At 39.3% G+C, this 115343-nt stretch carries 108 protein-coding genes and 2 riboswitches (2 of these 110 only partly in view); of the genes, 22 read left to right on the plus strand and 86 right to left on the minus strand.

Annotated elements, in window-relative coordinates:
- From MHI04_RS13350 to MHI04_RS13405, 12 genes are all read right to left on the minus strand, one after another.
- Window positions 1-660, minus strand: the start of a protein-coding gene (locus tag MHI04_RS13350; RefSeq protein WP_271910190.1) for an AraC family transcriptional regulator. It extends 1323 nt beyond the left edge of the window; the window shows 660 of its 1983 coding nt (coding positions 1-660); its start codon is at window positions 658-660; its stop codon lies off the left edge, out of view.
- Between the two features lie 162 nt (window positions 661-822).
- Window positions 823-1140, minus strand: coding sequence for a DUF3784 domain-containing protein (locus tag MHI04_RS13355; RefSeq protein ID WP_036120141.1), 318 nt, complete (start codon window positions 1138-1140; stop codon window positions 823-825).
- Window positions 1137-2432 carry an alpha/beta fold hydrolase gene (locus MHI04_RS13360; RefSeq protein WP_342534921.1) on the minus strand — a complete coding sequence of 432 codons (1296 nt, stop codon included), beginning with the start codon at window positions 2430-2432 and terminating at the stop codon, window positions 1137-1139. Before MHI04_RS13360 ends, MHI04_RS13355 begins: the two co-directional genes overlap by 4 nt.
- Window positions 2433-2445: 13 nt before the next feature.
- Window positions 2446-3525, minus strand: coding sequence for a DUF5808 domain-containing protein (locus MHI04_RS13365; protein ID WP_340809171.1), 1080 nt, complete (start codon window positions 3523-3525; stop codon window positions 2446-2448).
- Between the two features lie 7 nt (window positions 3526-3532).
- Window positions 3533-3910, minus strand: coding sequence for a GntR family transcriptional regulator (locus MHI04_RS13370; protein ID WP_036120131.1), 378 nt, complete (start codon window positions 3908-3910; stop codon window positions 3533-3535).
- Between the two features lie 555 nt (window positions 3911-4465).
- Window positions 4466-4843, minus strand: coding sequence for a carboxymuconolactone decarboxylase family protein (locus MHI04_RS13375; protein ID WP_036120128.1), 378 nt, complete (start codon window positions 4841-4843; stop codon window positions 4466-4468).
- A 204-nt stretch (window positions 4844-5047) separates the two neighbouring features.
- A complete protein-coding gene (argH, locus tag MHI04_RS13380; RefSeq protein ID WP_340811437.1) occupies window positions 5048-6427 on the minus strand; it encodes an argininosuccinate lyase in 1380 nt (459 codons plus the stop codon).
- An 80-nt stretch (window positions 6428-6507) separates the two neighbouring features.
- Window positions 6508-7701, minus strand: coding sequence for an argininosuccinate synthase (locus MHI04_RS13385; RefSeq protein ID WP_058844532.1), 1194 nt, complete (start codon window positions 7699-7701; stop codon window positions 6508-6510).
- A 278-nt stretch (window positions 7702-7979) separates the two neighbouring features.
- A complete protein-coding gene (locus tag MHI04_RS13390; RefSeq protein WP_036120119.1) occupies window positions 7980-8789 on the minus strand; it encodes a type II CAAX endopeptidase family protein in 810 nt (269 codons plus the stop codon).
- Window positions 8790-8867: 78 nt separating this feature from the next.
- Window positions 8868-9662, minus strand: a complete 795-nt coding sequence (locus tag MHI04_RS13395; RefSeq protein WP_058844531.1) for a MerR family transcriptional regulator — start codon at window positions 9660-9662, stop codon at window positions 8868-8870.
- Window positions 9663-9770: 108 nt separating this feature from the next.
- Window positions 9771-10526, minus strand: a complete 756-nt coding sequence (locus MHI04_RS13400) for an SDR family NAD(P)-dependent oxidoreductase (RefSeq protein ID WP_058844530.1) — start codon at window positions 10524-10526, stop codon at window positions 9771-9773.
- An 8-nt stretch (window positions 10527-10534) separates the two neighbouring features.
- Window positions 10535-11524, minus strand: a complete 990-nt coding sequence (locus MHI04_RS13405) for an MBL fold metallo-hydrolase (protein ID WP_170829910.1) — start codon at window positions 11522-11524, stop codon at window positions 10535-10537.
- 347 nt (window positions 11525-11871) lie between these two features.
- On the opposite strand from MHI04_RS13405, the gene proC reads away from it, so the two are divergent.
- Window positions 11872-12675: a pyrroline-5-carboxylate reductase gene (gene proC, locus MHI04_RS13410; RefSeq protein WP_058844529.1), complete on the plus strand. Its 804-nt coding sequence runs from the start codon at window positions 11872-11874 to the stop codon at window positions 12673-12675.
- Between the two features lie 48 nt (window positions 12676-12723).
- Window positions 12724-13734, plus strand: a complete 1011-nt coding sequence (gene namA / locus MHI04_RS13415; RefSeq protein WP_340809179.1) for an NADPH dehydrogenase NamA — start codon at window positions 12724-12726, stop codon at window positions 13732-13734.
- 50 nt (window positions 13735-13784) lie between these two features.
- On the opposite strand, the gene MHI04_RS13420 is transcribed toward namA, so the two are convergent.
- Both MHI04_RS13420 and MHI04_RS13425 read right to left on the minus strand, forming a co-directional pair.
- Complete coding sequence (locus tag MHI04_RS13420) at window positions 13785-14063, minus strand: DUF1450 domain-containing protein (protein WP_080717045.1); 279 nt, start codon at window positions 14061-14063, stop codon at window positions 13785-13787.
- 112 nt (window positions 14064-14175) lie between these two features.
- Window positions 14176-15039, minus strand: a complete 864-nt coding sequence (locus MHI04_RS13425; RefSeq protein WP_342534922.1) for a LysR family transcriptional regulator — start codon at window positions 15037-15039, stop codon at window positions 14176-14178.
- A gap of 122 nt (window positions 15040-15161) precedes the next feature.
- On the opposite strand from MHI04_RS13425, the gene MHI04_RS13430 reads away from it, so the two are divergent.
- The gene (locus MHI04_RS13430; RefSeq protein WP_342534923.1) at window positions 15162-16187 is read left to right on the plus strand and encodes a DUF2332 domain-containing protein; all 1026 of its coding nucleotides are present in this window, start codon (window positions 15162-15164) and stop codon (window positions 16185-16187) included.
- A gap of 60 nt (window positions 16188-16247) precedes the next feature.
- On the opposite strand, the gene MHI04_RS13435 is transcribed toward MHI04_RS13430, so the two are convergent.
- The 26 genes from MHI04_RS13435 to MHI04_RS13560 form a co-directional block, all read right to left on the minus strand.
- Window positions 16248-16814: an NADPH-dependent FMN reductase gene (locus MHI04_RS13435; RefSeq protein ID WP_058844525.1), complete on the minus strand. Its 567-nt coding sequence runs from the start codon at window positions 16812-16814 to the stop codon at window positions 16248-16250.
- Window positions 16815-16827: 13 nt separating this feature from the next.
- Window positions 16828-17883 carry an LLM class flavin-dependent oxidoreductase gene (locus tag MHI04_RS13440; RefSeq protein ID WP_101966785.1) on the minus strand — a complete coding sequence of 352 codons (1056 nt, stop codon included), beginning with the start codon at window positions 17881-17883 and terminating at the stop codon, window positions 16828-16830.
- Window positions 17884-17899: 16 nt separating this feature from the next.
- On the minus strand, window positions 17900-18841 hold the full coding sequence (locus MHI04_RS13445) for a ring-cleaving dioxygenase (RefSeq protein WP_036120093.1): 942 nt from the start codon (window positions 18839-18841) through the stop codon (window positions 17900-17902).
- 52 nt (window positions 18842-18893) lie between these two features.
- A complete protein-coding gene (locus MHI04_RS13450) occupies window positions 18894-19337 on the minus strand; it encodes a MarR family transcriptional regulator (protein ID WP_036120090.1) in 444 nt (147 codons plus the stop codon).
- Between the two features lie 98 nt (window positions 19338-19435).
- Window positions 19436-20056, minus strand: coding sequence for a sporulation-specific diadenylate cyclase CdaS (cdaS, locus tag MHI04_RS13455; RefSeq protein ID WP_036120087.1), 621 nt, complete (start codon window positions 20054-20056; stop codon window positions 19436-19438).
- A gap of 90 nt (window positions 20057-20146) precedes the next feature.
- The gene (locus MHI04_RS13460; RefSeq protein ID WP_036120084.1) at window positions 20147-21526 is read right to left on the minus strand and encodes an MDR family MFS transporter; all 1380 of its coding nucleotides are present in this window, start codon (window positions 21524-21526) and stop codon (window positions 20147-20149) included.
- An 83-nt stretch (window positions 21527-21609) separates the two neighbouring features.
- Window positions 21610-22191: a TetR/AcrR family transcriptional regulator gene (locus MHI04_RS13465; protein WP_036120081.1), complete on the minus strand. Its 582-nt coding sequence runs from the start codon at window positions 22189-22191 to the stop codon at window positions 21610-21612.
- A gap of 114 nt (window positions 22192-22305) precedes the next feature.
- The gene (locus MHI04_RS13470) at window positions 22306-22536 is read right to left on the minus strand and encodes a hypothetical protein (protein WP_036120078.1); all 231 of its coding nucleotides are present in this window, start codon (window positions 22534-22536) and stop codon (window positions 22306-22308) included.
- A gap of 303 nt (window positions 22537-22839) precedes the next feature.
- Window positions 22840-23772, minus strand: coding sequence for a ribonuclease Z (gene rnz, locus MHI04_RS13475; protein WP_340809835.1), 933 nt, complete (start codon window positions 23770-23772; stop codon window positions 22840-22842).
- Between the two features lie 98 nt (window positions 23773-23870).
- Window positions 23871-24707 carry a class I SAM-dependent methyltransferase gene (locus MHI04_RS13480; protein WP_342534926.1) on the minus strand — a complete coding sequence of 279 codons (837 nt, stop codon included), beginning with the start codon at window positions 24705-24707 and terminating at the stop codon, window positions 23871-23873.
- Window positions 24704-26203 carry a cobyric acid synthase gene (locus tag MHI04_RS13485; protein WP_036120068.1) on the minus strand — a complete coding sequence of 500 codons (1500 nt, stop codon included), beginning with the start codon at window positions 26201-26203 and terminating at the stop codon, window positions 24704-24706. The genes MHI04_RS13480 and MHI04_RS13485 overlap by 4 nt, the downstream gene beginning before the upstream one ends.
- Window positions 26204-26564: 361 nt before the next feature.
- Complete coding sequence (locus MHI04_RS13490; protein ID WP_058844520.1) at window positions 26565-27101, minus strand: cob(I)yrinic acid a,c-diamide adenosyltransferase; 537 nt, start codon at window positions 27099-27101, stop codon at window positions 26565-26567.
- Window positions 27102-27114: 13 nt separating this feature from the next.
- Window positions 27115-27675: a nitroreductase gene (locus MHI04_RS13495; protein ID WP_036120059.1), complete on the minus strand. Its 561-nt coding sequence runs from the start codon at window positions 27673-27675 to the stop codon at window positions 27115-27117.
- A gap of 34 nt (window positions 27676-27709) precedes the next feature.
- Complete coding sequence (gene cobA / locus MHI04_RS13500; RefSeq protein WP_342534928.1) at window positions 27710-28477, minus strand: uroporphyrinogen-III C-methyltransferase; 768 nt, start codon at window positions 28475-28477, stop codon at window positions 27710-27712.
- On the minus strand, window positions 28474-29112 hold the full coding sequence (locus MHI04_RS13505) for an NAD(P)-dependent oxidoreductase (protein ID WP_058844589.1): 639 nt from the start codon (window positions 29110-29112) through the stop codon (window positions 28474-28476). Before MHI04_RS13505 ends, cobA begins: the two co-directional genes overlap by 4 nt.
- Complete coding sequence (locus tag MHI04_RS13510; protein WP_340809186.1) at window positions 29105-30472, minus strand: cobyrinate a,c-diamide synthase; 1368 nt, start codon at window positions 30470-30472, stop codon at window positions 29105-29107. Before MHI04_RS13510 ends, MHI04_RS13505 begins: the two co-directional genes overlap by 8 nt.
- Window positions 30473-30483: 11 nt before the next feature.
- A complete protein-coding gene (locus MHI04_RS13515; protein WP_089934741.1) occupies window positions 30484-31605 on the minus strand; it encodes a cobalamin biosynthesis protein in 1122 nt (373 codons plus the stop codon).
- Window positions 31598-32383 (minus strand): precorrin-4 C(11)-methyltransferase, encoded by a 786-nt coding sequence (gene cobM / locus MHI04_RS13520; RefSeq protein ID WP_036120052.1) that lies wholly within the window; start codon window positions 32381-32383, stop codon window positions 31598-31600. Before cobM ends, MHI04_RS13515 begins: the two co-directional genes overlap by 8 nt.
- Complete coding sequence (gene cobI, locus MHI04_RS13525) at window positions 32383-33090, minus strand: precorrin-2 C(20)-methyltransferase (RefSeq protein WP_058844517.1); 708 nt, start codon at window positions 33088-33090, stop codon at window positions 32383-32385. Before cobI ends, cobM begins: the two co-directional genes overlap by 1 nt.
- The gene (cbiE, locus tag MHI04_RS13530) at window positions 33083-34303 is read right to left on the minus strand and encodes a precorrin-6y C5,15-methyltransferase (decarboxylating) subunit CbiE (protein WP_340811455.1); all 1221 of its coding nucleotides are present in this window, start codon (window positions 34301-34303) and stop codon (window positions 33083-33085) included. Before cbiE ends, cobI begins: the two co-directional genes overlap by 8 nt.
- A complete protein-coding gene (locus tag MHI04_RS13535; protein ID WP_036120040.1) occupies window positions 34260-35393 on the minus strand; it encodes a cobalt-precorrin-5B (C(1))-methyltransferase in 1134 nt (377 codons plus the stop codon). Before MHI04_RS13535 ends, cbiE begins: the two co-directional genes overlap by 44 nt.
- The gene (locus MHI04_RS13540) at window positions 35393-36052 is read right to left on the minus strand and encodes a precorrin-8X methylmutase (RefSeq protein ID WP_036120037.1); all 660 of its coding nucleotides are present in this window, start codon (window positions 36050-36052) and stop codon (window positions 35393-35395) included. The genes MHI04_RS13535 and MHI04_RS13540 overlap by 1 nt, the downstream gene beginning before the upstream one ends.
- Before the next feature lie 12 nt (window positions 36053-36064).
- Window positions 36065-36826 (minus strand): precorrin-6A reductase, encoded by a 762-nt coding sequence (cobK, locus tag MHI04_RS13545; RefSeq protein WP_342534933.1) that lies wholly within the window; start codon window positions 36824-36826, stop codon window positions 36065-36067.
- Window positions 36823-37722: a sirohydrochlorin chelatase gene (locus MHI04_RS13550; protein ID WP_342534934.1), complete on the minus strand. Its 900-nt coding sequence runs from the start codon at window positions 37720-37722 to the stop codon at window positions 36823-36825. Before MHI04_RS13550 ends, cobK begins: the two co-directional genes overlap by 4 nt.
- A 14-nt stretch (window positions 37723-37736) precedes the next feature.
- On the minus strand, window positions 37737-39404 hold the full coding sequence (cobJ, locus tag MHI04_RS13555) for a precorrin-3B C(17)-methyltransferase (RefSeq protein WP_342534936.1): 1668 nt from the start codon (window positions 39402-39404) through the stop codon (window positions 37737-37739).
- Window positions 39405-39408: 4 nt separating this feature from the next.
- Window positions 39409-39780: a (2Fe-2S) ferredoxin domain-containing protein gene (locus MHI04_RS13560; RefSeq protein WP_340834540.1), complete on the minus strand. Its 372-nt coding sequence runs from the start codon at window positions 39778-39780 to the stop codon at window positions 39409-39411.
- Window positions 39781-39926: 146 nt separating this feature from the next.
- A riboswitch (cobalamin riboswitch) is annotated at window positions 39927-40109 on the minus strand.
- 257 nt (window positions 40110-40366) lie between these two features.
- Window positions 40367-40552, plus strand: a riboswitch (cobalamin riboswitch).
- 142 nt (window positions 40553-40694) lie between these two features.
- Here MHI04_RS13560 and MHI04_RS13565 point away from each other — a divergent pair.
- The 5 genes from MHI04_RS13565 to MHI04_RS13585 all read left to right on the plus strand — a co-directional run bounded on the left by MHI04_RS13565 (window position 40695) and on the right by MHI04_RS13585 (window position 47204).
- A complete protein-coding gene (locus MHI04_RS13565; RefSeq protein ID WP_036120014.1) occupies window positions 40695-41441 on the plus strand; it encodes an energy-coupling factor ABC transporter permease in 747 nt (248 codons plus the stop codon).
- A 3-nt stretch (window positions 41442-41444) separates the two neighbouring features.
- Window positions 41445-41717 (plus strand): energy-coupling factor ABC transporter substrate-binding protein, encoded by a 273-nt coding sequence (locus MHI04_RS13570; RefSeq protein WP_342534937.1) that lies wholly within the window; start codon window positions 41445-41447, stop codon window positions 41715-41717.
- Between the two features lie 6 nt (window positions 41718-41723).
- Window positions 41724-42497 carry a cobalt ECF transporter T component CbiQ gene (gene cbiQ / locus MHI04_RS13575; RefSeq protein ID WP_036120002.1) on the plus strand — a complete coding sequence of 258 codons (774 nt, stop codon included), beginning with the start codon at window positions 41724-41726 and terminating at the stop codon, window positions 42495-42497.
- Window positions 42494-43330, plus strand: a complete 837-nt coding sequence (locus tag MHI04_RS13580) for an ATP-binding cassette domain-containing protein (protein ID WP_340809188.1) — start codon at window positions 42494-42496, stop codon at window positions 43328-43330. Before cbiQ ends, MHI04_RS13580 begins: the two co-directional genes overlap by 4 nt.
- Before the next feature lie 373 nt (window positions 43331-43703).
- On the plus strand, window positions 43704-47204 hold the full coding sequence (locus MHI04_RS13585) for a S8 family peptidase (RefSeq protein WP_342534941.1): 3501 nt from the start codon (window positions 43704-43706) through the stop codon (window positions 47202-47204).
- Between the two features lie 101 nt (window positions 47205-47305).
- Here MHI04_RS13585 and MHI04_RS13590 read toward each other — a convergent pair whose 3' ends face one another.
- Both MHI04_RS13590 and MHI04_RS13595 read right to left on the minus strand, forming a co-directional pair.
- Window positions 47306-47746, minus strand: a complete 441-nt coding sequence (locus tag MHI04_RS13590) for a GNAT family N-acetyltransferase (protein WP_089934726.1) — start codon at window positions 47744-47746, stop codon at window positions 47306-47308.
- Window positions 47747-47861: 115 nt separating this feature from the next.
- Complete coding sequence (locus tag MHI04_RS13595) at window positions 47862-48950, minus strand: glycosyltransferase family 4 protein (RefSeq protein WP_342534942.1); 1089 nt, start codon at window positions 48948-48950, stop codon at window positions 47862-47864.
- Window positions 48951-49206: 256 nt separating this feature from the next.
- Between MHI04_RS13595 and MHI04_RS13600 the strand changes: the two genes are divergently transcribed.
- Genes MHI04_RS13600 through MHI04_RS13610 form a run of 3 tightly spaced genes read left to right on the plus strand, consistent with a single transcriptional unit; the run spans window position 49207 to window position 51719 of the window.
- Entirely contained in the window at window positions 49207-49806 is a 600-nt protein-coding gene (locus MHI04_RS13600; RefSeq protein WP_036119976.1) for a glycosyltransferase family 2 protein, read from the plus strand.
- A 30-nt stretch (window positions 49807-49836) separates the two neighbouring features.
- Window positions 49837-50865 (plus strand): polysaccharide biosynthesis protein, encoded by a 1029-nt coding sequence (locus MHI04_RS13605; RefSeq protein WP_058844588.1) that lies wholly within the window; start codon window positions 49837-49839, stop codon window positions 50863-50865.
- Window positions 50862-51719: a sugar nucleotide-binding protein gene (locus tag MHI04_RS13610; RefSeq protein ID WP_342534943.1), complete on the plus strand. Its 858-nt coding sequence runs from the start codon at window positions 50862-50864 to the stop codon at window positions 51717-51719. The genes MHI04_RS13605 and MHI04_RS13610 overlap by 4 nt, the downstream gene beginning before the upstream one ends.
- A gap of 55 nt (window positions 51720-51774) precedes the next feature.
- On the opposite strand, the gene MHI04_RS13615 is transcribed toward MHI04_RS13610, so the two are convergent.
- The 3 genes from MHI04_RS13615 to MHI04_RS13625 are packed head-to-tail and all read right to left on the minus strand — an operon-like array spanning window position 51775 to window position 55232.
- On the minus strand, window positions 51775-52527 hold the full coding sequence (locus MHI04_RS13615; RefSeq protein ID WP_342534944.1) for an alpha/beta hydrolase: 753 nt from the start codon (window positions 52525-52527) through the stop codon (window positions 51775-51777).
- Between the two features lie 20 nt (window positions 52528-52547).
- Entirely contained in the window at window positions 52548-53786 is a 1239-nt protein-coding gene (locus MHI04_RS13620) for a DNA polymerase IV (protein ID WP_036119957.1), read from the minus strand.
- A gap of 48 nt (window positions 53787-53834) precedes the next feature.
- On the minus strand, window positions 53835-55232 hold the full coding sequence (locus tag MHI04_RS13625; protein WP_058844506.1) for a PLP-dependent aminotransferase family protein: 1398 nt from the start codon (window positions 55230-55232) through the stop codon (window positions 53835-53837).
- Between the two features lie 128 nt (window positions 55233-55360).
- On the opposite strand from MHI04_RS13625, the gene MHI04_RS13630 reads away from it, so the two are divergent.
- Window positions 55361-56524 carry a PLP-dependent aminotransferase family protein gene (locus tag MHI04_RS13630; RefSeq protein WP_036119952.1) on the plus strand — a complete coding sequence of 388 codons (1164 nt, stop codon included), beginning with the start codon at window positions 55361-55363 and terminating at the stop codon, window positions 56522-56524.
- Window positions 56525-56624: 100 nt separating this feature from the next.
- Here the strand turns inward: MHI04_RS13630 and MHI04_RS13635 are convergent, their stop codons facing one another.
- From MHI04_RS13635 to bioD, 5 genes are all read right to left on the minus strand, one after another.
- Window positions 56625-56747, minus strand: a complete 123-nt coding sequence (locus MHI04_RS13635) for a hypothetical protein (RefSeq protein ID WP_255358819.1) — start codon at window positions 56745-56747, stop codon at window positions 56625-56627.
- Between the two features lie 349 nt (window positions 56748-57096).
- Complete coding sequence (gene bioB, locus MHI04_RS13640; protein WP_249645927.1) at window positions 57097-58092, minus strand: biotin synthase BioB; 996 nt, start codon at window positions 58090-58092, stop codon at window positions 57097-57099.
- A complete protein-coding gene (locus tag MHI04_RS13645) occupies window positions 58089-58682 on the minus strand; it encodes a biotin transporter BioY (protein ID WP_036119947.1) in 594 nt (197 codons plus the stop codon). The genes bioB and MHI04_RS13645 overlap by 4 nt, the downstream gene beginning before the upstream one ends.
- Window positions 58675-60051 (minus strand): adenosylmethionine--8-amino-7-oxononanoate transaminase, encoded by a 1377-nt coding sequence (gene bioA, locus MHI04_RS13650; RefSeq protein WP_036119945.1) that lies wholly within the window; start codon window positions 60049-60051, stop codon window positions 58675-58677. Before bioA ends, MHI04_RS13645 begins: the two co-directional genes overlap by 8 nt.
- Window positions 60032-60736, minus strand: coding sequence for a dethiobiotin synthase (gene bioD / locus MHI04_RS13655; RefSeq protein ID WP_058844504.1), 705 nt, complete (start codon window positions 60734-60736; stop codon window positions 60032-60034). The genes bioA and bioD overlap by 20 nt, the downstream gene beginning before the upstream one ends.
- A 264-nt stretch (window positions 60737-61000) precedes the next feature.
- On the opposite strand from bioD, the gene MHI04_RS13660 reads away from it, so the two are divergent.
- Together MHI04_RS13660 and MHI04_RS13665 are read left to right on the plus strand one after the other, a co-directional pair.
- Window positions 61001-61468, plus strand: a complete 468-nt coding sequence (locus MHI04_RS13660; protein WP_058844503.1) for a hypothetical protein — start codon at window positions 61001-61003, stop codon at window positions 61466-61468.
- A gap of 305 nt (window positions 61469-61773) precedes the next feature.
- Window positions 61774-62463: a response regulator transcription factor gene (locus tag MHI04_RS13665; RefSeq protein ID WP_036119936.1), complete on the plus strand. Its 690-nt coding sequence runs from the start codon at window positions 61774-61776 to the stop codon at window positions 62461-62463.
- Between the two features lie 30 nt (window positions 62464-62493).
- Here MHI04_RS13665 and MHI04_RS13670 read toward each other — a convergent pair whose 3' ends face one another.
- The 3 genes from MHI04_RS13670 to MHI04_RS13680 all read right to left on the minus strand — a co-directional run bounded on the left by MHI04_RS13670 (window position 62494) and on the right by MHI04_RS13680 (window position 70124).
- Window positions 62494-67629, minus strand: coding sequence for an ATP-binding protein (locus tag MHI04_RS13670; protein ID WP_342534945.1), 5136 nt, complete (start codon window positions 67627-67629; stop codon window positions 62494-62496).
- A 473-nt stretch (window positions 67630-68102) separates the two neighbouring features.
- Complete coding sequence (locus MHI04_RS13675) at window positions 68103-69131, minus strand: beta-carotene 15,15'-monooxygenase (RefSeq protein ID WP_101966774.1); 1029 nt, start codon at window positions 69129-69131, stop codon at window positions 68103-68105.
- 99 nt (window positions 69132-69230) lie between these two features.
- Window positions 69231-70124 (minus strand): AraC family transcriptional regulator, encoded by an 894-nt coding sequence (locus MHI04_RS13680; RefSeq protein ID WP_036119929.1) that lies wholly within the window; start codon window positions 70122-70124, stop codon window positions 69231-69233.
- A 107-nt stretch (window positions 70125-70231) separates the two neighbouring features.
- On the opposite strand from MHI04_RS13680, the gene MHI04_RS13685 reads away from it, so the two are divergent.
- Window positions 70232-71155, plus strand: coding sequence for a DMT family transporter (locus MHI04_RS13685; protein WP_036119926.1), 924 nt, complete (start codon window positions 70232-70234; stop codon window positions 71153-71155).
- 154 nt (window positions 71156-71309) lie between these two features.
- Window positions 71310-72362 carry a Cj0069 family protein gene (locus MHI04_RS13690; protein WP_036119923.1) on the plus strand — a complete coding sequence of 351 codons (1053 nt, stop codon included), beginning with the start codon at window positions 71310-71312 and terminating at the stop codon, window positions 72360-72362.
- Between the two features lie 29 nt (window positions 72363-72391).
- On the opposite strand, the gene MHI04_RS13695 is transcribed toward MHI04_RS13690, so the two are convergent.
- The 3 genes from MHI04_RS13695 to MHI04_RS13705 form a co-directional block, all read right to left on the minus strand.
- Entirely contained in the window at window positions 72392-73024 is a 633-nt protein-coding gene (locus tag MHI04_RS13695) for a LysE family transporter (protein ID WP_036119920.1), read from the minus strand.
- A 117-nt stretch (window positions 73025-73141) separates the two neighbouring features.
- Window positions 73142-73885, minus strand: a complete 744-nt coding sequence (locus tag MHI04_RS13700) for a hypothetical protein (RefSeq protein WP_036119916.1) — start codon at window positions 73883-73885, stop codon at window positions 73142-73144.
- An 87-nt stretch (window positions 73886-73972) separates the two neighbouring features.
- Complete coding sequence (locus MHI04_RS13705; protein ID WP_342503673.1) at window positions 73973-75691, minus strand: methyl-accepting chemotaxis protein; 1719 nt, start codon at window positions 75689-75691, stop codon at window positions 73973-73975.
- Window positions 75692-75893: 202 nt separating this feature from the next.
- Between MHI04_RS13705 and MHI04_RS13710 the strand changes: the two genes are divergently transcribed.
- The 3 genes from MHI04_RS13710 to nspC all read left to right on the plus strand — a co-directional run bounded on the left by MHI04_RS13710 (window position 75894) and on the right by nspC (window position 78858).
- A complete protein-coding gene (locus MHI04_RS13710; protein WP_036119912.1) occupies window positions 75894-76100 on the plus strand; it encodes a hypothetical protein in 207 nt (68 codons plus the stop codon).
- A 392-nt stretch (window positions 76101-76492) separates the two neighbouring features.
- A complete protein-coding gene (locus MHI04_RS13715; protein ID WP_036119909.1) occupies window positions 76493-77722 on the plus strand; it encodes a saccharopine dehydrogenase family protein in 1230 nt (409 codons plus the stop codon).
- On the plus strand, window positions 77719-78858 hold the full coding sequence (gene nspC / locus MHI04_RS13720; protein ID WP_036119906.1) for a carboxynorspermidine decarboxylase: 1140 nt from the start codon (window positions 77719-77721) through the stop codon (window positions 78856-78858). The genes MHI04_RS13715 and nspC overlap by 4 nt, the downstream gene beginning before the upstream one ends.
- A 338-nt stretch (window positions 78859-79196) precedes the next feature.
- Here nspC and MHI04_RS13725 read toward each other — a convergent pair whose 3' ends face one another.
- The 5 genes from MHI04_RS13725 to mce form a co-directional block, all read right to left on the minus strand.
- Window positions 79197-79685 (minus strand): CheW domain-containing protein, encoded by a 489-nt coding sequence (locus MHI04_RS13725; RefSeq protein WP_036119903.1) that lies wholly within the window; start codon window positions 79683-79685, stop codon window positions 79197-79199.
- 25 nt (window positions 79686-79710) lie between these two features.
- Entirely contained in the window at window positions 79711-80826 is a 1116-nt protein-coding gene (locus MHI04_RS13730) for a M20/M25/M40 family metallo-hydrolase (RefSeq protein WP_089934711.1), read from the minus strand.
- Window positions 80827-81516: 690 nt separating this feature from the next.
- Window positions 81517-82470, minus strand: coding sequence for a hypothetical protein (locus MHI04_RS13735; RefSeq protein WP_340811477.1), 954 nt, complete (start codon window positions 82468-82470; stop codon window positions 81517-81519).
- A gap of 107 nt (window positions 82471-82577) precedes the next feature.
- Complete coding sequence (locus MHI04_RS13740; RefSeq protein WP_036122848.1) at window positions 82578-84125, minus strand: acyl-CoA carboxylase subunit beta; 1548 nt, start codon at window positions 84123-84125, stop codon at window positions 82578-82580.
- A 5-nt stretch (window positions 84126-84130) separates the two neighbouring features.
- Window positions 84131-84544 carry a methylmalonyl-CoA epimerase gene (gene mce / locus MHI04_RS13745; RefSeq protein ID WP_141903613.1) on the minus strand — a complete coding sequence of 138 codons (414 nt, stop codon included), beginning with the start codon at window positions 84542-84544 and terminating at the stop codon, window positions 84131-84133.
- A 125-nt stretch (window positions 84545-84669) separates the two neighbouring features.
- Here mce and prli42 point away from each other — a divergent pair, with 125 nt between their 5' ends.
- A complete protein-coding gene (prli42, locus tag MHI04_RS13750) occupies window positions 84670-84765 on the plus strand; it encodes a stressosome-associated protein Prli42 (protein WP_155273190.1) in 96 nt (31 codons plus the stop codon).
- 22 nt (window positions 84766-84787) lie between these two features.
- Here prli42 and MHI04_RS13755 read toward each other — a convergent pair whose 3' ends face one another.
- The 10 genes from MHI04_RS13755 to MHI04_RS13800 form a co-directional block, all read right to left on the minus strand.
- Window positions 84788-85765 (minus strand): aromatic acid exporter family protein, encoded by a 978-nt coding sequence (locus tag MHI04_RS13755; RefSeq protein WP_036122840.1) that lies wholly within the window; start codon window positions 85763-85765, stop codon window positions 84788-84790.
- A 184-nt stretch (window positions 85766-85949) separates the two neighbouring features.
- Window positions 85950-86390, minus strand: a complete 441-nt coding sequence (locus MHI04_RS13760; RefSeq protein ID WP_036122837.1) for a BrxA/BrxB family bacilliredoxin — start codon at window positions 86388-86390, stop codon at window positions 85950-85952.
- A 148-nt stretch (window positions 86391-86538) separates the two neighbouring features.
- Window positions 86539-87636 (minus strand): methylmalonyl Co-A mutase-associated GTPase MeaB, encoded by a 1098-nt coding sequence (gene meaB, locus MHI04_RS13765; RefSeq protein WP_036122834.1) that lies wholly within the window; start codon window positions 87634-87636, stop codon window positions 86539-86541.
- A complete protein-coding gene (gene scpA, locus MHI04_RS13770) occupies window positions 87636-89789 on the minus strand; it encodes a methylmalonyl-CoA mutase (RefSeq protein WP_036122829.1) in 2154 nt (717 codons plus the stop codon). Before scpA ends, meaB begins: the two co-directional genes overlap by 1 nt.
- Window positions 89786-91489 (minus strand): methylmalonyl-CoA mutase family protein, encoded by a 1704-nt coding sequence (locus MHI04_RS13775; protein ID WP_342503672.1) that lies wholly within the window; start codon window positions 91487-91489, stop codon window positions 89786-89788. The genes scpA and MHI04_RS13775 overlap by 4 nt, the downstream gene beginning before the upstream one ends.
- A gap of 121 nt (window positions 91490-91610) precedes the next feature.
- Window positions 91611-92948 carry a dihydrolipoamide acetyltransferase family protein gene (locus MHI04_RS13780; protein ID WP_058844037.1) on the minus strand — a complete coding sequence of 446 codons (1338 nt, stop codon included), beginning with the start codon at window positions 92946-92948 and terminating at the stop codon, window positions 91611-91613.
- A gap of 170 nt (window positions 92949-93118) precedes the next feature.
- On the minus strand, window positions 93119-94102 hold the full coding sequence (locus MHI04_RS13785; RefSeq protein WP_008179931.1) for an alpha-ketoacid dehydrogenase subunit beta: 984 nt from the start codon (window positions 94100-94102) through the stop codon (window positions 93119-93121).
- Complete coding sequence (locus MHI04_RS13790; protein ID WP_036122822.1) at window positions 94102-95118, minus strand: thiamine pyrophosphate-dependent dehydrogenase E1 component subunit alpha; 1017 nt, start codon at window positions 95116-95118, stop codon at window positions 94102-94104. Before MHI04_RS13790 ends, MHI04_RS13785 begins: the two co-directional genes overlap by 1 nt.
- An 86-nt stretch (window positions 95119-95204) precedes the next feature.
- Complete coding sequence (lpdA, locus tag MHI04_RS13795) at window positions 95205-96632, minus strand: dihydrolipoyl dehydrogenase (protein WP_058844036.1); 1428 nt, start codon at window positions 96630-96632, stop codon at window positions 95205-95207.
- 185 nt (window positions 96633-96817) lie between these two features.
- On the minus strand, window positions 96818-97912 hold the full coding sequence (locus tag MHI04_RS13800) for a Glu/Leu/Phe/Val dehydrogenase (protein ID WP_048392303.1): 1095 nt from the start codon (window positions 97910-97912) through the stop codon (window positions 96818-96820).
- Between the two features lie 386 nt (window positions 97913-98298).
- On the opposite strand from MHI04_RS13800, the gene MHI04_RS13805 reads away from it, so the two are divergent.
- Window positions 98299-98535, plus strand: coding sequence for a DUF2627 domain-containing protein (locus tag MHI04_RS13805; RefSeq protein WP_004231186.1), 237 nt, complete (start codon window positions 98299-98301; stop codon window positions 98533-98535).
- A 46-nt stretch (window positions 98536-98581) separates the two neighbouring features.
- On the opposite strand, the gene MHI04_RS13810 is transcribed toward MHI04_RS13805, so the two are convergent.
- From MHI04_RS13810 to nusB, 15 genes are all read right to left on the minus strand, one after another.
- Window positions 98582-99310 carry a glycerophosphodiester phosphodiesterase gene (locus tag MHI04_RS13810; protein ID WP_058844035.1) on the minus strand — a complete coding sequence of 243 codons (729 nt, stop codon included), beginning with the start codon at window positions 99308-99310 and terminating at the stop codon, window positions 98582-98584.
- On the minus strand, window positions 99303-100874 hold the full coding sequence (locus MHI04_RS13815; protein ID WP_058844034.1) for a FapA family protein: 1572 nt from the start codon (window positions 100872-100874) through the stop codon (window positions 99303-99305). The genes MHI04_RS13810 and MHI04_RS13815 overlap by 8 nt, the downstream gene beginning before the upstream one ends.
- A gap of 314 nt (window positions 100875-101188) precedes the next feature.
- Window positions 101189-101389, minus strand: a complete 201-nt coding sequence (locus MHI04_RS13820; protein WP_058844033.1) for a hypothetical protein — start codon at window positions 101387-101389, stop codon at window positions 101189-101191.
- A gap of 430 nt (window positions 101390-101819) precedes the next feature.
- A complete protein-coding gene (gene spo0A, locus MHI04_RS13825) occupies window positions 101820-102611 on the minus strand; it encodes a sporulation transcription factor Spo0A (RefSeq protein WP_036122798.1) in 792 nt (263 codons plus the stop codon).
- A gap of 370 nt (window positions 102612-102981) precedes the next feature.
- Entirely contained in the window at window positions 102982-103929 is a 948-nt protein-coding gene (locus MHI04_RS13830) for a SpoIVB peptidase S55 domain-containing protein (protein ID WP_036122795.1), read from the minus strand.
- A gap of 123 nt (window positions 103930-104052) precedes the next feature.
- Window positions 104053-105744 (minus strand): DNA repair protein RecN, encoded by a 1692-nt coding sequence (recN, locus tag MHI04_RS13835; RefSeq protein WP_342534946.1) that lies wholly within the window; start codon window positions 105742-105744, stop codon window positions 104053-104055.
- A 33-nt stretch (window positions 105745-105777) separates the two neighbouring features.
- A complete protein-coding gene (gene argR, locus MHI04_RS13840) occupies window positions 105778-106227 on the minus strand; it encodes a transcriptional regulator ArgR (RefSeq protein ID WP_004231170.1) in 450 nt (149 codons plus the stop codon).
- A gap of 100 nt (window positions 106228-106327) precedes the next feature.
- Window positions 106328-107146 (minus strand): TlyA family RNA methyltransferase, encoded by an 819-nt coding sequence (locus MHI04_RS13845; RefSeq protein ID WP_141903606.1) that lies wholly within the window; start codon window positions 107144-107146, stop codon window positions 106328-106330.
- Window positions 107146-109047, minus strand: coding sequence for a 1-deoxy-D-xylulose-5-phosphate synthase (dxs, locus tag MHI04_RS13850; RefSeq protein ID WP_036122781.1), 1902 nt, complete (start codon window positions 109045-109047; stop codon window positions 107146-107148). Before dxs ends, MHI04_RS13845 begins: the two co-directional genes overlap by 1 nt.
- Before the next feature lie 163 nt (window positions 109048-109210).
- Window positions 109211-110092 carry a polyprenyl synthetase family protein gene (locus MHI04_RS13855; RefSeq protein WP_342534947.1) on the minus strand — a complete coding sequence of 294 codons (882 nt, stop codon included), beginning with the start codon at window positions 110090-110092 and terminating at the stop codon, window positions 109211-109213.
- A gap of 3 nt (window positions 110093-110095) precedes the next feature.
- Complete coding sequence (gene xseB, locus MHI04_RS13860) at window positions 110096-110329, minus strand: exodeoxyribonuclease VII small subunit (RefSeq protein ID WP_008179899.1); 234 nt, start codon at window positions 110327-110329, stop codon at window positions 110096-110098.
- Complete coding sequence (gene xseA / locus MHI04_RS13865; RefSeq protein ID WP_342534948.1) at window positions 110326-111684, minus strand: exodeoxyribonuclease VII large subunit; 1359 nt, start codon at window positions 111682-111684, stop codon at window positions 110326-110328. The genes xseB and xseA overlap by 4 nt, the downstream gene beginning before the upstream one ends.
- A 232-nt stretch (window positions 111685-111916) precedes the next feature.
- Window positions 111917-112732 carry an undecaprenyl-diphosphate phosphatase gene (locus MHI04_RS13870; protein ID WP_058844030.1) on the minus strand — a complete coding sequence of 272 codons (816 nt, stop codon included), beginning with the start codon at window positions 112730-112732 and terminating at the stop codon, window positions 111917-111919.
- Between the two features lie 133 nt (window positions 112733-112865).
- Window positions 112866-113720 (minus strand): bifunctional methylenetetrahydrofolate dehydrogenase/methenyltetrahydrofolate cyclohydrolase FolD, encoded by an 855-nt coding sequence (folD, locus tag MHI04_RS13875; protein WP_058844029.1) that lies wholly within the window; start codon window positions 113718-113720, stop codon window positions 112866-112868.
- A 31-nt stretch (window positions 113721-113751) separates the two neighbouring features.
- Window positions 113752-114135 (minus strand): transcription antitermination factor NusB, encoded by a 384-nt coding sequence (gene nusB, locus MHI04_RS13880; RefSeq protein ID WP_036122758.1) that lies wholly within the window; start codon window positions 114133-114135, stop codon window positions 113752-113754.
- Window positions 114136-114557: 422 nt separating this feature from the next.
- Here nusB and MHI04_RS13885 point away from each other — a divergent pair, with 422 nt between their 5' ends.
- Window positions 114558-115343, plus strand: partial view of a MerR family transcriptional regulator gene (locus MHI04_RS13885; RefSeq protein WP_340834589.1) — the 5' portion only. It continues 75 nt past the right edge of the window; the window shows 786 of its 861 coding nt (coding positions 1-786); the start codon lies at window positions 114558-114560; the stop codon falls past the right edge of the window.

The following is a 115343-nucleotide window of genomic DNA, read 5'->3' on the forward strand; positions in this document are numbered from 1 at the left end:
CGGGCTTGTATGCATTTTTTCTTTAAACAGTTTTGATAAATAACCAATGCTACAGCCTAACTCTTGCGCTATGATGTCTAGTGTTAGAGGCATATGCGCATGTTCCTCTATATAGCGAACTGCCTGCGCCACCATATCTGGCTTTACGGGATGAATTCCCTGTCCATGCATTTGCCGCAATAATTCATAGATAAATTGATAGAATAATGATTTTATATGTAAATTTTTCAGCTCTTTGTCATGGGCCTGTTGCCAAACTATCTTCATCTGCTCTGCTCTGTCAAGTAATGCAAGAGGATGAGCTGGCACAAAAGCATATTGATAGTGGAAAGGATTATGATTTTCCATCAAGGCTACCATTTCTTGGCGATGAGGTAACGGAAGTATTGCCTTATAGAAAATCATAAAGTATTCAAACTCTTTCTCCGCTACAATCTCTACATCCACCCCTTTTCCTGCATGCAGGACGTGAAACGGGTGTACCAGATGTCTGTTTTTATCCAGCCAGATTTGAGCATTCCCTCTTTTTGTATAGAGAAAGGCACTGGTCGGCAATCGATAGGGACCAAAATCCTCTCCCTGCTCCATCATTGTCAATCGTACATCCATAATTTTGATGTATGCGTGATTCCATAAAAGTATATGATCACTTAATTTCATCGAGCTCAAGCACTCCTTCTAGTTTAACCAATAGCATGTCTCTAGTTTAACAGAAATCCCACTAATTGATAATAATTCTCATAGATAAAATGCATTTCCTTCAAATGTAGCCAAACAAAATGGACTTGTCATTGCATTGACCAAGTCCATTTTATATCCTTCTTATTTTTTGAAACGATTGCCTGTGTTCACATAGATCATTAAAAAGATCGTCAATGCTACGAAAAGAACAAGTCCGATACTAAAAAATAACCACTGTGTATGAAAAAGTTCATTAAGAATCCATAAAAGCACACAAAAGCAGTAGCCATACATCATTTTCCCCATAAATCTCGCCAATGCTTGCTCATCATACTGCTTTTTTTCTTCTTCTGGCATCGTATTAAATCCTGCGATTAAAAACGCTCCTTTCCCTTGGGACAGCACAATGGCAAAGGTCAGAAATAGCAGCATGATAATTCCATATACAAAGATACTCATCGTTCATCATCCTGCTCTTCATTAATAAATTGCTGAATCGCTGGTAGTAATTTTTCATGTAATGGCAATGAAGGGTCTGAATAGGTTGCTAAGTTTCCTGCACCATCTGCTGGAGCTTTTTTCAATACATGGTTCATACCCTCCATATAAAGTAGCTTCGCCTCTGGTTTGCCTTTCTTTAATGCCTCGGCATCGACTTCCTTTACTTGTAAATCCGTTGTTCCTTGTACGATTAATACACGGCTTTTTACTTTCTCCAACTCGTCAGCAGGATGGTACTTTAGCAAAGAAATCAGGAAAGGCTGAACAGATGGACGGAAGAGGGCTTGTAGTTCTGGCGAAGCAGTTGTCACTTGCTTGCCTTGCTTTAAAGCTGTCAAAATATCCGTTGATTCATTGTAAAGCTTCGGTGCTAACTGACCTTTTAATTGCTCTAAGAGTACTACGTCCAATGGTCTTCCAGCACCTGCGATAGAGACGAAGGACGCTACCCCTGTTTTTTGAGCTGCTAGCAAACCAATGAGTGAGCCTTCACTATGACCAATCACGTGTACACTTGTATAAGCTTTATCCGCCATCAATGTTTGTAGGATTTGTACTGCATCATCCACGTATTGATCAAACGTCCCATCTTCTTCCTTTGTTAAGAGCGCTTGATTATCACCAAGTCCTCGCTTATCATAGCGAACCGTCGTAATGCCCTCTTGTGCTAAACCTTCCGCCAGCATTTTTAAGCTATTATTTTTACCAGCTAGAGCGGAATTACCATCTTTATCAGTTGGCCCAGAGCCTGCTATAATGAGAGCCACAGGCGATGGCGACGTGCTCGCTTTTTGTAAAGCAACTGTTAAGTCTCCCTGTTGAACAGGAATTTTTAGTTTTTCATAGGTAACGGGCTGCTCTTTATAAGCCGTTAAAATTAGGGGGAAATTCCCACCATTTTGTTGAAATGTAGCCTCTATTTGTTCATTTTTTAATATGCCGTTTATCGCAATAACAGAGCCGTTCAAATGAATAGATACTTTCACATTGTCATCTGTATACTTGACACTTTGAAATGGAAAATTAGATAAACCTTGTGCTGGAACAGATAATGTACCACTATCTTTCTGTAAATCGACGATAATTGGCAGTGCTCCATTAGGCGTTTCAATATTACCCTCCCATTTTCCGATAAACTGTTCATTCATTGCACTTTGCCCCTTTGTCTCTTGATTGTCCGCAGTGACCTCTTTTTGCCCACAGGCACTTAAAAGTAACAATGTGCAACATAACAATAACCATTTTTTCATCCAATCTTCCTCTCTATATGAAGATCACCAATAAAATTGGCAATAAGGTAATACCGATTATGATGTAGCTCCATTTATTCGCAAAATTGACAGTCCATCCGATTCCAAATTTTTTCGGCACTAATAAGGATGGATCGTTTTTGTTACAATAAAAAATCCCCCATTTCCAGTATTGATCATCTGCCGCAGCTGTTTCATTTGTATGTACCTCATCAAAACGTTCATTGCTTTTACTGAGCTTCCAAATTAATACTAGTAAGCCACCTAATGTAACGATATTAAAGACAAGAAAAAGGGGAAAAAAGTATGGGGCTGTTTGGTCATGTAAAATAACGGTTGTATAATGTAAAACAATAAATAGAATCGTCATACTAAAATTAATCGCTGCTAAATACCAGCTACCATATTTGCGTTGAGTCAGTTCCCGATGAACTGAGGCTTCTCTAGCCTGTGCACTCAATTGAATTTTGGCACTTTTCATCCCTTGGCCCATGATGAAAAAGCTAATTTGTATCGCTAATAATATCAGTGGCATACTGATGACGGAGAGCCTAGTTTTTTCAGTCCAACCATCCGCCTCCCCTGCACCATTCCAATGCGTGGCAAAAATTGCTGGAATGGTGTCATAATTCATGTACGTAAAAACAATCAATGCCAGTGTCATGATGATAGGTAAACTAAAAAATAAGGGCGATAGTGTTTCATCTTTTTGGCGGATTGTTAAGTCTGTTACATGCACCGTTTTAATGTTTGTTTCCCATTGTTCCTGTCCCTTTAAATTTTTCGTTTTAACATGGTAACTCATGTAAAGACCAGATGATAGCAGGAGCATGACATACAAAAGGATAAAGGAGATTAAAGACGTTTTCTCCTCCTGCATAGGCGACAAAGAGAATCCGATTTGACCTAGTAAAAATAAGCCTGCAATTCCTCCGATGATTTGACTATAACGCTTCTTCCAAAGCTGTAATTGAGGATGCTTGACATAAGGTTCTGGTATGGAAACACCAAAAACATTCGTTTTTCTTGTTAAATGTGGTGTCATGGTTTCCAAAATACCGACAATGATAAAGATGCCTACTATTATAAGCATACTACCCCTACTTCCATTGTTTTAAAATTCGCTGGAACAAACTTGTTATTTGTTCTTTTTCAAACCCACGTGCAAAAGCTTCCGCCATAATTGGCTTTAAAGCATTTTCCACTTTTTCAACCTCTGTTTCTTCCAGCTCTCGCTTTTGCCCACCAATAATGACTGCCTTCGCTTTCGGTTTTAATTCGATTAACCCTTTTTCCTCGAGTTCATGGTAGCTCTTACTCACTGTGCTTACATTGATACCTAAATCCGTAGCCATCGCACGCACCGCTGGTAATGTATCACCATTTTTCAGTTCACCTTTTGCGATGAATTCAATTAATTGATTGGCTAATTGCTTATAAAGCTGCAATTCACTATTTGGATCTAACCGTATTTGCATATCGCTCCTCCAATCTGTATTGTTAATACCCAAACAGAATCTGTTATGTATAGAGTAATACAGATTTCTCAAAATGTCAAATGAAGGTAATGATGAAGGTGACTAACTCACCTATGTGAATGTCTTATATGATGTTTTACCTTTGAAAGGGGTGGAGTCTTGGCTTGGGTGAGTGCATTTTGCCTTCCTTATGAATTTTATTACCCTAGTAGGAGCGCCTTTCTCTCTGCTTCTCACCCTCAATTAGATTGTTAACAGTGAACCACAAAAAGGACCCAGAATAATTCTGGATCCATGGACACTTATTGCTTCTATTTGATTTTTTACTAGTAGGTTTACGCTTCAACTTAATCTACAGCGAAGCAGATCAATTCTGTTTCACCTTTAGGCTTAAGTTTTAAGAAGCTTCAACCTTAACCAGTTGTGGCGGACTTTCCTGAGATTCTTGGTCTTTGGGTGTTTGACTATTACTCATTCTGCATCCTCCCCATCATATTAGATTAATAAGTGTTTCCGAACTTATTATGAACCTTTGCCTGATTTTTTATTCATGCTTCAAATTTTTTCTGCAAAGACTTGCTGTGCAATGGTTAAGGCATTTTGCACTTTTGGAAAACCGATGTAGGGCACTAATTGTAACAGAGCCTCGACAATTTCTGTCTGTGTTAAGCCTGCATGGTATCCTCGTTGGATATGGGTTTTTGTTTGCGGCGCAGCACCTTGTGTGACAACTGCTGTTATCACGACAAGTGCTCGATTTTTGGCCTCCAATCCTGGTCGTGCATAGACATCACCATAAGCAAATTCAATAATCATTTTGCGTAAATCAGGTGCCACATCGGCTAATGGATCGGATGTAATCATCTGTGTTACTTCTTCCTCAGTCATATATTGTTTGATTGTGTCAAGCCCCTTTGTAAAACGTTCATTCATTTACTGGATTCCTCCCACCATTTTCTTATACAAAAACCCCAATTCCGCGTCTCCAGAATTGGGGATTGTCCTTCACGTATGTAAGGGTCTCTTTTTCACGTCACCCTCTGGCTTAGTTGAAAAAGGATATAGGTTTTCATAGTGCCTCACTGGACAGCTTTAATGAATATCTATGCAAAAGTCACAAGGACATGCACGCAACAATTAATGTTTTACAAGACAGGCTTTTGCTTTGTCAATTTGGATCTTCACTTGTTCGAAGCCGGTTCCACCTAAGGAATGACGGCGTCGAACAGCCGCTTCTGGCGCTAACACATCATAAATATCTGCTTCAATTAGTGCACTTTCCTGCTGCATTTCTTCCAGCGGTAAATTTAATAAGTAAATCCCCTTTTGAATACATGTGAAGACAAGCTTCCCTGTCACCTCATGTGCCTCACGGAATGGCATACCTTTTGTCGCAAGATAATCTGCTAGCTCTGTTGCATTTGAAAAATCAGCATGGACAGCTTGATGCAAACGTTCTGTATTGACGGTCATTGTACGAATCATGCCTTCAAAGATTTTCAGTGAACCAAGAATGGTATGCACAGTATCGAACATGCCTTCTTTATCCTCCTGCATATCTTTGTTATACGTTAAAGGTGTGCCCTTTAACACGGTTAATAAGCCCATTAGATTCCCGTAAACGCGCCCTGTTTTCCCACGAATGAGCTCTGCCATATCAGGGTTTTTCTTTTGTGGCATAATGGAAGAACCTGTAGAGAAGGCATCATCCAATTCAATAAATTTAAATTCATCTGTAGACCAAATAATAATTTCCTCTGCAAAGCGTGATAAATGTGCCATTAACAAGGATGCATTACTTAAAAATTCCACAATAAAATCACGATCACTCACAGCGTCCATAGAGTTGGCATATACCTCACTAAAGCCAAGTAATTCTGCGGATTTTAAGCGGTCGATTGGGAAAGTCGTTCCCGCCATAGCCCCTGCCCCTAATGGCAAAATATCAATGCGCTTGATGGATTCTGTAAAGCGTTGTTTATCACGCTCTAGCATCCAAAAGTACGCCATTAAATGATGCGCAAAGGATATTGGCTGGGCACGTTGTAAATGTGTATAACCAGGCGCAATCGTTTCAATATGTTCTTGAGCCTTCTCTACTAATGTTTGTTGAAACGTCACGATTAAATCAATTGCTTCCTGCACACGCTTTTTCAAGAAAAGATGCATATCCGTCGCGACCTGGTCATTACGGCTACGACCTGTATGTAGCTTGCCACCAACAGGACCAATTAAATCAATCAGCATCTTTTCTAAATTTAAGTGTATATCTTCATTGGCAACGCTAAATTCAAGCTCACCTGCGATTGCCTTTTCTTTTAATTGGGCAAGACCACCTAGTATGGCCTCTACGTCAGCTACAGGTAAAATCCCTGTTGCACCAAGCATTGTGACATGTGCAACACTACCTTCAAGGTCCTCTAGCACAAGTTGCTGATCAAAGCCAATGGATGCCCCAAATTCGTCTACCCACGCTTCTGCTGATTTTTGGAAACGTCCACCCCAAAGTTTTGTCATGTCAGCTCACCTTTTCCTTTATTTCTTATTGAAAGGTGTAGTGAAAGCATAATGCCTTCCCACACCTCGCTTGTTAAATATTATTTTTTATTAACAGATGAGTTCACTACGGTTGGTAGACCCCATAACTCGATAAAGCCTACAGCGGAAGCGTGATTGAATTGATCTTCCTTCGAGTATGTTGCTAGCTTTTCATTGTATAGTGAATTTGGTGATTTACGTCCTTCTACAATCGCATGCCCCTTGAACAGTTTCACACGTACTGTACCATTTACATATTGTTGTGATTGCGCAAGGAATGCTTCAAGTGCATCACGTAATGGCGAGAACCATAACCCATCGTAAATTAATTCAGATAATTTTTTCTCAATCACTGGCTTGAAGTGTGCTAATTCTTTTACAAGTGTTAAATCTTCAAGCTCTTTATGCGCTGTTAACAGCACTTTTGCTCCTGGGATTTCATAAACCTCACGTGATTTAATACCAACGAGACGATTTTCTACATGGTCGATACGTCCTACACCATGCGCACCTGCTACTGCGTTTAATTCTTGAATTAAATCTGCTAGCTTCATTTCTTTTCCGTTTAATGCTACTGGTTTACCAGCTATAAACTCGATCTCCACATATTCTGCTTCATTTGGTGCATTTTCAACAGAAACAGTTAAGCCGTAAGCTTCCTCTGGTGGAGATACCCATGGATCTTCCATAATTCCTGCTTCATTGGCACGTCCCCATAAATTTTGGTCAATTGAAAATGGTGAATCCAATGTTGCTGGAATTGGTACATTATGTTTCATCGCATATTCAATTTCCTCGTCACGACTCCAGCCCCATTCACGTACTGGTGCTAATACTTCTAGATCAGGATTTAATGCTTTAATAGACACTTCAAAACGAACTTGGTCATTACCTTTTCCTGTGCAACCATGTGCAACGGCATCCGCACCGACCTGGTTCGCAATCTCTACTAATTTTTTTGAGATTAGTGGGCGAGAAAGTGCTGATACTAATGGATATTTTTGTTCATACCAAGTATGGGCTTGTAATGAAATTAATGCATAATTTTCAGCAAATTCATCCTTTGCATCTACCATATAAGATTCAATAGCTCCTACTTGAAGAGCTTTATTTTTTACGAATTCAAGGTCTTTCCCTTCACCAACGTCAAGGCATACCGCGATTACATCCCAACCCTGTTCTTTTAACCATGGAATTGCTACCGAAGTATCAAGTCCGCCTGAGTAAGCTAATACAACTTTTTTATTTGCCATTAAAAATGCGCCTCCATTGCTCTATCTATATGTATTTTTATACATTCATTTAAAAGTTTATACACGAATAGTATCATGTTATAAAAATAAATACAAGTGTATTTTTATAAATTCATAGACATTTATTTTACTAGTTAAGCGAACGTCAACCAATCCATCAAATCATTGGAGAAAGTATGAATATTTACTCGAATAAGCGTTTTTTCACTAAAGGCATAAATGTATACTATATAAATGTATCAATAAAAAAGAACCCCGTAGAAAACGGGATTTTTTTTTCACGATTTAATTGATTTTGTCTTGTACAATGCATTCTTTGGATTAATGATGATCAATAACAGGGCGGCTACTGAATATAAAATGGCATTATACATCATTAAATCAACGAGATGCCCGTTCACTAAACCAATAAAAAAATTAAAGAATTGGTGAATGATGATGGGGATGATTAAATTCTGATTGATGTTATAAAATCCTGCCATAATAATACTCGTCGCTATGATGGCTATCATAAAGAAGCCACTATATTGGAGTAAATCCATGCCCATAAAGCCAGTCGTAAGCCATATCGGTAAATGCCATAGCCCCCACCAAAACCCGATGATGATAGAGGCGACTAATGCGGAATACTTCTTTTGAAGCTCCAGCAGGGCAAAACCCCTCCATCCCAATTCTTCACCTAATGGTCCTGATAAAAGATTTCTAAAAAAGTAATAGCTCAGTATAACCCAAGAAGAGATTGTAAAAATAGAATCTGTTTGATGATTATTCATAACTAGACTCAAAATAATAATAAAAATGACGACTTGAATCGTCAGCACTGAAAAAATCACCGATCCGTTCAACCTATTCTTAAATTTTTGTTTCACAAAGTGTAGAAAGCTCTGTCCAGGATATATTTTCGGAAATAATATAGCGAAGGCAAAGGTTGATGACCATGCTGATAGACAGCGTATTACATCGAAAACCCACGTTGGAAACCCTAACAGCTTGACAGCTCCTACAAGACAAAAAAGCGGCCAAAAAATGACATTGGTTAAGACAATAAAACTCGCTACAGGTCTTTTTAGCTTCTTATTTCTATTCATGTTGATCCCCCATTTCATTGCACTGAACTTCAGCATAAACCTGGGGGTTGCTCACAGGTCAATCATCTATCTCTATTTTTACTTTATTGGCACATACATTTCTAAAAAAATACGTTCCAGCCCTTCTTCATACGTAACTAGCAGTAGATTGATATACACAAGCCCTAACAGCTCATAGCCCATTTCCTCGGCTACTTTTCTCATACTGGCTTCCACTTGATCGTCCGTATTTTTACCACCTGTAGACCATCTACCATCTTCAATGATTGTATAAAGACATTTTGGATAGGCTCGAATTTCCCCAGCTATTGCCTTGTCATCATCTTCAACTTTTCTGGTAATTATAAATTGTTCTTCTAGTATCCCTTCATCATTAAACCGTATTACTCTTCTTAATGATGTAAGGACCACTGCTTTTTTAAAATTATCGGTGTTTTCTTTTAGAATGTCATATTCATCATAAGCGGTATAATGATCTATTTCTCCCATTATCTCTAGTGGTTTCATTTCTTTTATACTGTATGTTCCTAAACATTGCTTAATTTTTTCGCAATCTTCCTTGACCCTTTGTAACTTTTTTAATTGTCGTTTTTTATAGGCAATCTCCTCCAACATTCCCTGCTCTTTTTCTTCTAATAATGAGCGAATGCCCTCGATACTCTTGCCTCTTCTTAATTCCTGTATTATTTTGATTTCCAAATCAATTTCTCGATAAAAATTGACCGTTGTTAGGTCATAGATATCAAAATGGGTATAGCTTCTGTAGCCATTTCCTTTATTTTGCTGAGGCTTTACCAATCCCTTTTCTTCGTAAAATTTTATCGTATCTCTAGAAATGCCTAAAAATTTAGCAACTTGTCCAATAGTGTACATTGTATTCTCCTTTTTTAGCTTCATCTTCCCTACTATATCAACAATTTCAGGTAAGTATGAAAAAAACTGTCGCCATACATAGGGAGCATGGCGACAGTCTGATTATTGCTATTTTTTATTGAAAAATGATTTGCCTAGAAATTCAATGGTTGCAGGTGCGAGTGCATATAATTTACTCGATAATCCCATGATCCTTGGTAAATTTACCTCACGAACTGGACGGTCAATTGTTTGAACTGTAGCTTGTGCCACTTCTTCTGCGGATAATAAAAATCTTCCTAAGGACTCTCTGTAGCCACCTGCATCATTTGCCTTATCTAAAAATGGTGTATCAATGGGACCTGGGTGGATGGCGGTTACTTTCACATTGTATGGAGCTAACTCCATACGAAGTCCATTCGTGAAACCGACAATGGCATGCTTGGTAGCAGCATAAACACTCGCTTTCGGTGTTGCTACCTTTCCTGCCTGTGACCCAATAAAAATTAGATGACCATGCTGTTGTGCCATCATTGCAGAAGCTAATCGTTTGGCAAGGTAAATCGGTACACTTACATTCAATTCAATCATTTGAGCAATATCCACATCCTTTAAAGCGGGGGCTACAGCAAATTTCCCTACACCTGCTGAAAGAATCGCCACATCAATGGGTGGGAGCTGTGAACAAACATCATCGAGTGTATGTAAATTGGTTAAATCAGCTTGGATAACGTGAGCTCCTAAACGTTCTAGCACCTTTAGTGCAACAGCATTACGACCCGTGGCATAAACTGTATGCCCTTGAGCTACAAGTAATTCTGTCGTTTTTAAACCTACACCACTTGTTGCACCTGTCACGAAGATCGTCTTTTTATATTTATTCATGTGTAAACCTACTTCCTTTGAAATAAATAGATACCTGCTTCGGTCTTCGTTGATTTAATATAATCATTGGCTTCTAAATAATCTAAATGCCCTAGTGTTTTGGACAAGGTTAATCCTAGCTGATGCTGGAATATGGCTGGATACAAGCGTTTTGTTACTTGTACAACCGTTAATTGATCGTCACCTAGCAACTCATTAACTTTCAATGATTGCTGATGCTGGCGCTCTAATCGTTTATCAATTAAAGAAGGAATATCCTCTAAATCGGCCCCATGCCCTGTATGCATCATTTTGATGGGTAATTGGCGTAGAATTTCGAGTGATTCATTGTATTGCAGTAAGGATTTTGGACGTCCTAATGTACGATCTAATGGTGGCTCGATTAATGGATTGGGCGTTATTTTTTCGAGTAATAAATCGCCCCCAATAACATGATGCGTTTTTTCATCCCAGAAAATAAAATGGCTTTGTGCATGACCTAATGTTTCTATTGCCTTTAATCCTGGATGACCGGGCACTTCGTCTCCATCCACCAAAATTTGTGTCAATGGGCGCTCACCCACAAGCTCTAATTCACGACGAACATGTACACTTTTTGTAATATATTCTTGTGGTACCCCATGCTCTAATAAACGCTCACTGTAAAATTGCTCGTGATAGCTTAAAAACGCTTCATCATGACGAAGCCATTTATCATTATAGGCATGCCCCAAAATTTCTGCATGTGGAAAGGCATCGACCCATCCTGCATGGTCAGGATGATGGTGGGTTAACACAACCTGTTCAATATCTCGCATGTCAAAGCCAGCTGCTCGAATTCCCCATTTCAAAGCATCATAGGCTTCCATCGTTTTTGGTCCAACATCAAAAATGCTGAGTGCATCGCCCTTTACAATAAATGCATTGACATCTCCTACTTCATAGGGTGTTGGAATTTCTATTTTGACTATAGACAAAGTTGTCTCCCCCTTTTTACGAGCTAGTGAATACTGATTCATTCTATTTTACAAGTTTTTTCTGTTTTCGTCATCCTCCTGTTGACAGTTTGCTAATTCCTCACTATAATTTTGAATAATCTAATTATTTTTGTGCGTTGAAGAAGCCGAGTACGTAACTGGTGAAGGTGTTAGAGAGTGTTACATTTGCTGAGAGTAACATCACCCGCTCCCATTACCGAACCTACTTCTGAGCAGTTATGCAAACATAACCGTTTCCCTTGCGATAAGAGGGCTAAGAGTTGTGCCAACAATTGGCAAACAAAGGTGGTACCGCGGAAACGAGAGCGTTTTCGTCCTTCAAGATAAGGACGAGAGCGCTTTTTTATTTTGAACTGGAGGTTTTGTTTATGAAAAAAATAGTATTTATCGGTGCAGGCTCAATGGCAGAAGCATTGATGCAGGGCTGGATAAAACAAAAGGTGTTTACACCACAGGAAATCTATGTCACCAATCGCTCTGACAAAGAACGTTTACAGTTCTTACACGAAACATATGGAGTCCAGTGCCTGTTTGATCAAGCCATTTATCAACAGGCAGATCTTATCATTTTAGCAATGAAGCCAAAGGATGCTGTTGCAGCCATGCGCGATCTAAAACCTAAAATTACAACGCACTCTGCCGTTCTGTCGATTCTAGCCGGTATTGCTATTGAGACGATTACTAAATTTTTAGGAAGTCGTCCAATTGCACGGGTGATGCCTAACACATCTGCCACAATCGGTATGTCAGCAAGTGGGATAGCATTCAATAATGAGGTGTCGGCGGCACAGCGTATTCTTTTCCTCCAGTTATTAGAGGCTGTCGGCTCCGTTATTGAAGTCGATGAGGATCAATTACATGCAGTTACAGCCCTTTCTGGTAGTGGTCCTGCGTATATTTATTATTTAATGGAAGCCTTTGAAAGAGTAGGAACAAAAGTTGGTCTTTCTAAAGATACTGTACGATTACTAATGACTCAAACACTGGCAGGTACTGCTGAAATGCTCAAGCAATCGGTAGATGAGCCGGATGTTTTGCGGAAAAAAGTAACGAGCCCTGGCGGTACGACGGAGGCTGGTATTCAGGCACTAGAGCAATATCAATTTAATGAAGCCATCGAAGCATGTATTAAAGAAGCGGAAGCTCGATCTCGTTCACTTGCAAATGGTTAATATTATGTGCAAAATAGAGTGTATCACTAGGAATTAGGGGGCTTTATTTTGAGTAAATTATTCGAACCATATGCATTACAATCCATTTCCTTAAAAAATCGCATTGTTATGGCACCTATGTGCATGTATTCAGCGCAAGACGATGGCATGGTGACACCTTTTCATTTAGTCCATTATGCGACACGAGCAGCTGGTCAAGTTGGGTTAATCATCTTGGAAGCTACTGGTGTTGTGCCAGAAGGCCGCATCTCCAATAAAGATTTAGGCATTTGGGATGATGCACATATTGAAGGATTAAGTCAACTAGTTGAAGGGATGAAGGCTTACGGCGCTAAAACAGGCATCCAGCTTGCACATGCTGGTCGCAAAGCAACGGTGGATGGCGAAATTTTTGCTCCATCAGCTATTGCCTTTAGCTCAGACTATAAAACACCAATAGAAATGACAGAAGAGGACATTCTTTATGTAATAGAAGCGTTTAAACAAGCAGCTGTTCGTGCCACAAAGGCTGGCTTTGATGTGCTCGAGATTCATGGGGCACACGGCTATTTAATTAGCGAGTTTTTATCACCTGCGACAAATAAACGTCAAGATCAATACGGTGGTTCACAGGAAAACCGTTATCGTATCCTTCGTCAAGTTATCGATGCGATTCGCAGTGTGTGGGATGGGCCATTATTGGTACGTGTATCTGCAGAAGATTACGCTGAGGATGGCACAACAATGGAAGATTTTATTGTTTTTAGTCGCTGGATGAAATCTCAAGGTGTTGATTTGGTTGATGTATCAACAGGCGGTGTTGTACCAGCAGCTATTCATGTCTTTCCAGGCTATCAAGTATCGCATGCAGAGGCCATTAAGCATGGGGCAAACATCCCTACTGGCGCAGTTGGACTTATTACAACAGCTGTTCAAGCAGAAGAAATTCTCCAAAATAATCGCGCAGATTTAATTTTCTTAGCACGCGTTTTATTACGAGACCCTTATTGGCCACTTCATGCGGCTAAAGAATTAGGCGAAGAAGTGCAACCTCCCGTACAATACGTGCGCGGTTGGTAAATTGATTTGCAGTGAAAAAACAGCTTGTTATCCCGCAAGCTGTTTTTTCATTAGAAAAGTGGGTTTTGTTTTAATTCTTCATCAATAGCCTGCACCAATGTCTCTGCGTCCTCTGCTGTCACGACTTCTCCATTAACTAGCGCAAAAATACTTTGTTCACAGATTTCACAGTGAGATGTACAACCAGATTCCTCTATCTCAATATCATCCCGTTCTACTAATTCATCATACGCATCTGCCGCACCAAGTGATAAATTAGTGATACAAAACTCCACTCTATTTTTTAGCTGCTGTTGTTCTTTCTTTTTTTTAAATAGAGAAAATACCATGTTTATTGACCTCCTACTCTTTAAAAACGATCATACCACAATTCGACAAAGTCTATGAAAACCCTTACACTGAACAGCATCATTTCAAAATCATTTTTGACCATCTTGTGAATTATAAATAATTTCTTGTTTGCAATAAATCTAATAATCCATCTGGTACTTGTGTAGATTCCTTATAAAAGAGGTATACGGGTACACTCGGTAATGGGAAATCTTCAAAAGGAACTATATTAAACCGTCCCTCCATCCGTTCTTTTCTCACAATCATACGAGGTAAAAACGACATCCCCAACCCATCCTTTATTAGCCTTTTTACCACATAAGATTGAGAAATGGATACTTGCTTCGTTAAAATATATGTTTCTCTTAATTTACGTAATAGCTCTCCCCAAATTGTTGGATGATGATGCGTAAATAAAGTATACGTTTGAAATAACTCCTCATAATCAATATAAGTGCCTGTTTCATCATCATAGGCATCTAGGGGGATTACTAACTCTAATGGACTATCAATCAGCAGCTCTTGATGCCAATGTCGATAACGTGTTGGTAATAATGAAATACCAATATGAGCTTGATCTTGATTGACTGAATCCTCTACTAAAATTGATATCTCAAGTGAAGGATTGTCATTGATAAATTGATAGATCACATGCGGCAGAATCGTTTCAACCATTAACGGGGTCATAGCCATAATGATTTTTTCTTGAATACCTTTACTTGCTAATCGAATACGTTCAATGCTTTGTTCCCACTGATTGACCATTTGCTGTGCCTCTACTTGAAAAAGCTTTCCAGCGTCTGTTAATTGCACACGATTTTTTTCGCGCTTAAATAATTGTACATGCAGAAATTCCTCTAACTGCTGAATATGAACCGTAATACTTGGTTGAGATAAATGAAGTTGTTCCGCTGCTGTACGAAAATTACAAGTCTGGGCTGCGACGATAAAAGATTGTAACCATTTATATTCCAAAATTTCACCTCAGTGATTAAAAATATTAATTAAATTTATTAAATATATTTAATTTACTAAATTATACAATAAGAATAGACTGATGATGAACTTGATTATGTATGTAAAAAGGAGAGAATCATATGCCGCACACTATATTAAGTCGTCAATTTCAGATGTTTGCTCAACAGGAATGTCAAGGCTCAAGCCCCCTTTATGAACATTTAGCTACTAAAATTGCCAATGATGAAGATTTGTTAGACATTGCCTCCTCAATCCCACAGGATCAGCCTGCGCCCAATTTATTGTTGGCAGCAGTTCATTATTTATTAGCTACATCCAATGATCCTTTGACCAATTATTATGCATCTTTAACACCCTCCCCTCATCCAATACAGGAGGTGTTCCCTATTTTTAAAGCATTCGTACTATCACATACAAATGAATTAACGACATTGTTTCAAGAAAAGCTTGTACAAACAAATGAAATTCGACGTTGTGCCTATCTCTACCCAATGATGACTGAAATCTATGCCAAACATCAACAACCATTGGCTTTCATTGAAATAGGCGCAAGTGCAGGACTTCAGCTTGGTATGGATCACTACAATTATTGCTACAATCAACAATTATCCATTATCAATACGGAAAATGATTATATGTTATTCTCGGAAAATCGTGGTGAAACACTGCCTACCTCCCTTTCCCAATCTCCTATTGTTTGTCAAAGAATAGGGATCGATTTAAAGCCAATTAATCTTGGAAATAAAGTAGAAAGTCAATGGCTTCAAGCGTTAATTTGGCCTGAACATCATGAACGTAGAATATTATTCCAACAGGCCCTCCCCATCATCAATCAATTAGATATTCAGTTAATAAAAGGGGATGCGATTCAACTGATTAAAAAGCTTAGTCGAATAATTGAGCAAGAGGCGATGTTAGTGATTTATCATACACATGTCGCAAATCAAATCCCCATTGAATTACGTCATAAATTAATAGAGCAATTAAAAGAAATTAGCATGGGGAGGCCTCTTTATCATTGCTATAACAATTTATTTGATACAAAACTTCATCAAGATTTTATAGATCAAGGTACTATCATATCCATACGTACAATGCCGCGTCCAGATGGGCATGCACGATGGTTTGAATGGTCAAATAGTTAGCTTAGACGCAAAAAGAAACGCTGTGTCAGACTATTTACACAGCGTTTCATCTATTAATCTTTAAAAATCATATTCTGCATCTTTTTTTGCCCGAATTTCTGCAAAGGCATCTGCTACCATGACTGTATCCTCTGCTAACCGTGCTAGTCGGAAAAGGACATCATCGTTAACAATTTCTTTGCGTAAAAAATCCTTTTCTTCTATAAATACATAGGTCGGAACGATGTGTGCTTTCATATAAGCTAGTATCGGCTTTAGTTGCTGTTCCACCATTAAATAATGCTTGGATGTACCCGCTGTCACAATGACACTGATGACTTTATCGCGGAAGGCATTGACAGGTAAAAGGTCAAAGATATTTTTTAATGTCGCTGGAATCGATGCTTGGAATGTTGGCGTCCCAATAACAATTGCATCTGCAGCCATAATGGTTTCTGTTACATATTTTGTATCGCCTTCGTAGTCGAAGTAATTACGTCCATCACTAAAAACTAGTTGATAGTCAGCAAGATCCAGTAATGTTACTTCATGCTGTGGATATTTTTCTTGTAACATCTCAACTATTTTCTGTGTTGCTGTTCTTGTTTTAGAGCCGACAATAGAACCTGCAAGCGCGACAATTTTCATGATGAGCCACTCCTTATTTTGCTGTATATTTTTTCATCGCTGGAATAATATCCTGACCGATGATTTCAATATTTTTCATAATTTTATCAAATGGTACGCCACCAAAATCGATTTGTGCCATAAAGCGTTGCATGCCATATAGCTCGTACTGATAAAGTAGTTTTTCAATAATTTGCTCTTTACTGCCAACCATTAAAGCATCACGTGTATCGGGTGCTTGAGCAAATTGTTGCTTTGGATAACCTCCGCCACGAATGGCTTGGAAACCACCATTTAAATGTGGATACATGCCTTGCAATGCCTCTTTTGTTGTATCTGCTACATAAAACAAGCTTGTTGTGGCAATAGGTAATTCATTTGGGTCAAAACCTTTGCGTTCTGCCGCTTCTCGATAGGCATCAACAGATGGTTTAAAATTGATAGCAGGTCCACCTAATGTTGTAAGCATCATCGGAATTCCCATATATCCTGCTTTAATAGCGCTGGCAGGTGGACCACCAACTGCTCGCCAAATCGGTAAGGAGCCGTTTTTGGGCTGTGGTAAAATTTGCGCATGGTGAAGTGGTGCTCGAAATTGCCCTTCCCATGTCACCAGCTCCTCGTCATTGATTTTCATAAGTAGCTCTAATTTTTCCTCAAAAATTTCTTCATAGTCCTGTAAATCAATACCCAGCAATTGGTAAGCTCCTACACGTGACCCACGTCCCGCTACAATTTCTGCTCGACCATCTGATATTAAATCAATTGTGGCAAAATCCTCATAGATACGTACTGGATCTGAAACACTTAATACAGTTGCTGAGCTAGATAATTTAATAGTGGACGTTGCCTGTGCAATAGCCCCTAACACGACTGTATGTGCCTGTGTTGTAAAGTACGATTGATGACTCTCACCAATACCAAATACATCAATGCCTGCTTGCTCAGCCAATTGACTAGCCTCTACTAGCTCTTTTAGTCGTTGCTGGGCAGAAATACGTTCGCCTGTTAATGGGTTTGGAATATGATCCCCTAAAGAGTACAGCCCAAATTCCAATCCTTTTGATTGATCGATACGATATTTTTCCATCATGTTTCATCTCTCCTTATTCTAGTGGTTCTAAAATGGCTTCAATTTCTGCACGTTTCTTTTCTAAAAAGGGTGGAAGGTCTAGCTCTTTTCCAAGATCTTCGACTGCTGAATCCACAGTAAACCCTGGACCCTCTGTCGCCATTTCAAATAAAATACCGTTGCGATCTCTGAAATAAAGACTTTGGAAATAATAACGATCGACGACACCTGTACTATCCAAACCCTGTGCCTTAATTTTCGTATCCCATTCCTGTAATTCCTCGACCGTTGCTACACGTAATGCAAGATGGTGAATACTGCCTTTACCAGGTTTCTCGCTTGGCCCTTCTAATTCTTTGACGACAATTTCTCCAAGCACTTCTCCTTCTATCGATTGCAGAATCGTTTCTTTGTCCGTTTCTGCAACAACTGTATAGTGAAATAAATCTTGTAGTAAATTCACGGTTCTTTGTAAATAGCGTACAGTGATTTCAACAGTCCCCATACCTAAAATACGATGTTCCTCCGGTATATCATTGCCATCCCATGCTTGCCATTGTGCAGGCGTATCATGCCCCTGATGATTTAACAGCACCATTCGTAATCCCTCATGATCTTCAAAAAACAAAGCCTCTTTGCCTGCATAAGTAGTGATATCGCTATGTTCTACCTCTAGCTGTTGAAAGCGTTCTTTCCAATATAGTAAGCTTTCGGAGCTAGGTACAAGTAAGCCAATACGAGTAATAGCATTCGTGCCCCGCACTGTACGTCCTGCAACGGGCATTTCAAAAAATGTTAATTCTGTACCAGCTGCTCCAGTTAAGTCACCATAAAATAAGTGATACATGGATGGTGAGTCTTGATTCACTGTTTTTTTCACACGTCGTAACCCTAAAATAGTTGTATAAAAATGATTATTCTGTTTGCCATTTTTCGTTAGCATGGATATATGATGGTGTCCATTTAATTTATTCATCCTACTGTTCCTCCTTTTTCACTTGACTAAGCAAGTGATGTTGTAAAAAAAATTACACGGGCGGCAATTTTTTTTCTCGGCTATGCTTTTCAAGCTTTGTCATCACTTTATATAAAGATTTTATTTCTTCATCTGATAATACTTCTTCAAAAAATGAGGATTGGAAGTGAAGTTGACTTGGTGTTGCTGCATCAATCATTTGCTCCCCTTTTGCCGTCAATGAGATAGCTTTGGTCTTCCAATTTTGTTTACGCTCGATTAGTCCCTCTTTTTCAAGTCGGGCAAGCATGCGAGACATGCCACCTTGTGTAACTGTTACTTTCTCTGCTAATTGAGATTGAGTGATCGGTGCATACGTTTGGATTTGGATTAACACATCGAATTGTGCCGTTGTTAAATCGAAACGCTTTAAAAATTCATTCGATAACTGGTTACTTTGCGTTGTAAAGCGCATCATACGAATCCATGTTAATGTGCCTAATGTATGATTTCTCATGACTTCATCCTCCCTTCAGTTATCACTTTACCACGCAAGTGATAACATTGCAAGAACAATATCTCGAATTTGAGATATTGTTTTACAGAGGAGAGTCCCTATATGATGCCAGGTGATGTAATCGGGTATAAATTTCCCTGAAAAGCAAAAGAAATCCTACCTGTTTCTTCTGAGACGACCATCACAAGTGCATCACTTACTTCACTTAATCCTAACGCTGCACGATGTCTTGTTCCTAATTTTTTTTCACCAGTCTGACGGTCTGATAATGGCAGTACATTCGCTGCCGATTCAATTTGATTTTGATTGACGAGTACCGCTCCATCATGTAATGGATTACCTGGAAAGAAAATGGATTCTAATAAGGAATGCGTTAAATCTGCCCCAATATGAATACCAGGCTGCATCAAATTCACTAACGAATCCTGTCGTTGGATGACAATTAAACCACCATGTCTTCTCAACGACATATTTTGCACACTATGTGATAATTCCGGATACTTTTCTGTAAACGGGGAAAGATAACAATTTAAATAAAACGTCGCGGCTTTCATTTCAATTGTCATAAATCTCTCTTTAATTTTCTCAAAATTGCCAAGGAGACAATTTGCATCTGTATCCATTTCTTGCACACTTTGCTGTAAGGACATAATCACTTGGAGAAGCTCATCTTTTAATGTTTCTTTCATTGGTGAAAAATCACAATTTATTGGATTCATAAAAAGCACCTCTCTTTTCTAAAATTGTGAAGCTTCTTCTTCCATTAGTTTCTCTCGATAAACTATTTTTATGCGTCATGGAGATGGTGGCTATTTGGCATTTGGCTTCTTCTTCATATATAAAGACAGTAGTAGTCCCACAGCACTTAAAATCGTTGTGACAATAAACGCTGTGCGAATGCCATTTAGCATAGCATCAGCAACACCCATTTCTTGCTGTAAAGTAGTTACCGTACTCATGATGGTTACAAGTAATGCCGTTACTAATGCACCACCGACCATACGCAATGTACTATTCATCGCTGTCGCATGTGCCATCAAATGGGTAGGTAAGGCATTCATGCCAGCGGTTGTCAGCGGCATCATAATCATTGAAATCCCAAAGGAAATCATCGTAAAGAGACATGCCAGTAGCCAAAGTTTTGTATGCATTGATAATGCTATGAAAGCACCTGAACCAATTAAGATACTGGTGAACCCTACCAGTGCTAAGCCTTTTCCACCCACTTTATCGAAAATCTTCCCTGTCACTGGCGACAATATGCCCATTACAAGCGCACCTATCAATAAAACCAGCCCTGTTTCGAGTGCCGACAGCTGCCGTACATTTTGAATATAAAATGTGATAAGTATTTGTGTACCAATCATGAGGGCATAAACTAAACTCGATAAAAAAGTTGTAATAGAGAACATGGAGGATTGAAATACACGAAATTCAAGCATTGGTTTAGGCAATTGAAGCTGACGTCTAATAAATAGAAACAGCGTAATTCCTCCTACCATTAATGATGCAAGTACTGGCATTGATTGAAATCCAACAGCTCCTGCGATGCTGAAACCATATAACAGGCCACCCCAACCTAAAGAAGAATAGACGATAGAAAGAGCATCTAGCTGCCCTTCTTTTTTTGTCGTGACATTTTTCATAAAAATCGTGGCCACAGTCAAAACAATAACTGAAACGGGTAAGACAGTAAAAAACAGATGTCGCCATGTAAAATGTTCTAAAATCCAGCCTGATAATGTTGGGCCTATTGCTGGTGCAAAACCTGTTACAAGGCCAGCTAGCCCCATAATGGAACCTCGCTTTTCTTTTGGATACATCGTTAATAAAATCGTTTGCATTAAGGGCATGATCACCCCTGCTCCAGCCGCTTGAATAACTCGAGCCATAAGTAAAACCGTAAAGGTTGGGGCAAAGGCGCCTAAAAATGTACCCATACTAAATAAAGTGAGAGCCACTATTAACAGTAATCGATTGGAAAAACGACCAATCAGAAAAGCTGTAATAGGTATGAGAATACCATTCGTTAATAAATATACTGTCGTGAGCCATTGTGCTAAATTAGCATCAATCTTGAAATCGTTCATAATTGGTGGCATAGCTATGAGTAATAATGTTTGATTGAGAATAGACACAAATGCTGCAGATAGTAGAATTGCTACTATGACATTTCTTTTTTCGTTCATGAAACTTCCCCCTAAATAGCATGTTAGTTAGTGATAACTAACATTTTACTTAAAAAATATATGCAAACTATGTGAGTGAACCATTAAACACAGACTCCACTCACAAAAGTAGCAACTAAATGTTGAATAAAAATTTCTTGTTGATCTTTTAGAAAATGTTGGTCCCATAGCGCATTGGAAACAAAAAAACCAAACAGGCTCGTTAAAAAAACAATGGCTTGTCCGTTTGTATCTATTTCCTTCATCTTTCCTTGTTCAATTTGAGATTGAAAATAAACGGCCAGTAAGCTTAGTAATTGTTTAGTTTGGTTATCCGAAATTGTATCCATTAACCCTGGTAGCATACTTCTATCTTGTGTAGTAATGAGAAAAATTGGTTTATTTTTTTCCATAAAGGCTAGATATGTGTTAGCAATTTGCTTTAAATCATTCTCTAAGTTTCCGGATAAATCTTGTGCAAATAAATGTTCAAAGTATGGGATATATGAGTGGCTTTGCAGGACAGCATGAAGAATTCCTAGTTTTGTTTCAAAATGACGGAAGACAGTCATTTCACTAACACCAGCAGTGGCAGCAATATCTTTTACCGAAACATTCGAATAGCCCCTTTCTGTCATTAGACTTGTTGCTGCATCAAGAATTTTATCTTTTGTGCCTTTTTTCATTGTATACGCCTCCAAAATGTTAGTTATGACTAACAAAAATATAGATGATAGAGTCCAGTTTGTCAAAAAAAATATGTTGTTACTAGAATACATTCTAATAACAACACGGATGAGCTACATATGACCTGCCCGAATTTTCTTCACAATACTAAAAGTCGTGTAGGCAGCAGCAGGTGCTAATACGATAATAAAAATAATCCAAACGGTTAAATTATTTGTTGCTTTTAGCGTTTCATAATTCGAGATGACAAAAATAATTAATCCGAATAGTAATAAATAGCTCAGCACATTTGGAAAAATAACAATTAATCGCAATAGTGCTGGCGGCATCTTTTGTTGATTCAATTAAACCACACCCCTTTTTTCAATTATACGGGAAGTGAAGGATCGATTGTACTATATTTTTCCTTTTAAACGCTATATTTACCTGCAAATCGTTGGCGTTTTTCTACTGTTGTATTTAATTGGTTGATCAATGTAGTTATGCTTTTATATTTCCGCTTGATGTTTAGCCTTCTGAGCAAATATCTTTCTCCTTGGCTAGTAACAAACATTCCATGAGTCGAACTGAAAATAGTGATAGTAAGAACTATATATAAAAAACATCTATTAGTTGCATGTCAATCAATAGATGTTTTTTAAATTAGTTTAGATTAATTTATTATTTTGCCAAGTAAAAATGGCTTGATCGGATGTTAGTAATGTTTGGGGGAAAATTGCCTGTGCTTCTGCCAAAAATTGTGGTAAATCCTGTGGAAGAAAACGGGCACTTAAATGATTTAAAAGCAAGTAGTCTGCGCCAGCTTGCTGTGCGACTTGTGCTGCTTCCACATTGGTAGCATGACCATAGCTGGCTGCTAAAGCAGTCAGTGTCCCATCAAAGGTCGCTTCATGTACAATGATGTCAGCATCCCTTGATAATTGAATGGCCTCTTCGCAATATTTCGTATCGCCCAAAATCGTCAGTGTGAAGCCCTTTTTTGAGGGGGCAACAACGTCTTTTGCTTGAATCACATGCCCATTTTCAAGCACGACATCGTAACCATTTTTTAATTGACCAAGCAAAGGGCCTTTAGGAACACCAAGTGCCTGTGCCTTGTCGATTAATAATTCACCAGGTAAATCCTTTTGTTCAATACGATACCCATAGCATGGTACAACATGGCGCAATTCCTGTGCATAAATTGTAAAATGAGTATCCTCAAAAATAATCCCTTCTTGCACTTCTATAAAATACAGTGGATACGTTAAATGGGTTTTAGATAAGGCTAATGTTTGTTCAATCCATTGCTGTAAACCTGGGGGACCAAAGATCGTTAAAGGCTCATCCCCTCCTTGAAAGGAACGAGAGCTTAAAAACCCTGGCAATCCAAAAATATGGTCGCCATGTAAATGTGTAATAAAAATTTTTGTTACTTTACGTGGCTTTAACGATGTGTGTAGGATTTGATGTTGTGTAGCCTCCCCACAGTCAAATAGCCACATTTCGCTCACTTCATCTAATAACTTGATCATCAATGCACTCGTATTTCGCTCTTTTGAAGGCATGCCTGCGCCTGTCCCTAAAAAATGTAGTTGCACATATGCCACCTCACTTCTTGTTTCTATCGTTTTATTGTACCTTAACATACCCAATAAGAAAAACCCTTGGTGAACAGATTTCTCCAAAGGTTTCTCTTTTATTTTGGTTGCCATGAGACAAGGGCTGCATGAAAGTCATGACGATAATAATAGCGTCCCTCTTTTTCTTCAATAAAAGGTGAGAGAGCTTCTTCCACATGTGCTTGCTGGACATTTGCCGTTAAAATTTTTTTACTTTGCGTTGTAACAAGCTGTTCATAGCTTTCATATTCATAGACACGTTCCAAAGGGATAATTTGACAATCCGCATAAATATTCATCTCATACAGTAGATTTAAAAATTCTATATAATCTCTACGAGGAAACTTAATTTCATAGCCATACTTTTCATATAATCGCTCATAGTGAGGCTGAATAGGACCTGTCGTCATGCCAATGATGGCACGCTTTTTCGCAAGCCGATTCATATGGGATAAGGCGGCTTTAATTTCATACATCCGATAAAAACAATTCACGCCCAAAACGATATCATGTGGCTCAATTTCATCATTTTCTAGACTTTCCCATTTCGCATGAACATATGAAACATGCTCCTGATGAGGCATACACTGTTGTAAGTAATGCAGCATGCTTTCAGAGCTATCCACACAGGTTAGCTTGTCCACTCGCTCAGCCAATGGAAACGTATAATTACCCCATCCTGGCCCAATTTCTAATACAGAATGCTGTGGCTCAATACTTTTTTGAAGCTCCTGAAAAATGCGTTGGGCATAAGGATCAGTTTGTCCTATTTTTTTACGTGCAACGGATTGAGCCCAAAATTGCTCCTCTAACTGATCATTGACCATGCGCTCCGGCATCATTCCATGCCAGTCTTTCATGCCCTCCTGCCATAATGCCTCATAATTAATGGCTAATGGTCCTTTTCTTGTCATATAGATACCTCTAAAGATAAAATTTCATATATTTTTTTCATATCCAGATTTGCTCGAACATGGTCGGCTAACATATTATAGGCGTCCTCTCTTCGTTCTGCATCACTTTTTACATCATTCGGTAAAGCCATTAACCCTTTTTTCACTCGTATTTCATTGACAAGCTGACGAGTAAAGGTGCGATTATGGAACACGCCATGAAAATACGTACCAATCACTTGCTCATCATGACTCACTGCGCCATCTTCTCGACCATCCTCTAGCAGTAGAAAAGGTGATACTTCATCACGTAAAATTTTCGTACGTCCTAGATGTATTTCATAGCCCGTCAATGTATCCTGCCCTCTTGTTCCTGTCATTTGTACCGTTTTTTTAGTGCCTACAAAAATCGTTTCCATTGGCAATAGCCCAAGACCATTTGCAGCTTCACCATTTCCCTCCACTGCTTCAGGGTCTAGTAATGTTTCACCAAGCATTTGGAAACCACCGCAAATGCCAATAATTTTTGTGCCGCGCTCACGTAAATGGGTAATAGCTTGATCGAAGCCCTGTGCTTTTAACCAAGCTAAGTCATCCATTGTACTTTTTGTACCTGGCAGTATAAGCAAATCCGGTGTGCCTAGCTCATGGACATTGCCAATTAAACGTACACCTACTTCTGGCTCATCGAAAAAGGGATCAATATCAGTGAAGTTTGAAATACGGGGTAAACGAATCATCGCTACATCGACAGTAAATTCGCCTGGTTTTGGCTTTTTAAAGCGTAATGACGATAATGCGAGGGAATCCTCTGCTTCAATATTGATATTGACATAAGGAATCACACCAAGCACCGGGATACCTGTTTCTCTCTCCACCCATTCAAGACCATCATCTAATAATTCACGCATGCCTCTAAATTTATTGATGATTAATCCCTTAACACGGGCGCGCTCTTCATCATCTAGCAACGCCAGTGTACCAACAATCGAGGCAAAGACCCCACCACGATCTATATCAGCAACAAGCACTACCGCTGCATCTGCTAAATGTGCCATTCGCATATTAGCAATATCGCGATCCTTTAAGTTAATTTCAGCTGGGCTACCTGCCCCCTCTAGGACAATGACATCATATGTATTTTGTAGCGTACGGACAGATTTTTCAACGATTGGCATTGCCTCTTGCACAAAATTATTGCGATAGCTTTTGGCATCCATATTTAAAAAATGCTTACCATGAACGATGACCTCAGACATCATATCTTGCTTCGGTTTCAGCAGAATAGGATTCATATCAGTCGTCGCAATAACACGGGCTGCCTCTGCCTGCACCCCTTGTGCACGGCCGATTTCGCCACCATCCTTCGTAACAAACGAATTAAGAGCCATATTTTGCGATTTAAACGGGACAACACTTAGTCCATCATCCGAAAATATACGACAAAGTGCCGTACAAATCATACTTTTTCCAACATCGGAAGCCGTTCCTTGAATCATAATCGATTTAGCTGGCATAGTCACTTTCCTCCGTCATTATTGGTGTAACGCAGTATATTGTATTAGAGCTGTGCGGGTTTGCCTTCATTTCGGGAGTATTCTCGGAGCAAGCACGAGTATTTCTCTCCGCTCCGAGAGTATTCTTTGGGCAAGCGCGAGTATTTCCCTTCGCTCCGCGAGTATTCTTTGGGCAAGCGCGAGTATTTCTCTCCGCTCCGAGAGTATTCTTTGGGCAAGCGCGAGTATTTCCCTTCGCTCCGCGAGTATTCTTTGGGCAAGCGCGAGTATTTCCCTTCGCTCCGCAAGTATTCTTTGGGCAAGCGCGAGTATTTCTCTCCACTCCGCGCGTATATTTTTCACCCAGCAATGGTGAAGGGCTTTAAAATTCTAGCCCTTTCACCGCTGGGATGCCTTCATCATAGTAATGCTTTGTTGCGTCGATGGTTGACACTAAATCAGCCATTGCCGTTAAGGCAGGGTTCGCGCTTCGACCTGTGACCACCAAATGCATCGTCGATGGACGTTGCTGGATCGCCTCTATGACTTCTGTTAGTGGAAGGACATCATCGATAGGAAACTTGGTGATAGCCAATGCATTGTTTAATTCATCTAGCACCAATAAATCAATACTGTCGTCTTGCAGGGCGGCCTTCGTTTTTTTCCATGCTTTAGCTAAGGCAGCACGATGCTCTTCAGGTGTCTTTGTCCATGTAAAGCCGATACCCATTTGCTCCATTTCCACACCTAACTTGCGAAGGGCAATTTGCTCACCGTACGTACGCTCAGGTGATTTAATAAACTGCATATAGCGCACATTTAAGCCACGGCCAACTGCACGTAATGTGACACCTAGAGACGCCGTTGTTTTGCCCTTTCCTTCACCTGTATATACTAAAAACAAGCCTTTTCTTGCCATGTGAGTAGCCCCCTTACAGCCATGTTGTCTTTTCTGCAAATGGTGTACGCTTTTTGTCGCTTTGCTCCTGCTCTTGTGGATAGCCAATAAATATCGTACCGACTACTTTTTGAGAGGCACTTGCACCAATAAATGCATGCATACGTGAATCATGCACGAGCCCAACACCACGTGTACGCCAAACAAAACCAAGACCTAGCTCATCTGCAGTGAGCCACATGGACATAATGGCACTACATACGGCAAAAACATTATCCTCTGTCGCATCAGTATCACCTTCGACAATGTCTGCAGTAACAACAATGGCTACAGGCGTTGTTTGCACAACCTTTAAAGAGCTTTCCACTAAGTTCGGCTTTGTGGGGAAACGCTCTTGTAAATAGGCACTCGCCATTTCTTCATAACGCTTCATTGCCTCATCTTGAATAACATAAAAATGCCAAGGCTCACGCATACGGTCATTCGGAGCATAGGTGGCTGCTTGTAAAATTTGCTCAATTTTTTCTTTCTCTACTGGTTGTGTTGTGTAATTTCGAATGGCTCTACGCTTTTTTAATGCTTCGATAACGGTCATGTTGCTTCCTCCTTGTGCCTCTTCTAAGAAATGATTATGAAAATGTTAATCCCTGCTCTTCAAACCATTGAATTTTCTCACGTACATTGACTACCTCTCCCACGACAATCATCGAAGGATTATGATACCCTTCACGTTCAATAATGGCCGCTATCTCATCTAGCTGTCCTGTAATCGTGCGTTGTTGAGCAGTTGTTCCCCACTCAATGACCGCTACTGGCGTTGTGGCCTGACGTCCGTTTTCAATTAATTTGCGAGCAATGTAGGCAATATTTCCAACACTCATGTAAAATGCGACGGTATCAATACCTGTAGCCAATGCTGGCCAATTCAAAAAATCCTGTCCTTTTTCTTCACGACCATGCCCCGCCACTAGGGCAAAGCTTGTCGCGAAGTCTCTATGTGTCACTGGAATCCCTGCATAAGCAGCTGCAGCAATGCCGGCTGTAATACCAGGAACGATTTCATAGGTTATGCCATGATTTTTTAATATTTCTGCTTCCTCAGCACCACGTCCAAATACAAATGGATCGCCACCCTTCAGACGTGTCACAACTTTACCTTCTTGTGCTTTTTCAACAAGTAAGGCATTAATTTCATCTTGAATAAGGTGGTGCTTACCTGGAAGTTTACCGCAATAAACGAGCTCTGCATCCTTTTTTGCAAAGTCGAGCAATGTGGGATTCACAAGACGGTCATAGGCAATCACATCAGCTTTTTGAATACATTCCAGACCATACACAGTGATGAGCTTCGGATCCCCAGGACCTGCACCAACGATATATACTATTCCTTCCTTCATTGCTTCGCTCCCATCAAAAGTTGTTGTAAATAGGCTTCACGTCTATCAATCTCTCCATGACGTGTCCATTCCAGAATGCTTGGCTCTAGCAATGCTTGTAATGCCGCCCGTCTTTGCGGACCTTTATCATACTTAGCAGCAATCATTAATCGTGCTTGCTGTAAAAAGCATACATAGTCATCATAAGCATCATCGAATTGATCTTCTAAATCTGCTTTGATCTTGCGCGCTAGACTTGGGCTTGCTCCCGATGTCGAAACAGTTAACACCAATGGGCCACGACGAACAGTAGCAGGTGTAATGAAATCACTTTCACTTTGTCTATCCGTTCGATTGATTAATTGCCAATGCTGTGCCGCCTCTTGAACAGCTTCGTTTACAGCCGTCACATTCGTTGCAGCAATAATGAGAATCGCATCATCCAAATCACGTGGTTCAAATTCCTTTTGCTTCCAAGTAATTTGCCCCGAATCGGCAAGTGGCTGTAATGTATCATGTAGGGTTGGACTGACTATGACAATATGGGCCTTTGCGGGTAATAGAGAGGCTACCTTCTGCGTTGCCACGTGTCCGCCACCTACAATCACTACGGTTTTATATTCTAGATTGATATGAATAGGAAAATAATTAGTCATCATTTTTCACCTTCTTACAAGCTGTTAACCAATTGTCAACTAGCTTTGGGTTTGATACAAAATGGAAATGTGTATAACCAGCCACCAAATTCCCTTTTTTATAGCCTTCTTGCTTTTTGCCAAAACGACCAATCGTCTCGTAGGCTGGTGTGTTGTGGGTACCACTATATTTAGAATAATGGAATTCATGGCCCTTCGCTTCTTGCTCCACACCGATTAAGAAATTATCTACTGTGCCAAAAATTTCACGATAGCCTAGTGCTGCAAGCTTTGTCTGCATGGCCACTTCCCCTGGAATCACACCTACCATTTCATAGCGTTCACCCTGACTATTTGTAATAGCCTCTGTTAAATACATAAAGCCACCACATTCCGCTAATGTTGGTAGTCCTTTGGCAATAGCGTCTTGAATGGAGTCTTTCACGACTGTATGTGAAGCCAATGTCTCTGCGAATTCTTCAGGAAAGCCACCACCAATATAGAGGCCATCTGCTTCTGATGGTACAGGCTCATTGGCAAGTGGAGAGAAAAATTGTAATGTCGCGCCTTTCGCACGTAGCAAAGCTAAGTTTTCTTCATAATAAAAATTAAATGCTGCATCCCTTGCAACCGCTATACAAATATTTTGTGAAGGCTCCTCAGCAAATAAATGACCTGATTCATGTAGGATAGGGGCTTTTGTTAAGTCAAGTAATTGATCCAAGTCAATCGTTTCTGCCATAAGGTCACCTAGTTTATCAAAAAATGAATCTAGTTCTCCCCTTTCAATGGCGGGTACTAACCCTAAATGACGACTCGGAATATCGATGCCTTGTTCACGTTTTAAATAGCCGATGACAGGAATGCCACATTCTTGTTCAATAGCCGCCTTGGCGATTTCATAATGACCGACACTGCCCACTTGGTTCGCAATAACGCCAACGATCCTCGGTTTATCTGACAAAACTTGAAAGCCTCTTACAACAGCTGCTACACTACGCGCCATACTTGCACAATTAACAATTAAAATAACAGGGCTCTCTGTCACTACACTAATATCTGCGGCAGAGCCAGCATCTGATAAAGGACTTTTGCCATCATAGAAGCCCATCACACCTTCAATAATGGACACATCCGCATCCATACTTGCGCGTGCCACAATATCACGTACTGCTTCATGGGAGAACATCCAGCTATCAATATTGCGTGATACTCTACCTGTTACAGCCGTATGATACGTTGGATCGATATAATCAGGGCCACATTTAAAGCCCTGCACTACTTTTCCTTTATTTTGTAGTGCTTTCATCAGTCCAATGGTGAAAGTAGTTTTGCCTACCCCACTACCCGTACCAGCTAGTACAAAACGATTTGTTTGCATGGACTTCCTCCTTAAAATAGGTATCTCGCAACTGAAATCGTAGCATTACCCGATTTCTTCTTTTCTAATAGGAGTGACTTGACCTGTGCATAACGCATAGCCGCTGGTTCACTCACACCATAGGCACCTGTATATTTAAAGACTGTTTCAGAAGGGGAAGGAAATTCGATTTGATTTAATTCCGCCGGGGTATAAGTGACGAACTCCCAATCATATTTCTTGGTAATATCTAAAAAACATTGTTCATCTTTTTTTAAATCAATCGTGCATAATGCCTTCACACTTTTTTTCGAAAGCTTTAGCTCTGCCAAGGTTTCATCAATCACTTGTTCAATTTCTTCCACAGATGTCCCACGATTACAGCCCATACCGAGCACAATAGATTTTGGTCGATAAATAACACCGTTTTCTAGAAGAATCTCTTCCTCTTGTTCTATGATTCGATCCGTTATTAATAGCGTGGCATGAGGTTTAGCCTCGATGGCTGCCTGTGTGGATGGATAGATTTTGATTTGCTCTGGCATGGCAGTATCACGCATCCACCAATCGCGCTCACCCGTTTCCTGCACAATGGCCACACGCTCCTCATTTACAACGGAAGCACTCACTGGTGTCAATTTGTCGGCACTATCCCATACCCACCCAAAACGGGCGCCAAATAAGTCAACAGGAATCGTCTTTTGCACATCAGAAGCTGTTGTAATAATTGGATTTGCACCAAGTGCCGCTGCCACCTCATGCGTTAGCTCATTGGCACCGCCAAGATGCCCTGATAATACGCTAATGACATTGTCGCCTCGATCATCAATTACGACAACGCCAGGGTCTGTCTTTTTATCCTTTAAAATGGGCGCAATCATGCGTACGACCGCACCGAGCGAAATGATTAAAATCAACCCTTTATATTGTTTAAATAGCGTTGGCAATAACAAGCGCACGGTACCTGTAAATAATTGAATATGCTTTTCTGCTTCATCGCCTTGCTCAAATTTACTCATATAATATAAATCACTCGCTGCAAAGGTTTGTTGCAGGCGACGTCCAATTTGAACACCATGCTTCGTAATGGCGACAACCGCATAAGGATTGCGTTGATCAACCTCTGGTAATACACCTTCCTGTAACTCAATCACTTGTCTTCACACCTTTTCTAAAGCCATGTGTAAAGGTTGCATCATATAACTTCGAACGATATTGATCCTTATCATGAATGTTCGGGTCTAATGCCCAACCAGCTAGAATCATTGCATGCTTACGAATACCATTTACACGCATTGCTTCATCTAATTCGATTAAAGTCGTACGCACGATCTTTTGATCTGGCCATGAAGCACGTTGAATAACTGCTACTGGCGTATCATCAGCCCAACCAGCACTTTGTAATTCTTTAACAATTTTTTTTGTAAGTGTTGCACTAAGGAATAAAGCAATTGTACAATGATGGCTCGCCAAGTCACGCAGCTTTTCAAATTCTGGGACAGGTGTACGTCCTTCTGCACGTGTTAAAATGAGGGTTTGTGTTAAATCAGGAATTGTGAGCTCTGCACCAATTGCCGCTGCTGATGCAAAAACAGAGCTAACCCCTGGAATCACTTCATACCCAATGCCTTCCTTTTTCAATAGAGCCACTTGCTCCATGATGGCACCATACATCGCTGGATCACCTGTATGCATACGAGCTACTGTTTTCCCAGCATTAACACGCTCCACCATAACGGCCACCATTTCCTCTAAATGCATGCCAGCAGTTCGAATGACCTCTGCATCAGGTTTGGCTTTCGCAATAAGCTCTTCACTCACTAATGAATCTGTGTACATGACAACGTCCGCTGTTTGCAGCATATGTAAACCTTTAACTGTAATTAAGTCTGGATCACCTGGACCAGCGCCAACTATATAGATTTTCTTCATTATTTACGCACCACCATTAATGTTAGATATTCTAATTCCACACCATCCAATTCACGAACATCCCAAATAACTTCTTCATCAGAAGTGACCTTCGTCACGACAGATGCTTTATCTAATAAATCTAGATCACGTAGCACCTCAAGCATTAAATCGATCACCTTTGCCACTTTAATAAAGACAACGGCATCATGACTTTCAATGGCTTCACGCATTGCTTCATAATCATCATGGGCAGGAATAATGGCCACTCGGTCATCGCCATCAGCTAAAGCAATCCCTAATCGAGACGCGGAGCCATTGAACGAAGAAATCCCTGGCACCGTACGGATTTCTACATCTGGATGCATGTCCTGCATCAACTTCATCATATGAATAAACGTACTATATAGTAACGGATCTCCCTCTGTTACAAAGGCTACATCCTTACCAGCTTGTAGTTTTTCGTAGACAAGTTCTACTGATTTTGTCCATTCACGTTCAAGGACAGCCTCATCTTTGGTCATAGGGAATACAAGGCCAAGCATATCTTTTTCGTCTGGATTAATATAAACATCGACAATGCGATGGGCATAGCTTTTACTACCTCTTAGCTTTTTTGGATAGGCAATAACAGGTGATTCCTGAATCACACGAAACGCCTTGACTGTAATTAATTCTGGATCGCCAGGACCAACGCCCAAGCCGTATAGTACACCTAGATTACTCATTATTTTCTTCCTTTCGATAAGCCGAAATAATATAAATTGGATTTAATGGTACAAAGCGTGTCATATCTAAAATAGGTTTGCTGCGCGCAAGCTGTGCCTGTAAAATATCAACCGCAAAGCCACAAGCCTTAAACGCTTCCACCGCTTTATATAAATTTTCAATGGTCGCTGCATTTAAGACAATACGACCGTTTGGCTTCAAACGACTACAACATAACTGTAGTAACTCCACCATTTCGCCACCCGTACCACCAATGAAAATGGCATTAGGATCTGGGAAGCTGTCTAATCCCTCTGGTGCTTTACTATGAATCGCTGTGATATCAACACGGAACTTTTGCTGATTTTGAAGACAGTTGTCTAAATCAGGTGCATTTTTCTCTACAGCAAATACTTGACCCTCTGACGCAAGTTTTCCTGCCTCAATCGCCATAGAACCCGTACAAGTACCAATATCCCAAATAATGCTATTCTGTTGAAGCTGCATGGCCTGTAAGCTTAAAACACGTATTTCCTTTTTCGTGATCAGTCCTTTATCTGGCTTGCGTTGTGAAAACTCTTCATCATCAATCCCAAGCGTGTAACGTTTCGGTTCCATTATTTGTTGTAAAATCACGACATTTAATGGCGAATAATGAGCGCTTTCCATTTCATCTAACGAATACCAGCCACATTTTTCGTTTTCGCCCTGTAAATTTTCTGCAACAAACGCTCGGTATTCTGTCATACCAAAATGCTTTAAATAACGAGCGAGCGCATTGGGGCTATTATCAGCATCCGTTAAAAGCGCTACTTTCTTCTTCCCATCGATACGCTGTGCCAAGCCTTTCATTGGTCGTCCATGAATACTTGTGACATAGGCATCCTGCCAGCTTTCTCCCATCTTCGCAAAGGCCAGCTGAACAGAACTCATATATGGATAAACCTCAATATCTAGCTTTTTAGCTAGATAGCCCCCAATGCCATAAAATAATGGGTCGCCAGTGGCAAGGATTACCGTATTTCTTGTTTCCTTAGATAATCTTTCAACAAGTGCTGAAATTCCCCCTTTAATGCTGATTTTTTCACCTGTAAAGTTCGGGAAAAAATCCAGTACTCGCTCACCACCAACAAGTACCTCACAGTCTTCAATCCACTCGAGGTATTGGGGAAATAAGCTTGCTAATCCGTTATCCCCGATCCCAATCAATTTCATCGATCGATGCAATGTCATCAGCCCTTCCTAATAATTGTCCCTGCATCGAATAAATCGATGTGGAAAGTGTTAAACCACCTTTTATATGATGGATAGAGGAATAACAGCACGCCTCACATAAATGATGAAAGAATGCATCATAGCCCTTCTCCATCATGATTTCGCCAACTTGTGACGCTGTGTTTGCCTCACGTACTTGCGCTATTGTTTCTCCATCTGCTCCTGTATCCTCTGCAAGTTGTGCTAAAAAGTTAAAATCGATTGGTGCACTTTTGGAATGAACCATCATGACACCTTGTGCCACCTTAGAAAATTTCCCCATCATACCGACAAGAGAAACTTGTTTGATACCGAGTCGCTTACAATGTTTTAAAGTAAAGCCGACAAAGTCACCCATTTCAATAAAAGATTCTTCTGGTAAATCGGGGTATTGTTTCATCGCAAATTTTTCGCTGCGACCGCCTGTCGTTACCACTAAATGCTCACAACCAGCTTCTTTAGCTACACTAATGGCTTGTACAATACTTGCCATATACGCAGAACTCGAAAAAGGCACGACGGTTCCCCTTGTGCCTAAAATTGAGATGCCTCCAAGTATACCAAGTCGTCCATTTAACGTTTTTTTAGCGATTTCTTCTCCTTTAGGTACGGAAATCACTACGTTCACGCCTCGTGTAATGTGAAATTCGTCTAATACCCCTTGAACCGTGCTATGAATCATTTTACGTGGTACAGGATTAATGGCTGCCTCGCCAACAGGCACTGGTAAGCCAGGCTTTGTAACACGCCCGACCCCAATCCCTCCATCTAAATGAATTCCAGGTGTATCAGCCCAGCTCACTGTGCCAACAATAAGCGCCTGATGGGTCGCATCAGGATCATCACCAGCATCCTTAATCGTTTCACAGCTGACAGCATTTTCTTCAAATATGCATTTTTCAATTGTAAAGGTTGCATCCCGACCAATCGGTAAATGAATGGTACTCGTCTCCTGCTCTTCCTTTGTAATCAGAGCGAGCAATGCAGCCTTTGTTACCGCAGTTGCACAGGCTCCCGTTGTATAACCGTGACGCATGTCCTTGGGATCCTTTTTTGGCTTCCGCTCCATTATTTTTTCGCCTGTTCATCCGCTAATAGTGAGATGGCATTTAACGCGGCAACCGTCACTGTACTACCGCCTTTACGACCAACATTGGTAATGTACGGAATCCCTTCGAGTTTCAGCAATTCTTCTTTTGACTCGGCTGCTGACACGAAACCGACAGGCATACCGATAATTAAATCTGGTTTTGCTAAGCCTTCTTTAATTAAACGAATCAATTCTAGTAAGGCAGTTGGCGCATTACCAATTGCATAAATCCCACCTTCATGTAATTTTGTAGCCTTTTGCATGGAAATGATGGCACGAGTTGTATTTTGTTTTTTCGCTTCTACTGCGACATCTTCATCCGCTATATAACAATGTAAATCGCCACCATGCTTTTGGAAACGTTTTTTACCAGAGCCACTTTCAATCATTTGAACATCTGCAATGACATGTCGTCCGGCAAGAATGGACTTAATCCCCGCTTCAATTGCATCAGGTGTAATGATGACACTGCGACCTAGCTCAAAATCCGCCGAAGCATGGATAATACGGCGCACAATCTTCCACTCGTCCTCTGAAAAATCATGATCGCCCATTTCCTCTGCAATAATCGAGAAACTATAATCGTAAATTTTATCTGGGTCTACCGTTAACGGTTTGAAATCTGTTTTAAAATCCATGGATAATGCCTCCTAAAGTGTATGTTGTACAGCCTGTAATATTTCTTCAAATGTTGAATATTGTTGGCCATATTGAATGGTTGGTCTTGCAATAAGAATCGTTTCAATATGACAGGCAAGAGCTGCCTCAAGCTTCTCATCAACTGAGCCAACTTTACCGCTTTCTTTGGTGATCATCAAAGTTACTCCATATTGACGAAACAATGCTTCATTTAATTCCTTTGAAAACGGACCTTGAATAGCTACAATATCTCGTTGTGCCACACCAAGTGCCTCACATTTTTCCATATTGTCCAGTCGCGGAAGCATGCGAGCAATTACTCTCGTATTTTCTAAGCCTTGTAAAACCTTTGTAAAAGTAGCAAGTGTTTTGCTGCCTGTTGTCAGCATGATGACACCACGCTTTTCTGCCGCTAATTGGGCTGCCTCCTCATAATCCTTCACTATTGTAATGAGAGGATGCGCATAGTGTTCATGGGCACGCTCATAGCGAATATAAGGAACTTGTGCCTGTTCGGCCGCTGCCATTGCATTTTTAGAAGCTTCCTCAGCAAATGGATGAGAGGCATCAACCACCATTTGATAGCCTTGCTCTGTTATGATGGCTGCCATTTCCTCAGCTGTCAGTCGACCTATTAAATGTGGTAGGCCAACGTCAGCAAGACTAGAGGCTGCCGAATCAGTCACGACGGTAGCTGTTACCGCATGTCCTGCGCTTTGCAGGGCAAGGGCTAGATCCCTTGCATCACTCGTCCCTGCTAACATGAAAATCATTTTACTGGCTCCTCTTCATGGTGGTGGTCATGGTCGTGATGGTGGTCGTGTCCATGATCGTGATCATGATGATGGTGATGATGGGCATGTCCATGAACTGCCGCATAGGCACGATAATTTTCTAAATCTTGCATGCCTGTAGATGTACCATTTATCGCTTGTTCAATACGCTCTAATAAAACATTTTGTAAACGTTCATGGTAGCCAAAATAATTGGCAATTTGAACAGTACAATCTGGATATTGTTCATTAAACTTCACACACATATCATTCATACGTTCCATTAAAATACCTGTGAATAAAAAGTATGGGAGCATGATGATTTTTTTCGCACCTAATTTAACACAGCGTTCAATACCTTCTTCAACACATGGATCTGTTACGCCCATAAATGCACTTTCCACATATTTAACAGGTAATTTTTCCCATAAAAGTCGTGTAATTTTATAAAAATCACCATTTGCAGATGGATCACTGCCACCTCGTGCAATCAATAAAATGGCTGTATCTTGTTGCTCTTGTTCTGAATGAAAACCAATTTCCGCTAGACGATCTTGTAAAATCGTAAATATTTCATCATGAATGCCAATGGTTTGACCATAGGTAAATGTAATGTTCGGATAATGCTCACGCGCATGCTCGATCTCTGCTGGAATATGCAGCTTTGAATGGCCTGCATGAAGTAAAATAATCGGAATTACATGAACCTCTGTAGCCCCTTTCTTCACACAATTCGTAATGCCTTCTTCGATGTTCGGTGAAGCAAATTCTAGGAAACATGTTTCCACTAAAAATTGTGCATCAATACGCGGTGTCATTTGTTCAATAAATGTACGTACCTCATCATTTCCTGCTGCTAAACGGCTCCCATGGCCGACAAATAAAATAGCTTTCATCTCTTTTCTCCTCACTAGTCGCCGCACGGAGCTGGCTCTACTTTTATTTTGGAAGACATATCTTGATACGTAAAATGCAATATCTTTTTCACACGTTTAAAATATTTAAATAAACGTTCATTTGGGTGAGCATTTGCTTTATATTCTTCAATAATATCTGTAATTAGTGGAATCAGTTGTTCAGGCTCCAACCCTTCTACAACAGGCTGTGCTGCATGGGCCGTACGACCAACTGGCTTCGCCCCAATAAAGACATCAAATTTACTTTTGCGATAGACAATACCAATATCATCAAATACAGCCCTGTAACAGGCCATACCACAGCCGTTAAAACCGATATTTAATGTTTTCGGCAAAGACATTCCACCTAATTTTTGTTGTATTTCTTCTGCATAGGGAATCGAATCGGCCTTTTCACCATAGCAAAAATCACAAGCCTTCAAGGATAGCACATCACCAATCGGCGCTAATAAAAAGCCTACTTCCTGTAATTTCTCCGTAATACGTTCAGGGGCAGTCGTTGGGATTTTCAAATGGATTTGATGGTCTGGTGTATATTCCATCGTCCCCTCTTCCCCAACGACCTCTGCTAACGTCATCATTTGCTGAGGTGTGAAAAACTTATTCACCACTCCTGGGCTTACAGCTAATTCAAAAATGGATTCTATTTTTTGCTGTACAAGTTTCGGCGTTACTTTGACTGCACTTGTTCCTTTCACCATTGCGAGTGCCGCTGTAGCCATTTCAAGTGCTGTTTTTTTTGACTTTGGCGTAGCGGCTACACTGGGTTTATTAAAACGCCCTGCATTAGGATCTGCTGTAAAGTCTTGTCGTGCAGTCCCTGTCTCTTGGTTCATTGCCCAAGGTTCATTTTCTTCACGTAAACGTTGATGTGGACGTAAGGGTTGTTTTTCTTCACCCAATGTATATTTACGTTGATAGCCACGTGGTGTAATCATTTTATTGTCATAGAAAAATGTCGACGAATTACCAATAATGACTGTCGTCAGCATTCCAATGTCATGCTCCAGCATTTCGGCTAATGTTGTCATCGTCACTTCTTGACGATCGCGGTAAGCACTTTTCACAAGTCCTACTGGTGTGTCAGGCGAACGATATTCTAAGAGAATGCGCTGTGCTTCGACAATTTGTCTTGTTCGGCGACCGCTTTTTGGGTTGTATAAAGCGATTACAAAATCCGCCATAGCGGCTGCCTCGACGCGCTTGGCAATTAAATTCCATGGTGTTAGATGGTCACTTAAACTAATCGTACAGGCATCATGCATAATCGGGGCACCAAGTAAGCTAGCACATGAATTGATGGCAGAAATACCAGGGACAATTTCTACCTCAATCCCCGTTGCTTCTGTCCAGCCTAGCTCAATCAATACCTCATACACTAATCCCGCCATACCATAGACACCCGCATCACCACTTGAAATGACTGAGACAATGCTTCCAGCCTCTGCTTGGCGAACCGCTTCCTGCGCACGGGACACCTCTTCGGTCATTCCAGTACTGACAATCGACTTCGCACTGACTAAATCTTGAATCAACTCCACGTAGGTTTTGTAGCCTATGATCATATCACTTTGTTGTAATGCCTCTACCGCCCGTGTCGTAATATGCTTAAAGTCTCCAGGTCCAAAGCCCACTACGAAAATTTTTCCTTTTTGCGCCATGTTGTTACCCCTCTTTCACCTTTTCGATCCCTTTAATGGCTGTCGTTTGTGCTGTACGCTGTAATGTACCTTCACGAAGTGTAAAGACATGTTCTTTGTATAAGGATTCATGATGTAAATCTTGTACAAGTGTTCTAGCATGCTCTGTTGATGGTACACGATACCAATTCCCTTGCGGATAGGCGATGACCACACAAGCATCCTTGCATCGTCCATTACAGCGCGTTCTTGTTGTATGTATCTCTTGATCAAGTGCTTGCTGTTGTATTTCTTCTCGAATAGCTAGGGTAATTTCCTCCCCACCTTTGTTCATGCAGCTACTACCATTACAAATAAAGAGATGTGTTTTCATCCCCTCTAAATTCCATGTTGTCATCTTCTGTCTCCCCTCATTTGCTTTCTGGAAAAAGAAAAACCTTTACTCTAATTACGAAGAGTAAAGGTTTTGTAGAAGCCAAATAAAAACGAATAAAATAAAATGCAGGTACTCGCTCTTGCTTCAACTTCTCCCTCCGAAAAGTTTGCATGCACAATCAAATAAGCAGGTTTCCTGACTTAAGCTTCATTTTACTATCGCACCTTCCCAAGTTTGCACCAGTGGCTTTGCGATTTCATCAGCTATTACAGTAGCGGGGGCTGTATTGGATTTTCACCAATTTCCCTATTATCTCGAGTTATTCGAGCACTTATCGACGTTTTATATGAAATTTATTATCTTCTTTATAGAATAGAAAACTGTCTCTATCATATCTCATTATTTTAAAATTTCAATATTTCTATAAAAATTTATGACAATTTTATCAATTTTGTGTGTAGACCAGGTATAAAAATTATAATATCTCCTTATTTATGACAATTCAGTAGTTATCAGAATCTTCTCTATTGACCTTCAATTGAAAATATTTTTAAAAAAAGTATAGCATATTTATGGAAAATCATGTTACACTTTGTCGTGAAATCTCACAACTTAATGTTTTTTCGGTGTAAAATACTTATCATTTTGCTTAAAAGGGAAGCCGGTTTGAGTCCGGCGCGGTCCCGCCACTGTATTAGGGAGCTTTATAGAACATGTCACTGTCCAACGGATGGGAAGACCTATAAAGTGTTGAACTAGAGCCAGGAGACCTGCCGAAAAATATGTGATCGTTTCAGCCTACGAGGATAGGTGTGCGGCTTAGCAGATGAGAATGTTATTTGCTTTTTTAGCTATGCACTTTTCCAACAACGGAGAAGTGCTTTTTTATTTACGCACGCTACATTCTAAAAATCTATTAGTAAGGAGGAAAGCTTTTGAAATTTTCATGGTGGAAACTTAGTTATTTTTTATTGGCCTTTTTACTCGTGCCAAAACGTGCCTTTGCTATGCATATCATGGAAGGTTTTTTACCAATCGAATGGGCTATTTTTTGGTGGGTCATCTCTATCCCATTTATTATTCTAGGATTGCGCTCCATTCGCAAAACAATTGAAGAAAACCCTGAAACCAAAATGCTTTTAGGTCTTTCAGGAGCCTTTGCTTTTGTGCTGTCGGCGTTAAAAATCCCTTCGGTTACAGGTAGTTGCTCCCACCCAACTGGTGTTGGACTTGGAACGGTTTTATTCGGACCTCTAGCTATGAGTGTCATCGGAACGATTGTTTTATTATTCCAATCTTTATTATTAGCACATGGTGGGATTACCACTTTAGGAGCGAACGCCTTCTCTATGGCGATTGTAGGCCCATTTATTGCTTACTTTGTCTTTAAAGGGGCTCAAAAAATAGGGTTGTCATTTTCACTAGCTGTTTTTTTTGCTGCGATGCTTGGTGACTTAGGTACATATGTTGTGACTTCTGTACAGTTAGCATTAGCCTTCCCTTCAGAGGTTGGCGGCTTTATGGCATCGTTTACAAAGTTCGCAGGTATTTTTGCCTTAACTCAAATTCCGTTAGCGGTGAGTGAAGGAATTTTAACGGTCATTGTGATGAATTTCTTGAAAAAGTACAATGTCAGCGAATTAAAAATGTTGCGTGTTTTCTCAACAAAGGAGGCACATTAGTAGATGAAACGAAATTTATTACTAATAGCGATTGTTGTGCTGTTAGCTATCATCCCATTGTTTATACAAAAAGGTGCAGAATTTGGTGGTGCTGATGGAGAGGCAGAAGCAGCCATTGGCGAAATCAATGCAGAATATGAACCGTGGTTTGAAAGCTTATGGGAGCCACCAAGTGGTGAAATTGAAAGCTTATTATTCGTGCTACAGGCAGCTATTGGAGCTGGTTTTATTGGCTACTTCATCGGCTATATGCGCGGCAAGCATAAAGAAGGTTAACCCGTTATGTTACTCATTGATAAGTATGCGTATCTTAATAAGCTAGCGTCCGTTCATCCGCTAGAAAAAATGATATTTTCAATTGGTCTACTTCTCGTAACGCTCATCATGAGAGATGAACGACTTTCACTCATTACATTTTTTGTAATGAGTGCTTTTATCATTTTAGGTGCAAAAATTCCGCTTACCTACTATGTTAAGTTATTATTGCTACCTGGATTTTTCTTACTAACAAGTCTTGTATCCATCTTGCTGTCAATCACACCAGCAACTCATGTATTACCTGCCCATCTGTGGTCTTTTACGTGGATGAATTGGACAATTTTCATCGGAAAAGCAAGTGCCCTGTCCGCCCAACAATTGTTCTTTATTGTCCTTGGCAGTAGTAGTTGTTTATACTTTTTAATTTTGACCACATCCGTACAAGGGATTTGCTATGTGCTCCGACAATGGCGACTGCCCTCTTTATTGGTTGAGCTTATTGAACTAACCTATCGTTTTATTTTTATATTTTTAGAAAGCATGTACAGAATACATCTTGCCCAGCAAGCGCGTCTTGGCTACCATTCTCCAATGCAATGGCTACGCTCCGTATCCATGCTTATTGTGGCGCTATTTGCTGAAATGTTTCAGCGTAGTCGTGAGCTTAATAATGCCATGCAGTCACGGGGTGGCGAAGCCGTCTACTGGCAAGAGATGGGCTCCTATAGCAAGAAAAATTGGCTAGGCATAGCGACACTGTTCCTATTCCTCATTGTATATGGAGGGTACTTCTCATGACAGCATTCTATTTTGAACTAAACCGCTTGTCCTATGCCTATGCAGATGGTACGAAGGCATTGTCAGACATTACTTTACACATTCCAAAAGGAAAAAAAATTGCCATCCTTGGTCATAATGGCGCTGGAAAATCAACATTGTTTCAGCATCTTAATGGTATTTTACAACCGTCAGCTGGGACGATTGTTTTTGATGGCAACGAGCTTCAATATAGTCGAAAAGCTTTAAAGGCACTTCGCCAGCAAGTTGGCATTGTTTTTCAAGATGCGGATCATCAACTTTTTTCAGGTACTGTCAAGCAAGATATCGCATTTGGACCACTAAATCTTGGCTGGTCTACCGAAAAAATCGAAGAAAAAATAGCATGGGCTGTTGCGCAAACGGAAATAGGCGATTTACTCGAAAAACCTATTCACTTTCTAAGCGTAGGTCAGAAAAAGCGTGTGGCGATGGCAGGTGTTTTAGCGATGGAGCCCTCTGTCCTCTTATTAGATGAGCCAACAGCAGGCCTTGACAATTATTATGCTACCCAAGTTCTACAGTACCTAGGTAAATTAGAAGACGGCGAAAGAACCATTTTACTTGCTACCCATGACATTCCCCTTGCTTATGAATGGGCGGATCAAATCATTGTCATGGAGGCAGGGAATATCATTTATAACGGAGACCCGATCGAGTTGTTTTATGAAGAAGAATTGCTGCAACGTGCACATCTCGAACGTCCATGGGTTTTTGATATGTTCATGACATTACAAAAAAAGAAGCTATTGCAGGAAAACATTACACCCCCCCGCTCCAAGTGTGAATTACAACAATTAATAGAACAATTGTAGACAAAAGTCATCGAGAAATTCTCTCTCGATGGCTTTATCATTTTTTATTTTCTTTCATATTCAAAAATTAGTAAACTACTACGAAATCAAAAGATTCGATTTATGTTAGCGATACGTCAAATTCGTTGCGATGTCTTTGATGGTTTGGCATGCCAAAAACATATTGGATAAACGTAAAAGAACGAAGCGTGCAATACTTGGAAGTCCATCAGCTGAATAGAGGCTTTCTACTAAATTAGTTGTAAAACAAAAAACTTTAGACAATTCGAAGGAAAAAATAGTGAAAAATTTTCCTCCTTTACGAAACTTTTCTAATCTTTATCCGTATTAATAGAGTCGAGACTTAATTTATAACACCAAGGAGAGATAACAATTGAAAAGTTTGTTTAAAAAATCAGTCGCTATTGTAGCATCCGCTACACTAATGGTTCCAGCTGCTTCTGCCTTTGCTGAAGTACCTCAGCATAAAGCCAAGAATGTACTGGCAAGTAGTATGAAACAAACAGAGCAGAATGAAGAAAAATGGATGAGTAAGGATAAAATTGTTATCAAGCATTCAGGACTTGATAAAAATGTACATAAAAACATTGGCTCCAAAGTCATCCGCTCCATTCCTTCATTAGGCTATGATGTGGTACAACTGAATAAAGGCGTATCAATAGAAAAAGCAGTTGCTTACTATCTAAAGCAAGATGGCATTACAAGTGTATCTCCTAGCTATGTGTATCGCTCTTTTCAAACAGAAGTCGATCCAAAGAAACAAGAGATGTATCATTTAAACCTACTGCAAATGGATAAGGCACTAGAATTAGCGGGTGAGCATGATGTGACAGTCGCTGTCATTGATTCTGGTGTAGATTTTAAACACCCCGATCTAAAATCTCAAGTACTCCCACCCTATAATGCAGCAGCACCAGCGAATACTACTTATCCAGGTGATCACGGAACACATGTAGCTGGTATTATCGCCGCAGCTAAAGATAATGGCATAGGCGGACACGGTGTGAATCCGAAAGCGAAGCTACTACCCATTGACGTATTTAATGGCAAAGAAGGTGCAAATGATTTCATTATTGCACAAGGCATTTTGTATGCTATTGAACAGGGTGTTGACGTCATTAATATGAGTCTAGGAGGCTACGGGGAATCTCCACTGATGAAAGAAGCCGTTCAGAAAGCCGTTGACAGTGGTATTACAATTGTGGCAGCCGCGGGCAATGAATCAACAGATGAATACTCCTTCCCTGCTTCTTATGAGGGTGTTATTAGTGTAGGTTCAACGAATGCGCGCAACAAACTATCAAGCTATTCAAATTACGGACCGTCCGTTGATGTTGTTGCACCAGGTGAAGAAATTTATAGTACCGTTCATGATGACAAAAAAGGATCATCCTTCGTCAAATTCAGTGGTACATCCATGGCATCACCTGTAGTAGCAGGCGTCGCCTCTCTTCTTAAATCAAAATATCCACATTTAAAGCCGCATGAAATAGAGGCAATTTTGGAAATGACGGCACAAGATTTAGGAGCGAAAGGCTATGATCTTACCTACGGTCATGGACTAATCGATCCAGTCAAAGCATTGCAATTCGATTTAAATAAACTACCTAAACACTATTCAGAGTCGAAAGAAGAACGCATACAAAACGCTAAAGTTCTTGCTAAAAATACGTTAAATATCGAACACGGCGCTTTCGAGCAGCAAGATGAAAAGAAATGGTATAAAGTCGATTTAGACGAAAATGAATATGCTCAGCTAACATTAAAAGGTGCAAACAAATATGATTATGCCTTTGATTTATATTTCTACCCAAATAATCATAAGGGTGAAGTAGAGCCGATTCATGTCAATGATGTTCGCGTAGGAAAAAAAGAAGGTTATTTATTTAAAGCAGATCAAAAAGGGACGCTTTTAATTGCTGTCAAAGATCATAATGGTAGCTATAGCTTAAAAGGCAAATCTACTTACACGTTTACAGCACAAACGACGAAGAGCTTGCCAATTGATACATTAGATAAATCTACTATGGCGCCGATAAATAAGTTCCCTTATAGTACGGCAGGCAAAAACTATACCCTTCTGTCAAAAGATCAACAACGAGATCAAGATTATTTCACATTCTCTGTAAAAGAACCAACGACATTACAATTCGACCTGTCGGGTATTCCAGGTGTCACAGCCTCTATGGAGCTTTATCTTAAGGAAGACTTTCAGCCGATACCACCAGAAGAAGCTGAGCAAGCTAAAATTGATGACAGCGAGGAAGAACAAGCCTATCCTATGCAAACAGCAAATGGTACAGCGAAAGGTGAAGCAGTTAGCATGATTATCGATGCTGTACCAGATCAGGAATATGTTTTAAGTGTCTCTAATGACAGTAATAGTGAGTTTTCTATGGAAATGTTCTTTAGTGGTGGTATTGAAAAAGAAGAAACGGTTAGTGAATCGATGATTCCTTACACATTAAAAGGTGAAGTGGTTACCCTTCCACCAGACGAAGATGGGCTACCGCTAAATGAAGCCATGTTAGAAGAAGGAATGCCAGAGGGACAATTACCGATTACACCAAGTAAAACTAAAAAACGCAATGAAATTGACAGCCTAATGGGTATGCTAATGAATCCAACGGCGTCAGGGAATATAGAAAATGTTGAGCCGATTATAAAACAGGCTATACGTTTTGAAATTGGTGAAAATAAGAAAGCTTATTTCCAAACAGACTATGATGAGGATTATTTCTTATTTAAAACGAAGGAAGATGCCCTTTATAGTTTCAGCTTTATCAAAGGGATGAACCAAAAGCCTGCTGGTACCGTATTTGAATATGATGAGGAAGCAAAGGAATTAATCCCTGTTTCTTCCTTAACAAATGACCTTGGATTACTAGCACTACTGCTTGGTTCGACTGGAAATGAAAATGATGCAAAGGTCATCCCATTGAAAAAGGATAAAACCTATGTGGTCGCTGTTGTCAATGCTGGAGAACGATCTGCTGAACCTTATACGTTGAAAACAAAAAAAATCGGTGATATTCCAGCAGATTACAATCCAGACAATCATGAGGAAGCAAAAGCGCTGAAAGTTCAGCCAGGTACGACTTATAAAGACCATCTTATTTATCAAGATGATGTAGATTATTACTACTATAAGCAAGAAGGCAATGATGAAGTGATGAGTCTGCTTCTTTCTTCTACCCCATTTACAAATGAACAATTAGCTCAACTACCAAAAGAGCTTCAAAAAGAGTTAAAATTTGCTGGCTCTATTATAGAAGATACGAACGGCAATAAGAAAATTGATCCGAAAGAAATGGAAACAGAAATTCCATTTGGACTAAGCGATAATATTCTTGAATTATTACTTGGAATGGGTGGAACAACAGATGTAAATACATCCTTCAAAGCCAAAAAAGACCGCGGTTATTTTATCCTTGTCAACAGCATGGGTCTTGGTCAAGTGTCTGTACAACCGTATACTTTAACGATGTTCAACCATCAGCAAGCAGATGAAGATGCAGATTCTGAATTAGTGAATGGTGTACCAACAAAACCATCTGCCCTGACAAAAAAAGATGATAAATGGGTTGCAACTCAATATTTAAATGCAGGAATTCCTTTCGGTGATAAGGACTATTTTGAGTTTAATAATGTCCAAAAACGCGATGTCGTTTTTTCACTTCAAACAGAAAAAGCATTAGATGGTGTGATCCGAGTGATTGATGCGAACGGAAAAACCGTTAAAACCTTCGATCTTTACGGAGCTGGCGATACTGAAGTTGGTACAGTTGAACTACAAGCTGGTAAATACTATATTGAAGTCAGTGAGTATTATGGCAAAGCAAGCACACAACCATATACACTTGAAATTAAATAAGTAACATCAAGCAACATCCCCTAGATACTATTTGCTATCTAGGGGATGTTTTGATAAAAAAAAGCATCTTCATCCGAAGACGAGATGCTGGCAAGTTCCACCTACATAAAATATTTCACATAATTACAATATTCATCTTGCTTCATATGAAGCTTTTCATAGAGTTTACGTGCATTTACATTATCAGCCGCCGTTTGCAGTGTGACATAGCGAGCACCTTGCTGCTCACAATATCGAAAAACCTTTTCCATCAATGCCTTGCCCACCCCTAGGCCTCTAGCATCTTCTGTTACATAAATATCATTTAAAATATAGGCACATTGTAAAGCGATGGATGAAAATGTTGGATACAATTGTGTAAATCCAATCATCTTGCCATCTACCAATGCTACAAAAATGACAGACTCTTTTAAAGCCAATCGTAATTGTAAAAATGCCTTGGCGCTGCTTACATCTGGCTCGATCCCATAAAATTGACGATATTCATCAAACAGTTTTGATAAATCCTCTAGTTCATGCATTGTCGCTTGTCGTATTTCCATTCCTGTCTCCCCTTGTGTCTTCCCATGATTGTCTAACATGATGAATCTAGTTTTTATTATATAGGAAATAATGGTATAAAGAAAAGAATAGTCTTCAAAATCGAGAGAGGATTGTTTATTCATTTAAATATTCAGCAACCCTTTTCACAATATGGCACCAATTTAATTCCTTTCGAGCAAATGCTTGAAGCTGTACACAAGTATCGGCCAGCAATGATTCCTGTGTGGCAACTTGCTGCAATGTCCGACCAATCCCCTCCCAATCATGTGTCGGATGAATTGTACCGAAGCGTTGTTGCATTGTAATATCGGCAGCCCCATCAACATCAGTAGTCACGATATAGCAGCCATTTTTAGCAGCCTCTGCAAAAACATGGGCATAGCATTCTACTACAGATGTTAAACAAAAAATTTTAGCCTTACGGTACTCTTCTTCTAATTGCACCTTATCATAAATAGGCCCTACCATCGTTACTTGAGCGGCAGTTGGATGGCCATCTAGCAACTGCCTTAGCTCCTCTTGATAGGAGGCAGACATCGGTCCTACTAAACGAAGCTCCCAGTCTGGAAGCTGGGCAGCTAGAAAGGCTTTGACTGTCAAAATCGTTTGCTTCTCTGGTGCATCTAAGCGCCCCACTGCTAAAATTCTATTTTCCTTGTCATGAAAGGACACAGGTGCTGTGGGAAAATGCTCATAAAAGCCATTGGGGATATGTTTAATCGCTAATTGCGAATACACTTGAATAGCGGTTTGAATGGACACACATTCGGAGGATAGCAGATCACATAATTGCAGTAGCTCTAAAAAGTATGGATAGGATTTTAATCGATGTAACCAAAATCGATTTACATCTAACTTCATATAAATTTTTCCTTGCGGATTATAATACTTATAGGTTTTCAAAATGGCTAAATAAGATGGATACGGCCCTATGGCAAAGGCAATGTCAATGTCCTTTGCATGCTTGGCTAAATAAGCATTCATATTCGCCACATAATCCTCCTCAAATGGTATGGACTCAAATTTTACAGTTGGAAAGGCCTGTTGAAGAAGGGCTTCATTCATCTCTGTTGTCACAATACTTACTTCATAGCCTAATTCCTCCCCTAGCAAAATAGGCACGAGACACAAATCTTTGAAAATATGTGCATCAGACAGTTTATAAGATTCCACGCTACAAATAAATGCGATCCTTTTTGACATTGTATCCCTCTTTCTAAAAAAGCGCTCTAGCTAGTTTATGACCCTTCCTGCTAAACGTGCATACCTTAGTAAATTTTTGCCCCTATCCTGCTTGTTCTCTAGTAAACAGAAATCGTATACAGAAAAGCGTCTCTCTTAAAAACTTCCTAAAACAAGCAATTGCCTACAATAGCTCTATGTCCACGCATATTGTATTAAAGAATCTGCTCAGTCACATAGAAGAACTCTACTACTAGATAAAGAATGGAGGGATAAAATGAAGATAAGTTTTTTATCACCTGCGTTTAATAGCGAAGAATGGATCTTAACAATGCTTGACAGTATTCCTAAAGAATATGCCTATGAAATTATCATTGTGGATGATGGTTCTACTGACAATACATTAGCCATTTTACAGGACTACCAAAAAAACTGTGCAGCTTTAAAAATCATCGTGCATCCAACGAACCTTGGGGCTAGTGTTGCTTATAATCGCTGCATTGCAGAGGCGACAGGAGACTATATAGCCATCATCGATAGCGATGACCACTACTTGCCAGCTATTCGCAATGTATTAGCACAAGTGGATGGCACATTTGATGTTTACTATTACAACATGATCATTAAAAATGGCTTCGCCTTTATTAAAGATGAATCGAATCGCTATTCCTTACCCGGACAATTTAAAATCATTCGAAGAAGTTTAATTGGGGATGCAAAATTTACAATACGCAAAGATATAGCAGGAGATTGGGATTTTAATTGTGCCCTCATGGATAAAAATCCGACAAGTAAATATACAAACGAATTTGCTTACTGGTACAACTATCCTAGAGAAAACTCAGAATGTGATCTACACCAAAGAGGATTGAAATAAAAGCATGCAGGAGGTGTAATGAACCATACAATGTTTACAAATAAAATATTACTGATTACGGGAGGCACTGGCTCTTTTGGTAACGCTGTACTAAAGCGCTTCCTCAATACGGATATTAAGGAAATTCGTATTTTTTCAAGGGATGAAAAAAAGCAAGATGATATGCGCAAGCTCTATCAGCATAGTAAAATCAAATTTTATATCGGAGATGTCCGTGATATTCAAAGCATCCATACTGCTATGTATAATGTGGACTATGTGTTCCATGCCGCTGCTCTTAAGCAAGTTCCCTCCTGCGAATTTTTCCCTTTAGAAGCTGTGAAAACTAATATTTTAGGAACTGATCATGTCCTAACAGCTGCCATTCAGGCTGGTGTCAAGAAAATGATCTGCCTCTCTACAGATAAAGCAGCCTATCCTGTCAATGCCATGGGAATATCCAAAGCGATGATGGAAAAAACGTTTATCGCTAAATCCCGAATGGTTGATCCTCATCATACGCTCATTTGTGGCACTAGATATGGCAATGTTATGGCTTCACGGGGCTCTGTCATTCCCTTATTTATTGAACAAATAAAAGCTGGAAAGCCGTTAACGATTACAGATCCAAACATGACACGTTTTATGATGACTCTTGATGAGGCCGTTGAATTAGTATTGTACGCTTTCTCACATGCACAAAATGGAGATATTATGGTACAAAAATCTCCCGCAGCAACAATAGCCAATTTAGCTCAAGCATTACTTGAGATTTTTCAGGCAAACAATGCCATCCAAATTATTGGGACACGGCATGGGGAAAAAATGTATGAGGTATTATGTACAAAAGAAGAATCGGCAAAAGCCGTTGATATGGGCAATTTTTATCGAATCCCTGCAGATAATCGGGATTTAAATTATGGAAAATACCTCGATGAGGGCTCTCCTAAAATTACATTAACCGATGAATATAACTCCAACAATACACAACAATTAAGTGTGGCTGACATCAAAGAAAAATTATTGACATTACCGCTTATTCAAGAAGAGCTTCTTTATTGGACTGGAGGAACGCCATGAAATTCTTAGTGCTCGGCGCTACTGGCATGGCTGGCCATACCATTGCCATCTATTTATGTAAACAAGGGCATGATGTGACAACTTACGCTAGAACCCCTTTCCCATCTGGGAACCATATAATGGGCGATGTGATGGACGCTATATTTTTACGGTCGTTGTTAGTAGATCATGATTTTGATGTCGTCATTAATTGTATTGGTGTCTTAAACGAAGCTTGTACGGTATATCCTGCACAAAGCATTTGGCTGAATAGTTATTTACCGCATGCCATTGTCTCTCTCCTAGAAAACCGACAAACTAAGCTGATTCATCTAAGTACTGATTGCGTATTTTCAGGGAAAAATGCCCCCTACTATGAAACTAGCATAGGAGACGGTGAAACTTTTTATGATCGCACAAAAGGCTTGGGGGAGATTGAGCACAACAAGCATTTAACATTTCGTAACTCGATTATTGGCCCTGATTTAAAAAACGATGGCATCGGACTATTCAATTGGTTTATGCAACAAAAAGGTCCCATTCACGGTTATACGGGGGCTATTTGGACTGGAGTAACTACACTTACATTAGCAAAAGCCATTGAACGGGCTGTCCAAGAAGATTTAACAGGACTCTATCATCTCGTCAATACTACGAATATTTCAAAATACGACTTACTTCAACTATTGAATAAACACTTTATGGACAGCAACATAAAAATTCTTCCTCATCGGCTCGTTAATGTCAATAAAACATTAATGAATACTAGAAATGACTTCTCCTTTGTTGTCCCTGGCTATGAGGAAATGATTGTAGAGATGAAGGACTGGATGTTACAGCATAAAGATTTATATCCTCATTATTTTCAAGCTTAAATACACTTTTCCTGTCAACTCCATTATGAGTTTGAATATTCATAATGGAGCCTCCCTATTGAATCACTGTCCCCTCAGGTAGTTGACCATTCTTAATCCAATTTTCTACAAAATGGTTGAAAAATGCAGGTTGGGCTAATGATACTCCATGACCAATGTTGTGCAATATGACACCATGACTATTTGGATGACTTTGAACAAGAGCTTTAGCTGATTTTTTCATAATGCTTTTCTCTTTAGCTCCTACCGTTATTAAAATTTTCCCTTGGGCTTTATGAAAATCATGCGGGATGGAAAACAACATATTTTCTCTCAAAATTTGAATCAATGTCTCTACTTTCATCGTAGCACTCTCTTGATAATAGCGTTCAAAATCAAGATCATTGATGTATAGGGCTTTAGCTTGAAGTTTCGCAAATGTTTTATTTTTTATAAGTGGAAATGTCAGCCGAATGAACGGTTGAAGCATCCATTCCATAGCTGGAGAAGGTATTACAAGTGCACTATTGATAATGGTAAAATCGATTAAACTAGGCTTTATACTTAGCATTTGAATAGCGATTTGTGCTCCTAAAGAGAATCCAATCAGTATGACGGACTTTCCAGTTGCCTTTTCTTCTAGAAGCTGGAGAAGCTCTCTGGCACTCTGCTCAATGGAGAATACATCTTGTGACAACAGCTCTGGAACAACACAGTGATAATTAGAAAAATGCTGAACTTGTTGTTCCCACATCCAGCCACCGACTCCACCTCCATGAATAAACAGCATTAGAGGATTATGGACATCTCCATATGTTTTGTATCGCATGTATACACCTGCCTTCATTTTCAATCATGGTCATCTAAAAAATCCTTACTAAAGCTTGTTTGTGATTGATAGGATGAACGTTTCCCTAAATCTACACCACGTTTTATAACCCCCTTCCCAAAACGTCCCTCAATTTCATCCACGATTTTGAGAATAGGTTCATCTTTTACATGTTCTTGAAAATCAAATATCGATAATTGTTGCGAGTAATCCTTACGATCCACTACATTAGAAACCGTCACGCCTAAAAGCCTTACTGGAGACTCATCCCAATGCTTATCAAACAAGGCACAAGCAATGTCATAGATATCTTCAAAACGATAAAGAACATTAGACATTGTTTTTGATCGTGTGTGATTATGCCAACTTGCATCCCGTATTTGAATACTTACAGTGGAGCCCGCTAACCGTTTTGCCTCAAGTCGTTCAACCACCTTTTTACACAGACCTTCTATTGTTTTATGTAGTGCACGGACATCTGTTACATCTTCAGGTAAAGTTGTTGAATTTCCTACGCTTTTCGTATCAAAAACCGCTTCAGGATCGACCATACGTTGATCCACCCCATTAGCTCTTGCCCGCAGTCGCACACCATTCTTTCCTAAAATTTGCTTCATCCTAAACTCTTCCGTTTTCGCCAAATCACCAATCGTAAATATGCCATGTACATTTAATTTTTTGGCCGTACTAGCTCCAATTCCATGCATATCAACAACCTCTCGATGCCAAAGCTGCTGTTCAATATCCCGTATTCGTAGTACGGTAATTCCCAACGGTTTCTTCATATCAGAAGCTGTTTTTGCTAAAAATTTATTTGGTGCAATACCGATAGAGCAAGGTAAATCAAGCTCAGCTAAAATGCGCTCTTGTATTTCCTGGGCAATACTTAATGCATGTTGCTCCTTACTTAACGCTGTCACATCCATATAGCCCTCATCAATCGAAACAGGCTCCACTAAAGGAGTGTAGCTACGAAGAATGGTAAACATTTCTTTGGATGCTTGACGATATTTTTTAAAATCTGGAGGCAATAACAATAGTTCAGGACATTTACGCTTCGCTTCATGGACAGTCATTGTTGTATAAATGCCAAGCGCTCTTGCTTCATAGGAACAGGTTACTAAAATGCCACGTCGCTCTTTTGGGTTGCCCGCAATGGCGATTGGCTTCCCTTTTAAGCTTGGATCATGTGCTTGCTCTACCGAAGCATAGAAACTATTCATATCCACATGAAAAATAACACGCCCTTTATGCGTCATGTCCATCACCTCTTCTCTCTCTTAGCTTTATTATACGCTTGATGACCTTTAGTCAACAAATGCATAATCACCATTACTTTCTAGCAGATCCTTTAAAATAATTAAAGCTTGCTCCAGTTGAGCTTCTGGCGCTGCAATCGCTAAACGTACGGCATTCACTGGCTTTGTATTGCCTACAGCAAAACGTTCCGCTGCATAGACTTGTACGCCGGCTTTGGAGGCTAGCAATTCAAATTGAACTCCCGTAAATTTATCAGGCAAGTATAACCACCTAAAAATACATTCCTCCTCCCCTAAAATGTCGTAATCGCCTAAATATTTATTAACAAGCGCATTTTGCTGCTTCGCATATGCTCGGTGCTTTTCTAAAATCGTTTGTGCCACGCCTTCATGAATCAATCTTGCTGCTAGTTCCAGCATGAGCGGTGACACTGAAATATTGATATTATAGAGCGTTTCCATTATTTTTTTCCTTAATGCTGAAGGTGTCACAAGGAAAGATAAGCGTAAACCTGGCGAGAGCGTCTTGGACAGGCTAGCGATATAAATAACCTTATCGGGTGCAAAAGAAGCAATGGGTGCAAGTGGCTGTTCTTTAAGAAAGCTATAAATCGCATCCTCAATCACAAGCAAATCCTTCTGCCTAGCCACTTCAGCAATCATTTTTCGTGTCTCCACCGACATCGTATGTGTCGTTGGATTATGAAAATCAGGGATCACATAGATTCCTTTAATATGCTCATTTTTACAGGCATATAGCAATCCTTCTCTGGTCATTTCTCCTTGACATTGTTGAATAGCTACAAGCTGTATACCTAACATATTGGCTGCTGTTTTAATACCAGCATAAGTAATGGGATCTGTCCCAATACGGTCGCCTGGCTGAAATAAAGCTGCCAGTGTGCCCACAATGGCATTTTGTCCCCCTGCACCGAGCAAAATAGGCTGATCTGTTTGAAAATTCACCAATTCGAATAGCTTCATCACGGCTTCATTTTGCCAAGCATTGCCCTCAGGCCGACCATACTGAAATAGCTTGCTAAAACTAGGCTCGTTCAACATCTTTTTCATAAAGCGTGCAATATCATCATTGACCAGGTTGTCTGGTAAAACAGAACCCATTTCAATCATAGGTGTTGCATGATTGGCTGGCAGTAACATTTTATTGCTAGCCGCATCTGTGGAAACAAATGTCCCGCTGCCAATCGAGGCATAAATGAATCCTTTTTGTCCACACAGCTTAAAAGCTCGTGTAATGGTGCTTAAATTCACATCTAAAAAATCAGCTAATTCGCGTTGTGGAGGAAGTTTCGTTCCTGGCATTAGCTTTCCATCTTTTATGTCTTGTTCCAGTTGGTGCGCAATAGCTATATATAATGGGGCAGAAATATTGCGAATATCTGGCTTCCAACTCATTGGATACTCGTCAAATGAATTAATAGGCATTCACTAAGCCCTTCTTTCTCTTAATTTGCATACAATAGTTTAATTGTCTTGCATACAATGATAATATTGTATGCACACCATGACAATGATATAATTTTTAAAAAATCAGAAAAAAAGGACCGATCATTATGCAATATTCTGAAAGAATCTTAAAAACACCATCCTCATTTATTCGAAATATTTTGAAAGTAACAGATGCAGAGGATGTTATTTCCTTTGCAGGCGGACTTCCAAATCCCATTTCTTTCCCTATTGATGCGTTAAGAGCATCCGTAGATCATGCTATTACGGAAAATGGTAGCCGACTATTTCAATATTCTTCCACACAAGGTTATGCACCATTACGTGAGTACATTGCCGCAAAGTACCAACGCGTGCATGGGCTTGATGTACAAGCTGAAGATGTCTTTATTACAACAGGCTCACAGCAAGCTCTTGAACTGATTAGTAAAGTACTCATCAATAAAGGCGATGGCATTATCATCGAAGAGCCTGGATACTTAGGAGCCATTCAAGCCTTTACATTAAGTGAGCCTACTTTCTATGGGGTAACACTTGAAAACGATGGTCTTAACTTAGAAGAGTTAGAACGTGCGCTACAACAACCAAATGTAAAATTCATTTATACGGTGCCTAACTTCCAAAACCCAACAGGGCTCACATACTCGAAAGAAAAGCGTGAGCAAATTTGCGAAATAGTGGCAAAATACGATGTTGCTTTAATTGAGGATGATCCATATGGAGAGTTACGTTTCCAAGGAGAGCCGCTTCCATATATCGGTGCTGGAAAATTAGATAATAGTATTTTACTAGGTTCTTTCTCTAAAACGGTCACACCTGGTATGCGACTTGGTTTTATCATTACAAAAAATAAAGAGCTTTTACAGCATATTGAAACAGCTAAGCAAGCGTCTGATCTGCATACAAATATTTTCTCGCAATATATCATCTACGATTATTTAGCAAGTAATGACTATTCGGAACATGTCAAAAAAATTATTACATTATATAAAAATCAATCCGAAGCGATGCTTGATGCGATGCAAGAGTTTTTCCCTGCCCATGTAGAATATACAAAACCTGAGGGAGGCATGTTCATCTGGGCAACAATGAAGGATGGTACATCAGCCCTTGATGTATTCCAGAAAGCGATGGAACAAAAGGTTGCCTTTGTGCCCGGAGATCCATTCTATACATCTAAAACGAATGTCAATACAATGCGTCTCAACTATACAAATGCAACACCTGAAGTCATCCGTGAGGGGATTAAACGTTTAGCAAGTATTTTATAAAAATAGCAACCGTATAAACGCTTTTCATAAGCGCTTATACGGTTTTTTGTTGTTCATAAAAAACAGCCCTCTATCAGGAGAGGGCTGTCTCAAAAGCAATTTATTTTGTATATGTTAACACTGCATTTTTCTTAAATTTTGCTAAAGCTTCTGTTGCCTCATTTTTGTTTGTATACTCAAAAATTCGGACATCCTTTTTATCAAATACTGTAATAACCCACATATAAAAAGCTCCCTTCTTCCATTATTTTTGTAATATAACAACCACCAAAATTTGTGAGACTACTTATCAACTGTTTTATAACAATTCCTTACTTGATTCTTATTTTACGCTGTTTTTTTCAAAAAGAAAGCTTTATGTGAAGTTCTTCACAAACTGTTCAATTTCAAAACGCTTTCATTGAACAATTTGTGAAAACCTTCATTTTATAGGTATAAAAACAGCCAGTGATATCAGATCTATCCGGTACTTTTCAATTTGTATCCACTACTTTACGCTGCCTATCCACCTAAAGCAAAAAACCGCACAGAAGTACGGTTTTGCTGTAGTAGTAGATTTTTCTTTCATAAGCTTAACAAAATGCTTTTTCTTGCTGTTGCGTTAATTCAATCTCGAAGCCTAGATCCTCCAACATACGATAATCACTATTTGCTTCTTGACCAGCTGTTGTTAAATAATCCCCTACAAAAATACTATTGGCTGCATAGAGACCAAGTGGCTGAAGTGAGCCTAGATTGATTTCTCGCCCTCCAGAAATGCGAATTTCCTTTGTCGGATTGATGTAACGGAATAATGCTAAAACCTTTAAACAGTAGCGAGGATTTAATTCCTTTGTTCCTTCCAGCTTTGTACCATCTATCGCGTTCAAAAAGTTTACAGGAATAGAATCAGCATCTAATTGATGAAGGGCACGTGCAATCTGGACAACATCCTCCTTCGTTTCCTTCATCCCAATAATGGCACCAGAGCAAGGTGAAATTCCATGCTTTTTCACTATCTCCACCGTATTAACACGATCCTCATACGTGTGGGAGGTTGTGATGAAGGCATGATGGCGCTCTGATGTATTTAAATTATGATTGTAGCGATCCACTCCAGCTGCCTTTAATTGCTGTGCCTGCTCTTCTTTTAATAAGCCTAGACAAGCACAAACCTTCAAGCCATACTTTTCTTTAATTTCCGCAACTACCTCGCTCACTACATTGACATCCTTACGTGTTGGCCCTCGACCACTTGCAACAATACAATACGTCCCAATTTTATTGTCAAACGCTCGTTTAGCGCCAGCCAAAATTTCCTCTTTTGTAATAAAAGGATATTTTTCAATAGGAGCAGTTGATTTAGAAGATTGAGAGCAATAACCACAATCCTCAGGACAATAGCCACTTTTGGCATTCATAATCATATTCAGTTTTACTTTTTTACCATAATAATGCTTCCGAATGACAAAAGCACCGTCCATTAGCTGTAATAGCTCATCATCCTCACTATTTAAGAGAGCAAGTGCCTCCTCATTGCTAATGATCTTGCCAGCAATTACTTCTTGTGCTAATTGGTAATAATTCATCCTATCTTCTCCCCCTCCACGTGTGAAATGTTCACAGTTCTTGCCGAATGAAATACTTTATACATTCTTTCTGCCAATAGGGCTGATGTTATTGCTAAGCAAACATCAGCGATAATACTACTGAAAAAGCCGATGACAAAAACATGTGACCAGCTTGATTTCATATCTAACCAGAAATTTAATGCTATATATAAATAAGGAATAGCCACCATATAAATAATGATAAGTCCTATAATCGTTGCTCCAATAAAATGCTTTTTCGTTGGGTTCTCTATTCTTTCAATGATGAACCCAATGACATAGGCAGCTAGGGCAAAGCCAATTAGATAACCAAATGTTGGCTGTAGGACATACGTAAAGCCACCGCCCTGTGTAAAAACAGGTAAGCCTACTAAGCCCACACCGATATAGACAAGCTGACTATAAAAACCATTCCGACTACCCAACAAACACCCTGCTAAAAATACAACAACAATTTGTAATGTAAACGGTACAACAGGCAATGGGATTTTAATAAACGCCCCAATCGCTGTTAGTGCTGCAAACATGGCGATCATGACAAGTGCTAATGTCTGATGTCGCTTAACCAACCTTAGCCCCCCTATCTTGGAAAAACTGTTCGATCGTTTCTTTCGTTGTTTGAATCATGAAGGACATTTCTTCTTCAGAAATAATATAGGGTGGCATAAAATATAAAACATTGCCAAGAGGTCTGATGAGTAGACCTTTTGCTAAAGCTCGCTGATAAATGTGATAGCCGATCCGTTCCTCACTAGCGAATGGTTCCTTTGTCTGTCGATTGGCGACAAGTTCAATAGCTCCCACTAAACCAACTTGTCGATACTCCCCCACATACGGAATATCATGAAAGGCTGCCATGGCTAATTCTCGCATTTGTTGTCCTTTGTGTTGAATCATCTCCATCACTTGCTCCTCTTCAAACATTGTTAACACTTCAAGTGCGACACGACAGGCCAAGGTATTGCCTGAATAACTATGTGAATGTAAAAATGCCTTCATCGTTCCATAGTCGTCATAAAAAGCGTTATAGATTTGATCGGTTGTTAAGACAACAGATAACGGTAAATAACCGCCTGTTAATCCCTTTGATAAACACATAAAATCTGGGGTGATGTCCGCCTGCTCACAGGCAAATAACGTACCTGTCCGACCAAAACCGACAGCAATCTCATCCGCGATGAAATGGACCTCATAGTGTGAACATAATGCTCGCAAGCGCTGCAAATAGATAGGTGGATACATTTTCATACCTGCTGCGGCCTGAATAAGCGGTTCAATAATAACGGCCGTAATTTCCTCATGATGTGCTTGAAGCTGTTCCTCTACAAATTGACTACATGGCGCTTGGCAGCTTGTTGGCTCTTCCTGAAATGGGCAACGGAAGCAATCTGGCCCTTTGGCACGAACAGTATCTAATAAAAGAGGTTGATATACTTCATTGTATAGCCCTACCCCTCCTACCGATAAAGCACCAATGGTTTCCCCATGATAGGCATCTGTCAAAGCGAGGAAGCGCTGTTTCGCTGGTTTTCCTGTCTGCATATGGTATTGAAAGCTCATTTTCAATGCCACCTCAATAGCAGACGAGCCATTATCTGCAAAAAAGACTTTATGTAATTCTTGAGGTGCTAAAGCTGCTAATTTTTCAGCTAAATTTATGGCTGGTTCATGTGTGAAATTAGCGAAAATTGTATGCTCTAATGTAAATGCTTGCTCACTTAAAGCTTGGCTAATTCGCGGATTGGCATGTCCAAATAAATTAACCCACCAAGAGGATACAGCATCCAAATAACGATGATTATGTTCATCATAAAGCCACACACCTTGCCCTTTTTTTATGACGATTGGCGGAAATGCTTCGTAATCCTTCATCTGTGAGCACGGATGCCAAACATGTCGTAAATCTCTTGCCTGCAAGTCAGTTAATGCTTGATTCATAGTGAAAGAGCCTTTCAAACAAAGTAGTGTGTGTCATGGCATAATCCATTAGCTGTGACTTGTCCTTCAGCTGTGGAATAATGGCATAAGGTATAGGATAGTACTGTAAAATTGTTTGTATATTGTCTTGTTCTATACTGCTACCCGTGTCTCCATTAAAGACAATGCCAAGAATATCAATTTGACGAGCGCGCAATGCCTCTATCGTTAACAATGTGTGATTGATCGTCCCAAGTGATGTCCTTGTGACCAACACGACTGGCAGCTTGCTACTGACAATAACATCAAGCAGAGTCGTACCATTTGGAGCAGTGAAAGGAACAAAGAGCCCACCAGCCCCCTCGCATATCACGATATCGTAAGCATCTTGTAAAAATTGAATTTGCTGTAATAGCTCTTTGACATCAATTGACTGTCCCTCTAGCTTGGCAGCATAATGCGGTGATGCCGCTTCCTTCAATGAATAGCTATTAATATGCTCTTGTTGCAGCTTTTGTAAAGAATGCTTTTCATACATAGCTGTATCATGATAATAGCCATGCCCATTTTCGTATACCTCACCTGTTTGCACGGGCTTATAGGGTGTGACTTGCAAACCCTGCCTTTGCAAATGACACATCAACATAGTAGTGACCATCGTTTTACCAACATCCGTATCTGTGCCTACAACCCAAAAATGTCGCATTGTTAACCTCCCCCTCTTTGCGTTAACTAATAACAATATAAAAGTTAACACATTTAATTTCATTTTGTAAATGCCTATTTGCATTTTCTAAGAAACTCGTTTTTAAAAAGGGAATTTTGCGATAATTTATGTAAAACTAAATCATTACCTCCTAAATCCTACTCGAGGCTACTTATTCATAAAATAAAAAGGATTGAAAATAACGCTGATATTGAAAGGAGTTTCATCTCATCTTGTAGTATTACACTGTATGGGGGTGGTTGTATGTTTGGCATTTTTAAAGAATCCGAGAAGATCATCGATACATATGAACAAGTGCATTCAATTTTAAAATCTTTACTGACCTATGAACTAAAAGAATTACCGACCCGTTATGAATTTTGGTATCGTGTGGCGATACGTCTTGAGGAGTTTCGCACATTACAGATGGAGCATCGAACTAAGATTTCGATGACCTCATCTGTTGGACGCTTTCATCAAACACAATATGAGACCATCACACAAAAATTAGCAAAGTTTGAGCGATTAGCTGATATCTATAAGCTATTTTGTATCGAAGAAGAACGAGCAGGATTAAATCATCGCCTTTATTTTCATCAAGAAGCTATTGCTGCTCTCTATGAGCATATACAACATAAGGAGCTTTACACGTATTGTGACGATGTTCAACAGCAATTTTGGGAGGCCGTCCGTGATGACATGCTAAATGCAATCGCACACCTCGATTCATGATGTTGGAGGAGGCTGGGGCAAAAAGAAAAAATGTTAGACCAAGATACAATCGGTCTGACATTTTTTTGATTTAGGAAGAAATATTTAACTCAATGAGGCGAAAAAATTATTATCTATTTTCGCTATTTTTCAAAATAATCGAGTTCTGCCCCAGCCTTTTGCTGTTTATTAGCCATAAACAGTCCTCCTTGATTGCTTTGCTCTATAGGATATGGCAGTGTTAAAATGACACAAGCGCTAAACCTTCTCTTTCCCATCCGAGATAAAAGTTGGTATATTTTATAATAGGAAGGAGATTTAGTGATATGGTGAACGAGAAGATTTTAATAGTAGAAGATGACATAGATATTATGGAAGTTTTATCGCTAACGCTAGTGAATGCTAACTATACAGTATTAAAGGCACCCTCCCTATCCACTGGTTGGCATCTCGTTGGCACGCAACAACCCGATTTAATCTTGTTAGATGTTAATTTACCGGATGGTACAGGCTTTGAGCTAGCCAAAAAAATCCGAGAAGTATCGGATGCCATTATCATCTTTGTGACCGTCAATCATTTAATTGAACAAAAGCTTGAAGGCTTTGAGGTTGGGGCAGACGATTATATAACAAAGCCATTTATTCCGAAAGAATTATTGGCACGTGTTCAAGCCAATTTAAAAAGAAGAATCCCATCTAAGCAAAATCATGTTGTACATATTGATAATTTATCTATTCATTTTGACGAGAAAAACGTCTATAAAGATGGTCAGCTTCTAAACTTGTTCACAAAGGAAAAACTGCTCCTCTTTTTTCTAATGGAGCATGCAAATCAAGTGATTAGTGTTGACCAGCTCATTGACCATGTTTGGGGCTATGACGGTGTCACCGATTTGAAAACTGTCTCTGTCCATATTAGTACCCTTCGGCGCAAAATTGAAGATGTCCCCTCTAAACCAAAATGGATTCAAACGGTGAGAGGATTTGGCTATCAATTCGTCTATAAAAGAGAGTGATGAGCATTAAGATAAGGCTCATCACTCTTGTTAACTATTTACCAATACTTTCGCTAATGGTAATGTAAAGCTAAATATGCTTCCTTCATTTTCAATGCTTTCAACAAAAATTTCGCCATTATGCTGGTGCACAATTTGCTTACAAATGGCTAATCCGATCCCATGTGAATCGGGTTCATGGATATGGGTAGCTCGATAATAGCTATCAAAGATAAAAGGTAAATCCCTCTCAGCAATACCAACACCACTATCGGCTATCGAACAAATCAAATGCTTGTCCTCCACATGCATGGACAATTGAATACCACCACTTGATGTATATTTCATCGCATTAGTCATCATATTTTCAATCACCTGGTTGATTCTTGTCTCATCAATCAGTAGCTGTGCTTCCTGATGACCATAAAAGTGAGCACTATAGGTTAATCCTGACCGTTTGATGTCATCCTTATATCGATTTGCCATTTGTTGATATAATTCCTTTGCCTTTACCTCTGTATAAGAAAATTCTGCTCTACCCGCTTCTAGATTCGCTAAATCAAACAAGTCTTGAATTAAGCTGTTTAATGATAGTAGCCTTTCCTTACTTCTTAGTAAGTATTTCTCTTTAGCCGCTTCCTCCACGATAACGCCCTCAAGCATCAATTCTATATATCCTAAAGTAGAGGTTAGTGGGGAACGTAGCTCATGAGAAATACTATGCAAAAGTTTTTTGCGTTCCAGTTCATTTTTTTCTAAACGTTCATTCATTTTTTTCAAGTGCCGATTGGTTTCATCCAATTCCTTTGTACGTAGCTGTACTCGCTTTTCTAAATCCCCATATATTTTGGCATTTTCAAAAGATACGGCAATTTGAGCAGCTATGACTTTCAGAAGCTGGACATGAGATGGATGGAAGGCATTTGTCAGCAACGTATTCTCAAAATATAAAATCGAAATAATTTCATTTTGATGAACAATCGGTAAGCAAAGAATAGATTTCGCCGTTGAATAAGATAAAAGAGGATGCTGTGTCTTTTGAGCATTTTGAATAATCACATGTTCTTTGCTTTTAAGAACATAGCGTATAATAGACTGCATATTCGCACTAAAGTCCTCTATTTTTTGTTGCTCATACAGCGTAAAGGCATTTTCCGCAGCTTCTGCCTTTGCCAACACCAGTAGTTGCTGCTGCTGTTTATGAATAAAGTAACCACTATCTGCCCCTACATGCTTTAACAGGGAAAACAATATGTTATGCAGGAGATCCTCCATGCGAATGGCTGTTGCAAAAGATTGGGTCGTCTCAAATACAGTCATCATATCAAACGTGAGTGATTGTCTACGCTGACTTTCTGGTTGGCGATTTACTTGATAATCACTTTCCCATCTTCTAGCAATCGTTTCGGCTCCCCATGCTTGCATGCTTTGAATACCATTTAATATATAGTGTCTTGCTGTTTTCATTTGCTGTTTGGCGCGATAATAGTCTGCTGCTCGTTCATAAGCAAGTGCCACATCTTGGATAAAGCCATTCATTTTTGCTAATTGTATAGCTCGGTCATAATAGAGCTCAGCATCTTTTTCTTTGTTGTTGGAACGGTAATTTTCTGCCATTAATAAGATATAGAGATGCTCGTAATTGGCAGGAGAATAACTGGCCCATTTTTTAAATTTTTTTATGCTTTGCTGTATGTCAGATAGATATAAGTGTCGCTCTTGTGCTTCACCATTGAGGCGCTGCAGAAAATGAAATTGCCACATAGCCCGATAAAAATAATAAACGGTAGAAATCGGTAATGTATAGGTTTCTTTACTTAATTCCTTTAAGTCTATCAAAATCGCTTTTCCTTGCTTTTCATCGCCTAATAAAAAGGACATTTGTAAACGTACTGAATAATGCATGATTTTAATAGCAGGTTGATCCTGTATCGTAAAGGAGTACCCCCAATGTACAGGATGATGTGGATCGTGCAGAGCATTCATCCATCCTCCCATTTCAGCTAAAAAATCAATCGATAAAGTACTTGCATGTATGGAAAATTCATCTTGTTGTCGCCTAATTTCCTGCTGTAAATCTTGAATGGAAGCCCCCTGAATAAGTCGAATAGCGACAGTAAAACAAGAGGCTGAGGATACTAAATGATATAAGCCGAGCTCTTGGCTTTTTTGTTGAGCCTCGTTAATATATTGAATGCTGGCTTCATACGGCTCTGTCCAATGGCTGATAAACACCCCATACACATAATAAGTATGTCCTTTGATATAAATACTCTCTTGCGTATCGGCAACGGTGATGGCCAGTTTTCCAAAGCGAGCAGCTTCTTTTATATTGCCAAATCCCGCATTTAAAAGCATGGCATAATTAATCAATACCATGGCACTTTTCGGTGTCGTACCATACTTCAACTGTAGGCGCATGCCTTTCATTAAAAGAATGCCCGTTAAGTTAGGATTTAACAGGAAAGCACTTGCCGTCATATTAATAATTAAATGAATTAATAGATCAATTTCCTTACTATTTGTTGCAGATTGTTGCAATAAATCCTGGTCAGACATATGTCGCAATGCTAATTTTAATAATAGATATTCTTTGAGAAGCTGTGATTTTTTAGGAGCTGCCGTAATTTTCAAATTTGCAACTTGTAACCCCGCCAAGCCTGCTTCTAGACCAATACTAGGATTATCAGATTCAATATATAATATCGTTTTTAAATTATTAATCATCAGCTTTTCTAACACTGTCTCTGAATGCTGCAAAGCTTCTGTTAAATGTAGTTCAGAGCGTTCATAGTGCCCTGCAATATATTCACATTCTCCTAAGTTCGCATATAATTTAACAGACAGTTCTCTCCTAGTTATCCAATGATCCGGTGTTAATAGTTCTTTACTAGTTGTAAAAAATTTAAGCGCATTATCAAACAACCCTATTCTTTTAGCCTCTATTCCTAGTTGATAATTCCAGAGAGACAACTTCTGTTTTTCTTCCCTCGTCAATAATTGCCGGCTGTAATTAAAATGCATAACCATTTCGTTTAAACGATCATGGTCTGCAATCGTTGGAGAATTCTCAGTTAGTAATTGGCCAATTTGATAATGCAGCTTGATGCGCTTTTGTAACGGAATTTCTTGATAGGCTACTTGCTGAATACGATCATGGACAAATTGGAATTTTGTCGAAAATGTATGCAAAATTCCTTCATGTTCAAATGTACTCGCCCATTTATAATGTGCATCTAACGGAATAATAAAACCATTTTCCACAAGTGTTTCTAAATATTTCAATAATGTTTGAGCAGGTAGGGAGACAAGCTTTAAGACATCACTAAATTCAAAACGCTGACCAAAACATGCGACAAGTCGTAAAATAGCATGGACATCGGTCGTTAAATTAGCCATTCTATTCTCAATGAAAGCAAGTAGCTCGTTATTTAAACGAGATAAATTGAATTTCTGACGATTAAACTGCCACTCTTTTGTTGTCGTATTAAAATAAATCGTGTTATCTTGCTGGAGTGAACGGTACGCTTCTTTTACAAAGAGTGGATTCCCTTTGGTCAAATTAAATAATTGTTTAGCAATGACCTGTATCGTTTGCGGCTGAGCATTGAAAGATGCCTCAAGCCATTGCTGCACATGTTGTTCCTGAAGAAGGGGTAAAGGAATATGGTGACAATTGGAAAAAACAGTGGTTCTTTGCTCACTTTTTTCCTCTGTGCTGTCCTCATTCACTCGGAATGTCCCAATCATCATAAAGTACCCCGCTCGTTGCTGCTCATAAATTTGTGCCATAATTTCAAGCGTACTCTGATTGGCCCAGTGCAAATCATCAACAAACCATACAACCGGTTTCTTTTGTATTGCAAATGTTAATAAAATTTTTTGAATCGAAATAAACGTATAGGAATGGAGCTGTTTTGTATTTTGACGAACCTCCTTTTGAAAGCCTACTTCTTCCTTCACAAACCATTTGAGTTCAGGTAATAAATGAATAAGCTCATCTGTCACAACTAATTTGACTTCCTGGAATAATTTTTTCCATAATTGTACAGATTTTTCACCTTCCATATAAACCAATTTCAATAAATTTCTTAACGGATGAACCACAATGGTATAGTCATTTTCTAATTGTAATTGCTCATACTTCGTTGCAATAAAATAGCCCTTTGCCGCCGCAATTTCACCCTTCAGCTCTTGTACTAGCTTGGATTTTCCATATCCTGCTTGCCCTGAAATAGTGACCATTTTTTTATCACCTTTTGTGACCTGATAAAAGTGAGAGGAAAGCTCTGCAAATTGCTCTTCTCTGCCGTAAAGCTTAGTAGACAATCCCGAATTCAACTGTAAATCCTGTTGACCTAGTGGGAAGTCGTCAAGTGATTTATTTGCCGTAAGTCTATGTTGGATAAAGAGCAAATCCTCTTTCAAACCCATTGCACTTTGATAACGATCAACCGGATTTTTAGCTAAAAGCTTGTCAATAATCTTCCAAAGGAGAGGATGACAACTATTTTGAAGGTTCATCAAGGATTCTGGCTTTTTGGTTAAGATTTCGTAAATTAAATCTACAGCATCCTTTGCTTGAAAAGGTAATTGACCGCCCAATATTTCGTAAAAAATCATACCAAGTGCATATAAATCCGTACGATAATCCACATCTAAATGAAGTCTGCCCGTCTGTTCAGGTGCATAATAAGGTAACTGATCCCGTCTTTCATAGGGATTTTCAATTACAACTGGCGATTCTGCATCATATTTCGAACTAAACTCGGAGCTTAATAATTTTATTTTGAACGAATTTGGATTGATTAATATTTGATCAGGATGAAGGTGCAAATAAAGTAAATTACTTTGTTGCATTTTAATACAAATATTCACAAGCTCAATCGCTATTAGTAGAAATTGATGTAAAGAAATAAGGTTATTTCCGAGTTGCTTTAGGGGCACACCATTAAAATTTTCATAGATAATCGCATATTGTTTATCTATATAATCCATAGCAATCGGCTTCAATAGCCAAGGATTTTGCTCATTGGAAAACAAGGTAAATTCATATTGCAGTTTGGCTCTTGTCTCAGCAGAATTTTGATGAATACTTTTTACGAGTACCAGATTGTTAAATTTCTTCATATACATTCTTTGTAAGTGCCAATCTTGATTAGACTGCAAAAGGATACAATCATTCACAAACGAACCCCCTCTTCTATCTAGTTATACTACCTTCATTTGTTAATTAGAATTCCAACGAAACTAAATCACTATTTATACATTTATGCCAAAAATCGAGGTTGTTTTTCAAGCACATTAAAATGAGGTATACAAGAATGTAAATCTTTAAGATACATCCAGAAATTGTATATTAGTGTATAAGCTTATTATACTATTTTTCTATTGAAGGTTCTTCACCTTTTATTCAATACTCAGAAAATTTCACAAAGCTCTATCTAGTTTGGACACGACCTTTACATTCCCTTTCCTCCTACTTTTGTATATGAAATACTATAAAAAACGAAGGTTAAAATTTGGTTAAATAATATTATTATTTTTACAGGCTATACATAAGCCATCTTTATAGAATGGAACATCTTACTTTTACAGACTTACTTTGAGCGATTCATAAAACGGGTGCACGCATATTAGGAGCACCCGTTTTAGGATAGTTATTTTGTTATTCCTTGTTCAAGCATTTGTCTAAACTCTTGTACTTGATCAGCCTTGATGGCTACTTGATTATAGCGCTTTTTTATTCCTAGCATAAATGTCACTTCTACAGGCTCTTTCATTTTCAAAATGAATTGTGGGTAGGCTTCAGCAAAATCACGGGCTATAAAATCAATCGTATCTTTTGATAATTTTCCTTCTAGCTGCTCCTTATCTTCCACGATTGCTGCAATTTGAGCAAATGGAATGGCAGTTCGTTTCATTAGTCCAAGAGATAAATACAATGTATCATTTGTTACGTAAACAGGATTTAAACGAATGGCCTGCATATCCGCTAAAAAGAAAATCACTGAATACATATTAAAAAGGAGCAAAACAATGGAAAGTACTATTGATTTTTCGTGTAGCCACCAGTGAATACCAATCGTTTCAATGGCAATGCCATGAATAATCATGAGTTGAAAAGCGATGTAGCTCGAATTTTTATGTAAAGTTAAGCCCTGACGTTCTTGTCTTTTCCAACTTGCAAAACCATAATATAGCACTAGCATATCCGCACAAATCATCTGAATGATAGCATGCTTGGGTACATGATTTTCTACAGCTTTTGAAAATGAAAAGAGATCTGGCAATGAACTCCTACGCACTTCCATCAGGATTTGGGGCAAATAGCGCACGAGTGTTGCTAGTACGACAATTTCTAATAAAATAATAACTGATTCCATCACAAAACCTGCCCATGTCACAGCCACAAATGGCTGAAGATGCTCCATGGGAATCATAAAGCGTGCGGCAATACAGCCTGATGCGGCTAATAAAATGGCGTGCTTGAACGAAAACCTTCCTTTATAAAGCATCCATAATACGGGCATCACCACAATAAAGTCGATCAATGACCCCATGACAACCCCATTCGTTTCGATTGGTAAAATGGATACACCCAATCCAGTGTTATAGAGTGTATAATTGCTGGCTAACACGATTAATAACAAGCCTAGCCATATATTTTGCTTACTTTTTAAAACCATCCTTCCCTATCCCCCTCCTTATTGCTAATTTTACTTTATTTCAAATGGTTAATTTTGTATATATTTTGAGTATAAAAGATGATCTTTTTCCAAACATGTTCAATTATTTTTCACACTTAGAAACTTTTTACGGTAAACATGTGGCGAGTAGCCAGTGTATTCTTTAAATTTTTCGATATAGTAACTGACCGTACTAAAACCTGTATCACCAGCTATTTCGGTTATAGATAGCTCACCATTCCGCAATAATTCTATGCTTTTGCGCAGTCGGTATTGTAATAAATAGCTAAACGGCGTCATACCCACTATTTTCTTAAAAAAGCGACTGCATTCGGCGCGACTTATATAGACATGACTTGCTAAATCTTCTAACGTTACTTTTTGTTGATAATGTGCATGTAAAAAATCCAACATTACTTTTGCTCGTTCATGCTGTACGATGGAGGATTGATCCATCATTTCTTCTGTCAGCAAGGATTGAGTTAGCATCGATTCCCAAATGAATAGGAGCTCTCTCCAAAACTTTAATTCAAAAAATACGTCTTGTTCCCGCATCAATGCTGCAATCGATGCTATTTTCTGTGCTAACTCCCCCGTCAGCTTGACATAAGGCACTCGATTTTTTGTGATATAAGGCTCAACATATTTTGGGGCAAAGATACTGCCCTCATGACCAGCTATCAGCATTGGGTCCACATTGACACAATAAATCAAAGCTTGTTCAATTTCATAAGGCTTCGCTTCATGCAATACCGAGGCATTGATAAAGAGCCCCTCCCCTTGTTCTAAAATAAATGCATCTCCCCCTACTCGATACTGAGCTCGTCCACTTTTTAAATAAACAAATTGAATTTCCTTATGCCAATGGAGTGGTAGGAAATCCAACCTCTCTAATTGCATGACCGTTTCATACAAGGCAACGGGAAATTCTTTTGTCCCGTGCAGCGTTAATTCTTGTAAATCCTTTGCTATTTTAATATGCGTCAACGGCATCCTTAACACCTCAATATATTGATATTTTTATACGATTAAATCGATATTTATTTGCAATTCTCTCCTTTATAATCACCTTATATTGATATTTTAGGAGATGTGAACAAATGAATCAAATCATCCAAAGAAATCGTACTATGGGCTTCCTTCTTGTTATATTAGGGGCAAGTTTTTGGGGAATAGGTGGGACCGTTGCCCAAAGGTTATTCCAACAAGACGATATAGAAGTGGGCTGGCTTGTATCTAGTCGGCTACTTTTGGCTGGCCTACTGCTACTAGCTATTTATAAAATAACCTACCGTCATGTCTCAATTTTTGCCATATGGCGCACGAAACAGAATGCTTTTAAACAAATTTTATTTAGTTTACTCGGCATGCTCGCTGTCCAATATACCTATATGATGTCTATCGCGATTGGTAATTCTGCAGTAGCCACCTTATTACAATATTTAGCACCGCTGTTTATCATGGCTTATTTTTTACTAACGAGGCAAAATCCATTGACAAAACAAGATGGGATTGCCGTCACACTTACACTTGTAGGAACATTTTTATTATTAACAAATGGCTCCGTTTCAACCTTATCAGTTCCTTTTATGGCTGTGCTGTGGGGCGTGTTATCAGGGCTTTCAGTTGCCTTTTATACTCTCTATGCGATTCCACTTTTGCAGCAATTTCATTCATTACTAGTTGTTGGCTGGTCAATGATTATCGGTGGGGCAGTAATGAGTATTTTCCATCCACCTTGGGCGATTGATGTATCAAATTGGACCTTTTCCACTGTTGCTTATTTTCTCTTTATCATTATTTTTGGCACAATGCTCGCTTTTTGGTTTTATATTGCTAGTTTGCACTATCTCTCCCCTAAGGAGTCAAGCTTACTAGGAAGCCTTGAACCATTAATGGCTGTTATTACGAGTGTCTGGTGGTTAAAAATTACCTTTGGGGGCTATCAGTTTATAGGCACATTACTCATTCTTCTTATGATTTTATACCTCACAGTCTTTCAGAAAAAACAGGTTGAAGCGTAACTTATTCAAAATGTCCCGAAAACAATAGTAAATACCTCCTAAAACAGGACTAGTAATATATAAATTTATACATAAAATTTACATATTTCATCTATCTTTTTTCCTGATTTGTCTACTATACTGAATTTAATAGCAGACAAAAGGAGGTATTTTTATGGATAAAAAAGTTATTTTTTTCGAGGTTGAGGGTGGCACAGATAAAGGACCCGACGGCTATCGCCCAGACACCCTACCGATGGTGGATGCCCTAAAGGAACGTGGGCAAGATGCAGAGGTGCTATTTTTTGATGTCACAAAAAAACAGCAAATCTTTGACTATGTGAAGGAACATGGTGTTGCCTATGTATCGCGTATAAACCCTGGTAACTTACAGCATGAGGAAGCGTATTTTACCATGCTACGAGAGCTGTGCCAGGCTGGAATTATCGGAATGCCACATCCTGATGCGATGATTAGCTACGGCTCGAAAGACGCTCTATCAAAGCTTACATCAACGAATTTAGTACCTGATGATACATATGCCTACTACACTATAGAAGCATTCAAAAAGCAATTCCCTATCTCCTTAGCTTCGACAGAACGTGTTCTGAAGCAAAATCGTGGTTCAACTGGTGAAGGTATTTGGCGTGTACAATTGGTGAATCCGCTTGCCAAGGGCATCACTGAAGTGCCACTTAATGCACAAATCAAATGTACAGAAGCGAAAGATAATCATGTTGAATATTGGCAGCTTGGCGAGTTCATGACATTTTGTAAGCAGTATATTACAGGGATGAATGGTATGTTAATCGATATGCGATTTCTTCCGCGAATTACAGAAGGTGAAATTCGCTTATTCATGTTAAGAAACCGTCCTATTTATGTAGTACATAAAAAACCGGCAGATACTGAGGATGCCTTTAGCGCCACACTCTTCTCAGGTGCCCAATATCGCTATGACCAGCCTGCAGATTGGCAAGAGCTCGTACAAAATTTTTTAGCACAACTCCCACAAGTGACGAACCTATTAGGCAATTATGATTTACCATTGATTTGGACGGCTGACTTTATGTTAGATACGAATGAGGCTGGAGAAGATGGTTATATTTTAGGTGAAATGAATTGCTCCTGTGTGGGCTTTACTTCAGAACTATCGCTAGCGCATGAAGTAGCGGAAGAAATTATCGCCTGTATCCATGAGCATCAAGCAGCACTGATGGTACCATAAAAAAAGTGCGATCTAGAAGATCGCACTTTTCATATATAAATCTTAATTGCTTGAATAAATTCATATATAAAATAACCAGCAAAACCAATCAATAAGAATCCTGCAACAATTGTAAATGTCTTAATCATCTTACGGTTCATAGCTTTTCGAGTGACTGACACAATGGTCAGCAAACCGATGTCGTGGAGTAAAATACCGCTAAGAACGCCAGCAGCAATAATTAAAAAGTTTGTCGGCTGTCCTTGTCCATAAGATTTAGCTAGCACTACACCAAATACATTGACCCAAAATACAAGATTACCAGGCGAAATTGCGACCAATAAGCCATTAAAATAAGAGGCAAAAAACGATTTGGTTACTTTTTCTCCTGCTAATGTAATATCATGGTCTGCATTCTTGATAGAATCATAGCCTAACAAGAATAAAAAGCCTGCTCCAATAATCCACATAGGAAGTTGGACCATCGGCATAGCCAAAATAGAGGCTAGTCCCATGTATAAAGCAAAAACTAATACAATGTCAATGGTCATGCCACCAAGCCCTACAGCCCAGCCATGCATAAAACCATTTTTGAGTCCTTGCTTTGTCATTTCTACAGTAATAGCTCCTACAGGCATGGCAATGGCAAGTCCTACCAATACATACGCTACATATAAACTCAAAAAAACACTTCTTTCATGTAATCGATAAGCTTCATACGTCCGTTTATCTTTTTATGATAGCATAAATATACTTAAAATCAAATAATTATTAATGCTTTGCTAGACAGTTTTTAATCGTTATAGCATTTGCTTTTTCCATTGTGTTAACAGATCACGTGACTTTACAAGATCCATTTTCAATGCAACTTGCTTAGCGCTACACCGTTTTTCAGCTTTGTTCCACGCCTCTTCTAAGGCAGGTAAATAGCTTAAATTTTTCGTCGCTGCTACTAGCTGTAAAAAAATATTGCCTTGAATATAGTGCCAACGTGGATTCATCCCATCTAGTAGAATAGCTTCTTCAATTAATCGTAATGCCAGATAGGGGCTGCCCTCCTGACGATTCAAAAACTGGGCAAAAGCTCCCCAATAGAGCGCCTTATTGGGCTGCAATTTGATTGCCTCTGCATACTGTGCTGTTGCCTTGTCTCGTTCTTCAGCAAGAACAAAGTATTCCGCCATTGTATAATAAGCATTCGCCTGTGCTTCAATAGACCCTGCTAATAATTCATCGATTACTTTTCCAAATTGCTCATCATCCTGACTCCCAATATAAGCCGTGAGAACATCTCGTTCTGGATAAGAACCATCTGTGCGTTCTACACTTTGTTTCACCTTTTCATCAGTGGGGTGAGGCATACTCGCATACCCGTTCGCCTCTAGCATGGCCACATGCTGTTGGATGAATTGATAGGCCTCCTCTTCAACCACTGCATGATTCATTATTATTCTTTTAGCCAGTTGATAGCTTTCCTTTACCTGTCCACTCAAAAATAAGTCATTAACTTGTTGAACTTGCTCATCCAGTTGTTTTACCACCATTTAAATCCTCCACTTCACAAAAGACAAATCTTATAGCTAGTGTACCATCTTCGCAATAGAAGCAAAAGACAACTTGTCCTAATCTTTCTACAATTCTTTTAATTTAAACGCTTTTACATGCTGTTCAAGTGTATGAGCCATATGATTTGTTTCATTAGAACCTTGTGCTACCTCATCAATACTTGCTGTTGTTTGCTGTGCTGCTACCGTAATCATATTCATCGTTTCTTCTATATCTCTAATGGATTCTGTTAATTGTTGAATCATTTGAACAATACGAGCTGATTTTTCATTTTCAGCGGTCATAGCATGAGAAAGCATAATCATTTCTTCTACCGTTGTGGCTACTGCTGTGGAAATATTGCCTAAAGATTGCGCGGTTAAACGCACTGTCTCTGTGCCTTTTTCGATATATTGCGTATTATCATTCGTAGATGTCATCACTTGCTGAACATGTTTCATAATGTCTTGAATTAGCTGTTCGACTTGTAAAACCTCTTGATTGGACTGCTCGGCAAGCTTGCGTACTTCCTCAGCAACAATGGCAAAACCCTTCCCATGCTCCCCTGCTCTAGCCGCCTCGATGGAAGCATTCAAAGCTAGTAAATTCGTTTGGGAGGCTATAGTAGCAATAGAGGTAGTAATCGTTTGTATTTTGGTTGCTGATGTGACCAAGTTTTCGACTGTTTGTCGAACTTCACCTGAACCGTTATGAATCAATGCCATATCATTACTTATATCCTTCGCCAGTCGCTCACCCTCTGTTGCTAATTTCATTGTTTGTCGAGCATTCTCAGCACTGTCATTGGCATTGTGCTGTATCATTTGAAGGTCCTCTGCTAAAGATGTCAGAACATCTGTCGCATTTTCAGCATGATGCATCCCTTCCGTCACAGCACTTGTGACCTCTTCGATATTGTTCGCAACACCTTGAATCGTATTACTCATATCGTGCAACGTGGAAGCGGTTTCATCTGAGTTATTAGCTAAAGTATTTGAAGTGGAGCGCATCGTCATAATCATATTTTGCAAATTAGCGGTCATTCGATTTAAGGTATTTGCTAAATCCTCTACTTCATCCTTACTATGAATTTTTGTTTCAGGTACAGCTAAATTCCCATTCGCAATTTCTTTAGCCTGCTGAATTAGCACACTAATCGGTTTCACTTTTTGACGAATTAAAAAGCCTGTAATGATCGAAGCAATAAGCATAGGGAAAATACTTATTAAGATACCATTTCGCACGACATCCCACGTTCGTTCTTTTACGATATTGGCATCAAAATCGATGACACTAATTGCAATGATTTCTTTACTAGAATCATGGTCTTTAAAAATAGGTGCATAGCCTGATAAGCGATCCATACCAGCAAAATTATAGGGCTGTGAGTATGTTGGATGCTTATGTGTCAGCAACATATCAATGGCTTCTTTATCTAAATAAAATGAATCGCCAGGTGCGAGACCTTCCTCAGCTAAATGTTCATCCAGCGCTAATAATGTGCCATCGAGTGCTAAAATATATTGCGTTTGAAAAATGTCCTTATGGCCCGTTGTCCAGTTTAAATCATGTCCAATACGCACCTGTGCATCTTGATCGCCCTGAATGGCCTTGTCCATTAATGCTGGATCAATTAAACCTGTTGTGATATTGGCACAACCATAGGCCTCCACGCCAGCAGCATCATATAGTTTATTGTAAGCAGTTATGTATGTAGCGAACGACGTAATCCCTAGCATCACCACTAAAATACCAGCAATAATCGTCCCAAGTTGAAAAGTTAATGAATTGCGTAATTTCACCATTCATCCTCTCCCCTTTCTAATAATCATCTATGAATATTCCCTATTATTCCTCAATCATACTACAAAAAGATGTATTTAAAAAGCATCTTTAATATTACTAATATAATAAAAGCGATGGATAAAAGTTCTGAATTATGCGATAATTGAAGCGAACTCTCTTCATCATGGAGCATTACCTTATCATCTAATAGGAGGGCTTGCTATGAATAAACGCTTTCATTTTATATCGCTTGTTACAGGAAATTTGTTAACGATAGGAGCTATTTTTATTTATGCTATGCAAAGTCAAGTGCATGTAGCCCTCAGTACGTATGCTCTTGTGATGGGGTTTTTAAGTACATTACTTGTGGTTTTCTTTTATATATGGGGAGAAGAAAAACAACAGATACCCAATCGCTTTTTGAAATAATTAGCATAAAATTAGCCTGTTTTGACACACTAAAACGATTGAAAGCAGTTGATTTTATTATGCTGTACATCCCTTTTACCTTATAGGGTGAAAGGGATTTTTTATGTACAGCTCAAAAGGTGAGAAAAATAAAGCACATGAAATTCTATGATGAGAGGCTAGATTAGTTTGAACAACTTCATCTAACAAAATCTACAAATGAGCTCAATAAATTAGTCTTTTTCATACACAATTAGCTACTTTCTCGAGGTATTCCCCTCTGATTACGTCTAATTATTGTAGTAAAATAAAAATTTTTGTAGAAATTTTTAAAACAATGATTGAGTAGTATATCAATTTTCTGTATAATCAGCTTGTTTGACAATACTTTATATGAACTTGGGGGTAGACAATTGGGTAAAGCATTGATTATCGGAGCTGGCGGAGTTGCCAGTGTTGTGGTACACAAGTGTGTTCAAAATTCGGACGTATTTGAGGAAATTTGTATCGCAAGTAGAACTGTTTCAAAATGTGACGCTCTAAAAGAAAAACTAGACGGCGGAAAAACAAAAATTCATACTGCACAGGTAGACGCGGATAATACAGAAGAGGTTATTGAGCTTATTAAAGCTTTCGGACCGGATGTTGTGATTAACGTGGCATTACCTTATCAGGACTTAACGATTATGGATGCTTGCTTAGCGACAGGTGTGCACTATGTGGATACTGCAAACTACGAGCCACCTGAAACGGCAAAATTTGAATATAAATGGCAATGGGCTTATAAAGAGAAGTTTGAAAAAGCCGGCTTAACTGCATTACTTGGTAGCGGTTTTGATCCAGGTGTAACAGGCGTTTTCACAGCTCATGCTCAAAAACATGAATTTGATGAAATTCACTATATTGATATCGTGGATGCGAATGCGGGAGATCATGGCTATCATTTCGCAACAAACTTTAACCCAGAAATTAACATTCGTGAAATTACAGCGAATGGTCGTTACTGGAAAGAAGGCAAGTGGGTTGAAACAGCACCACTTGAGAAAAAAGAAGTGTATAACCTTCCAGAAATCGGACCAAAAGATATTTATCTTCTATACCATGAAGAGCTTGAATCACTTGCAAAAAATATCAAAGGTTTAAAACAAATCCGTTTCTGGATGACGTTCTCTGAAAAATACTTAACACACTTAAAAGTATTAGAAAACGTTGGTATGACATCTATTGAACCAATCGAATTTGAAGGTCAAATGATTCAACCAATCCACTTCCTTAAAGCGGTATTGCCAGATCCAGCTTCTCTTGGACCACGTACAAAAGGTAAAACAAATATCGGTTGTATCATACGCGGTCTAAAAGATGGGCAAGAAAAAACGTATTATGTCTACAACGTATGTGACCATGAAGAGTGCTATAACGAGGTGGGTTCACAAGCGATTTCTTACACAACAGGTGTACCAGCTATGATCGGTGCTATGCTTGTGATGAATGGCGAATGGCGTAAACCAGGTGTTTGGAATGTAGAAGACTTCAATCCAGATCCATTCATGGATGCACTAAATAAATGGGGTCTACCATGGCAAGAAAGTCATAACCCAGAATTACTTGACCTTGATTTAGATGCAAAGGAATTAAGCCGATGAAACCAATTGATTTTTCAAAAGTTCCATCCCCTTCTTATGTAGTGGATGAGCGATTATTAACAAAAAATCTTGAGCTTTTAAAATCAATTCAAGATCGTACAGGCTGCCGCATTTTACTAGCCCTGAAAGGCTTTTCCATGCATTCAACATTCCCATTAGTTGGGGAATATTTAGCAGGTATTACTGCTAGCTCCTTGCATGAAGCACGTCTAGGCTATGAAAAAATGGGCAAGGAAGTACACGTCTATGCTCCTGCTTATATTGAGCATGAAATGGACGAGCTTCTAGGCTATGTGGATCACATCGTGTTTAACTCATTTAACCAATGGGCTCAGTTCAAAGAGAAAGTAAAATCTGCTGGAAAAACAATTGAATGTGGTATTCGTGTGAATCCTGAGTACTCTGAAATTGAAACAGCACTTTACGATCCTTGCTACACGAACTCTCGCCTTGGTACAACTTTGGCTAACTTCGATAAATCACAGCTTGACGGCATTGATGGCTTACATTTCCATGCGATGTGTGAACAAAATTCCGACACGTTAGAACGTATTATTGAAGTAGTAGAAGAAAAATTTGGTGATGTGTTACATCAAATGAAATGGTTAAACTTCGGTGGTGGCCATCATATTACGCGTGCAGATTATGATGTCGAAAAACTTGTTAACATCATTAACTATATTCAAGAAAAATACAACCTGCTTGTTTACTTAGAACCAGGCGAAGCGGTAGCACTTAATACAGGCTATTTAGTCGCTACAGTACTTGATATTCAAAAAAATGGCATGGACCTTGCTATTTTAGATACGTCAGCAACATGTCATATGCCTGATGTACTTGAAATGCCGTACCGTCCAATGATTATCGGTTCTGGTCAAGCAAATGAATTCGCGCATACGTATCGCTTAGGCGGACTTACATGTCTTGCTGGTGATGTAATTGGTGATTATTCATTTGATCAACCACTAAAACCAGGCGATCGTCTTGTCTTTACAGATATGGCTCATTATTCTATGGTTAAAAACCATATGTTTAATGGTGTCAACTTACCTTCTATCGTTTCTTATAACGATGAAGAAGGCAGTAAAGTCATTCGTGAATTTAAATTTGAAGACTACAGTGGTCGACTGTCTTAATAACAAACGAAAAGCCCTTCCCAGTTTGCTGGAAGGGCTTTTTATTATGACCATATTGTCAACCTATGAAAAAAGACGATGTCCATAAACATTTGGTGAGACGAGAGGTTGATAGCCGTTCCGCCATGTTGCAAAGGTGTCTTTTCTTTATCTTATGCCTTTATTTAAATGTGAAGGGATTAGTCACAACAAGGCTACTTGAGTCCCGTGGAATATGGAATAGCTAGCCCCTAGGTTTTGCTCTGCGCGAAAGCAATGCGTCAGCGACAAGCCTTTTCGCCGTACACAAAATCCTAGTGATTGTGTTGTTTTTTCAACACTAAGAAAACTTAGAGTGCCTATGCCTCCACGTTTTCTTTTTCATTTTCAAGCATTTTGTGTAAATAATCGATAATCTCACGAATGCCATCTAATGAATTGACCAATATTTTTGGATCGACATAAGTAATCATACGGTTCTCAAGATTAGCTACAGCCGTAAAGTAGCGTGTTTTACTGTAATTAACAAGGCCCAATTGTTGAAGTACTGAATCATCAAAATCAAGAATTTCTCGAGCTTCTGTCACCAGTAATCCATAATTAACCACGTCTGTATTTAAAACAATAATACGAGCAGTTGCTGTATTAGATGAGCGGTTGTACAATATTCGTTCAAAATCAAGAACAGGTACAAGCTCACCACGAATTCTTGTAAAGCCTAAAAGATAATTAGGTAAATGAGGGATAGGTGTTACATGCTCTAATTTTTCAATTGAAATTGCTTGCTCCACAGGCACTGCGTATTCCTCTGTCCCACAAGCAAAAACGACTGCTTTGACACTTTCCATGCGGTCACATCCTTCTATTTGACTGTTAGTTTTTCGCCGATTCTTTGACGATTTCTACAAGTAAATCTGCTAATTTTTCTAATTCTTCTACTGGTATTTTTTCATTTGTTGTATGAATGTCTTCATAGCCAACTGATAGATTAACGGTAGGAATGCCAAAGCCAGCAATCACATTCGCATCCGAGCCGCCACCTGAAATACCTAATGTTGGTGTACGATCAATATTGCGTGCAGCTGCGATGGCTACTTGAACTACTTTATCTGTTTCTGTTACACGGAATCCTGGATACATCAGCTTCACTTCTACTTCAGCACGTGCGCCTAGTGAAGCCGAAACTTGCTCAAAAGTTTCCTTCATATGCTTTGTTTGTGCATCTAATTTAGCTTGGTCAATAGAGCGCGCTTCTGCTAAAATTGTCACTTCATCACAAACAATATTCGTCGCTTGTCCACCCTCAAAACGTCCAATATTTGCAGTCGTTTCTTCATCTAAACGACCTAGCTTCATTTGAGCGATACATTTTGATGCCACTGTAATAGCGGAAATACCCTTTTCAGGAGCCACCCCTGCATGTGCCGTTTTGCCAATAATCTTCGCAAAAATTTTCGCTTGGAATGGTGCTGCAGTCACGATGCCTCCCACTTTCCCATCACTGTCTACTGCAAAGCCATATTTCGCCTTAATCATGGTTGGATCTAGCTCTTTTGCTCCAACAAGCCCACTTTCTTCACCAGCCGTAATAATAAATTCAATATCTCCATGTGCAATATTTTGCTCTTTTAAACATTTTACCATCTCTAAAAGTGCTGCTAGACCAGCCTTATCGTCAGCACCTAAAATCGTCGTGCCATCTGATACGATATAACCATCTTCACGTAGAGAAGGTTTAATACCTTTCCCTGGAACAACTGTATCCATATGAGACGTAAAGTAAATTGGCTCCACATCTAATGTGCCTTTTAATGTAGCAATAATATTACCTGCTCCATGTCCATTACGCGTATGAGCATCGTCTTGGATAACTGTAAAACCAAGTGCAGTTAATTTTTCTACAAGAATTGGTGCAATTACTTGTTCATGTTTTGTTTCTGAATCAATTTGAACGAGCTCAAAAAACTCTTCTACTAAACGACTTGTCATGTTGTAAAACTCCCTTAGTTTACGTGTTTTGCCACGTTATAGTATATGTACTATTTTAGCACAAGGTCAGAAGAGTTGAAATCATTGAACAATCCTACCAAACTAAAAAGTCTGAGAAAAATTCTCAGACTTTCCCATATTGTTGAAAAAAGGTGATGCCAATAGCAGAAAAAGAACCTTTAGCAAGGCGAGGGGTTGATTTCCGTTCCGCCAGCGTCCTTTCCAGGGGGCGTCCGTTGAGCCGCTTCACTCACTGCGTTTCGCTCCAGGGTCTCACCTATGACGCTAAATCCCCTAGGAGTGACGCTGGCGCCACTCCAATCAACCATGTGCAAAAGTGTCTTTTCCTTAGCCCATTATTTGTCTTATTAGAGAAAGGATAGGCTTCTATTTTCAATGTGGAGAAGTGATGTGTGACAACACCCCTCCATAAAGAGTAGTGAATACCTTCTCTTTAATTGAAAACCTTTACTAATAAAGAAATATTTTTATAGATTGGAGTGAAGGGCTACTTGACTCCCGTGGGATAGCGAGACAGGCGAGCCTCTAAACGGAGCGGTAGCGAAGGAAGCGGCCTGGTACTCGCTCACAGGAAAGCAAGCGGCCTGCAACGAAAATCCACTTTCATCTTTCACAAAAGTTCTGTGGTAGTTTTATTTTCCAAAACTATGAAAAATTCTCAGACTTTCCTTAGGCATTGACAATAGCCTCTTTTTCTTTTTCTATAGCTTGTAGGTAGTTATTTGCTTTATTTTGTTTATCCTGTAAGCGCCAAATGGTATTATGTACATCGTCCTGAACCCGTGAAACTTGTTCTCTTGCTGTTGAAATTTTAGAATGGACAGACCATGCAGAAAAAATATCATCAAAGAAGTAGTCAGCAAACTTCACAAACCCATCTGTTTCTACATGCAGCGATTTCGTTGACATCTCATGAACATCCAATAATTCATTATGAAAACGTTGCAACGCGATTTGAGCCCGATGTAAATAGTTTTCTGACTGATCGAGTGCATCATGCTTTAAGTGAGTGGCAATCAGCCCGCCACCAAAGAAAGTATCCCAGGAGGAATAGCCACTAGCCGAATGAAGAGAAGCTGCTGCTTGCCCTAGCTTTGTTAGAGCTACTTCCCCCGCTTCCTCAGCCTCTTGAATTTCTGTTATGAGTTGCTTTGTTACCATTTCCTCATGTGCTAAATGCTCTAGCTTCTTTGCCTGAGCAACATCATGAAGCTGTAAGTACTTTTTCTTTTTCGCATAGATTTGTTGAAGTTCTTGTTGTAACGCCATTTCATCAAATTGAGCTAGCTTATTGGTTACTTGAACACTATCTTCTGTTAAATCCGCTTGCATTTTCTTCGCTTCACTAATCTTTAATTCAAGAACTGCTGCTTTATCAATTTTTTCAGCGCGTAGTTCATCTTGTTGTCCAGTCCACGTACGAATCATATTCATAAATGAGAAGCCATCCAATTTATCAAGTTTTAATCGAATTTGGTTGAGGGCTGTCGTATGTTTGTCTATTTCCTGTTGTGTATAGTGAATCTGCTTATGCAATAATTCGCTTTGCTCGTTTAATCTTGATGCCTTTCTTAGTTGTGCATGAATCTTTTCTTGCTCTGTTTGCAATTGCTTCCATTCCATTCATCTCAACTCCTCTTACTATATCAGTACGGATGGCAAGAAAAAATGTTTCACTTTTTAGCAATGAAAAACCTAGCAACTCATTAGCTACTAGGCTTGTACTCATTTTATAGAGGAATATTCCCGTGCTTTTTCTCAGGACGTGTTTCGTGTTTATTTGAAAGCATATCCAGTCCTTGAATCAGCTTCATACGTGTATCTCGTGGATCGATTACATCGTCTACCATGCCGCGAGATGCTGCCACATACGGGTTGGCGAATTTTTCTTTATATTCTTCAATTTTTGCTGCACGTGTTGCTTCTGGGTCATCTGATTTCGCAATTTCACGGGCAAAAATGATGTTTGCTGCGCCAGCAGCACCCATAACAGCAATTTCAGCATTTGGCCATGCAAATACAAGGTCAGCACCGATTGATTTAGAGTTTAAAGCAACGTAAGCGCCTCCATAAGCTTTACGTAAAATCACTGTAATTTTTGGTACTGTAGCTTCTGAATACGCATAAAGAATCTTTGCACCATGTCGAATAATACCGCCATGCTCTTGTTTAACGCCTGGGAAGAAGCCAGATACGTCTTCAAATGTGATAATTGGGATATTGTACGCATCACAAGTACGGATGAAACGAGCTGCTTTATCAGAAGAATCAATATCTAATCCACCAGCAAGTACTTTTGGTTGGTTACAAACAAGCCCTACTGATTCACCAGCAATACGTGCAAAACCAACTACTACGTTCTTCGCAAACTCTGCATGTACTTCCATGAATGAACCTTCATCCACTACCTGCTCAACTACTTTGCGAACATCATATGGACGTGTTGTTTCGATTGGCACTGTATCCACGATTTCTGGACGGTAGTCATCCCCTTCAGGTCGAGCTTGTCGAGGTGCCTTTTCTTTATTGTTTTGTGGTAAATAGCTTAATAGTTTTTTAATTTCTTCAATTGCCTCTTCTTCAGATGGCGCACGGAAATGAGCATTCCCACTTACCGCATTATTTACTTTTGAACCACCTAAATCTTCAGCAGAGATTTTCTCACCTGTTACAGTTTCGATGACTTTAGGTCCTGTTATGAACATTTGAGATGTTTTATCCACCATTAAGATAAAGTCTGTGATAGCTGGCGAATAAACCGCTCCACCAGCACAAGGTCCCATAATAACAGAAATTTGCGGAATCACGCCTGAATAAATCGCATTGCGGTAGAAAATATGACCGTAGCCATCTAGAGACAGAACACCTTCTTGGATACGTGCACCACCTGAATCATTAATACCGATAAATGGTGTACCGTTTTTAGCAGCTAGATCCATCACTGTCGCCATTTTTTTGGCATGCATTTCACCAAGCGCCCCACCAAACACTGTGAAATCTTGGGAGAATAAGTATACTGGACGTCCGTTAATTTTACCGAAACCAGTAACTACACCATCACCAGGGCCTTCCATTTTATCCATCCCAAAGTCTACTGTACGGTGAGTAATAAATGGGTTGATTTCGAAAAATGTCCCTTCATCTAGTAGCAAATCAATACGCTCACGAGCTGTTAATTTCCCTTTTTCATGCTGTTTTTCGATGCGCTCATAGCCACCACCAAGTTCAATTACAGTCTTACGGTCATACAAGTCATTGATTTTGTCGAACATATCCATAATGATCACTTATCCCCTTTTCCACTTTTATCACATAATTCATATAACACCCCGAATGAGGATTTAGGATGCATAAATGCAACCTCTGCACCTCCAGCACCAGGTCCTGGCTCTTCCGATAATAGACGTACACCCTTTTCACGAAGCTCTGCCATACGCTCACGAATTCCTGTTACACCGAAGGCAACATGGTGAATTCCCTCTCCACGTTTTTCAATAAATCCATAAATGGCACTTTTATCACTCATTGGTTCTAATAGCTCTAATTTCACGTTACCTGCGTCGATAAATGCCACACGAACCTGTTGAGATTCTACTTCTTCTACTTTCATCAACTTTAAGCCTAAAGTTTCTGTATAATATGTAATGCGTTCATCAAGATCGCGCACTGCAATCCCAATATGGTCTACTTTCTCCATGGTGACATCTCCTTCTGTTATGGTACATACTCTATTTTACAGATTTTTTTGTCAAAACTCTACTACTTGAGAAATTTTTCAGATTTGCTAAACTATTTATAAGAAAAGAAGGAGCGAACGAGCATATGAGTAATAAAAAATTTCAAAAAATCGTTGTTTATAGCATGATCGCGATTATGCTAATCTCATCTCTAGCATTCGGATTATCCATGTTAGTTTAAGGCAAAGCCCGAGGCGTCCACGTTACTGTGGGCGCTCTTTTTTAGCCTTTAAGCCCTTAAATGACTGCTTTATTTCTAAATACCTGTCCATCTCCTCGATAAACTGATAGAGAGCGGCTTGAGCGATAAATTGTTCATGGTTTTGCGGTAAAGGCAGCTGAGAAAAATCACGTTTTACATGTTCTAATTTTTCTCGATAATGACTTGCCGTATTCCCCGAATGAACATGCTCACCGAGGTCTTGTAAAAAATCTGCCACAATTTCAGCCTCTTGTACTATAACAGGTAGTGTCGTCACTTTTGGCAATACTCGTTCGATAATTTCTAGCTGCTGCTCACGCATATCAAAATACACATAGTAATCATTTTTAAGTCTCATAAAATGGTTTTCAACATCTTTAAACGCCAATGATTTTGCCTCTTCTAGCGTTCGGATTGCTTCAATGATTTCATGTCCATTCCATAGCGTGTCTCCTTGACGTAAATAGGTGGCAATTTCTAAAAAAATCTTGCTGTATAGCTCCTCAATTTTAACTCTGTAGTAATTTAATTCCTTTTGTATGTCTGGCATATACATATTAATGGCAATCCCTGTGCCATAACCGATTGCCATCAACGCTAATTCATTATAAACAAGTGCTAATGAAAAACCTTCAGCAGCATAAATATGCATTATAATTACAACACTAGAAATAAATCCATCTGCTACCTTTAATGATACAATGGTTGGAATGAATAACAGGAGCATGCCTGCTAATGTAAGCGGATGATAAGTAAAAAATTCAAAGCTTACAAAGGCAAAAAGCATTGCCACAATACTCGCGACCAATCGTGTATAAGCTGCATGAATAGATTTTTTTTTCGTTGGCTGCACACATAATATGGTTAGAATACCAGCAGATGCATACGAGGCTAAATCAAAATACTGAGCAATGGCAATAGCGATGGCCGCACCAATTGCTGTTTTTAAAGTTCGATAGCCGATTGAAAATTTCTTCAGGCCGACTGCCTCCTATCGTTTAGTACTCTTCACTCTTTTAGCTAATTATTTAGCCAATATTACAAAAATTTTAATAATAATGAAACTATCTATACATGATGATAGTAGGAAGCCTACATAGATTCTGTGATCTATGAGGCTTTTCTACTTCATTTGAATTCATTTTTATTATGCAAGAATAGAATTAAAGCTCATCACAATATTCTTCAAAGTTTGCTTGTAAGTTGGTCACAACGGACATTGGGTCATGCCCTTCAATTTCATAGCGACCAACTTCTGCAACTACTTGTCCATCTTTTAATAGAACGAAAGATGGTGAAGAAGGTAGGTGATCTTCTCCAAAATGATAACGTGCCGCTGCAGTCGCTTCTTTATCTTGCCCTGCAAACACTGTAACTAAATGATCGGGACGTTTATCGTAATGAACACATTGTGCCGCTGCTGGACGAGCGATACCGCCCGCACAACCACATACTGAGTTCACCATTACTAATGTTGTACCTGGGCGAGTAAACGCCTCTTCAACAGCTTCTGGTGTTTGTAGTTGTTCGTAACCCGCTGCCTCAATTTCAGCACGTGCTGTTTTTAAAATTTCCTGCATAAATAAATCGTAATCCATATTCATATAGCGATAGCTCCTTTCAAGTTCGCGTCCATTCAGCATGATTGCCTATAAAAATTTTTTGACGCTCATCCATCTCTTATCATAGCAGTTTGCAACGAATTTGTGCACCTACTTGCTCATCACAATTCAGTTGAATACTAAGATTCGTTTACTTGTCTTCCTGCTCTTCGTTAAATAAACGATCGACACCTTGTGTGACAGTCAGTTGTCCACTTAAAATTTGACGTTCAAGTAGCAGTACCTGTGCTTTACGCTGTGGATTCCCATAAAATTGATCAATTAAATGGTCGGTAATCATCGATTGAAACCACTCTTTTGTTTGTTGTTGTCGACGAGTAGCCCAATAGTGATTGGCTTCAACAATTTGCTTGAAATCTCCAATTGTCTCCCAAACCTTATCAAGTCCCCGTTTTTCTAATGAACTAACAGGCATTGCTGTAGACATCCAACCGAGTGTAGCGGGCTGTAAAAAATGCAAAATTTGCTTATACTCTGCAACCGTTTTTTTGGCTAAACGAACATTATCGCCATCTGCTTTATGCACGACAATGGCATCCGCTAATTCCATGATGCCTTTTTTCATGCCCTGCAATTCATCTCCTGCCCCTGTTAACACAAGGAGTAGAAAGAAATCAACCATCCCACGGACGTAGGTTTCGCTTTGCCCTACACCAACCGTTTCAATTAAAATCACATCATAGCCTGCCGCCTCACAAACTAACATTGTTTCACGGGTCTTTTTGTGAACACCCCCAAGGGTACCTGCCGATGGAGATGGGCGAACAAATGCAGTAGGCTTCTTAACGAGCTCTTCCATGCGTGTTTTATCGCCAAGAATACTCCCACCTGATAAGGAAGAACTTGGATCAATCGCAAGAACAGCTACTCGTTTTCCCATATCACAAAGCATTGTTCCGAAAGCCTCAATGAATGAACTTTTTCCCGCTCCTGGAACTCCGGTAATGCCAATTCGAATACTATTTCCTGTATGCGGAAGAAGCTCCTGTAATAATTCTTGTGCTTGCACTTTATGAGTAGCGTTGGCACTTTCAATGAGGGTAATGGCTTTTGATAAATGTGTGCGAGAGCCCACACGTACTTGTTGAGCAAGCTCTCCTACATTCATATTGTCTGCCTTTTTCTTTCGGAATTTTTTAGGTGTGCCATACTGCATACCGTCGTGAGTTGCCTCGACTCCGTCCATGACAAATAGCGCACTGTCTTCCATTCCTTTGTTTTTGTCCATTATTCAGACACTTCCTCATAGCCTAAACGTTTGTAGATTTCTTCAATAATTTTTTGTGCAGATACAGGAATCACTGTACCTGGTCCAAAAATGGCTACTGCACCAGCATCGTAAAGGAAGTCATAATCTTGCGCTGGAATAACACCACCAACAATAATGATAATATCTTCACGACCTAGCTTTTCAAGCTCCGCAATTAATTCAGGCACTAATGTTTTATGACCTGCTGCTAGTGAAGATACACCAATGACATGGACATCATTTTCAACAGCCATTTGAGCAGCCTCAGCAGGTGTCATAAATAATGGTGAAATATCTACGTCAAAGCCTAAATCAGCATAGCCCGTTGCGACCACCTTGGCACCGCGGTCATGTCCATCCTGTCCCATTTTTGCTACTAAAATACGTGGACGACGTCCTTCATTTTCAAGGAATTCTTCTGTCATTTGCTTCACTTCCGCAATTTGCTCCTCATCTGAGAAATTGGCAGAGTAAACACCTGAAATAGAACGAATCACGGCCTTATGACGACCAGAAATCGCCTCGATAGCATCAGAAATTTCACCTAAAGAGGCACGCGCACGCGCTGCATCCACCGCCACAGCTAGTAAGTTCTCTTCACCATCTTGAGCAGCTTTTGTTAAGCGAGCTAAATGTTTTTGAACTTCTGCTTCATCACGTGCTGCCTTCATCGCTTCTAAACGTTCAATTTGTTTTTGACGAACAATTGTATTATCAATATCCAAAATGTCAATTGGCTCTTCTTTTGCTAAGCGATATTTATTCACTCCTACAATGGTTTCTGTTTTAGAGTCAATTTTTGCTTGGCGTTTGGCTGCGGCTTCTTCAACCTTCATTTTCGGAAGTCCTGTTTCAATCGCTTTGGCCATCCCTCCAAGTGCTTCAATTTCTTCGATCAATGCCCAAGCGGATTGCGTAATTTCTTCTGTTAGTTTCTCCACATAGTACGAACCGCCCCATGGATCAATCACTTTCGTCATCGCTGTTTCCTCTTGTAAAAATAACTGTGTATTACGCGCGATACGTGCCGAGAAATCTGTTGGAAGTGCAATCGCTTCATCCAGTGCGTTGGTATGGAGGGATTGTGTGTGTCCCATTGAAGATGCATTCGCTTCGAATAATGTACGAGCCACATTGTTAAATGGATCTTGCTCCGTTAAAGACCAGCCCGATGTTTGAGAATGGGTACGTAATGCTAATGTTTTCGGATTTTTCGGATTAAATGTTGACATCATTTGTGCCCAAATACGACGTGCTGCACGCATTTTAGCTACTTCCATGTAATAATTCATACCGATTGCCCAGAAGAACGATAGACGAGGTGCAAAGGCATCGATATCAATTCCTGCTTTCAATCCTGTACGTACATATTCCAAGCCATCTGCTAACGTATAGGCAAGCTCAATGTCATTTGTTGCGCCAGCTTCTTGAATATGGTAACCAGAAATTGAAATAGAGTTAAATTTTGGCATATATTTCGCTGTATATTCAAAAATATCTGCGATGATTTGCATTGACATAGCTGGTGGGTAAATATATGTATTACGCACCATATATTCTTTTAAAATATCATTTTGAATTGTACCTGCTAATTTGTCTGGTGTTACCCCTTGCTCTTCAGCTGCCACAATATAGAAGGCAAGAACTGGTAAAACTGCTCCATTCATTGTCATAGAAACGGACATTTGATCTAACGGTATTTGATCGAAAAGGATTTTCATATCCTCAACAGAGTCAATAGCAACACCAGCTTTCCCTACATCCCCTGTTACACGTGGATGATCTGAGTCATAGCCTCGATGCGTCGCTAAGTCAAACGCTACAGAAAGACCTTTTTGCCCCATTGCCAAATTTCGTTTATAGAAGGCATTGGATTCCTCAGCCGTTGAGAAACCTGCGTATTGGCGAACGGTCCAAGGACGTGCTACATACATAGTAGGGTATGGTCCACGTGTATTAGGTGCAATACCTGCTACATCGTTTAAATGTTTCGCATCTTTAATATCTTCCTTCGTGTAAATATCTTTAATTTCAATCCCTTCATTTGTCATAAACTTGTCGTCAGACGCTTGTGGGGCTTCAGCTGTTAACACTTTTTCTATTTCTACTACATTAAAATTAGGCTTGCTCATCGTTGGACCTCCTTCATGCTCGCAAACACGGACTGTAATTTTTCAATGATGTTCTGTCCTGCGAAAATAAAGCCGTTTAAACCATTTGCTAACCATGCTTCTTCTTCATCTTTAAATTTACCTGCAACATCTATAAGCACATTTGCTGGTTGTGCAGCTAAAATAGCCGGTACAAGTGCCTTTGTATCATCGTCACTGCCTGCAATTACAACATACTTAGCCTCTGTAGCCTGCAACCAAGCAATCGCCTCTTCAGCAGTTGCCACTGGCTCACTTTTTTCTGGAACAAGACCAACTGTATTTAAGAAACCAGCTACAAAATCTGCACGTGGCTTAGAGCTTTTTAATGACCCTAATGCTAAAATACCTGTTTTCACATCAGCTGCTGTCATTTCTGCACGCAACTTCTCAAATGGAACAGCAATACGTTTGATATCAGCAAATAATGGGTTTGTATCCTGCTCAAGTACATCTGCTGGATTTGCATAAATATTCGTTCCAATTAATGATTGCTTACGTGTTGATGCAGCTTTGATTCGAGTATGATAAGTGGTTGCCACTTCTTCCGCAAGCTTGCCAGACGCTATATATTCATCCATCCCGCCAGCAGCCTCGATATCTAAAAATAATGCCCACGCTTCTTTTACAAAGTCTGCTGTTAACGACTCAATAAAATAAGAGCCTCCTGCTGGATCTGTCACTTTCAAAACATTTGTTTCTTCTTTTAATATTAATGATACATTCCGAGCGATACGAATCGATTGTTCCGTAGGCTTCGTTAACACATCATGCGGATGAACAGTAAAGAGATCAGCTCCACCAATTAAACCAGAAAGCGCTTCATTGGAAGAACGTAATAAATTGACATACACATCTAATTTAGAAAAGCTTCTTAGTGATGTTTCAGCAACCGTTGGGATTTTTACACTGTCTGTCACACCATAAGCGGATGAGAACGCTTTCCAAAGTACTTTAAAAGCACGAAGTTTGGCAATTTCCGTAAAGAATTGTGTATCAATGGCAAAGATTACAAAAAACTTCTTCGAGAATGCTTCAAAGCTTTCTTCCTGTTCCGCAAACTTGGCTGCTAATGCAAGTGCATAGGCTAGCTCTTGTACTGCGTTGGCACCTTCATTGTGATAAACGGTCGTGTCAGCACTGACTGAGCGCACGTTCGGAAATGCGTTGAAAGAGATCGGGTCCTTAGAAACAATGAAACCTTTAACTGCTTCACGTTGATCCTCTGCAATATTGTCAAATACTGCTAATAATGGGTCTTTTGTATTTTTAATAGTAATTTTAAATGAATATTCTGAGAAATATGATGCTAATTTGACCAATACTTCTTCTGTCCAATCAAACTTCACACGACTATCCACTGTAATCACTTCATTGCCTCGCGCTAAACTATCTTCAAGCTGTGCAAAAAATGCTTCACTTGTATCAGCGTGAATTTGCTGTGCCACCTGAAACGCTTGACTATTTTGTAGGGAACGGATTGTGGCAACTTGTAAATCAAGCTCTTCTCCAAGCTTAGCTACTAAACTTTCTTGCGTGTAAAGCGGCTGTAATGTAACACCTTCATTTGTTTTGGAAAATAGTGACTCAAATGGTTTCCCTTTTAAAGCTTTGATTGCTGCATCTTGCCAGTCTGAATAGGCTGGTTTTTCAAATTCAATATTTTTCATGTTGTTTGACATGCGGACGCTTAATCAGCTTCCCCCCTTAGTAGTTTCTATTTGTTATTCTACATGACAAATTGCGACTCGAAAAGCATAAAAAAAATCGGAAACCCTTATACAGCAGGTTTCCGACGAGTCATCAGTAGACTGACGTTGAAGATTTATTTGTATTTTCGAGTATTTCTTTCACTCTATTTAGGAATTTACCACATACAAGTCCATCCAACACACGATGATCTAATGATAAACATAAATTCACAATATCACGTGCAGCAAACATTCCACCTGGTAAAACGACTGGTTTTTTTACAATGCTTTCCACTTGAAGAATCGCTGCTTGTGGGTAATTAATGATCCCCATCGATTGAACAGAGCCAAATGCTCCCGTATTATTAACAGTAAATGTACCACCAGTAATGTCACCCATTGCCAATTTACCTGTACGAACTTTATTGGCAAGTTCATGGATTTCTTTAGCAATTCCTTTAATGGATTTTTCATCTGCGTGTTTTATAACAGGCACAAATAGGGCATCATCTGTTGCTACTGCAATCGAAATATTGATGTCATGCTTTTGGATAATTTTATCTTCCGCCCACATTGAATTCAGCATTGGGAATTCCTTTAATGCTTGAGCAACTGCTTTTACAAAGAAGGCGAAATATGTAAGATTAAAGCCCTCTTTTTGCTTAAATTCATTCTTTAAGCTATCACGATAAGACACTAAATCTGTTACATCCACTTCCATCATCATCCAAGCATGTGGTGCTTCATGGACACTTTTTACCATATTATTTGCAATCGCACGACGCACTTTTGTCACTGGAATTTCAATATCTCCAGGATGAACAGGTACAGGTGCAACTGCTTTTTCCACTTGTTGCTGTGGTGCTGTCGGTGCTGGCTCAACTGTAGGTTGCACCGTTGATGAAGTTGGTGCGACATCATTTGCTGTAGGGATATTGCCAGTTTCAATTAGCTTTATCAGGTCTTTTCTTGTGATACGACCACCTTCACCTGTGCCCGTCACTTGATCGAGTGCAATATCGTGCTCCTGTGCAAGTCGAAGAACGGCTGGTGAGTAGCGTACTTTATCTTTACGCGCCTCTTTTGGTGCAGCTGCTGGAGCTGCCACCTGCTGTGGTGCCTCCTGTTTCTTTTGAACACCAGCATTTAAAATAGCTGTGCTTACTGCTGATTTTTTTTCAGCTGGTGGAGGTGGTAATTCGCCCTCTCCAGCTATTTCAATCGAGCATACGACTGCCCCAACTGGCAAGGTTTGACCTTCTTGCGCAAGAAGCTCCGTAATAACCCCTTCAAATGATGATGGGATTTCAGCATTTACTTTATCTGTAACAACCTCTGCTAATGAATCATATTTTTTAACTGTATCTCCAGGCTTAACAAGCCATTTTTCAATTGTACCTTCTGTTACACTTTCGCCGAGCTGTGGCATTGTAATATTTTGAACTGACATCCTTTATTCCTCCCATCAATTAAGCCTAGGCGTCCTTGTACCTGATGCAGCGCTAAAATCATTAAACGTAGATAGGCAATTAGACAAATTTTGACTTACCTACACGTAAGTCAAAATCTGTTCATCCGTCTGAGGCTTTTCGTTTTTTCATTCAGCCTTATTGTGATCTGTTAGAACGCAGCAAGTTCTCGCATTGCACGTTCAACTTTATCAGGATTAATCATAAAATATTTCTCCATTGTTGGTGCATATGGCATGGCTGGCACATCAGGTCCTGCTAGACGTTGAATTGGAGCATCAAGCTCAAATAAACAATGTTCTGCAATAATCGCGGCAACTTCACTCATGATACTGCCTTCTTTATTATCCTCTGTGACAAGTAATACTTTGCCTGTTTTACTTGCAGCCTCAATAATCGCTTCTTTATCAAGAGGATAAACCGTACGCAAATCAAGGATATGAGCGGAAATACCATCTGCAGCTAGACGTTCAGCCGCTTGGAGGGCAAAGTGAACTGCTAAACCATACGTAATTACTGTTACATCGTCCCCTTCACGTTTCACATCTGCTTTACCAATTGGTAATGTGTAATCATCTAGCGGTACTTCACCTTTTATTAAGCGATACGCGCGTTTATGTTCGAAAAATAATACCGGATCTTCATCACGAATCGCCGCTTTCAGTAAACCTTTTGCATCATATGGTGTTGATGGTATGACAATTTTCAAACCTGGTGTCCCAGCAAAAAGTGCTTCAACGGATTGTGAATGATAAAGTGCACCGTGGATGCCTCCACCAAAAGGAGCACGGATGACCATTGGACAAGTCCAATCGTTATTGGAACGGTAACGAATTTTCGCTGCCTCCGAAACGATTTGATTGACAGCTGGCATAATGAAATCAGCAAATTGCATTTCTGCAATTGGACGCATACCATACATTGCAGCACCAATTCCAACGCCTGCGATGGCACTTTCTGCAAGTGGTGTATCTAGCACGCGATATTCGCCGAATTGATCGTATAGTCCATTTGTGGCTTTAAATACCCCACCTTTACGACCAACGTCCTCTCCTAAAATGAAAACACGCTCATCACGTTCCATCTCTTCTTTCATTGCTAATGTAATCGCATCAATATAAGACATAACTGCCATTACATGTCACCTCCGTCCACTGGTGCATAAACATATTTAAGTGCATGCTCTGGTTGTGCATATGGAGCCGCTTCTGCATAATCTGTTGCTTCATTTACTTCAGCCATCACACGTTGTTCCATTTCAGTGCGAATTGTTTCTGTCATAACGCCAGCATCCATCAGATACTTTTCAAATAATAGAATCGGATCTTTTGCTTTACCTTCTGCAATATCTTCAGCCGTACGATATTGACGATCGTCATCATCTGAAGAATGGGCTGTTAAACGATATGTCACCGTTTCAATTAAGCTTGGACCTTCTCCATTACGTGCACGGTCTGCTGCTTCTTTTACCACTTTATACACTTGTAATGGACATTTACCATCTACCGTCACACCCGGCATACCGTAACCAATACCACGATCAGATACTTTGGCACAGCCTAATTGACGTTCAACTGGCACAGAGATAGCATATTGATTGTTTTCTACCATAATAATAACGGGTAGCTTATGAACACCCGCAAAGTTTGCTCCTTCATGGAAATCTCCTTGGTTAGATGAACCTTCCCCAAGCGTAACGAAAGAAACAAAATCTTCTTTTTGTAGACGTCCAGCAAGCGCAACACCAACTGCGTGCGGAACTTGCGTTGTGACAGGAGATGATCCTGTTAGAATACGATTTTTCTTTTGACCAAAGTGACCTGGCATTTGACGACCACCGGAGTTTGGATCTTCTGCTTTTGCAAATGCAGACAACATCAGTTCTCTTGGTGTCATACCAAAATGTAAAACCACACCCATATCACGATAATATGGTGCAATATAATCCTTATTATTATCAAGTGCAAAGGCTGCTCCAACTTGTGCTGCCTCCTGGCCTTGACAAGAAATAACAAACGGAATTTTACCAGAGCGATTTAATAACCACATACGCTCATCTAATCTTCTGGCCATTAACATTGTTTCGAACATAGCAAGTACATCTTCATTTGACAAACCTAAATCTTCATGTTTGATTTGTACATCTTGCATACGAACACCCCTTTCGTATTATAGAGAAATAACTATCTTATCCTATATCCCCACATTTGGATACGTTAGTTATGAAATTCAGAAAATTAAAAATGGATAGCACGATCATCAACCGCTAAAGCAGATTCCACTAAAACCTCATTTAACGATGGATGTGGATGAATAGCCTGACTAATTTCCCATGGCGTTGCATCTAATACTTTCGCTAATGATGCTTCCCCAATTAAATCGGTCACATGAGGCCCTACCATATGAATACCCAAAATATCATCTGTTTCTTCATCCGCAATAATTTTGACAAAGCCCTCTGCCTCACCATTAACTAATGCTTTCCCAATAGCCTTGAATGGGAATTTACCAATCTTTAATGAAAATCCACGTTCTTTTGCAGCACGCTCTGTCAAGCCAATGCTGGCAACCTCTGGATATGAGTAAACACATTTTGGTACTTTCAAATCATCCAATTTCTCTGTTTTACCTGTTGCAATATGTTCAATAGCTGCCATTCCTTCATGAGAAGCAACATGTGCTAATTGTAAGCCACCAATCACATCACCTATAGCATACATATGGGATTCCTTCGTTTGATAGGAATCATTCACCTTAATAAAGCCATTTTCAACTTCGATTTCTGTATTTTCTAAGCCAATACCTTGCGTATTCGCCTCACGTCCTACACAAAGTAATAGTTTATCTGCTTCAAAAATTTCTTCTTTATCATCCACCGTCGCTGAAATGAAAACGTTATCATTTTCAATTTTGAATGTACTCGCATCTAGTCGAGCATTCGTCACAATGCGAACACCTCGTTTTTCAAGCTGTTTCGTCACTTCTTTGACGATATCTGCATCTTCTGCTGGTAAAATCGATGGACCGTATTCGACGATCGTTACATACACACCAAAATCGCATAGCATAGATGCCCACTCAATTCCAATGACACCGCCACCAACGATTAATAATGATTTTGGTAATTTTTCTAACGCTAAGGCATGATCTGAATTCAGCACATATTGCCCATCAACCGTTAAGCCTGCCATTCCACGAGGCTTTGAACCCGTTGCAATGACAACGTTTGTAGGAACAAGCATTTCATTTTCATCACCATTGGACATCTCTACAGAAATCGTGCCTGGCATAGGAGAGAAAATAGATGGCCCTAAAATTCGCCCTGTACCATGATAAACATCTATTTTGCCTTTTTTCATCAGTGTATTCACACCTTGACTTAATTGCTCAACGATGGCTTGTTTTCTAGCCTGAACTTTGTCAAATTGCAATGTCACACCTTCAATATCGACACCATAGTCACTAGCTGTTTTATTAGCCATGCGGTATACTTCCGCACTTCGAAGTAAGGCTTTACTTGGGATACAACCTTTATGCAAGCAAGTTCCGCCTAAGCGTTCACGTTCTACAATAGCTGTTTTCAAGCCCAACTGCGCAGCTCGAATGGCAGCAACATATCCGCCTGTACCTCCACCTAAGATGACAACATCATAATTTTGAGCCATGTTTATTCCCCCTTTTGAGAAAAATGCTAAAGTAATCTATCTATTAAACAACCAACTTACCAATTTTCCAACGGTTAGTTCTTGCTTTAGAAGAGCTTTAGCTTCACTTCATCGAGATCCTTATTTCTGGTTGAAAATAGAAGAAGTCGACAATGCGACTTCTCATAATGTATCAACCATGTCGATTAGCGACCGTGTAAAATATTTTTTTCATTTTTTAAGAATTGGCTGCGAGATTTCGCTACACGAGCGATACGTTCCTCAGCTAAGCGATTCGCTGCCACATATGTTGGAATGCCATCTCGTTTAGAAATAGCAAAGATTTTTTCAATACTATCATAAATACCATCAACGCGTTTCATTGCACGTTCACGATTATAACCATATAATTCATCTGCAACGTTTATCACGCCACCAGCATTGATCACATAGTCTGGTGCATAGACGATACCTAATTCATGCAAATAGTCACCATGGCGAGAATCTTTTAATTGGTTATTAGCAGATCCAGCAATCACTTTCGCTTTTAGTTGTGGAATTGTTTCATCGTTTAAAATAGCGCCTAATGCACATGGTGAGAAAATATCGACTTCCTGCGCATAAATTTCATCGGGTGCCACTGCAATAGCGTCGAAGTCATTAACAACTCGATCAATGGCCGCCTGATTGATATCTGTTACAACAAGTTTTGCCCCTTCATTATGTAAATACTCGCAAAGCTTGTAGGCTACATTTCCTAGACCCTGTACAGAAACTTTTAATCCTTCTAATGAATCGGAACCAAATGCTTCTTTTGCCGCCGCTTTCATACCACGGTAAACGCCATACGCTGTTACTGGAGATGGGTTACCTGAAGAACCAAATGCAGGAGAAATTCCTGTTACATAGTTTGTTTCTTCATGGATTAAATCCATATCCGATACCGTTGTACCTACGTCTTCGGCTGTAATATAACGGCCATTCAATCCTTGGATAAAACGACCTAATGCACGAAACATTTCTTCATTTTTATCTTTAAATGGGTCACCTATAATGACCGTTTTTCCACCGCCAAGGTTTAAACCAGCTGCAGCATTTTTGTAAGTCATACCCCTTGCTAAACGTAACGCATCTTCAATTGCATTTTCTTCTGATGCATATGTCCACATACGTGCTCCACCTAGTGCTGGTCCAAGTGTCGTATCATGGATAGCGATAACCGCTTTTAACCCTGATGCTTCATCTTGGCAAAATACCAATTGTTCATAATCATACTTTTCCATATACTTGAAGATTTCCATGAAACTCGCCCCTTTGCTTTGGAAAGTGCATCCCCAAATGCCCATCCAATCAAGTTTTATCTAACAATCCTGTCTCCATCGCGTTGCCATCTCAGTAAAACTGAGCCCCTCTTATTCAGTAGGTGTTTAGACCCCAATGTATGAAGAAAAAATTGTTTAGTAATGGATAATATTGCTCCACTTATTTTTACAATACTGACAAATTCACAATTTCGCAACTATTATTACATATTCTTATTTAAGTAAGAATTTTCTAAACATTCTGTTACAGCCGCTACTTTATGTCCTTCCTCGTTTTTATTTAAAAATATTATATTGATTTCTCCCTTCCTTGACATTCCATCATCCACAGGTACAATTAATCATAGGAATAAGGAGGGGTATGCATGGCCCGTTTAGCTGCATTTATTGTAATGCTTATTCCAGGTCTTATGGCTGCAGGTGGCATTAAATTTATGCGTGATACATTATTTGGTAAACTCATTTCACCATTCCCATTTTTATGGCTACAATTTGTAGTAGGTGTTATTTTCTTTGTAATAGGCTTTGGATTTTTCGCAGGATTTTTACTACATCGCGACCGAAAAAATGGAAAAGTAGCACCACGCTTTCAGAAAAAATAAAAATAGCTATCCACATAAGTCTCACTGACTTACTGGATAGCTATTTTTATAGACGCTGCTGTGCTGCGATGACTCTATCAGGATAATCTGTAATCCAACCAATCACAGCATGATGTGGATTTGTTAAGAAAGGCTCTGAGCCATCTATTGCATAAAAACGGCATGCTTTCTCACTTGTGACACAAGCCTCTAAGTATCTTGGTTTATAATATCTTTTATGCATATGGACACAGTCAGCCCCTTGATAATCAGCTAGCAAATCCCATTTTATTTTTTTCGTGGCAATAAGAGCTGTTTCATATTCAGGTCTATGCGCTTTCACAATCTCTAGAAGCTCGTAGTGAAAGGACGAAAAATGACTTCCCGTTGGCAGAACTAAGCCTCGAAGGAAGTTAATCAGACCACTTCTATTGTCCAGGATCGTTGATTTTAATTCAATATTCAATGGTAGCTGCTGTTGATTTGCCCATGCTAAAACCGCATCAAATGCTGGTATTTTATACGATGAAAATAGACGTCTCCAAGGCTTTCCTAGTTTAAAGCGCAGAAGCTCCTCTATCGTACAATCACTCACCAGTTTATTGGTGCCGACGAGTCTTGATAACTGTGGATCATGATAGATTACAGGTAATCCCTCTTTTGAAAATTGAATATCTAATTCAATCCCGTCCGCCCCTAGCTCTAATGCTTTTTCAAAAGCCTGAAAGGTATTCTCCAATGCATAAGCAGATGCACCTCGATGTGCAAAGACAGGGATACATGATGAATTAGACATTTAACTCACCAAATTCGAGCAGGAATTTACCATTCGTCATTTTGCTTAATAACGATGATTTTCTACCAATTTGAATATACGTACCAGGATGTGCCTCTTTTGTTACAATAATTTCTTCTTTTCCGACATGACGCATTTCATCCATTAATATTTTAACTTCACGATCTAATGTTAAGGCTTCAGCCTTTAATTTTGTTAAAGCTTGCTTTGTCTCTTCAAATGAAGCCGTTTGTTCTTTGGACATTTGATTGAGAAATGGCAATAAGCTTTTCATTTTCATCTCATGGGCAGAAATTTCCGCTTGAATTTCTTTTAGCTGTGCTGCTTTTTCTTGCATGACAGAATTATTTTCTTGCTTATTGATGCTTTCAATTATCAAATCAGTTCGGCGCTCTAAGCGATTGCCTGAAATGGCCGTGACAATAGTATTTTTAGCTACCGCACGTCCCCCAATAATTTTACCTTTTCGTTCGTCCACATAAATGGAATGGGCAGAAAGCTGTGAGCCTAGCGCATAAAAACCAATATGAATACTATCACCTGCAAATAAATTCGCTTCATTCACATGCTTTACAAATATATTGCCCCCTGCTTCCACTATTGTTGAACCGAGTCCAAAAATGCCCCCACGAATATAAACGTCACCCTCAATGGATTTAATAAGCTTGGCACCGCTTACACCCTCTGCACCATCGATGGAAATATCACCAGTCGCAATCACTGTATAGCCACTTGTCACCGTTCCTTTAATACTAAGTGAACCATTAAATTCGAGATTGCCTGTTTCCACTCCAACATCGCCGTTTATAGGAAGGTGTCGGTTTACACCAATCATCCCCTTAACATCATCTAAAACACCGGCAATTTTCGAGCGGATTACAACTTTTCCGTCCTCTTCCACTTCATAGGCAGATTTTGTATCGTATTTTATAGGAAAATCTCGCCCCGGTACAGCAGCAACTACTTCACCTAGCACATTTTTCCCTGCTTTACCTAATGTAGCAGGAATCTTTTCACCTAGCCATGAGCCTTCTGAAATTTCTGAAATGAAATTCATATCATAGTAATCTGCTTTACCGTCGTCACGAATGACCGGCTTTCTCTCTGGCTTAGGTAAGTATGTAATTTGTGCATCCATTCCTGCTACAGGTGGTTCTCCTTGAGCAATTAAAAATGCTTTTCCTGGCTCAGCCTTCGAAATATCAAAATCTAATATTCCATGTACAATGCCTTTTTCTTCAAGTGTTTCATGTACTTGTTGTGTCAATTTTTCGTGATTATTTTGAATATATTCGAGCGTTTCATATATAAAAATAGAGGCTGACATTTTATCACGTGCTATTTCAGCTTCCACATTCGGAAGCCAGCGACCAATTTCAACCAGGCTTGTATTTTGGGTTGACAACACGGTTTTTAAAATTGAAAAATTAGATAATTTAAGTCGTGGATGACTACGTAGAATGCTATCAAATTCTTTTAATGGGAAACCGGCATTAAAAGTAAGCATAAATACCTTGCCATTTTCTTCAGAAATTTCGAAGTTTTCATTTCGAACTAGAATCAAGCTACCTCCTCCTTCCCTCTACATGTAAGTATATACAATCACCTTCCATTTGTTTAGAGACCATTGTCACTACCTAGAAAGAAAATAGTACTACTAAACCATTAATATATCCGACAATATTTTATTTTTAAAAAAATAAATTAGTTATTTAACACTATTTTTCTGCTTGTTTTTGTGTTTTTTTATTATAATTGATGATATTTTCTAAGTTATTCCATTAGATTAGATTGAACAATCGTATTCCTAGAACAGGTAGTAAGGGGTTGCATCGCACTTAATCATAGTTCTTTTTAGTTCTTTTATACTACATTTTTTTAATTTTTCAATAGGTCATCAATACATATTTGGCTATTTTCAATATAGTAAGTGGAACCAATTTGTTTCAATTGCTCACGATTCATATAATTCATACTTATTTTACCATCTAATGCGACACGCACCTCAAATAAATTTTCCTCTATTTGTGTGATTTCTAGCGAATTCATTCCATCCAGTTGGAAATTTACAGTTTTCATTTTGAACACCTACTTTATAATTACTTCTCAATCAATGAATGCAATAAAAAAATACCCCAAACAGACGGGGTAGAAAAAATAAACTATTACCAAGCAGTATAACCAAAGTCATAAGTAAAATCTACTGTTGCCTTATTTGCCTATATTTTTATTTGATGTTTATGAAAAGGCGTAGCATTATCTTTTGCTTTTTTGCTGAAATTAAGGCTTAAGGTAACAAAGTTTAAGTACATGAGGGTACATTTTATAGAAAATAAACCAAGGCTTTTTTGCGGAACAATCCAACATATAACGGTCCATTTCGATTATAAGAAACATAAAAATACGCCTTTCTAAACAGTGGTTAAACTGTCTAAAAAAGGCGTTATAAAAATATGCAGTATAATTGCTATAATCAGTTTTTCTGTCAATGTCCGCTAAGACTAGGCGTTTAGCTAGCCATCATATCAATGCGGATTTTGTCTGCGATCATGGCAATGAATTCACTATTTGTTGGTTTGGATTTTAAGTGATGCACAGTGTAGCCAAACATCGACGAAATGGATTCATAATTGCCACGATTCCACGCAACCTCAATGGCATGTCGGATGGCACGTTCCACGCGAGATGGTGTCGTATTGAATTTTTTCGCGATTTCCGGATATAAAATTTTTGTCACAGATCCTAGTAGCTCAATATCCTCAAAGACCATTTGAATGGCTTCACGTAAATAAGAATACCCTTTAATATGTGCAGGTACACCGATTTCTTTAATGATGGCCGTAATCGTGCTGTCTAATTGATGCTGATTTAATTTTTGAGGTACTGTCGGTTGTAACACGCTTGTCTTTTTCGGAAGTGTCGCCTTCTGTCCAGCACAATGTAGAATTTTTTGTACCAATTGATCGAATTCAAATGGTTTTAGCATGAAATAGGAAGCCCCTAAATCGACCGCTTGTTTCATGACATCTTCCTGGCCAAAAGCTGTTAGCATAATGACTTGGATGGATGCCATTTTCTCATTTTGATACATGGACTCTAATACAGCTAAACCGTCAAGATGAGGCATTATTATATCTAGAAGTAAAATATCTGGTGTGAATTCCTCAAGCATTTGTAGACAAACTTTCCCATTTGAAGCAGTTGCAATAATTTCTATTTCGGCATGTCCTTGAAAATACTGCTCCATTGTTTTTAATAACTCACGATTATCATCTGCAATCGCTACTTTTACCTTTGTCATTTCAATTCCTCCTTCTGGACTTGCTTTGAACACCTCAAAGCGTTAACCTAACCCCTAAATGCCGTTTTTGGCACACTGTGGAATTTTCGACATTTTTGTTTTAAAAACCTTTTCTATTTCCAAAAATGAGTATGTAGTCCGATACTTTCTTTTTATATCGACAAGTTACGCTAAATAGCTGCAACCTGTCGAATGCTCTTATTACTTATTTTAGATAAAAAATGTAGATAAAACTACAGTTTTTTTAAATATCATGACTCCTTCAGGAAGTTATCAGAAATACTTGTTGAAAAGGTAAAAATCCGCGTAGCTTCCTGCGGCTCTTGCTATGCTCACGGAAAAAAGCGGATTTTTACCATTCATCATTTTTTTAGGAAGATCTTCTTAACATTTCTGCTACAGTTAGTGCTGCTCCTTTTTTCGGCTCCTCCACAAACATATGTGTCACAGCACCGACAAAACGTCCGTCTTGAATGATAGGACTGCCACTCATTCCCTGCAAAATACCACCGGTTTTTTCGATGAGCTTTTTGTCAGATACTAAAAATTCAAGGCGTTCATTTTCAACTTTTGTAATTTCTATTGTAAAGGATTCCACCTTACTGCCTTCAATGGCTGTATAGATTTCAGCTTTCCCAGCTTTTATATCTTTTTCATGCATAATTTCTATGGCTTTGGGCAATCTTTGTTGATAACCCTCTTCCCAACGGCCAAAAATACCATAAATAGTATTTTTATCTATACTGCCTAGTCGTTCTTGGTGCTTTTCAATGGAGGAAATTTTATAGCCTGGTTGACCCGGTGTGCTTTTACGAATTTGTTGGATGGAAGCTAAAAATATGGAGCCTGCTTTAAAAACAGGGGCTTCTTGTAGGGTTGAATCGACAATTTGATGACCTAGTGCACCGTAATTTTTTGTCTCTGGATCAATATAAGTCAGTGTTCCTACTCCATCTGTTTCATCTTTTAAAAAGGAAATGACATGCTCTGCTTCTTGGTCTTGTAACTCCAGTGTAATTTGTTGGCCACCACTATTGATCGTCCATTTCTGTTGGCCATCCTTTGCCACAGCTTGTTTGGCATCAGCAAGAGATTTTACTGGGACATCATTTATTTTTTCAATCACAGCACCTCCCTTCATCCACTGATTGGAAGCTAACAGTACATCATGTGCTACAAATACATGTGATAATTGAAGTTGAATTCCAATCGCTTCGCCCATTGGTATAAGCTTTTTGGCGGCAAAAGCTTGTATAGGCAACACTAACAAAAAGATGAGCATAGGCAAAATGACTAATTGACGCCAATGACGATTCATACGACACCTCCTTTTCATTTTTGTCTTTTTACTATGTGTTGTTGTGCCATTCTTATAAGCGGTAAATATTTGTGCAAAATGAAAAAAGCCAGAAACAGCAGACTCTGTTCCTGACATAAAAATTTAACGCATCTGTTTTTTTCGTTCATCCGCCATTTTTAAAAGTTCCGTTGCATGCTGTAATGTTAAGGCGGTAATTTCTGTTCCGGACATCATGCGACTTACTTCTTCAATTCGAGCATCTTGATCAATCTCTGATAAAGATGTAAATGTTCGATCATGCTCCACTTCTTTTTTTATAAAGTAATGATGATCAGCCATAGCAGCAACTTGCGGTAAATGTGAAATACATAAAACTTGAGAATTAACGGAAATCGCGGCTATTTTTTCTGCAATGGCTTGCGCCACACGGCCACTGACACCCGTATCAACCTCATCAAAAATAATGGATGTAATGCCATTAGAAGAGGAAAAAATGGTTTTTAATGCAAGCATCATGCGCGATAATTCTCCGCCTGATGCAATTTTTGGTAAAGACTTCGGCGGTTCTCCAACGTTTGTAGAGATATAGAAAATGATCTGATCTTTCCCGTTAGCATCAAAATATGGTAATTCATCGAAATTGACAATAAATTTTGCTTTTTCCATATGTAATTCACGTAACTCTGCCATAATTGCTTCACTTAATTGCTGGGCGGCAGCTTTACGTACAGTTGAAAGTTCACTCGCCAGCTCACTGAGCACAGCTTCCATTTCTAACACACGTCGTTCTTTCACTTGCAATATTTCATCACGATTCAACAGCTCATTTAACTCTGTTTTAATTTTTTCGTAATACGCTAAAATTTCTTCCACTGTTGAACCATATTTGCGCTTTAAATTTTGCAATAACGCTAAACGTTGCTCAACCTCATTTAAACGAGCTGGATCAAATTCTAATTCATCTAATACATTTTTGACCTGATAGGCTGCATCCTGCAAGGCATAAAACGCAGTTGTCACCGCTTCAGAAGCTTCTTTAAATTGTTCGTCAACTGTTGCAGCATCTTCTAGCGCGCCCATAGCAGCACCAATCCAATCGAGTCCTTTCGATTCGCCTTGAATGGCCTCATAAGCTGCACTAGAGCGTTCAAAAATTTTATTGAAGTTCATAAGACGGCGACGTTCATCTAGGAGCTCGTCTTCCTCACCTAGCTTTAAATTAGCTTCCTCTAGCTCTTTTATTTGGAATTGATACAAATCAATCCGTTGTGCCATCAATTGTTCATCGATGGATATGGAGGCTAAGTCTTTTTTGAGTAAACGGTATTCATCATAGTGAGTACTATACGTTTTTTGAATGGGTGACAGCTCTTCCTCTGCAAACTGGTCAAGCAAATTAATATGCTGTTTTTCATCCATCAACTCTTGATTTTCATGTTGACCATGAATATCAATGAGACTTGCCCCAATATCTCTTAAAACGGATAAGGGCACAAGCTTTCCATTTACACGGCAAATACTTTTACCAGAATCATTTAAATCACGGCGTAAAATAACGGTATCTTCTTCTATTTCAATGCCTGCTTCTTCTAATTTTTTCAGAACGGGATGAATGGAACTCGAAATTTGAAATAAGCCACCCAATTCTGCCTTTCTTGCGCCATGACGAATAAATTCAGTATTGCCTCGTCCCCCCGCAAGTAAATGCACAGCATCAATGATAATGGATTTTCCAGCACCCGTTTCCCCTGTGAGTACAGTTAAGCCTTCTGAAAAACTCACTGTCAAATCCTCAATGATAGCAAAGTTTCGAATACTAAGCTCTCTTAACACAAATTGTCACCTCTGAATCAAATTCCCCATTTTTTAAAGCATGTCTAATAAGCGATTTTTTGTATTTTCACGCTCATTTTCATTTCGACAAATAATTAAAATGGTATCATCTCCAGAAATTGTACCTAAAATTTCTGGCCAATCTAAATGATCAAGTAAGGATGCAATCGCATTCGCATTCCCTGGGAGAGCTTTCATCACTAAAAAGTGAGATGCGCCATCAATACTTACAAATGCATCTGCTAATGCACGATGTAATTTTTGGACTGGGTTGAAACGCTGATCTGCGGGCAGACTATATTTATAGCGACCATCCTGTAATGGTACTTTTACTAAATGTAGCTCTTTTATATCGCGTGATACCGTAGCTTGTGTCACATTATAGCCTGCTTCTTTTAAAAAATCGACTAAATCATCTTGTGTTTCAATTTCATGATTGGCGATAATATCCCGAATCCGTATATGTCGTTGTCCTTTATTCAACGAAATCACCTCTTATAAATAATAGTATATGTGTATAATCACCCTACCATTTTCAACAAAAAAGCACAAGAAAAAACACGGCTCAATAAGCGAGCACGTGTTATTTTAAAGAATTATGCGCTTCTTCAACGAGTGCATTAAAAGCTGTATATGCAGGGATGACTTCTTCTCCAATAGGATTCACTAAATGGAATAAAAATTCAATATTTCCTTCTCCACCTGTGATTGGAGAGAAAGAGGCATCCTTCACGACAAAGCCAAGCGTTGTCGCCATAGCGGCCGTCTTTTCTAATACTTCTAAATGTACTTTTTTATCACGAACAATCCCTTTTTTACCAACCTTATCTTTCCCCGCTTCAAACTGAGGTTTCACCAATGCCATAACATCACCACCTGGCAGCAATAATGTTTTTAAGACTGGTAAAATTAGTGACAACGAGATAAAGCTAACATCAATAGTGGCAAAAGCAGGTAAGCCTTCTGATAAATCAGCTGCCGTGGTATAGCGAAAATTTGTTTTTTCCATGACCGTGACACGTTCATCCGAGCGAATTTTCCAAGCTAATTGGTTCGAGCCAACATCCAGTGCATAACAATGTCTTGCGCCATGTTGTAAGGCACAATCTGTAAAGCCGCCTGTAGAGGAGCCAATGTCAAGCATTAGCTTCCCTTCTACAGACATATCAAAAATTTGCAGGGCCTTTTCTAGCTTCAGACCACCACGACTTACATATTTTAAATCAGAGCCCTTTACTTGTAGCGGTGCATCGACGGCAATTTTCTCGCCTGCCTTATCAATACGTATTTCATTCGAAAAAACAAGTCCTGCCATAATGGAACGTTTTGCTTTCTCTCGTGTTTCACATAATCCACGCTCTACAAGTAAAATATCTACTCGTTCTTTTGGTTGTTTTGTCATTATTTATTCAAACCTACTTGCTGTTTTTGTTGAAGTAATACATGCATACGTGCAACCGTATCCTCTGCAGTCATATGAATTTCTGCAAGAAGCTGATCGACGTTACCATGCTCGATATATTGATCTGGAATTCCCATACGATCAATGAGCGCATTTAAATAACCATGGTCGTGAGCAAATTCTAATACACCACTACCGAACCCACCTTGTAGAACTGCTTCTTCAATCGTTAAAATCGGTTTATGATCGGCTAATATACGGTGCAGCATATTTTCATCCATCGGTTTGATAAAGCGAGCATTGACTACTTCAATGTCGATCCCTTGCTGTGCTAACATGTCAGCCGCTGCCATTGCCATTGGAATCGTTGTTCCAAATGTCAAAATCGATGCATCTTTCCCCTCACGCAATACTTCCCAACTACCAATCGGTAATGCGACAAGCTCATCATCTAGTGGCACACCTATACCGTTTCCTCGTGGATAACGAAGAGCAATAGGACCACCATCATAATCAATCGCTGTTTTCACCATATGCTGCCCTTCATTTTCATCCTTTGGCATCATAATCGTCATGTTTGGAATATGACGAAGGAACGCAATATCAAATACACCTTGATGTGTTTCTCCATCTGCTCCCACTAAGCCAGCACGATCAATACCGATAAAGACATTTAAATTTGGGCGAGCAATATCATGCAATACTTGGTCATAGGCACGTTGCAGGAATGTAGAATAAATTGCTAGAAATGGCTTCATCTTCTGTGTGGCTAGACCTGCTGCCATTGTTGCTGCATGTTGTTCAGCAATTCCTACATCAAAGAAACGATTTGGGAAGTCTTTTTGTATGCCTTGTAGCTTGGAGCCAACAGGCATAGCGGGTGTAATGGTCACCACACGCTTATCCTCATGAGCAATTTTACGTACCGTCTCAGCAACTAAACTACTCCAAGCTGGCCCCTTGGCCTCAGACTTGACAAAGGCACCGTTTTCAATTTTATAAGGACCTGTCCCATGCCAATTGCCAATAGTATCGTCCTCAGCAGGTTTATAGCCTTTCCCTTTTTTCGTAATCACATGAAGAAGGACTGGGCCTTTCACTTTTTTCGCATAAGATAAAGTCGTTTCAAGAGCCTCGAAATCATGTCCATCAATCGGACCAAGATATTTAAAACCTAGCTCCTCAAAAAACACTCCAGATACCACTAAATATTTTAAGCTGTCCTTCAAACGTTCAGCTGTAGAAGCAAGCTTACCACCTAATACAGGAATTTTATTAATGAGTGATTCTAGCTCTTCTTTCGCTTTGGAGTACTCCTTGGCTGTACGCAAACGACCTAAAACACTGTGTAAAGCACCAACATTTGGTGCAATCGACATTTCATTATCATTTAGTATGACAATCATATTCGTTTTCGCATGCCCAATATGATTTAAAGCCTCCAGTGCCATACCACCAGTTAAAGCGCCATCACCAATGATCGGGATAACATAGCTTTGTTCTTTTTTAATATCACGTGCTGCTGCCATACCCATGGCTGCTGATAAGGAAGTCGAGCTATGACCTGTTTCCCATTCATCATGTTCACTCTCCACGCGCTTTGGAAATCCACAAAGCCCTTTGAACTGACGCAGGGTGTCAAATTGACTCGCACGACCTGTTAAAATTTTATGCACGTAAGCTTGGTGGCCAACATCCCACAAAAACTTATCTTTTGGACTGTCAAACATTTTATGCAGCATTATCGTTAGTTCAACTACGCCTAAATTCGGCCCGATATGCCCGCCTGTGACAGAACATTTTTCGATTAAGAAGGTACGAATTTCTTGAGCAAGTTGCTCAAGCTCCTTCCTATTTAAGTTTTTTAAAAAGGATGGACTAGTTATTTTATTTAAATCCACCTTTCTCACACACCTTTTCAATAAAATATTCACCGCAATTGTGTTTCCACCATTATAACAGTGTTATCAATATGCTAAAAGTACGAACACTCCATTGTTTGCATATTGCAAACGTTCCCACCTATTCTAGCATATTCTTTTCCTTCAACGCCTTAATTTTCTCTTAGTTTTTACGATGAACAATATACGCAGCAAAGTCACGTAACAAGCTGACATCTATTGGTAATTGATCAAGTGCATTAATGGCATGTTGATAATGCTCAGCAAGCTTTTCTTTTGCTCCCTCTAACGTTAATAGTGCTGGGTAGGTGCTTTTATCACTAGCTACATCTTTCCCAGCTGTTTTTCCTAGTTCTTCTGTCGTTCCTTCAATATCTAAAATATCGTCTTGAATTTGGAAAGCAAGACCGATATGATGCGCATATTCCTTCAAAGTAGCACGGTCCTGCGCTGATACATCTGCTAATACAGCTCCCGCTTCAATACTAAAGCGCAATAAAGCACCTGTTTTATTGACATGTACCTGTTCCAGTTCAGCTAAATTCAGTTGACGTTGCTCCCCTTCCATATCAAGTACTTGACCACCAACCATGCCTTCTGCGCCTGCTGCTACGGTAAGCAATTGGACAAGTTCAATGCGTTTTTCAGCAGACACTTCCATACGCGCTAAAATGCCAAATGCCAATGTATTTAAAGCATCTCCAGCTAATGTAGCCAGTGCTTCTCCATACACCTTATGATTTGTTGGCTTGCCTCTTCTAAAATCATCATTATCCATGCTCGGTAAATCATCATGGATTAATGAATATGTGTGAATGATTTCAATTACAGAACCGACAATCAAACCGTCCTGTAAATTTTTACGGTAAAGCTCAAGCACAGCTAAGACAAAAAGTGGACGAATACGTTTACCGCCTGCCTTTAATGAATAAAGCATGGATTCCTTTAAATCTGCTGGTGCATCAATTTTTTCAACAAGTGCATACATGGTTTCTTCAATTTGTGGTATATTGCTTTCGATAAAGTACTTTAATGGCTCATTCATTTCCTAATTCTCTCCCTTTAGTGGATCAAATGCTGTTGTTTCACCAGTTTCTTGGACAATCGATACAAGCTGCTCTTCTGCATGTTGCAGCTTACTATGGCAAAACTTTGATAGCTCCATTCCTTGCTTGTATAAATCAATCGCATTTTCCAATGGCACATCGCCTTGCTCTAGCTGGCGAACGATTTCTTCTAATGCCGTCATGGCTTCTGCAAATGTTTGTTGTTTTTCTGTCACAACGATTCCCCCTCATTCTTTGGCAAGATATTCGTCACTTCAACCACTACCTTTCCATCATGGAAAGTGAGCGTAAGCTGATCCTGCTTTTGCACCTCAGTGGATGATTTAATCATTTGCTGATCTTTATATGCTACTGTAAAGCCTCTAGTTAGAATGGATAGTGGATTTAAAGCTTCTAATGTTCTAACAGTTGCCTCGAATTGTTGTTGCTGCTTCGCCACATAATACGTCGTAGCACGAGATAATTGTTGGATGCGTGCTTCAAGCTCCCGTTGATGGAAGGCTAGTGCTTTTTTTGGTGAATGTTGCTCCACCGTACTATGTAATTGTTGAAGCTGGGCGCCTTTCTTCATCAAATCCACTTGCATCGCTGTCTGCAATCCGGACTCAAGCTGTGCTAATCTTTCCGTAAAAGGTCGATAAAGTCTTTCGGGCATGGACAATGGATAAGACTGTTGGAGTTTATTTAGACGTTGACGTTCAGCCATAAGTTGCGACCTAACCATCTGATGAAGTTGTGATTTTTGCGAAAGCACACGTTGAAATAATTCCGCCTGATCTGGTACAGCCATTTCGGCGGCTGCTGTTGGTGTAGGTGCACGTAAATCAGCAACATAATCAGCAATTGTCGTATCTGTTTCGTGACCAACTGCGCTAATAATAGGGATTCGACTGTCGAAAATAGCCCGTGCGACTATTTCTTCGTTAAATGCCCAAAGATCCTCGATTGAGCCTCCCCCTCGTCCGACTATCAACACGTCACAGCTTGCCTCCTGATTAGCACGTTGAAGATTTTGCACAATATTCGGGGCTGCTTGTGCTCCTTGAACGAGTGTTGGATAAATTAAAATCTCAGCCAGTGGGTATCGTCTCTTTAACGTCGTACAAATATCTCGAATGGCAGCACCGGTTGTCGATGTTAACACACCAATTTTTTCAGGAAACTTTGGAATCGGCTGCTTCCACTCCGGTTTAAAAAGCCCTTCTTTTTGCAATTGCTCTTTTAATTGATTAAAGGCTACAAATAAGCTTCCAATGCCATCAGGTTGCATTTCCTGCACATAGAGCTGATAGGTTCCATAGCCTTCGTAAACGTTTACATCACCGCGAATAAATACTTGCATACCTTCCTTTGGCTCAAATGCTAACTTCGCGGCCGCTGTTTTAAACATGGTAGCCGCAATTCGGGCACCATCGTCCTTTAATGTAAAGTAAATATGACCTGATTGATGAATTTTAACATTCGATAATTCACCCTTTACATATACTTCGCGTAAATGTGGATCGGCATCAAATTTTCGTTTAATATATTTTGTTAACGCTTTTACAGTTAAATAAGAAGCAGAGGACATGTTTTCGGCTCCTTTACTAAAATCAAGTTTTTCACAAAACTACACCTATCATAACATTTTTTACGGTCGTTGACGTGACTAAAATGCAGTTTCGCTAGAAAAAACGACGATGTTTCCTCTATCGAAAAATAACTATAACACATTCCTACACGTTCTCACTATTAGAAACCGTATATTGTAATACATTACAAAACAAAGTCCCATAACATGAGTCGTTATGAGACTTTATATTTTAATAGAATAGTAATAAAAGGGTCCCTACAATAAAGCAATAGTACGTAAAATAGCTAAGTTTACCACTTTTCATAATGCCCATAAACCAACGCATCGCAAAATAAGTCATAATGAGTGTTGCTAGGAAAGTAGCTGCATAGGGCAACGCTAATGTACCTTTATTCGGTTCGTCTAAAAAATCTGTAATCCCTAGGACAACCCCACCCAAACTTACAGGAATATAAAGCATAAAGGAGAAACGTAAGGCAGTATCCTGCTTCATCCCTACGGCTATTGCTGAAATAATTGTTGCTCCTGAACGGCTAATACCTGGCGTTAAAGCAACCGCTTGCCCCAATCCTACAATAATGGCATCTTTTGCACGTAAATCTGCATCTTTTTTCTTGCCACGCATATTACGTATTAACCATAATGCGGCCCCTGTGACAAATAACATGAGCGCAATCGTTGTCATACTGACGTTATCAGCTATGACATCACTTAATAACACCCCTAAAACGCCAGCAGGGATCGAACCAATCACGATATACAAAGCAAAGCGAAAATCTGCATGATACCGTTTTTCACGTGTCTTCAGATAAAGAAAAAAATGGGTAATAAGCCGAACAATATCCTCACGATAAATATACATAATAGCAAGTAGCGAAGCTGTATTTGTTAAAATGGCAAACGTAAATCCTTGCTCCCCAAGTCCAAGTATTTCACTGGCGATCATCACATGTCCACTCGACGATACAGGGATGGGTTCTGTGAAACCTTGGACAAGACCAATGATGATATGTTTGACAATTAACACAATATCGATATTTTCCATAAAAACCTCCTTCTAAGTATGTATGTCCCAAACGTTACATTAGACGTCAAAAACAGCATAAAAGTTCTGAATTTACGTCACATAAAAAAGGCATCTCAAAACAATGTTGAGATGCCTTTTTTCGTAAGGTTATTTATTGTGCAAGCTTATTTTCAGCTGCTTGCACAGTGTTGAATAGTAACATAGTGATGGTCATTGGGCCTACGCCGCCTGGTACAGGCGTAATATGAGACGCAATTCCATCCACTTCTACAAAGTTTACGTCACCGCATAATTTATTGTTGTCATCGCGATTAATCCCTACATCAATGACAACAGCCCCTTCTTTCACATGCTCTTTCGTAATAAAGTTCGCACGTCCAACAGCGGCAATTAAAATATCTGCTTGTTTTGTAAATGAAGGCAAATCTGGCGTTTTAGAATGCGTATAGGTCACCGTTGCATCCTTTTGCAATAATAGTTGTCCCATTGGTTTACCAACGATATGACTACGTCCTACGATGACTGCATGTTTTCCAGCGATTTCAATTCCTGAATACTCAAGAAGCTTCATCACGCCAAACGGTGTACAAGGTAAAAATGTTTCTTGGCCAAGCATCATTTTCCCAACACTGACAGGTGAGAAACCGTCGACATCTTTCTCGACAGCTATCGTTGCAATGACTGTATCCTCATCAATATGTTTTGGGAGTGGTAATTGTACTAAAATACCGTGAATATCCTCACGTTGATTTAAACGTTGAATTTGTGCTAATAATTCCTCTTGCGTTGTTTCTTCTGGTAATTTAATGAGTTCTGAGAACATACCAATTGCTTCACAAGATTTTTGTTTATTTCTCACATATGTAGCTGAAGCTTGGTTGTCTCCAACTAATACAACCGCTAAACCAGGTGTTAACCCTCGTTCTTTTAAACGAATGACACGCTCCGCCACAGCATTACGAATTTCTTGACCAATCTCTTTACCATTAATAATTGCACTTGACATAAACCTTCGTTACTCCTTCCAATTCAACACATTATTCTTGTTCTGTAAATTTAGAAAGTACACCATTGACGAATTTAGATGAACTATCTTCGCCAAATGTTTTACATAACTCGATTGCTTCGTTTAGTACTACTCTTTTTGGTGTTTCAGGCATGTATAACAGTTCGTATACAGCTAGGCGTAATACCGTTCTTTCAATTTTGGGTAGACGGGCAAGTGACCACTTTTCAAGATGCTGTTCTAATGTAGCATCGATTTCCTCCAAATGTTCAGCTGTTCCATTCACAATCTTTTCATAGAAGGCATTGGTAGGTTGACCTTTAATATGGCCCATTGCTTCTTCAACTGTTAGATCCGTGTTGTCTAGCTGAAACAAAACTTGCAACGCTTTTTCGCGTGCTTCATGTCGTTTCATGTAAAGCTCTCCTTCTTAAGTGGCATTAAGGTTTATAATAGCATAAAATCGCCCGAGAAACACGATTTCAAGCAAGTTTTCAATAATCTGAAACCTTTTTCAAGGAACTTTTTGCTTCATTTATCCTTTCATTCAATTCGAGCTCTCCTCTAATCAAATATGGTTATTCAAAAATGAAGGTTTCATTTCCATAATGGTATACTAAAGAAGAAAATAAAAAGAATCTTCAGAGGTGTTGACAATGCAATATGAGGCTGTATGCACGAGCTGTAAAAAACCATTTAAATTGATGGAAGGTGAGGAGCAATATAAACAAATGAAGGAACGAAAATCTCGCCTATTTTACTGCGAGGATTGCAAGCATAAAATTCGATTTGATGCCATTCGAAACTTCTTTAGCTATTACTAGTGGAGGCCATTTTATGAAGGAACATTATTATACCATTGGTGAGGTTGCCAAACTTTCAAATTTATCGATTCAGACGCTACGTTACTATGATCAAATTGATTTATTTAAGCCTGCTTATACTGATCCCTACACCCATTACCGTTATTATAAAGGCAATCAGCTTTTCTATTTAGACATTATCAAATCGCTTAAATATATCGGCGTTACGCTCGAAGATATAAAAAAAGCACTGACATTAACTTCCGAAGAATTGCTTGCTTTTTTAGCACAGCAAGAGCTACGCATAAACGAAAAGATTTCACGTTTAAACGAAGCCAAAAATACGTTACTGAAAACGAAAAAACAATTACAGGAGCAAATTGATATCCCGATTTTTGGTGAGGTCTATATGCAGATAGAAGAAGCTATGCCCGTTCTGCAAGTGACAACAACTGAATTAACACCAACATCGAGCACGAGTACATATTATGCAACATTAACTAAAATCATCGAAAAGGAAGGCAGTGTCTTAAATAGTCGATATGGTTGTACATATCCTCTTGTGCCCTATAAAGATGTCAATGATATTATTTATGATGCTGTCTTCACTCCTCTTTTAACGGAGCGCACATTTTCGAAGCTTTCACCCAATGTACAGCAAACCATCATCCCTGCTGGTAAGTATGTATGCATTGCCTTTATTTATGATCCCAATACTTATTTTTCGTTCTATGAAAAATTGAGAAATTATGTGTTGGCACAGCAAGAAATTTTTGAATCACAAGTGTATGAGCTATATATGCCAGCAACTCTAACGATG

This window comes from Lysinibacillus sp. FSL K6-1151 (assembly GCF_038630755.1).
GTDB classification, from domain to species: domain Bacteria; phylum Bacillota; class Bacilli; order Bacillales_A; family Planococcaceae; genus Lysinibacillus; species Lysinibacillus fusiformis_D.

What these genes read in the sequence shown, in the direction of transcription:
- meaB (WP_036122834.1), bottom strand. Translation starts at nt 87,636, where the DNA reads ATGGACAAAAACAAAGGAATGGAAGACAGTGCGCTATTTGTCATGGAC.
- MHI04_RS13580 (WP_340809188.1), top strand. Translation starts at nt 42,494, where the DNA reads ATGACAGCATTCTATTTTGAACTAAACCGCTTGTCCTATGCCTATGCA.
- MHI04_RS13365 (WP_340809171.1), bottom strand. Translation starts at nt 3,525, where the DNA reads ATGCTTATAATAGTAGGCATCTTTATCATTGTCGGTATTTTGGAAACC.
- MHI04_RS13390 (WP_036120119.1), bottom strand. Translation starts at nt 8,789, where the DNA reads ATGAATAGAAATAAGAAGCTAAAAAGACCTGTAGCGAGTTTTATTGTC.
- cobK (WP_342534933.1), bottom strand. Translation starts at nt 36,826, where the DNA reads ATGATTTTCATGTTAGCAGGGACGAGTGATGCAAGGGATCTAGCCCTT.
- MHI04_RS13630 (WP_036119952.1), top strand. Translation starts at nt 55,361, where the DNA reads ATGCAATATTCTGAAAGAATCTTAAAAACACCATCCTCATTTATTCGA.
- prli42 (WP_155273190.1), top strand. Translation starts at nt 84,670, where the DNA reads ATGAGTAATAAAAAATTTCAAAAAATCGTTGTTTATAGCATGATCGCG.
- MHI04_RS13505 (WP_058844589.1), bottom strand. Translation starts at nt 29,112, where the DNA reads ATGACTAATTATTTTCCTATTCATATCAATCTAGAATATAAAACCGTA.
- MHI04_RS13420 (WP_080717045.1), bottom strand. Translation starts at nt 14,063, where the DNA reads ATGGTATTTTCTCTATTTAAAAAAAAGAAAGAACAACAGCAGCTAAAA.
- MHI04_RS13595 (WP_342534942.1), bottom strand. Translation starts at nt 48,950, where the DNA reads ATGTCAAAAAGGATCGCATTTATTTGTAGCGTGGAATCTTATAAACTG.
- MHI04_RS13550 (WP_342534934.1), bottom strand. Translation starts at nt 37,722, where the DNA reads ATGAAAGCTATTTTATTTGTCGGCCATGGGAGCCGTTTAGCAGCAGGA.
- MHI04_RS13480 (WP_342534926.1), bottom strand. Translation starts at nt 24,707, where the DNA reads ATGACAAGAAAAGGACCATTAGCCATTAATTATGAGGCATTATGGCAG.
- MHI04_RS13560 (WP_340834540.1), bottom strand. Translation starts at nt 39,780, where the DNA reads ATGACAACATGGAATTTAGAGGGGATGAAAACACATCTCTTTATTTGT.
- cbiE (WP_340811455.1), bottom strand. Translation starts at nt 34,303, where the DNA reads ATGACATTGCATCGATCGATGAAATTGATTGGGATCGGGGATAACGGA.
- cobM (WP_036120052.1), bottom strand. Translation starts at nt 32,383, where the DNA reads ATGAAGAAAATCTATATAGTTGGCGCTGGTCCAGGTGATCCAGACTTA.
- MHI04_RS13490 (WP_058844520.1), bottom strand. Translation starts at nt 27,101, where the DNA reads ATGGCAAGAAAAGGCTTGTTTTTAGTATATACAGGTGAAGGAAAGGGC.
- MHI04_RS13510 (WP_340809186.1), bottom strand. Translation starts at nt 30,472, where the DNA reads ATGCAAACAAATCGTTTTGTACTAGCTGGTACGGGTAGTGGGGTAGGC.
- MHI04_RS13465 (WP_036120081.1), bottom strand. Translation starts at nt 22,191, where the DNA reads ATGAAAAAAGGCACAAAAGATAAAATTCTTGATGCAGCAACAAGTCTA.
- cbiQ (WP_036120002.1), top strand. Translation starts at nt 41,724, where the DNA reads ATGTTACTCATTGATAAGTATGCGTATCTTAATAAGCTAGCGTCCGTT.
- MHI04_RS13375 (WP_036120128.1), bottom strand. Translation starts at nt 4,843, where the DNA reads ATGAATGAACGTTTTACAAAGGGGCTTGACACAATCAAACAATATATG.
- MHI04_RS13370 (WP_036120131.1), bottom strand. Translation starts at nt 3,910, where the DNA reads ATGCAAATACGGTTAGATCCAAATAGTGAATTGCAGCTTTATAAGCAA.
- MHI04_RS13855 (WP_342534947.1), bottom strand. Translation starts at nt 110,092, where the DNA reads ATGAATGAGCCATTAAAGTACTTTATCGAAAGCAATATACCACAAATT.
- xseA (WP_342534948.1), bottom strand. Translation starts at nt 111,684, where the DNA reads ATGTCCTCTGCTTCTTATTTAACTGTAAAAGCGTTAACAAAATATATT.
- MHI04_RS13610 (WP_342534943.1), top strand. Translation starts at nt 50,862, where the DNA reads ATGAAATTCTTAGTGCTCGGCGCTACTGGCATGGCTGGCCATACCATT.
- MHI04_RS13600 (WP_036119976.1), top strand. Translation starts at nt 49,207, where the DNA reads ATGAAGATAAGTTTTTTATCACCTGCGTTTAATAGCGAAGAATGGATC.
- MHI04_RS13805 (WP_004231186.1), top strand. Translation starts at nt 98,299, where the DNA reads ATGGCCCGTTTAGCTGCATTTATTGTAATGCTTATTCCAGGTCTTATG.
- MHI04_RS13495 (WP_036120059.1), bottom strand. Translation starts at nt 27,675, where the DNA reads ATGACCGTTATCGAAGCATTAAAAAAGCGTAGAGCCATTCGAAATTAC.
- cobJ (WP_342534936.1), bottom strand. Translation starts at nt 39,404, where the DNA reads ATGGCGCAAAAAGGAAAAATTTTCGTAGTGGGCTTTGGACCTGGAGAC.
- MHI04_RS13360 (WP_342534921.1), bottom strand. Translation starts at nt 2,432, where the DNA reads ATGAAAAAATGGTTATTGTTATGTTGCACATTGTTACTTTTAAGTGCC.
- MHI04_RS13760 (WP_036122837.1), bottom strand. Translation starts at nt 86,390, where the DNA reads ATGAATATGGATTACGATTTATTTATGCAGGAAATTTTAAAAACAGCA.
- MHI04_RS13395 (WP_058844531.1), bottom strand. Translation starts at nt 9,662, where the DNA reads ATGTACACTATTGGACAAGTTGCTAAATTTTTAGGCATTTCTAGAGAT.
- MHI04_RS13570 (WP_342534937.1), top strand. Translation starts at nt 41,445, where the DNA reads ATGAAACGAAATTTATTACTAATAGCGATTGTTGTGCTGTTAGCTATC.
- MHI04_RS13605 (WP_058844588.1), top strand. Translation starts at nt 49,837, where the DNA reads ATGTTTACAAATAAAATATTACTGATTACGGGAGGCACTGGCTCTTTT.
- MHI04_RS13485 (WP_036120068.1), bottom strand. Translation starts at nt 26,203, where the DNA reads ATGCCAGCTAAATCGATTATGATTCAAGGAACGGCTTCCGATGTTGGA.
- MHI04_RS13800 (WP_048392303.1), bottom strand. Translation starts at nt 97,912, where the DNA reads ATGGAAATCTTCAAGTATATGGAAAAGTATGATTATGAACAATTGGTA.
- MHI04_RS13730 (WP_089934711.1), bottom strand. Translation starts at nt 80,826, where the DNA reads ATGACAAGTCGTTTAGTAGAAGAGTTTTTTGAGCTCGTTCAAATTGAT.
- MHI04_RS13705 (WP_342503673.1), bottom strand. Translation starts at nt 75,691, where the DNA reads ATGGTGAAATTACGCAATTCATTAACTTTTCAACTTGGGACGATTATT.
- MHI04_RS13735 (WP_340811477.1), bottom strand. Translation starts at nt 82,470, where the DNA reads ATGGAATGGAAGCAATTGCAAACAGAGCAAGAAAAGATTCATGCACAA.
- MHI04_RS13460 (WP_036120084.1), bottom strand. Translation starts at nt 21,526, where the DNA reads ATGAACGAAAAAAGAAATGTCATAGTAGCAATTCTACTATCTGCAGCA.
- MHI04_RS13740 (WP_036122848.1), bottom strand. Translation starts at nt 84,125, where the DNA reads ATGGATATGTTCGACAAAATCAATGACTTGTATGACCGTAAGACTGTA.
- MHI04_RS13400 (WP_058844530.1), bottom strand. Translation starts at nt 10,526, where the DNA reads ATGAATAAATATAAAAAGACGATCTTCGTGACAGGTGCAACAAGTGGT.
- cdaS (WP_036120087.1), bottom strand. Translation starts at nt 20,056, where the DNA reads ATGAATCCAATAAATTGTGATTTTTCACCAATGAAAGAAACATTAAAA.
- MHI04_RS13430 (WP_342534923.1), top strand. Translation starts at nt 15,162, where the DNA reads ATGCCGCACACTATATTAAGTCGTCAATTTCAGATGTTTGCTCAACAG.
- bioA (WP_036119945.1), bottom strand. Translation starts at nt 60,051, where the DNA reads ATGAATCAAGCATTAACTGACTTGCAGGCAAGAGATTTACGACATGTT.
- MHI04_RS13680 (WP_036119929.1), bottom strand. Translation starts at nt 70,124, where the DNA reads ATGCCGTTGACGCATATTAAAATAGCAAAGGATTTACAAGAATTAACG.
- scpA (WP_036122829.1), bottom strand. Translation starts at nt 89,789, where the DNA reads ATGAGCAAGCCTAATTTTAATGTAGTAGAAATAGAAAAAGTGTTAACA.
- MHI04_RS13775 (WP_342503672.1), bottom strand. Translation starts at nt 91,489, where the DNA reads ATGTCAAACAACATGAAAAATATTGAATTTGAAAAACCAGCCTATTCA.
- MHI04_RS13725 (WP_036119903.1), bottom strand. Translation starts at nt 79,685, where the DNA reads ATGGAAAGTGTCAAAGCAGTCGTTTTTGCTTGTGGGACAGAGGAATAC.
- cobA (WP_342534928.1), bottom strand. Translation starts at nt 28,477, where the DNA reads ATGAAGGAAGGAATAGTATATATCGTTGGTGCAGGTCCTGGGGATCCG.
- MHI04_RS13675 (WP_101966774.1), bottom strand. Translation starts at nt 69,131, where the DNA reads ATGGTTTTAAAAAGTAAGCAAAATATATGGCTAGGCTTGTTATTAATC.
- spo0A (WP_036122798.1), bottom strand. Translation starts at nt 102,611, where the DNA reads ATGACAAAGGTAAAAGTAGCGATTGCAGATGATAATCGTGAGTTATTA.
- mce (WP_141903613.1), bottom strand. Translation starts at nt 84,544, where the DNA reads ATGGAGAAAGTAGACCATATTGGGATTGCAGTGCGCGATCTTGATGAA.
- MHI04_RS13660 (WP_058844503.1), top strand. Translation starts at nt 61,001, where the DNA reads ATGTTTGGCATTTTTAAAGAATCCGAGAAGATCATCGATACATATGAA.
- MHI04_RS13785 (WP_008179931.1), bottom strand. Translation starts at nt 94,102, where the DNA reads ATGGCAGTTATGTCTTATATTGATGCGATTACATTAGCAATGAAAGAA.
- MHI04_RS13615 (WP_342534944.1), bottom strand. Translation starts at nt 52,527, where the DNA reads ATGCGATACAAAACATATGGAGATGTCCATAATCCTCTAATGCTGTTT.
- nspC (WP_036119906.1), top strand. Translation starts at nt 77,719, where the DNA reads ATGAAACCAATTGATTTTTCAAAAGTTCCATCCCCTTCTTATGTAGTG.
- MHI04_RS13435 (WP_058844525.1), bottom strand. Translation starts at nt 16,814, where the DNA reads ATGAAAATTGTCGCGCTTGCAGGTTCTATTGTCGGCTCTAAAACAAGA.
- proC (WP_058844529.1), top strand. Translation starts at nt 11,872, where the DNA reads ATGAAAAAAATAGTATTTATCGGTGCAGGCTCAATGGCAGAAGCATTG.
- MHI04_RS13405 (WP_170829910.1), bottom strand. Translation starts at nt 11,524, where the DNA reads ATGAATCAGTATTCACTAGCTCGTAAAAAGGGGGAGACAACTTTGTCT.
- MHI04_RS13830 (WP_036122795.1), bottom strand. Translation starts at nt 103,929, where the DNA reads ATGAATCGTCATTGGCGTCAATTAGTCATTTTGCCTATGCTCATCTTT.
- argH (WP_340811437.1), bottom strand. Translation starts at nt 6,427, where the DNA reads ATGACAAAACTTTGGGGTGGACGTTTCCAAAAATCAGCAGAAGCGTGG.
- MHI04_RS13780 (WP_058844037.1), bottom strand. Translation starts at nt 92,948, where the DNA reads ATGTCAGTTCAAAATATTACAATGCCACAGCTCGGCGAAAGTGTAACA.
- MHI04_RS13810 (WP_058844035.1), bottom strand. Translation starts at nt 99,310, where the DNA reads ATGTCTAATTCATCATGTATCCCTGTCTTTGCACATCGAGGTGCATCT.
- MHI04_RS13635 (WP_255358819.1), bottom strand. Translation starts at nt 56,747, where the DNA reads ATGTGGGTTATTACAGTATTTGATAAAAAGGATGTCCGAATTTTTGAG.
- MHI04_RS13685 (WP_036119926.1), top strand. Translation starts at nt 70,232, where the DNA reads ATGAATCAAATCATCCAAAGAAATCGTACTATGGGCTTCCTTCTTGTT.
- MHI04_RS13625 (WP_058844506.1), bottom strand. Translation starts at nt 55,232, where the DNA reads ATGCCTATTAATTCATTTGACGAGTATCCAATGAGTTGGAAGCCAGAT.
- MHI04_RS13845 (WP_141903606.1), bottom strand. Translation starts at nt 107,146, where the DNA reads ATGACAAAACAACCAAAAGAACGAGTAGATATTTTACTTGTAGAGCGT.
- bioD (WP_058844504.1), bottom strand. Translation starts at nt 60,736, where the DNA reads ATGCGACATTTTTGGGTTGTAGGCACAGATACGGATGTTGGTAAAACG.
- MHI04_RS13355 (WP_036120141.1), bottom strand. Translation starts at nt 1,140, where the DNA reads ATGAGTATCTTTGTATATGGAATTATCATGCTGCTATTTCTGACCTTT.
- cobI (WP_058844517.1), bottom strand. Translation starts at nt 33,090, where the DNA reads ATGAGTAATCTAGGTGTACTATACGGCTTGGGCGTTGGTCCTGGCGAT.
- folD (WP_058844029.1), bottom strand. Translation starts at nt 113,720, where the DNA reads ATGTCAAGTGCAATTATTAATGGTAAAGAGATTGGTCAAGAAATTCGT.
- MHI04_RS13385 (WP_058844532.1), bottom strand. Translation starts at nt 7,701, where the DNA reads ATGGCAAATAAAAAAGTTGTATTAGCTTACTCAGGCGGACTTGATACT.
- MHI04_RS13870 (WP_058844030.1), bottom strand. Translation starts at nt 112,732, where the DNA reads ATGGAAAATATCGATATTGTGTTAATTGTCAAACATATCATCATTGGT.
- bioB (WP_249645927.1), bottom strand. Translation starts at nt 58,092, where the DNA reads ATGAATTATTACCAATTAGCACAAGAAGTAATTGCTGGCAAGATCATT.
- MHI04_RS13710 (WP_036119912.1), top strand. Translation starts at nt 75,894, where the DNA reads ATGAATAAACGCTTTCATTTTATATCGCTTGTTACAGGAAATTTGTTA.
- MHI04_RS13450 (WP_036120090.1), bottom strand. Translation starts at nt 19,337, where the DNA reads ATGAGAAATCATACATTAGGCACATTAACATGGATTCGTATGATGCGC.
- MHI04_RS13700 (WP_036119916.1), bottom strand. Translation starts at nt 73,885, where the DNA reads ATGGTGGTAAAACAACTGGATGAGCAAGTTCAACAAGTTAATGACTTA.
- MHI04_RS13540 (WP_036120037.1), bottom strand. Translation starts at nt 36,052, where the DNA reads ATGGATTTTAAAACAGATTTCAAACCGTTAACGGTAGACCCAGATAAA.
- nusB (WP_036122758.1), bottom strand. Translation starts at nt 114,135, where the DNA reads ATGAAACGACATGAAGCACGCGAAAAAGCGTTGCAAGTTTTGTTTCAG.
- MHI04_RS13790 (WP_036122822.1), bottom strand. Translation starts at nt 95,118, where the DNA reads ATGCAAGATGTACAAATCAAACATGAAGATTTAGGTTTGTCAAATGAA.
- lpdA (WP_058844036.1), bottom strand. Translation starts at nt 96,632, where the DNA reads ATGGCTCAAAATTATGATGTTGTCATCTTAGGTGGAGGTACAGGCGGA.
- MHI04_RS13620 (WP_036119957.1), bottom strand. Translation starts at nt 53,786, where the DNA reads ATGACGCATAAAGGGCGTGTTATTTTTCATGTGGATATGAATAGTTTC.
- MHI04_RS13535 (WP_036120040.1), bottom strand. Translation starts at nt 35,393, where the DNA reads ATGGAGCGGAAGCCAAAAAAGGATCCCAAGGACATGCGTCACGGTTAT.
- MHI04_RS13690 (WP_036119923.1), top strand. Translation starts at nt 71,310, where the DNA reads ATGGATAAAAAAGTTATTTTTTTCGAGGTTGAGGGTGGCACAGATAAA.
- MHI04_RS13445 (WP_036120093.1), bottom strand. Translation starts at nt 18,841, where the DNA reads ATGAATAAATTAAATGGACACCATCATATATCCATGCTAACGAAAAAT.
- MHI04_RS13820 (WP_058844033.1), bottom strand. Translation starts at nt 101,389, where the DNA reads ATGAAAACTGTAAATTTCCAACTGGATGGAATGAATTCGCTAGAAATC.
- MHI04_RS13590 (WP_089934726.1), bottom strand. Translation starts at nt 47,746, where the DNA reads ATGGAAATACGACAAGCGACAATGCATGAACTAGAGGATTTATCAAAA.
- MHI04_RS13440 (WP_101966785.1), bottom strand. Translation starts at nt 17,883, where the DNA reads ATGGAAAAATATCGTATCGATCAATCAAAAGGATTGGAATTTGGGCTG.
- MHI04_RS13665 (WP_036119936.1), top strand. Translation starts at nt 61,774, where the DNA reads ATGGTGAACGAGAAGATTTTAATAGTAGAAGATGACATAGATATTATG.